A 115,343-nucleotide genomic window follows, 5' to 3' on the forward strand; every position below is an offset into this window, starting at 1 on the left:
AATTCTTTTGGCGCCAGCAGGTATTTCTGAGCAAGATCTTCAGAAGACGCTTGCGCACATGCACACCCATCAATTAGATGATGCTGATTTATATTTTCAAAGAACCCACAATGAATCTTGGAGTCTTGAAGAAGGCATAGTGAAATCAGGTAGCTTTAGCATTGATCAAGGCGTTGGCGTTCGCGCAGTCAGCCATGACAAAACAGCATTCGCTTACTCTGATGAAATCAGTGCTTTGGCATTAAGAAATGCCGCTGAAGCAACGCGCGTGATCGGCGCTCAACAGAAGAGCACCTATATCAGCCCCAAATGGAACACACCGGCCACCCATGCTTTGTATCAGTCATTCAATCCATTGGACAGTCTTGATGCAAAAGCGAAAATTGCCATTCTTGAAGATATTGAACGCAAAGCCAAAGCCAAAGATCCTCGCATTGTGCAAGTGATGGCCGGCCTTGCTGGTGAATTTGATGTGGTGTTGGTGGCACGTGCAAACGGTGTTCTAGCAGCCGATATACGCCCACTGGTACGCATTTCAATCACAGTGATTGCAGAACAAAATGGTCGTCGCGAAGTGGGCTCATCAGGTGGTGGCGGTCGTTTTGACTATCACTTCTTTGTCAAAGATAAGATTGATCATTGGATTGATGAAGCGGTTCGCTCAGCCTTGGTCAACCTTGAATCACGACCTGCCCCTGCGGGACCGATGACGGTTGTTTTAGGCCCAGGCTGGCCAGGAGTATTACTGCATGAAGCGATTGGCCACGGCCTTGAAGGCGACTTCAATCGCAAAGGATCTTCAGCGTTCTCAGGCAAGATAGGTCAACGAGTTGCTGCCAAGGGTGTCACGGTCGTCGATGATGGAACCATTCCAGGTCGACGTGGCTCTTTGTCTGTTGATGATGAAGGCACACCCACACAATGCACAACCTTGATTGAAGACGGTGTTCTAAAAGGTTATATCCAAGACAGTCTGAATGCTCGTCTCATGAAAATGCCAACGACCGGCAATGCCAGACGTGAAAGCTATGCATCTTTGCCAATGCCTCGCATGACGAACACTTATATGCTGGGTGGCAAAGAAGATCCACAAGAAATTATCGCCAGTATCAAAAAAGGTCTGTATGCCGCTAATTTTGGTGGCGGCCAAGTAGACATCACCAGCGGCAAATTTGTGTTTTCAGCATCCGAAGCCTATTGGGTTGAAAACGGCAAAATTTTGTACCCCGTCAAAGGTGCCACCATCATTGGTAATGGTCCTGAGTCCTTGAAAGACATCAGTATGATTGGCAATGACATGGACTTAGATAGCGGCATCGGCGTGTGTGGCAAAGAAGGCCAAAGCGTGCCAGTGGGCGTTGGCCAGCCAACCCTGAGGATTGACAATATGACGGTTGGCGGAACGGCTTAATCACTAAAGTAAATAAAACTGTGCTACATTAACCCCATGTCTGCAAATAAATTTTATTTCTTTTACTTTTGGTTCTCAGCCCACGGCGGTCGAGAGGCAGAAATTCAAGCATAAATTTCCAGCACTCAAAATAACCGCCGACACTAACGGCGGTTTTTTTTTACAGATTTAAGAATGACGGTAATAGAAAAAGGAGTTAATGAAATGGTTGATAAATCTCTCAGCACAAGAGACAGCTGGTATGCCAGTATTGATAAAACGTCAGAGACTGATGATGCCCGCATTCAAAACATCACGGTGCTGCCACCGCCAGAGCATCTCATTCGCTTCTTTCCTATTCAAGGAACATCTGTTGAGAAATTGATCAGTAAAACCAGAAAGAAGATTCGCGAGATCATGCATGGCAAAGATGATCGTCTTTTGGTGATCATTGGTCCATGCTCTATTCATGATCCAAGTGCAGCAATTGCTTATGCTCATAAATTATTAGAGCAACGTAAAAAGTATGAAGGCGAATTAGAAATCGTGATGCGCGTTTACTTTGAAAAGCCTCGCACAACGGTGGGCTGGAAAGGTCTGATCAACGACCCATACCTAGATGAAAGCTACCGCATTGATGAAGGCTTGAGAATTGCTCGTCACCTTTTGATTGAAATCAACCGCATGGGCATGCCTGCCGGTAGTGAATTCTTGGACGTGATCTCTCCACAATATATCGGGGACCTTATTTCTTGGGGCGCGATTGGAGCGAGAACCACAGAAAGCCAAATTCACCGTGAACTTGCTTCTGGTATCTCAGCACCGATTGGTTTTAAGAATGGCACTGATGGCAATATCAAAATTGCCACCGATGCGATTCAATCAGCCAGCCGCCCACACCACTTCTTGTCAGTTCATAAAAATGGTCAAGTGGCGATTGTTGAAACAAAAGGTAATGGCGATTGTCACGTGATTCTTCGTGGCGGCAAAACTACGAACTACGATGAAGAAAGTGTCGCTAAAGCTTGTAGCGAGCTTGAGGCCTCTAAATTACCAGCTTCATTGATGGTTGACTGCTCTCACGCTAACTCAAGCAAACAGCACGAGCGTCAAATTGAAGTGGCGAAGGACATTGCCGGTCAATTGGCCAAGGGCTCAAAACAAGTGTTTGGTGTGATGGTGGAAAGTCATTTATTTGCTGGAGCACAAAAATTCACTCCAGGCAAAGACAATCCTCAAGAACTCAAATACGCCACCAGCATCACTGATGCTTGCATTGGTTGGGATGACTCTTTGGATGTACTAGAGATCCTTGCGGAAGGTGTTAAAAAGCGTCGCAAGAAGTGATCTGGCAGTTTACTAACTGAGCATTCAACTCAGTCAACAACTAACTAAGCAATCAAGACCCTTCGGGGTCTTTTTTGTGGTTCCACAAAACATCAGTGCCGCCTGCAGCGCGATTGAGTACGCGAGCTAAAACAAACAATAAATCTGAAAGTCTGTTGACGTATTGACGTGGCGAATCATGAATAGGCTCATGACGACCCAATTTCACGATTGAACGCTCAGCTCTTCTACAAACAGTTCTACACACATGAGCTTGGGCTGCTGCACGCGTGCCACCAGGAAGAATGAATTCTTCTAAGCGAGGCAAGCTGGCATTGTATTTTTCAAGCCAAACATCTAGCTGAGCAACCTGCTCTTCTTTGAGCAAGGTGTAGTTAGGAATGCATAACTCTCCACCCAAATCGAATAAATCGTGTTGGACCGTAGAAAATAATTCTTTTAATTCAGTGGCAATTGACTGAGGAATATCTTCAGTGATCAAGACCCCAATTTCTGAATTTAGCTCATCAACGTCGCCCATGGCGCAGATTCTGAGATGGTCTTTATCAACGCGTTGACCATCACCTAAACCGGTGGTGCCAGCATCGCCTGTGCGTGTTGCAATTTGTGTCAATCTTTTACCCATATGACTGATTATAGGGAAATGGCTAGAATAGAGCTAAACCACCGAAAATCGAGACATATGAACACTGTTAACGAGAACTCCGAGGCTTTCATTAAAGCCCGCCAAGCCCATCTGGTTAAGGCTTTGAAGCCTCATTTACCCGAGCACGCCCTACTTTGGGAGCCCGAGGACACAATCCCTTATGAATGCGATGGTTTGGCAGCGTACCGCCAAATGCCTTTGGCAGTTGCCCTCCCAGAAACCGAGGCCCAAGCCGTTGAAGTCATCAAGGTTTGTAAAGAATTACAGGTGCCAATCGTCCCAAGAGGCGCAGGAACAGGTCTTTCAGGTGGCGCCATGCCGATTTCTCAAGGTTTGGTGCTATCACTGGCAAAACTCAAGAAAATCATTCATGTTGATCCTATTGCTAGAACCGCTGTGGTTCAACCTGGCGTTAGAAATTTAGCGATTTCTGAAGCAGTGGCAAAACATGGTTTGTATTACGCTCCAGACCCATCCTCTCAAATTGCCTGTTCGATTGGCGGCAATGTGAGTGAAAACTCAGGTGGCGTGCATTGCTTGAAGTACGGTCTAACACTTCACAACATTCTGAAGGTGCGCGGCATTTTGATGAGTGGTGAAGTGGTTGAGTTTGGCAGCCTGGCACCAGATGCACCGGGATTAGATTTGATCTCAATCTTGGTGGGCAGTGAAGGCATGCTAGCTGTGATCACAGAAGTGACTGTGAAGTTAGTTCCTAAACCACAATTGGCACAAGTCATCATGGCCAGCTTTGACGATGTAGAAAAAGGTGGCAATGCCGTTGCAGCGATTGTTGCAGCAGGCATCATTCCTGCAGGCCTAGAGATGATGGACCAGGCAGCCACCCGTGCTGTGGAAGAATTTGTTCATGCTGGTTACGATGTGAACGCAGCGGCGATTTTGTTGTGCGAATCAGATGGCACACCTGAAGAAGTGGCTGAAGAAATTGAACGCATGACAGCTGTTCTAAAAAACAGCGGCGCTATTCGTATCCAAGTTTCACAAAATGAAGCTGAGCGTCTGAAGTTTTGGAGCGGCAGAAAAAATGCTTTCCCAGCTGCCGGCAGAATTTCTGCTGACTACTACTGCATGGATGGAACCATTCCACGTCAACACATTGCGACATTACTAAAACGCATTCAAGAAATGGAAAAGAAGTATCAACTGGGCTGCATGAACGTGTTTCACGCAGGCGATGGCAACATGCATCCACTCATCATGTTCAATGGAGCGGATGAAGCTGAATGGCATCGCGCCGAAGCATTTGGTAGTGACATCCTAAGAACTTGCGTCGAACTTGGTGGAACCATCACGGGTGAACACGGCGTAGGCATTGAGAAGATCAATGAGATGTGTGTTCAGTTCAGTGATTCAGAGCGCGAACTTTTCTGGAAAGTAAAAGCAGCGTTTGATCCAGATAAATTATTGAATCCTGATAAAGCAATCCCAACGCTTAATCGTTGCGCTGAATATGGTCGTATGCGCGTCACTGGTGGCGTTTTACCTCACCCAGAATTGGAGCGCTTCTAAATGAGTGATCAGTTATTAAAAGGATTTGCAGAGCAAATCCAAGGCGCAGTTCAAGCCAAACAATTATTGCGCATCACAGGCTCTGGCTCTAAGGATTGGTTAGGTGGCGAGCTCAAAGGCACACCTCTATCAACCAAAGACTACCAAGGCGTCGTGAGTTATCAACCTGATGAGCTCGTGATCACAGTCAAGGCTGGCACCCCAATCAAAGAAGTTGAATCAATCCTTGCAGAAAAGAATCAACAGTTCTCATTTGAATCTCCACACTTTGGCGCTAACGCGACCATTGGTGGCATGGTTTGTGCAGGCTTAGCTGGTCCTGGTCGCGTGAGCGCTGGCAACCTCAGAGACTTTGTTTTAGGCGCAAAAATCATGGACGGACAAGCTCAAATCATGAACTTTGGCGGCACCGTCATGAAAAACGTGGCTGGCTATGATGTCTCAAGATTAATGCCAGGTTCATTCGGCACGTTGGGACTGCTACTAGATGTCTCTATCAAAGTTTTACCAAAGCCAGCAGCGAGTGCCACGGTTGCAACTCAAATCACTCAAGCTGAAGCCATCCAGTTAATGAACCTACTGGCCAGCCAACCATGGCCGTTGAGTGCTTCTTGCTGGCAAGGCGATGGCTCAGGCACGCTTCACCTTCGATTAAGTGGCGCCAAAGCAGCTGTTCAATCAGCGATCCAAACTTTTGGTCAAAAATACGGCATGAAAGTCATTGATGATGAGCAAGCCGCTATTTTTTGGAATGATTTAAAAGAGCAAAAAAATACTTGGTTCAATGAGGCAAGCGAATCACCGCTCTGGCGCTTTGCAGTAGCACCTACATCAGAGCCATTAGATTTACCAGGCACAAGCTTGATTGAATGGCATGGTGGACAGCGCTGGTGGAAAGGTCAACTAGATGCAGAAAGTGCGAAGAAGATTGCTTTCAAAGCCAATGGCCATGCAAGTATTTTTAGAGCAAGCAATAAAACCCAAGCAATGCTCAGCTCACTAAAAGACAACCCTTTAACAAGCCCCTTGGCAATCGTTCAAGATCGACTAGTCAAAGCATTCGATCCACATGGCGTTTTTGCAACTGGAAGATTGGCCTAATATGCAAACAGAATTAGCTCCTCAATTTATAGGCACTCCTGATGGCACGATGGCTCAAAGTATTTTGAGCAAATGTGTGCATTGTGGTTTTTGTACAGCAACCTGCCCGACCTATCAGCTACTGGGCGATGAATTAGATGGCCCACGTGGACGCATTTATTTGATCAAACAAATCGCTGAGGGCAAGCAAGCCACTGAAAAAACCAGAGAGCATTTGGATCGTTGCTTGACCTGCCGCAACTGCGAAAGCACCTGTCCTAGTGGCGTTGACTATGGTCACTTGATTGATATTGGTCGCAAATGGGCTGAAGAACAAACCAATCCAAGACCATTCATGGAAAGAATGCTTCGCAAAGCATTGGCCAACGGTTTGACGAATAAAACGCTGTTTGATAATGCGATGCGCATCGGCAGAATCGTCCGCCCTTTGATGCCAGCAGCCATCAAGCAAAAAATCCCTCAAGGAAAAAATCCGGGCACAAGACCTGCGGCTAACTTGAATAAAACCAAGATGCTGATCTTAGAAGGCTGCGTTCAACCAGGCATGCTACCCAACATCAATAATGCAAGCTTCAGAGTGATGTCTCACTTGGGTGTAGATGTTTTGGCAGCTCCTAAAGCGGGTTGCTGTGGTGCCTTGAAGTACCACTTGAATGAACAAGAAGCTGGCTTGAATGACATGCGTCGCAATATTGACGCTTGGTGGCCTTACATCGAAGGAACTGCTCCTGAATGTCAGGGTGAGAAGGTTCAAGCCATTTTAATGAACGCCTCAGGTTGTGGCGTCACCATCAAAGAATATGGTCATATCCTAAAAGATGATCCTATTTATGCCAAGAAAGCACAAGTCATTTCAGATCTATGCAAAGACTTGGTCGAAGTATTACCTCAGTACCTTGATAAGCTTCAAGGCTTGGTTGGAGATCGAGCCAAACAAGAAGGCGTGATTTTCCATCCACCTTGCACTTTGCAGCATGGTCAGAAAATCAAAGGTCAGCTAGAAGCCATGCTTGAAAAGCTAGGCATTAGCATCAACACCTGCCAAGACAGTCACCTATGTTGTGGCTCAGCTGGTACTTATTCAATTTTGCAAGCTGATCTATCCAAACAGCTAAAAGAGCAAAAACTGAATAATCTTCAGCAGGCGGTTACTGATCATCAAGCGCAAAGAATTGTTTCTGCCAACGTTGGCTGTATCACTCATTTACAAAATGAAACAACTCCTGTTGAACATTGGATTGAACTGATTGACTCTCTCATCGAGAAGAACATGGGACATGTCAGCACTTCAAAATAATTTACATGCCATCAAAGAGCGCATCCATCAAGCTGCAAAAGCTTGTGGTCGCTCTGCGCAAGAGATCAAGTTACTAGCTGTCTCCAAAACATTTCCAGCAGAAGATGTCAGAGATGCCTATGATCTTGGCCAAACATGCTTTGGTGAAAACTATGTTCAAGAAGGTGTTGCAAAAGTATTAGAACTAAAGGATTTGCGCTCCAGCCTTGAGTGGCACTTTATCGGTCCGATTCAAAGCAATAAATCGAAAGACGTCGCAGAAAACTTTGACTGGGTTCATAGCATCGATCGCATCAAAATTGCGCAACGCTTAAATGATCAGAGACCCGCTCATTTACCGCCATTAGAGGTTTGCGTTCAAGTGAACATCAGCGGTGAGGCATCCAAGAGCGGCATTGGGCCAGACGAGCTTTTAGATATCTGCCAAAAAATATCGGCCATGCCCCATCTGCACTTAAGAGGCCTGATGAGTATTCCAGAGCCCACGGATGATGTGCAGGCTCAAAGAAAGTCTCACCAACAATTACGTGAGCTTTTAAGCAAACTACAACAATCTACTGCCCTTGATCATCAAAAGGTCCAGTTAGATACTTTATCCATGGGCATGTCTTCAGATATTGAAGCAGCGATTGCAGAAGGTAGTACGATGGTGCGTGTTGGCACAGCAATTTTTGGCAAAAGAACTTATTTATGACTTCATTAGCAAATTTAAAAATCGGTTTTATTGGTGGCGGAAACATGGCCAGCGCTTTGATTGGTGGCCTGATTAATCAGGGAGCCTTGGCAAAGAACATGTTTGTTGCTGATCCATTTGATCAAACACGTCAACGCCTTGAAAGCGATCTTTCAATCATTTGCGCAGCGTCTGTCGATAAATTAGCGCCACACATTGAAAGTTGTGATGTTCTTGTCATGGCTGTTAAGCCACAACAATTTAAAGAAGCTGCTGCTGAGTTAGCACTTGTGCTGAAATCCATCACAAGCAAACCTCTTTGCTTGAGCGTGGCAGCTGGTATTAAAACAGCCGACATGGCCAAGTGGCTTGGTCACCAAAGAGTTATCCGCGCCATGCCCAACACCCCTGCTTTGATTGGTGAAGGCATGACTGGCTTATTTGCCGATAGCAATATCAGTGCTACAGACAAAGCACTTGCAAGCTCAATTTGTGAAGCTGTGGGCAAGATTGTTTGGGTTGATTCTGAAAAACAAATGGACGACATCACAGCCGTGTCTGGCAGTGGTCCAGCCTATGTATTTGCCTTCTTGGAATCTCTTGAGAAAGCCGCCATTGCACAAGGTCTCTCACAAGAGCAAGCACGTCTGTTAGCGATACAAACCTTGCAAGGAGCCGCCAAGCTTGCAGCTCAATCGCCAGAGTCACCAGCAACCCTCAGAGAGCGTGTGACCTCAAAAGGCGGCACAACCTATGCTGCACTGACGGTCCTTGAGCAAGAGTCTTGGGCCAACATCATGATGAAAGCGGTTGCGGCAGCCAGTGATCGCAGCGAAGCCATGGGCGAAGAATTTAGTAAGCAATAAGAACCTACATCAATCATTTCTCTGATTGATGTGCCGCTAGAATTTTAGTAAGCGAAGGCGATGGCTAAAAACAAGCTCATGCCAAACCAATTGTTTCTTCTGAATGCCAAAAAGCACTTTTCCTTCTGACAATCTTTGATCAATTGGAAATAATAAATAGCCAGCAAAAAGGCCAACCCTAAAAAGATCCAAAAGATTGTCGGGAATGCCAACAGCCATCCAAGCACAACAAAGCAAAGAAGGCTGATGCCATAGCAAATACAAATGGCTAAAACATCAAACTGCCCAAACGTGATGGCAGACGTCTTAATGCCCAAACTTAAATCATCATCCCGATCAACCATTGCATAAGCGGTGTCGTAAGCAATCGCCCAAGCGATATTTGCCAGCACCAATAACCATGCATAAGCAGGTATCTCGTTCATAACGGCCGCAAAGGCCATTGGAATGCCAAATGAAAACGCGATACCCAAAATGGCTTGAGGGATTGAGAAAAATCTTTTGGTGAAGGGATAAATAACTGCAATAGCCACTGCAGGAACAGACAAAATCTTTGTGTATGTATTGAGTGGCAAAATCAAGATGAATGCCACAATTGCAAGCGCTGCGGCAACGATCAAGGCTTCTACAGGCTTGATTCTTCCCGCAGTAACTGGACGATCTTGGGTTCTCGAGACATGCTTATCAAAGTCTCGATCAGCGTAATCGTTGATAGCGCAACCGGCGCTTCTCATCAGAAAGCAACCTAAAACAAAAATGATCAGATGAGATGCTTTTGGCTCACCACTCGATGCGATCCATAAACCCCACAAAGTTGGCCACAAGACCAACAAGGTACCAATTGGTTTATCAAATCGAATCAGCGCTAAATAATCAGACAACCTTGAAGCCATTACAAGAAATCCACTCCAGTCATGCCCGATGATTTAATTGCATCGGCCAAAGCATGCATGGCTTTTGTTCTGGCGTAACTTTTACGCCAAGCCAAGACCACGCGACGTTTAGGAATCGGGTCGGCAAATGGAATGTAGCGAATCAAACCATTGCTATTAGCATCCTCAGGGATTGATGTGATTGGCATGATGCTGATACCAATACCACCAGCCACCATCTGCCTGATGGTTTCTAAAGAAGATCCTTCAAAAGTACTGATCTCGCCATCTTTTTGATTTTTCTGCATGTCAGGACAAATATCTAAAACCTGATCTCTGAAGCAATGTCCCTCACCCAATAACAATGTTTTTTGTGACTGCAATTCAGTGTGCTGAATGATCGATAGGGTTTGCCAAGGGTGCCCCTGAGGAACAGCCACCATAAAACCCTCTTCATACAAAGGGAGAACTTCAAGGCCACTTTGCGGAAATGTATCCGCCATGATGGCCGCATCAATATCACCTTGCTTTAAAAGCTCTAAAAGCTTTGTCGTGAAATTTTCTTGAAGGTACAAAGGCATTTGCGGCAAAGCATGACGACATTTGGCAATCAATTTTGGCAACAAATATGGAGCAATCGTGTAAATGGTTCCTAGACGCACAGGGCCTGAAAGAGGGTCTTGACCATGTTGAGCTAGGTGCTTGATGAACTGAGCTTCATCCAATACTTTTTGGGCCTGATGAATGATTGTCTGACCCAAGGCAGTGATTGCTAGCTCAGAACCAGAACGCTCAAAAATCTGAACATTGAGCTCATCTTCCAACTTTTTGACAGCAACAGATAAGGTCGGCTGAGAAACAAAGCAAGCTTCAGCTGCTCGGCCAAAGTGGCGTTCTCTTGCAACGGCAACAATATATCGAAGTTCTGTGAGTGTCATACAGAGAGGATATCAAGCTTTTAGGTATTCAGCACGATTGCCTAACCAACGCAATAAATGCTCCTGAGCAATCTCAGGGTGACTATTGAGGAGCTGCTTGGCTAGCTCTTGAGTTTTTTCAATCAACCAAGACTCTTTTTGTAAATCAATGAAGCGCAACATCGCATCACCTGATTGCTTTGAACCCAGTAATTCACCCGGTCCGCGCAAAGCCAAATCTCGCTCGGCAATCACAAAACCATCCTGGGTCTCCTTGAGAGTTTGTAAACGCTCTTTCGCTGCCATTGACAGCTCTGGGCCATACAACAAAATACACACGGACTCTGCTGAACCTCGCCCAACTCGACCCCTTAATTGATGAAGTTGCGAGTAACCAAATCTTTCTGCATGCTCAATGATCATCAATGAGGCATTTGGCACATCAACCCCCACCTCAATCACAGTGGTGGCCACCAATACCTGGATATCGCCTGCAGCAAATGCTTGCATGACAGCATTTTTCTCAGCCCCCTTTAAGCGACCATGCACCAAACCAATGGCGACCCCAGGCAAAGCCTCTTGAAGCGCCGCATGAGTCTCTACCGCTGTCTTTAATTGCAAGACCTCAGACTCTTCAATCAAAGGACACACCCAATACACTTGGCGCCCTTTATTTAATTCAGACACCAAACCCGAGACCAACTCTTGACGACGTTCGTTTTTAACCAGCTTGGTGACAATCGGAGTTCTGCCAGGTGGCAATTCATTGATGACAGACACCTCTAGGTCAGCATAAAAAGTCATCGCCAGTGTTCTTGGTATCGGCGTTGCAGACATCATCAACTGATGACAATCAACTTCAACATCATCAATCTTTTGCTGTAAACGTAAACGCTGCTTGACCCCAAATCGATGTTGCTCATCAATCACCGCAAACCCTAATCTTGCGAATTCAACACCCTCTTGAATCAAGGCGTGAGTTCCAATCACTAACTGAGCCTCACCATTACAAATCAGCTCTTGAGCCTCTCGCTTTTCTTTGGCCTTCAGAGAGCCCGTCAACCAAGCGATCTTCACACCCAAAGGCTCAAGCCAAGTTTTTAATTTGCGGTAGTGTTGTTCTGCGAGTATTTCTGTTGGCGCCATGATCGCTGCTTGATAGCCATGATCAATGCAATGCAAAGCAGCCAAAGTGGCCACCACCGTTTTGCCACTACCAACATCTCCTTGCAAAAGCCTGTTCATTGGATATGACTCGCCCAAGTCTTTCAAAATATCCAGCCAAGATTGCTGTTGAGCATTGGTCAATTGAAAAGGCAATTGCTTTAAAAATTTCTCCAGCACGCCACCTTTGACGGCCTTCTCGCTCATGCGCACCGCTTGACGAGCCAAACGCTTTTCACGAGCCTGCAAAAGAGATAACTGCTGAGCCAGCAACTCCTCTATTTGAACCCGTCTCCAAGCAGGATGATGACGATCCTGAATCGCTGCCAAATCATCAGACTTGCCTGGCTGATGCAGGGTATTCAGAGCGCTCCACAAACTTGGAATTTCCAAACCAACAAAAGTGCTTGCCATGACTTCTTTAGGCAAAAGATCTTTTAAATGTGACTGCAATTCATCATCTTTAAAGGCCTTGCTGATGGCTTGGCGAATCACATGCTGACCAACACCTGCCACGGTTGAATAAACGGGCGTCAAGGTGCTTGGCAAGGGGGTGTCAGGGCTCACTGCTTTAACACCTGGGTGAACCATCTCAGGGCCATAAAACCCATCTCTGATTTCACCCCGAACCCTCAAATTAACACCAACCGCCATTTGCTTTTGCTGGCTGGGGTAAAAGTTCAACCATCTCAGAAATAACTCATCACCATGTTCATCCCTGATCACCACCAATAATTGCCTTCTGGGACGGAACAAAACCTCCTGCTTGATCACTACCCCCTGAACCTGAAAGGTCAATCCACCAAAAGTACCAATAGCCTGGGCAATCGTTGATAATTTGGTTTCGTCCTCATAACGAATAGGTAGATGTAAAACGCAGTCCAAGCTGGAGTGCAATCCTAGCTTTTCTAATGAAGGTGAACTGGCTTTTTTGGTCATTGATAAAATCTTTATATTCCCATGGTACAGCGATGCGTCTTTCAGACTTTAATTACAACCTGCCGCCCGAGTTAATTGCTCAAAACCCACTACCGAATAGAACGGCTAGCAGGTTACTCGTTCTGGAAAATCATGCTGCAGACATCGTCATTAAAGATCAACAATTCACTGATTTGATTGATTTGTTAAATCCCAATGACTTATTGGTATTCAATGATACAAAAGTTATCCCAGCCCGTTTGTTTGGCAAAAAGGAATCTGGTGGCGCTGTTGAAGTCTTCTTAGAAAGAATCACTGGTGAAACCACAGCGGTTGCCCAAATCAGAGCTTCAAAATCACCAAAACCTGGCAACAAGATCATCTTGGGTAGCGATGATGAGCCTTTTGAAATAGAAGTCATGGGTCGCCCTGATGACTCAGACAATCGCTTCTATGAGATTAAATTCTCATCCCCATGTTTATCCCTGCTAGAAAAACACGGACAACTACCACTACCTCCCTACATCACCCATGAAGCAAATGCTGATGATTTAGAACGCTACCAAACCGTCGTAGCCAAAAATCCTGGTGCAGTTGCTGCCCCAACCGCAGGCCTTCACTTTGATCAAGCAACTTTAGACAAGGTCATGGCCAAGGGAATCAAATACACCACCCTCACCTTGCACGTTGGTGCTGGAACCTTCACGCCTGTTAGAACTGAAGATTTATCTGAACACAAAATGCACAGTGAGTGGTTTTCTATTCCAACAGAAACACAAGAACTCATCAAGCAAACCAAATCGGCAGGTGGAAAAGTGATTGCGGTGGGCACCACCAGTTTGAGAGCTCTTGAGTCATCAGCTGCATTTGGCATCCAAGAGGGTGAAACAAAATTGTTCATTACCCCAGGTTATGAATTCAAAGTGATTGATCAATTGATCACTAACTTTCACTTACCCTGCTCAACCTTGCTCATGTTGGTCAGCGCCTTTGCTGGGGTAGAGCCCATCAGAAAAGCTTATGATCATGCCATTCAACAACAATATCGCTTCTTCAGCTATGGCGATGCAATGCTACTCACACGTCAATGAATTCATTTAACTTCAAACTTCTCAAAAAAGATTCTCGAACGCATGCCCGCCGAGGCGAGCTAACCCTCACGCATGGCAAAGTTCAAACCCCTATTTTTATGCCGGTTGGCACCTACGGCACGGTCAAAGGAATGACACCACGAGACCTCGAGGAAGCGGCTGCGCAAATCGTTCTTGGCAACACCTTTCATCTATGGCTAAGACCTGGTCTTGATGTGATCGGTAAGCATCAAGGCTTACATGACTTCATGGGTTGGAAAAAGCCTATCTTGACAGATTCTGGTGGTTTTCAGGTATTCAGCTTAGGTGCTTTGAGAAAAATCACAGAAGAAGGCGTTGCCTTTGCGTCTCCAGTGAATGGCGACAAGTTATTCATGTCCCCTGAAATCTCAATGGATATCCAAGCGGTATTGAACAGTGACATTGCGATGCAATTTGATGAGTGCACCCCTTACGAAACTAATGGCATCACCACTGACGAAAAAACTGCTAAGAACTCACTAGAACTATCACTCAGATGGGGTGAGCGTTCTATCCGCAGATTCAGAGAACTCAATACAGGCAATGCTTTGTTTGGAATCGTGCAAGGCGGGATGTTTGAACACCTCAGAGACGTTTCTTTGGATGGGGTCGCCAATCAAGATTTTGACGGTATTGCCATTGGCGGCCTATCAGTGGGAGAGCCAAAACCAGAATTTGAAAGAATTTTGAGCCACATTGGCCCCAAGCTACCTGAAAACAAACCTCATTATTTGATGGGCGTTGGCACCCCTGAAGATTTGGTTTTAGGTGTGAGCCAAGGCATTGATATGTTTGACTGCGTGATGCCAACCAGAAACGCAAGAAATGGTTGGTTATTCACCCGATTTGGCGACTTAAAGCTCAGAAATGCAGCCTTCAAAGACGATACCCGCCCTTTGGATGCAAGCTGTGGCTGCTACACCTGCCGCAACTTTTCAAGAGCCTATTTGCACCATTTACAAAAAACCAACGAGATCCTTGGGGCACAGCTCAACACGATTCATAACATCCACTATTACATCAATCTAATGAGCGAAATTAGGCAATCCTTAGATGAGGACCTATTCCCTGAATTTATTGAGGAATTTCATAAAAATAGAGCTTTGGGCGTCCTTGAGACTACAGGGTAAAATCAGACTTTCTACTTGGAGGAAATAAGATGTTGATCAGTAACGCATATGCACAGACAGCCGGAGCAGAATCTGGTGGATTAATGGGTTTTTTACCTTTGGTATTGATGTTTGTCGTTTTATATTTTGTGATGATTCGTCCACAAATGAAACGTCAAAAAGAAGTTAGAAACATGCTTGAAGCATTAGCAGTTGGCGATGAAGTTGTGACTGTTGGCGGCCTGATGGGTAAAGTAACCACCCTAAAAGATCCGTATGTAACAGTTGAGTTGCTACCTGGAACAGAAGTAAAGATGCAAAAGAATGCAATTACAGCTGTTTTGCCAAAAGGCACGATCAAAGAAATCTAAGAAAGCTTTAGCATGAACCGTTACCCGCTGTGGAAATACCTCGTCATCGTTATAGCGCTTGTTATTGGAGCCCTATACACTCTTCCTAACTTTTTCGGAGAGGCCCCGGCAGTACAAATCTCAGCGGGTAAAGTCACTGTAAAGATTGACGGCAATATGCAAGAGCGCATTGCCGACATCTTAAAAAGCGCACAAATTGAACCAAAAGGTATCCAGTTTGAACGCATTGGTGCTAACGGCACAATCAAGATTCGTCTTGCCAACACCGATACTCAATTAAAAGCCAAGGATGTTTTACAAAAATCCTTGAACCCAGATAGCAATGATCAAAGTTATGTCATTGCCCTCAATCTAATCTCTAATACACCAGCATGGCTCAGCTCTATGGGCGCAATGCCAATGTACCTAGGTCTTGACCTAAGAGGCGGCGTTCACTTCCTTTTGCAAGTGGACATGAGGGGCGCATTACAAAAGAAATTAGAAAGCTTGAGCACTGATACTCGCTCACAGCTTCGTGAAAAAGGTTTACGTCACTCTGGCATCGAGCGTCAGGGTGACACAATTATTGTTAGATTCTCAAAGCAAGAAGACGCAGCAAGTGCCAGAACTTTACTGAACACCAATTTACAGAGTCTTGACTTCAATGTTGAGAAGTCTGCTGACGGATTTAAATTGGTCGGCCAATTCAAAGACTCTGCGATCAAAGAAGTTCAAGAAAATGCTGTCAAACAAAACATCACCACCCTTCACAATCGTGTGAATGAATTAGGTGTGGCAGAACCAGTGATTCAACAGCAAGGTCAAGACAGAATCATTGTGCAATTGCCAGGCGTTCAAGATACAGCCAGAGCAAAAGACATCATCGGACGTACAGCAACACTTGAGTCTCGCTTAGCAGACCCAGTTAAAACCTATTTACTATCTGGCGAATTGCCACCTCCTGGCTCTGATGTTTTCAAGATGGGTGATGGTCGTCAAGTTGTCTTTAAGAAGTCAGTGATTTTTAGTGGCGACCGAATCACCAGCGCCTCAGCAGGCTTTGATTCAAATCAACGCCCAGCCGTGAACATTACCTTGGACTCTGCTGGTGGACGTGTGATGCAAGAAATCACTCGTGAGAACATTGGCAAGCCAATGGGCATGATTCTTTTTGAAAAGGGTCGCGGCGAAGTATTAACAGTTGCAACGATTCAAAGCGAATTTGGCGCAAAGTTCCAAATCACTGGCCAGCCAAGTACTGACAGCGCGAATGATCTAGCTCTATTGTTGCGCGCAGGTTCATTGGCCGCTCCAATGGAAATTATTGAAGAAAGAACCATTGGCCCTAGCTTGGGTGCTGAAAATATTTCAATGGGCTTTAACTCAGTGATTTATGGATTTATCGCGATTGCGATATTCATGATTGCCTACTACCTGCTATTTGGTGTTTTCTCTGTTTTAGCCTTATCGGTCAACTTATTCTTATTGGTGGCAGTACTTTCAATGCTGCAAGCCACATTAACTCTTCCAGGTATTGCGGCGATGGCTCTTGCTTTGGGTATGGCAATTGACTCCAACGTTTTGATCAACGAGCGTATTCGTGAAGAGTTGCGTGCAGGTGCTACCCCACAGGCTGCCATTGCAACTGGCTTTGAAAAAGCTTGGGGAACCATCCTTGACTCAAACATCACCACCCTGATCGCTGGTATCGCCTTGTTAGCCTTCGGCTCTGGTCCAGTGAGAGGTTTTGCTGTTGTTCACAGTTTGGGCATCCTTACATCGATGTTCTCTGCGGTATTTTTCGCAAGAGGCCTTGCCAATCTTTGGTACGGTCGCAAGAAAAAACTCGATAAATTATCAATTGGCCAAGTTTGGCGCCCTACTGAATAAAAGGTAAACATCATGGAATTTTTTCGTATCCGCCGTGACATTCCCTTTATGCGCCATGCCTTGGTGCTAAATGCAATTTCCGCGATCACTTTTCTAGCCGCCATCTTTTTCTTAGCCACCAAAGGCTTGCATCTATCTGTTGAGTTCACAGGTGGAACAGTCATGGAAATCAGCTACCAACAAGCGGCTCCTTTAAACACCATCAGAGCAGACTTGAATAAGCTTGGCTATGAAGATGTGCAAGTTCAAAACTTTGGCAGCTCAAAGGACGTTTTGATTCGCTTGCCACTCCAAAGAAATGCTGAAGGCGCAGCCATCTCATCTTCACAGCAAAGTAATCAAGTACTTGATACGCTTAAAGCATCAAATGCTGACGTTACTTTAAAGCGCGTTGAGTTCGTAGGACCTCAAGTAGGTAAAGAATTGGCAACAGATGGCTTATTGGCTCTTCTGTTCGTTATTCTAGGTATCGTTATTTACCTATCGATTCGTTTCGAGTGGAAGTTTGCTTTGGCAGGTATTTTGGCCAACCTTCACGACGTTGTGATCATTTTGGGATTCTTTGCTTTATTCCAATGGGAATTCTCTCTATCAGTTTTAGCAGCGGTTCTTGCGGTCCTTGGATACTCAGTAAACGAGTCTGTGGTTATTTTTGACCGCATCAGAGAAAACTTCCGCAAGTACAGAAAAATGGAAGTATCTGCAGTGATCGATAACGCCATCACCAGCACCACCAGCAGAACGATCATCACTCATGGCAGTACACAGATGATGGTTTTAGCCATGTTGCTATTTGGCGGTCCAACGCTTTACTACTTCTCTTTGGCTCTGACCATCGGTATCTTGTTTGGTATTTATTCTTCAGTATTCGTTGCTGCAGCCTTAGCGATGTGGTTTGGTATCAAGCGTGAAGATCTTGTGGCTGCTGAAACAAAAGCCGCTGCAACTACTGGCAAATCTGATGACCCTAACTTTGGGGCTCAAGTTTAAAAAGTTTGAAGCATCTCTAATAAACAAAAAAGCAGGCAATTGCCCGCTTTTTTGTTGTCTTCCTCAGTAACCCTTAATAACCCTTAATGAGTCATCAATATTTATTGACCGTTATTTAAATAGTCACTGCAGCTTTTTTACTCGACTTCTTAGATAGCTTGAACTGAATTGCTGTCAATGCAATAGCAAACATCCATGGAGATAGTTTGAGTATCCAAGGATCTACACCTGCAAGGTAGTCAACGAACAAGATCTCTTTCAAAACCATTTGAACAGATACGGCAAACAGAACAAAGCCACCGATAAAAACAGCGTTCGGCCAACGATCCAAAATCTTGGTCACCATGCTAGAACCGAAAATAACCACTGGGATACTGATCAACAATCCCATGATGATGAAGCCCCAATTACCGTTTGCAGCTGCGGCAATACCCAAGGCGTTATCAACACCCATGACAGCATCTGCAATCACGATGGTTGTAATGGCTGACCAAAACGTATCGGCCGCTTTAACTTCTTCGTGGTCGTCCTGGAAGGCTAACTTCCAACCAATCCATACCAAAGCAATGCCGCCCACAAGTCTTAAACCAGGAAGCATCATGAGGTAAGTGATGATGGCGACAGAAATAAAACGAATCGCGATGGCGCCAAAGGTGCCCCAGAAAATTGCTTTTTTACGCAAATGTGGTGGCAATCGATTCGCTGCCATACCAATCACTAAAGCGTTGTCTCCTGCGAGCACTAGGTCGATGAGAATAATCGCCAAAACAGCCCAAATAGCATCAATGGACATGAAATCCATAGAAATTCCTTTTTATAGTATTTGGTCTTGCCAAGGACCCATTCCCCTCATGTACCGGGCGCTTAAACGCCGTGTTGACGATACAAAAGACTCATGACTATGAGCTGGCTACTCCCCAGTGTTTTGAGGGATTCTATAGAAGTAATGGCATTAACCATTAAACCTTATAAAGATTAGGGATTTGATCTAGCTAGGAAAGGGTTTCCCGAACAACTGCGACGATCTTTTTGGTGGCGCCTGTGTGTTGATTCGCAAAATCTAGAGCATTGGTACTCATTTCTTCTTTGACTTGATGATTGGTCAATAGCAAATCCATGGCTTTCACCAAATCATCAATATCGGCAATTCGAATCGCAGCCCTAGAATCAATCACATCTGCACTCGCTTGCTGAAAATTAAAGGTGTGCTCGCCCAATATGATTGGACGACCCAATGCACATGCTTCAATGAAATTTTGACCACCCAAAGGCAACAAACTTCCGCCCATGATCACAATGTCAGATAAGGCGTAATAAAAACTCATCTCCCCCATCGAGTCGCCAAGTATCACTCCACCTTGATTAATGGCGTCAGTAAATTCTTGATCACCGAGGCTTGATCGACGCAAGACCTTTGGAAAGATTGACTGTAATTGAGTAAAAACATCATCAAAACGCTGTGGATGCCTTGGCACAATTAATAAACAAAAAAGTTGGGCATCACTGGCACTTTCTTTGGTCTTAAGAAACTTTTGCCATGCCTCAATGATCAATGATTCTTCACCATCTCTGGTGCTGGCTGCACAAACAATTTGAACCTGATGAGTCAGTTGCTTCTTTAAAGCTAAGGCATGTTCAATCTGCTCAAGATGAGGCAGTACATCAAACTTCAAATTACCCGTGACCATCATGTTGCTTAAGCCCAGAGAACCATAACGCTTGGCATCCAAACTTGTTTGAGCCAAAATTTTTGTGAACGACTGATAAATTAATCGAGCGAAATTTGAAAAGCGCCCAATGCGACGTGCGCTGCGCTCAGACAATCTGGCATTGATAAGAATGACCGGTAAAGACTTTTGACGAGCAGACAAAATCAATCTTGGCCAAACCTCGGTCTCCATGATCAAACCAACTTTGATTGAAAAGTATCGGTAGAAAGAATCAACAGCCCAATGAATATCGTAGGGGAGATAGCTTTGCACCAATTGGCCAGAGGCAATGTGCTCGGCAAACAACTGGCGCCCAGTATCTCTTCCAGTAGGCGTCATATGAGTCAATAAGATCTTTTCGCCACTCTGGATCAAGGTATCAATCAATGGAGCAGCCGCTCTTGTTTCACCCACTGATACTGCGTGTACCCAAATACGTGGAGTTGCTCCGCTGATGGGCCAAGACAAGCCCAAGCGCTCATTGATGTGCTCTCTGTAGCCTTGTTGCATCCTGCCCTTCCATAGCAAACGAGCAAGCGCCAAGGGCAAGGCCAGATACCAAACAAATTGGTAAAGCCCCAACCATAGTCGTTGACTGACACTCATTGGGGCATGACCTGCAGACGTCATTATTTTTTTAGACGCTGCGCTAACTCTGTTGCTTTACCGATATAAGAAGCAGGAGTCATTTCTAACAGAAGTTTCTTGGCATCATCCGGAATCGCCAAACCTTGGATGAAGCTTCTCAAACCTTCTGGAGTAATACCTTTACCTCTGGTCAACTCTTTTAACTGCTCATAAGGATTAGGCACACCAAAACGACGCATCACTGTTTGCACAGGCTCTGCCAATACTTCCCAGCAATTGTTCAGATCTTCAGCCAAACGCTCTGGGTTGGTTTCTAATTTACCCAAACCTTTGAGTGCGCTGTCGTAGGCCAACAGACTATGACCCAAGGCAGTACCCAAATTACGCAAAACTGTTGAATCTGTTAAATCTCTTTGCCAACGTGACACAGGTAATTTTTCTGACAAATGCTTCAACAATGCATTTGCAATACCCAAGTTACCTTCTGAGTTCTCAAAATCAATTGGGTTCACTTTGTGCGGCATGGTGGATGAGCCGATTTCACCTGCTTTGGTTTTTTGTTTGAAATAACCAACAGAGATGTAACCCCAAATATCACGGTTCATATCTAGCAAAATCGTATTGGCTCTGGCAACCGCATCAAACAACTCAGCCATGTAGTCATGAGGCTCGATCTGAATGGTGTATGGATTGAACTCCAAACCTAAGCGCTTCTCAACCACTTCCTTAGAAAACTTTTCCCAATCCACATCTGGATACGCAGACAAGTGAGCGTTGTAGTTACCCACAGCGCCATTCATCTTTCCAAGCAAAGGTACTCTTTCAATGTTGGCGATCGCTCTTTGCAAACGCATCGCCACGTTCGCCATCTCTTTACCCAAGGTTGTTGGTGAGGCAGGCTGTCCATGTGTGCGAGACAACATTGGCACATCCGCATTCGCCACAGCCAAATAAGTCAAAGCTGTCAAAAGCTCACGTAATTTAGGCAAGATCACTTCTTCGCGAGCGCCCTTCAGCATCAAACCATGGGATGTGTTGTTGATATCTTCCGATGTGCAAGCAAAGTGAATAAATTCGCTGGCCTTTTCTAATTCAGCGTGGCCAACCACCTTTTCTTTCATCCAATATTCAACAGCTTTCACGTCATGATTGGTCACAGCTTCAATGGCTTTGATTCTTTCTGCATCCGTATCAGAAAAATCTGCGACCAATTTCAACAAAACAGCCTCAGCATTGGCGCTAAAACTTGGGAAATCAGGCAATTTGGCTTGAGATAGGGCAATTAACCAGTGAACCTCAACCTGGACGCGCTGCTTCATAAAAGCAGCCTCTGATAACCAAGGGCGCAAACCGTCAGTTTTTGAGGCATAACGGCCATCCAAAGGGGATAAAGCACTTAATGTAGATAGTTGAGTAGTCACAGCTAATTCCTAAAAAAGCATCGAAAACATGATTTTAGTCCTTCTGAAGGGATTAACCTAAATAGCTATACTTACGCCATGAAATTAATCGGATCACTCACCAGCCCCTACGTGCGCAAAGCAAGAATTGTTTTCGCGGAAAAGAAAATTGAAGTTCCACTGATTCAAGAGAATGTGTGGAGCCAAGACACCAAGATCATGGAGTCCAACCCCCTTGGAAAGGTTCCCTGCTTGGTGATGGACGATGGCGGAGCCATGTTTGACTCACGCGTGATCGTTGAATATGCCGACACGCTAAGTCCTGTGAACAAACTCATCCCTGCCTCTGGCAAAGAAAAGGCCGCGGTTAAAACATGGGAAGCTTTAGCAGATGGCATTTTGGATGCTTCAGTGCTCGCAAGATTAGAAGCAACCTGGAGACCAGATGAGCAAAAAAGCCAAGCCTGGATAGACCGTCAGCTGCATAAAGTGGATGTATCGCTCAAAGCGATGTCTAACGGTTTGGGTGAGTCTGAATGGTGCTTTGGCACTCAGATGAGTTTGGCTGATATCTCAGTGGGCTGCGCTTTAGATTATTTGATCTTTAGATTTCCAAATATCCAGTGGCAAGCGACTTACCCAAATTTAGATCGACTTTATAAAAAGTTGATGTCGCGCCCCTCTTTTGCAAACACCGCGCCACCACAATAATTAATCTAGTTTCACCAGTTAAATTGTTTTAACTGGTGATAATTCCACCGCCCAAGCAACGGTCACCGTCATACAAAACAGCTGACTGACCCGGCGTGACAGCCCATTGGGCTTGATCAAACTCTAGCGTGAAACTGTCTGCAGAAACCTGCGTTAATTGACAAGGTGCATCTGATTGTCTGTACCTTGTTTTGGCGGTGTAGTTCTTTGTTGCAGGCAAACCATCAAACGTCCAACTGATTTGTGATGTGTGTAACACCTTATTCAATAACCATGGATGCTCATGACCTTGAACAATGTAAAGCGAATTGCTCGCCATATCTTTTTTCGCCACAAACCATGGATCCCCACTACCATCCTTGCTACCACCCATGCCAATGCCTTTTCTTTGCCCAAGCGTATAAAAAGCCAAACCAATGTGCTCACCAATCACCTTACCGTCTTCAGTTTTGATTGGGCCAGGTTTATTAGGTAAATAGCGATTCAAGAAATCTCTAAAAGGTCGTTCACCAATAAAACAAATACCTGTTGAATCTTTTTTCTTGGCATTAGGCAAACCAATCATTTCAGCAATTTCTCTCACCATTGATTTTCTGATGCCGCCTAATGGAAAAATGACATGGCTTAATTGTTGTTGAGTCAAACGATATAAAAAGTAACTTTGATCTTTGGTGTCATCAATCGCTTTGAGTAAATGAACGCCATCATCAGATCTTGCAGTTTTTGCGTAATGTCCTGTTGCAATAGCTTGCGCCCCCAAACTGATGGCGTGATCTAAGAAAGCTTTGAATTTAATTTCAGCATTGCATAGAACATCTGGATTCGGAGTTCTACCTGCTGAGTATTCTTTTAAAAATTCAGCAAAAACTCGATCTTTGTACTCAGCTGCAAAATTGACTGCTTCAACATCAATTCCAATTAAATCCGCCACCGAGACAACATCCAACCAATCTTGGCGCGAAGAACAAAATTCACTGTTGTCATCGTCTTCCCAATTCTTCATGAATAGTCCAACAACGTGATATCCCTGCTGTTTCAAAATCCAAGCGGCCACAGACGAATCAACTCCTCCAGACATCCCAATCACAACGGTGGCGGGCGGCAAGACTGATGCAGCCTCCAAAAAGCTTGTGTCAAATACTGGGAAATTCATAGGTGTTGTCAAAATAAGTTACTCATTAAAGTTAGGATAAAGCACTAAATGACCAAAAAAACATAAAATGGAGGGTCAATTTGATCAGAAATCCCGGAAAATTAGGGTAATCTTAAACTTTTTACAATAACAGGGAGAAACCCATGCGCATTGGCGTGCCCTTAGAAACGCGGGCGAATGAAACGCGCGTTGCTGCTACACCTGAAACAGTGAAGAAATTCATTGGTCAAGGTCACACAGTTATAGTTCAAAACAATGCTGGCGTCGCAAGTAGCCAGCCAGATTCTGCTTATGAAGCAGTTGGTGCAAGTATCGGTTCTGCTGCTGATGCATTAGGCGCAGATATTGTGCTGAAAGTCAGAGCACCAGATGCCAACGAATTAGCTCAAATGAAATCAAACGCTGTCTTATTGGGCATGCTTGATCCATTTGATAATGCTAATAATGCTGCTATGGCTGCCAAAGGCATCACTGCCTTTGCTCTTGAAGCTGCTCCAAGAACGACCAGAGCTCAAAGCTTGGACGTTTTGTCGTCACAGGCCAACATTGCTGGTTACAAAGCTGTGATGGTTGCTGCGAATGAATACCAACGCTTTATGCCAATGTTGATGACAGCTGCTGGAACAGTGAAAGCAGCTCGTGTATTGATTCTTGGTGCAGGTGTTGCAGGTTTGCAAGCAATTGCGACTGCTAAACGTTTGGGTGCTGTGATTGAAGCCTCAGATGTGCGCCCAGCTGCAAAAGAACAAATTGAATCATTGGGTGGTAAGTTTGTAGACGTGCCTTTTGAAACTGAAGAAGAACGCGAAATCGCTCAAGGCGTTGGTGGCTATGCCCGTCCAATGCCTGCGTCTTGGATGCAACGTCAAGCAGCATTGGTTGCAGAACGTGCCAAGCAAGCAGATATCGTGATCGCAACAGCTTTGATCCCAGGCCGTAAAGCACCAACTCTATTGCACTCAGAAACTGTTGCACAAATGAAACCGGGTTCAGTGGTGATCGATTTGGCTGCAGGCAAAGGTGACAATGGTGGTGGCAACTGCCCACTCACAGAAGCAGATAAAGTGGTTGTGAAGCATGGCGTTAAATTAGTTGGTTACACCAACTTAGCTAGCATGGTTGCAGCAGATGCATCTGCGCTGTATGCACGCAATCTTCTAGACTTCATGAAGCTCATCGTTGACAAGGAAGCAGCTTTGGCTATTCCGACTGATGATGACATCGTGACAGCCTGCTTGATGTGTCAAAACGGTCAAGTTCTTCGTCAGAACGCATAAGAAGAATTACAAGGAAAAAATCATGGACATGATCAGCCCAACTATTTATAACCTCATCATCTTCGTGCTAGCCATTTATGTTGGTTATCACGTTGTATGGAACGTCACTCCAGCACTTCACACGCCTTTGATGGCTGTGACGAATGCTATTTCAGCCATCATCATCGTTGGTGCCATGCTTGCTGCTGCTTTAACAGAAGGCACACTTGGTAAATCAATGGGCACCATTGCTGTTGCTTTAGCTGCAGTGAACGTGTTCGGTGGCTTCTTGGTAACAAGACGCATGCTAGAAATGTTTAAGAAAAAAGATAAAAAAGCTAAAGGAGAAACAGCATGAGCTTAAATCTCGTTACGCTTTTGTATTTAGTAGCCTCAATTTGTTTTATTCAGGCACTTAAAGGTTTATCCCATCCAACCACGTCTATCAAAGGTAACGTCTTTGGTATGACAGGTATGGCGATTGCCATCATCACAACCGTTGGCTTGGTCATGATGCTTGCTAAAGAATCAGCAGCTGGTGGTATGGCTTATGTTCTAGCAGGTCTTGTGATTGGTGGCGGCGCTGGTGCCATCATGGCCAAGCGTGTTGAAATGACAAAAATGCCTGAGCTAGTGGCTTTCATGCACAGCATGATTGGTCTTGCAGCGGTTTGTATCGCTGTGGCCGCAGTTGCAGAGCCTCACGCTTTCGGTATCGTGACTGTGGGTGAGCCAATTCCATTGGGTAACCGTCTTGAGTTGTTCATCGGTACATTTGTTGGTGCAATTACTTTCTCAGGATCAGTGATTGCCTTCGGTAAATTATCTGGCAAATACAAGTTCCGTTTATTCCAAGGTGCGCCTGTTACTTTCCCAGGTCAGCACATGCTCAATCTGATCCTTGCCATTGTGATGGTGGGTTGCGGTGTAATGTTCTCTATCGCTCCTGGTGCAGAACCTGCTTGGAACTACTTCATTGTGATGGTAGCGATTGCCTTCATCTTGGGTGTTTTGATCATCATCCCAATTGGCGGTGCTGACATGCCTGTGGTTGTTTCAATGTTGAACTCATATTCTGGCTGGGCTGCAGCTGGTATTGGTTTCTCATTGAATAACTCAATGTTGATTGTGGCTGGTTCATTGGTGGGCTCTTCTGGCGCCATCTTGTCTTACATCATGTGTAAAGCGATGAACCGTTCATTCTTCAATGTGATTCTTGGTGGTTTCGGTGGCGATGCTGGTAGTGCAGCAGCTGGTGGATCACAAGAGCAGCGTAACGTTAAATCAGGTTCTGCAGACGATGCAGCATTCTTGATGACTAATGCTGAGACAGTCATCATTGTTCCAGGTTATGGTCTTGCAGTTGCTCGTGCCCAGCACGCACTAAAAGAACTAACCGAGAAACTAACTCATGCTGGTGTCACCGTGAAGTATGCGATTCACCCAGTGGCTGGTCGTATGCCTGGTCACATGAACGTTCTTTTGGCTGAAGCTGAAGTTCCATACGATCAAGTATTCGAGATGGAAGACATCAACAGTGAATTCGGTCAAGCCGACGTTGTGTTGATTCTAGGTGCTAACGACGTTGTGAACCCAGCGGCAAGAACTCCAGGCAGCCCGATTTTCGGTATGCCAATTCTTGAGGCTTACAAAGCCAAGACTGTGATCGTGAACAAGCGTTCAATGGCTTCAGGTTATGCTGGTCTAGACAACGAGTTGTTCTACATGGATAAAACAATGATGGTCTTCGGTGATGCGAAGAAAGTCATTGAAGACATGGTCAAAGCTGTTGAGTAAACAGTCAAGACAGTTGTTCATAAAGACAATCATTAGTCTTTAAGCCTTATAAGTAGATGGTAGGTGGGTTAATAGCAACTCACTTACCACTCTAAGAATCTAAATAATTCCCTTCTAAATTTGTTCTGGTCCTTTCCCTGTCCTTTTGGGAGAGAACAATGGCTGGATTTCGTCTTAGAAATAATAAATGGCAGGCTCGTATTCAAAGAGATGGCTATCCAAACTTAGCTAAATCATTTGACAACAAATCAGATGCCATCAAATGGGCGACAAAGATTGAAGCAGAGATGGATAGAGGTTCTTATATCAATACCTCTCTCGCAGAAAGAACTACATTCTCTGAATTGATACTTAGATACCTTCAAGAAGTTACCCCAAAGACAAAAAGTGCCAAAGAAGATGGGTTTCGGCTAAGAGCCTTAGCAAGAAAGCCTATTGCGAAATACAGCATGATTGCTTTGACGCCCTCAAGAATTGCGGAATATAGAGACATAAGACTTAGAGAAGTAACTGCAGGAACAGTTATTCGTGAACTAGCTTATTTCTCTTGCGTGATTAATCATGCTCGTAGAGAGTGGGGAATCAATATAGATAATCCCATACCTTTAATTAGAAAGCCTGAGACACCACCAAGCAGGACTAGAGTACTGAGTGAGGTTGAAAAGGATAAGCTCTTTGATATTTTCAAGCCGAGATTTAAGAACAGTAATCCATGGATATTGTTTATTGTTCAATTTGCTCTTGAAACAGCTATGAGGCAGGGAGAGATTCTTGGTCTAAGTTGGGCAGATATAGACCTCAATAAGCGAACCGCACATTTAGAGACAACCAAGAATGGCGACAGACGAACTGTGCCATTGTCCACAAGGGCTGTGCAGATTCTGAAAGAACTACCGAGAAGTATTGATGGGAGAGTGTTTCCGATGAACAGACCAGCCTTATGTGCAAACTTTGAGAGTGCTTGTAAAAGAGCAGGTATAGAAGACCTACACTTCCATGATTTGAGACACACAGCCATCACTAACATGGCAGGCAAGTTCAGCAATATTCTTGAACTAAGTGCTGTAACAGGGCATAGGCAATTGAGCATGCTGAAGAAATACTATCACCCAAAAGCTGAAAATTTAGCTTTAAAACTAGGTTAAGATATTTTTACTCATGTCTCTATTTGAATACAAAGCCTACTCCACTCATCCTGAGATTATTAGACAAGCAGAAGTCCTTGTTGAGGAGATGCTTAGCTTAAGACAAAGGAAACCTAATAAGAATGATAAGACTCAATATCTGAAATGGATGAAGGTTGCTATCGCTGGCTTATATCTGATTGGCGGCTATCAAAAAGATAGTGTGCAAATTCCAGTTAGTAGAAATCTCTATTACGGTAAGACCCGAAGAAATAAACTTTATCAGCCAGAGCTATTGAAATGCTTCATGTGGTTAAGAGATGCGGGATATATGCAAGAGACCAAGCCTGCTCATCAAGACAAAAATGGAAACTGGACACCCGCTGCTTATGCCTTAACTAGGAAGTGGCTTGATGTTGCATGTCAATTCTCACCGTATCACGAGCGAAGAGACCAAATCTTAAAGTCTGTTGTCAGAAATCCATCATTACCAGTGATTGAGCTTCGCAAAGACGGTAAAAGGATGAGGACAAACCCACACAAAGAGAAATGGCTGTGGGAGAAAAGAATCAAGGCTTATAACGAGCGATTAACTTACTTTGATTTCAGACTTAATCGTGAACTAATACCGCCAGTTACCTTCTCAATCACTAGAATCTTCAATGATGGCTCATATGACCGAGGCGGACGCTATTACTCAACCGCTCAGGGCTTTAAATCTCAATTAAGACTACATCTAACCATCAATAATGAACCAGTCGTGGAAGTTGATTACAGAGGATTGCACCCTTCTTTACTGTATCAGAGAGCAGGACTAGAAGAGCCTACTGAAGATGCTTATACGATTGATGGATACCCTAGAAAGTTAGTCAAGAAAGCCTTCAACATACTCATCAATCGTAAGAAGCCAGCACCTGCTACTAAGAGCTTAATCTTCTATTTGAACAAGAATAAGAAAGAGTATGTGGACGATAAGCACCCTATTCCACCTACTATAGACACAGCATACTGTGAAGCCCTGGAGAAGGCTATCAGAGACCGCCATAAGCCCATAGAACACTTCTTTTGTACTGGAGTAGGTCTTGAACTTCAGAACCACGATAGCCTCTTGTGCAGTCATATATTTGATTATTTCTTAGCTAAGACAGGCTCAATAGTTCTCGCTGTCCATGATTCTTTTATCGTTAAACAATCTGACATTCAACATCTTGCTGAAGCCTTTAGATACGCTGAGTTTGCTGTCGCTAAGTCGCTAGGAATTCCATATAGAGAACCACTGCTTGAAGCAGAAAGAATCACTGAAATTGATAGTTATAAACAAGACCTTAATCAATACTTTGGCTCAATCATTGACAGCAAGGTGACTGAAGAAAAATCATTAATCGCTAACTTAAATACAGAATTAGAATCATTAGATGACATAGAGTCATTAGCTGATGAAGATGCTGATTACGCTAATGAATTACCTTAATTATTGCTATAGAAGGTAAGTAATAATGGTTGGTTATCTAGCGATAGGGGCATTACGACATATTGATACTATTAAAACCAACAATGTAGCTTTTTTATTAATAAATACAGTTAGTTAGAGTTCAATAACCTCAAGGGACTTCTAGTTAGAGAGGCGTAGTAATACTAAAAAATAACAATTAGTGAATATTCAGACTTTTTTCATCATTTTTACTAACAAAAAAGACACCCGAAGGTGATTTTTATAGCTGAGGATTAGCATCCCTGTCCACAACCGCATATTTGCTTGCCGTTAGGACCTTGTCTGCAATCATAAGGTTTCCATGTTGGACATGCAGCCTGTGCAAGAGTACTTGAAACAGCCAATAAATCTAGAACTTTATAAGCCACGATTGTTAAAGACCTCAGAAAAGATGTAGGCTTATCGCAAGAAGAATTAGTCTTTGAATGTGACATAGATAGAACATACATTAGAAAAATTGAGCTAGGAATCGCCAATCCCTCACTTTTAGTTCTTTTTAAAATTGCTAATGTGCTGAAAGTAGAGATTAAAGATTTAATCAATAAGAAATAAAAAAGCGACAATCTAGGTCGCTTGGATTTATATTTTTGGAATCACTCTAGAACAATTTCTCATACTGTACAAAGCCTTGGTACGAACGATAATCTTTACCATTTTGATGACTTAACCCAACCCTTAAACGGGATAAATTATCAATATTTAAAGCATTCTCAAGCCCTAAAGACAAATTAAATGATTCAATTCTTCTTGAATCATATACAGCACTTCCAACTCCACCACTAAATGAAACTGCTGACTCCGGGGTAACAAATTGTTTTTGAGTCTTAATAGCTGGTTTAATCTTTAATGTAGATGGCAACCTACTAAGTTTGTATCAAAGCTTACTGTAGCTCCCAGAGTCAAACTACCAATCTCTGATTTAGCTTTCTGAACACTTAAGTTGTAAATACCAGCACCAGTTTCAGTATATGAATCCGTTTTATTTATTGAGTATGTAACCTGTACGAAAGGCTCTAAATCAAATAGCTCAAAACCATGTAATTGGCTGGCGGCAAAATTGACAGAATACAAATTACCGGCATAGTTTGAGCGTGCAACTTCATTGATAGCATCAACTTGAATATTTCTGTTTCCACTATATTTCGATTTACCATAACCCAAGGAACTACTTAACTTGATTGTGTCTATTATTTTTTGACCATAAATTGCATATTGAGTTGCTGTTGAATCAATATTACCCGCGCTTTCCCGCATGTCACTCTTAGATTTTGACGGCGAAATCATCAAACCAAGTAGATGATTTTCATCAACGCCATACTCAATTGCACCAACTATTCCATGTGTGCGATTTATAAATCCAGTGCTACCTCCAACAGTATCTCCAAATCCAACATCATAAAAACCCTGTAACCAACCACCAAATTGTCCTGCCGAAAACTTTTTATAGTTCTGCGTACTTGCAACCTTATAAAAACCCAATTGACCTAATTGAGCTTTTTGACGAAAGTCAATTGGATTAATACTTAGATTTTCAGCTAGCTGTTGAAGCGACATATTGCTTGATGGCAAATAATCTCCAACATAAGATATTCCAGAATATTTTGCTGTCAAAGAACGATTAGAGGTAAAGTCACCGATAAATGTTCCAGCTTTTTCAAACATAATGCTTGAGGCAACATTTGATGCTGATGTGACTGAGGTCATAGCAGCTGTTTGAGTACTAGGATTTAACTTCCTCAAAGCAATATCTAAAGATGAGCCCTCAAGAGCATTTAATGCATTAACTAAAGTCGTAAATGCTGAACTATTTGATTCAAAGTAGTCTGCTAACTTATTGAAGCCCCTGGAGCGAGCTGAACTAATAAAAGTAGCACTATTTCCACCCGAAGAAACTGCAAGCGCAATAGCCGTACTAATATCAGCACCAAAAATGTAGTTATAACGAAGAATGACTGATTCCCCTGAAGTCATATCTCCCACATCAAAGCCAATACCAATGGTGTAATCCCCATCACCATCAGCTTGTCCATTAACATAAGTTGCAGCATTAGTACTCCACCCACTACTAACACCAGTATTTACACCAGAACTTGCTGATGAATACAAACCAATCACATATAGACTTGCCAAAGCTTCGGCATAAACTACATTATTAGCAGACACATCAGTTGTGCCTCTAATATTTCTTGTTGATGAAGAATCACCCGCTGCTGCTCTTGCGTCAGGGTCAGTGTATCTTGCAAACTTAACTCCTGTTAAGTTTTGTGCGGCGGTAATTGTTGTAGTTATTGAGACTTGCTTTGCATTCGTATTAAATCCAACGCTATTTACGATGTCATATAACTTAGTTGCCCCCGAAGAATAAGAACCTGTCCAATTAACACCTACATAACCAGCTGACGAATTATCCGCTAAAGTACCAACATTATTGGCTGTACCAGTATTGTTATTTGCTGCGGAAAAATTACCACTAGCCCAAGCACCTTGGACCGTGAAACCCTCAAATGGAGTTCCTGGAGTCAGATAGTCATATGAGGTGTTAAAAGTTCCAGTACCAGTATTATCATAAAGAATACCTGGGCTTGTATTACCAACTGAACCAATAGTTCCGTAGCTACTCGTACCAATCTTTATGTAATCACCAACCAATGTTTGAGTAACCTGAGCATTAACAGAACTCGCTAATAACCCAATACAAACTGCTGTTATTGGTTTTAAATAGAATTTATTAATCGCTCTCATAATACCTTTATCCTACAACCCTATGATTATTAAGGGCCATTATATTAGCCCAATAGCTAACTAGGAGTTTAGCTCAACTTTAGATACATCAGTTTAGTAATTACTTTTTTATGAAGATTCGGTGTTGCCACTATATTTTGATTTGAAAAATCCACCACCCCCCCCATTGAATCTTGTCCTTCCGCTGTCCTTCTTGTCCTTCTTGTTTTGTCTCAAAAGAGGCTATAGAATAAAATTTCTATTAACCAAGGGTTAGCGACAAGTTAATAAATTTACAGGTGCTTATAAGTCTTAGAGCCTTGATTTCAATGGCTTCAGGTTATGCTGGTTTAGATAACGAGTTGTTCTACATGGACAAAACAATGATGGTCTTCGGTGATGCGAAGAAAGTTATTGAAGACATGGTCAAAGCTGTTGAGTAATCCTCAATCGCTTCGCAAAGAACCGCCTTCGGGCGGTTTTTTGTTGCCCACATCAATCATCTACACCAAACCTGAATTTGATTACCCCGCATTGATTACCGTATAGTTCATCCATGAATATCAAAAAACGTTTATCTCTTGCTCAAATCAAACGCCAAGCATTATTGATGGCAGGTGTTCCACCAAAGGCATATGGCCAGAAAAAAGCCACCCAAGTGGTTAAAAGTCAGAAGAAGGCTTTAGCTACAAGAGGTCACAAACACCGTCACAGTGAGTCTCTTAATTGAACTGAACTGAATTGCAGACAATAAAAAAGGCGCCGAAGCGCCTTTTTTATTTGAGTATGGACTCAATTACATCATGCCGCCCATACCACCCATGCCACCCATACCGCCGCCCATATCAGGCATTGCTGGAGCGTCATCCTTTGGTGAATCAACTACTGCGCAGTCTGTTGTCAACAACAAACCAGCAACAGATGCTGCGTTCACTAAAGCTGTCTTAGTTACCTTAGCTGGATCGATAACACCCATCTCAACCATGTCACCATACTCACCAGATGCTGCGTTGTAACCATAGTTGCCTTTACCAGCAGCTACGTTATTCACAACAACACTTGCCTCGTCACCAGCGTTTGAAACGATGATACGAAGTGGCTCTTCCATGGCGCGCAACACAATGCTGATACCAGCATTTTGGTCTGCGTTATCGCCCTTCAAAGTCATGATGGCTTGTTTAGCACGTACCAAGGCAACGCCGCCGCCAGGAACAATACCTTCTTCAACAGCAGCACGTGTAGCGTGCAATGCGTCGTCAACACGAGCCTTCTTCTCTTTCATTTCCACTTCTGTGGCTGCGCCAACACGTAGAACTGCAACACCGCCTGCCAACTTAGCAACACGCTCTTGTAGCTTTTCACGATCGTAGTCGCTTGTAGCTTCTTCGATTTGTGCACGAATTTGCTTAACGCGAGTTTCAATGTTCTTAGCTTCGCCTGCGCCATCAATGATGGTTGTGTTTTCTTTACCGATTTCAACACGCTTAGCTTGACCCAAGTCTTGTAGTGTTACTTTCTCTAGTGTCAAACCAACTTCTTCAGCAATCACTTGACCACCAGTCAAAATAGCGATGTCTTCAAGCATTGCTTTACGACGGTCACCGAAACCTGGAGCTTTAACAGCACAAGTCTTCAAGATGCCACGAATGTTGTTAACTACCAATGTTGCCAATGCTTCGCCTTCGATATCTTCAGCGATGATCAACAATGGACGACCAGCTTTAGCTACTTGCTCCAATACTGGCAACAAGTCACGAATGTTGCTGATCTTCTTGTCAAACAACAAGATGAATGGGTTTTCTAGAATAGCAACTTGCTTTTCTGGGTTGCTGATGAAATATGGTGAAAGGTAACCGCGGTCAAACTGCATACCTTCTACAACATCTAATTCATCTGCCAATGATTTGCCATCTTCAACAGTGATAACACCTTCTTTACCCACTTTTTCCATGGCTTCAGCGATGCGCTCACCAATGCTGTAATCGCTGTTTGCTGAAATAGAACCAACTTGAGCGATTTCTTTTGTTGTTGTGCATGGCTTGCTGATTTTTGTGATTTCTGCGATTGCTGCAGTCACTGCCTTATCAATACCGCGCTTCAAATCCATTGGGTTGTGACCAGCAACTACATACTTCATGCCTTCACGAACAATTGACTGAGCCAATACTGTTGCAGTTGTTGTACCGTCACCAGCGTTGTCAGCTGTCTTCGATGCAACTTCCTTAACCATCTGTGCGCCCATGTTTTGTAGCTTGTCCTTAAGCTCAATCTCTTTAGCAACTGACACACCGTCTTTAGTCACTAATGGGCCACCAAATGAACGCTCTAGAACCACGTTACGACCTTTAGGTCCTAAAGTTACTTTAACTGCGTTAGCCAAAATGTTAACGCCTTCGACCATGCGCGTACGCGCGCTGTCACTGAAAAATACATCTTTTGCTGCCATTTGAATTCCTTTCGATGTCTCTTATTTAATTACTTCTGAACCACTGCCATGATGTCTTCTTCGCGCATAACTAGAAGCTCATCGCCATCAACTTTTACTGTCTGACCAGCATACTTGCCAAACAAAACACGGTCGCCCACTTTCACATCAAGTGGAATAACCTTGCCTGACTCATCTTTTTTACCTGTGCCAACAGCAAGGATTTCACCTTGATCTGGCTTTTCAGCTGCAGTTTCAGGAATCACTAAACCTGAAGCTGTTTTTGTTTCGTTATCTAAACGCTTGATGATCACGCGATCATGTAAAGGGCGTAAATTCATTTTGACTCCTTTAAAAAGTTAGTAAGTGTTTACTTAACAGTTAGTAAAAATAATTAATTATAATTTCCAGAAGCAGTGTTATTAACCTAAAACAGGTTGTTAGCACTCTAACTGGTTGAGTGCTAATTATAGGGATGGTACCCCAGCTTTTCAAGGGTCATCACCATATTTTCCGTTCAAAGAACGGATCCCCTGGGCATTCACAAACAAGCTTTTCTCTAGAGCACTTTAAATATTGGCGATAAAAAATCACCAAGCTATTGATTTTATTGGATTTAATTATGAAACCTAAGTCTCGGCTCTATTCGTTGGTTAAAAATTGGACTAAAAAGCCAGGCTTGGCTGTTAAAGAGCTTCATCAGGGACAACTGTATGAGGTGATGCTGCAACCAGAAAGCCAACAACTAGAAGCATGGGCCAAATCTCAAGATCTATCGTTTGAGCTGGCTCTGAGCACCAAAGACCTCGTCACTGAATTTGTCATGCTGACATCCTTAGAGCACGCCACCAAAGAGACGGTAATCGCTCTGATCAAGGAAGGTATTCGTGCGGCCGATTATTGGCACAGCTTCACCAAACCTCACGCCATCATGCTTGCGATGAAAGTAGATTGGTTGCTTGATACAAATTTGATGAACGACTTCCAAGAACTGTTGCTGAAGTGTCACTTACCGGTTGGATTAATTTATGTCGGCATCAGTGATTTAGCTCAAACAAAACAAACAAATCAATTAGAAGAGGCCTTGCTTCAATTACAACGCCTGGGCATTTTGTTTCATTTACTCAACTTCACGGGACAAGAAGAAGAGTGCCAATTAATGCTCAATCATCGCTTCACGCATATTCATATAGCAGGTGATTTGATCAGACAGGCCATTCCAGGCAGTCAATGCGAAAAGAAATTGATGGCCCTGAAAGCGCTCATTGAAGCCAATGACTCGGTCTCTGTCACAGGACCTATCAAACTCATGCACGAAAAATCGGTGGCTGAAAAACATGCCATTGATTGTTACTACGGAAAACACATCATGCCCGCAATGACACTTCACCAAGTACTAAAAATGGGTCGAAGCGCCAAACAACAATTAGCCATAAGACAACTGATCAAGAAACAGTCACACAAGGAGTGAGTTAGATGAGAAAAAAAGTCCTATTGGTTGACGACCACCCAGCGATGCTCTGGGCACTTAAAAATATGCTGGCACAACAAGTTCACTTTGAAATCATTGGTGAGGCCACCGATGGTGATGGCTGCCTTGAATTCGCCAGAGAAAACGAAACAGACTTGATCATTCTTGATGTAGACATGCCAAAAATTGATGGCTTTGACGTGATCCGTCGTTTGAAAATCATTTCTCCGGACAGCAGAATCTTAGTGGTGTCTTCTCTCGAGGCCAAGGTATATGGCAGTCGGGTCAGAAGTCTTGGTGGCCACGGCTTTATTAACAAGACAGCCAGCTCAGACATCATCCTGGCCGCATGCCTAGCGGTCTCTCAGGGCTATACCTTTTTCCACGTGAATAATTCATCAAAGATATTCAGCAGTGATGAAGAAATCATTTCATCATTCTCACCAAGAGAATTCCAAGTCCTCAAATACTTGGCAGATGGCCACCCCAACAGCGCAATTTCTGAATTTCTCCACATCAGCACTAAAACAGTATCCACGTACAAGAACCGTGTTTATAAAAAAATTGGCGTGAGCAATATTGCAGAACTAATTTCATTTTGCAGAACCAATCGAATCGTTGATGCCTGACAAATATCAATTTACTCTCTTTGCATTACTAGGCACCTGCTTATTCAGTATTTATTTGCTGATTAGAAATAAGCATTGGGCCAATCTTGCGCAAAAGAATCAACGCCATTTAAACGCATTTCAAGAAACAAAGAATCAGGCTATTTCAACCATCAGCCATGAAATCAGAACACCGATCAGTGCCATCCTGGGCATCCAAGAAAAGCTGCTGCGCAACAACCATTTAGACATTTCAGAAAAAACCATCTTAGAAAGTGCCCATGCTTCAGCCGAATCGATGCTCGAGGTATTAAATCAGTTATTGGATTTATCAAAAATTGATGCCGGGAAGATGGAACTAAGAGTAGAAGCCTGCAATCTAGGAAATCTGATCAAAAATATCAGTAGAACATTCAGCGCACTTGCTCACAAAAATAACACCACTGTCAGCTGCCACGTTTGCCCTGAAATGGCAGAGAGCTTGATGGCTGACGGCACAAGATTGGGACAGATACTCCATAACTTGATCAGCAATGCGATCAAGTTCAGCGCTGACAGAAAAGTACACATAACAACGCGCACGATCGCCAACGATCACTATGCTCAAAGCATCTATTTTGAGGTTTCAGATAATGGCAAAGGAATTCCGCAAGCTCATATCTCAAGAATTTTCAAACCTTATGAACAATATGAGCATTTTGATACCGAGCCAACACAATCGAGCACTGGCCTTGGATTGACGATTGCCAAACAACTCATTGCGATGATGGGTGGCAGACTAGACATTGACTCTGAAGAGGGCTTTGGCACATCAGTGAGCTTCACACTCTCGTTCAAAAGATCTATCAAACAACCTAAATACACAAAAATCAGCATTCCCGAGGAAAGGGTCGCACCTCTGATCACCCATCATGAAAGCGTGATGATTGTTGATGATCATGCGCCAAGCAGGCTCATCACAGAAGCTCAATTCAAAGAAATGGGCTATTGCGTTCACTCAAGCTCCTGCGGCCAAGAAGCTTTGAAGACAATTCTTGAGTCTTCTTTTGATATTTTGGTCACAGACTTGACCATGCCCATCATCAATGGCGATCAATTGGCCATTGAAGCTCACCAGCACTATAGCTCCAAGATCAAGATTTTTGGTCTAACGGCTCACACCGATGGAGCCCACAGATTATTGAACCCTAACAATGTGTTTGATTTTGTTTTAATCAAGCCAGCATCCATGCGGGATTGGCAACAAGAGTTAGCGCTTGAAAAAACATATTTGATGACTTTCAAGGATTCTGCCGACTCACAACAGTCCATGATGAAAATCATTGCCAGTGAAATTCTGATCTACCAAGAAAAATCCCTGGATCTTTTACTGCAGTGTCTTGGCCAGCAGCAATGGGTAGTAAGCGAAGTTGAATTAAAAAGCATGGCGCATAAATTGCTGGGTGGCGCCAAGCTCAGCAATGACGCAAGACTGGTCAAACTTTGCGAGCAATTCCAGGCAAAAATACCTCAGCCTCACCGCCCTCTTTTTTATGACCTGTGCATTGCCCTGACTCGCTCGAACAAGCTATTAAAAAAGATTGCCTCAGTGCCTTAAGCATATGTACATAAATGCTTATTAGGCTATATGATTCAGGCATGCCATTTAAGAGACATTTATTGATATTGACGAGCTTTGTTTTAATCACACAAAGCCATGTTTCATTTGCAAAAGATTTTTTACCTGCGCCAGTCGAATCAGCGATTAAAAAAAGTGGCATCCCCAAAGAAGCTATTTCCATTTCGGTCGATAAAATCACCAGCCAACAAGACCATGCTACCTTTAATTCTCACGATGTGATTCATTGGCAAGAGACTTTGGGCATGAATCCAGCATCCACGATGAAGCTTGTCACAAGCTTGGCTGCCATGGAAATGTTAGGTCCACAGTACCGATGGAAAACTGATTTGTTTACCAATGGTCAGATCTCAAAAGGAACCCTTCGCGGTGACTTGCTCATCAGAGGAAGTGGCGATCCAAAGTTAATTCCTGAAGAAATCAATAAACTTTTAGCCAACCTAAAAGCAAGTGGCGTTAAAAATATTCATGGGGATTTGATTTTTGATAGAAGTGCGTATGACAAATCAGTCAAAGAATCTTCATTTTCGGATGGTGAACCACTACGTGCCTATAACGTTGCACCAGATGCTTTGTTATTTGCGTTCAATAGTTTCAGCTTTCAGTTTTTTCCAAATCTAGAAAATCGTTTGGTTGTCATCAAGCAAACACCCCGCATGGCAAATTTATCAATTGATAATAATTTGACAGTCGTGGATGGCCCTTGTACAAATTGGCGAGATAACATCACGATGACTCTGAAAACAGAAAAGAGTTCGGCTTGGGTTGCCAGCTTCAGCGGCGACTACCCCAGCGCTTGCTCTACTGCTAATTGGAATATTGTTGCCTCTGACAGCGATCATTTTTTATCGCAAAGCTTGATTGCTGCATGGGAAGACCTAGGTGGTACTTGGGGCAAAAAACCCACTATTAAAAGCGGCCAACTGTCTGAATCTTTTCGGCCAATCGTCACGCACTTTGGCATCCCCTTGTATGAATCAGTCAAAGATATCAACAAGCTTTCAAATAATGTGATGGCCAAGCAAGTTTTATTGACTCTTGCCATAGAACAGAATGGTGCCCCAGGCAATACCAACAACGGCAATATGGTGGTTAAGTCGTGGCTCAAGAAATACCAATTAGACATGCCTGAGCTTGTCATTGAGAACGGCTCCGGTTTATCTAGAATCGAGAGAATCAGTTCCAAACATCTTAATCAAGTACTGCTGCTTGGTTTGAATTCTTCTACAAGAGATTACTTCACAGAATCACTACCAATCGCAGGCGTGGATGGAACCATGAAACATCGCCTGATGGATAAGCTTCGCAAATACATCCCCAAAAAAGGAGAGGCACAAGCTTTTGAAAAGAATCTCTCCCAATTTCCAAAGCCCATCAAAAAATATGGCGCTTATATTAAAACTGGCTCTTTGGCTGATGTAAGAAGTATTTCAGGCTATGTCGTGAGTAAAAGCGGTCAGGTCTATGCGATTTCATCATTCATCAATCATCAGAACGCTCGCTCTGGGCGAGGGATTCATGATGCATTAATGACTTGGCTTCTTGATGATGGCCCGCAGCAATTACACGCCAGAGCCCACTGAGGCGCGACCTAAGCGGTCTCTGATAGCATCCCACTCAAGACCATCGGGTAACTGTTCAAAGAAGATGCAATCGACTTTCAGCGCATCCAACTGTCTTAGCAAAGCATAGAGCTCCCTGGCCACAGCTTTTGATTCAAGAGGCAAGAGCACTTCCTTTGCCACATTCTTTAAACCAAGCTCATTAGCAAGCAAATCTTTTGAGAAATGCACCCAAGCAATATTCTTTAAATCAGAGTTATTCACCTTAGCCAATATAGCCAATACTGACTGAGTGTCTTTGGCATCATATAAAACCAATTTCGTCTTCGGTGCGTAGTGCGCGCTCAAACTTCCAGACACCCTTGGTGCAGATCCAGTCTTTGCTGTGACACCATCAGTCACTTCATTTTTACCAAGCACTTGATCAATCATTGTTTGAGTGATCGCCCCTGGTCTCAAAATAATAGCGCCATGAGTATCAAGGCGAGTCAAATCAACAATGGTTGATTCGATACCGACATCACAGGGACCGCCATCAAGCACCAATACTTCATCACCTGGAAACTCTTCGCGAACATGCTCTGCGGTGGTTGGAGAAATTCTGCCAAAACGATTGGCAGAGGGTGCGGCCAAGCCGCCACCAAACTCTTTTAATAAATGTTGTGCCACAGGATGCTTGGGACAACGAACACCAACGGTTTCTTGTCCGCCTGTGACTTCCAATAAAACATTTTTGGCTTTTGGCAGAATCATGGTCAAAGGACCTGGCCAGAACGCATGGGCCAAGATCAATGCTTCTGGAGAAACATCACGTGACCATTGGCTGAGGATTTCGCGCCAAGCATTGGACGCGACCTCTTGATCATTACTCAAACTTAGATGAGGCTGTGCAATATGCACAATCAAAGGGTGACCTGAAGGACGACCCTTACTCGAAAATATTTTATTGATGGCTGAAACATTATTGGCATCCGCTGCCAACCCATAAACTGTTTCAGTGGGCATCGCTACTAAACCACCAGCCCTCAGAACGTCTACCGCTCTTTTGATTGAATCAGGCATGATCAGCGTGCAATTTTTAGAACTCGTATGGCCTCTTCGCAAACCAACTCAACAGCAGCTGAGGTTTTGCCTACAAAATTAATGTGCCCCATTTTGCGGCCCACGCGAGGCTCAGCCTTACCGTAAAGATGTAGCTTTGCAGAAGGAGTATTCAGAATCTTTTCCCATGAAGGCTCTTCTTGCTTTCCAGAGACCAACCACTCATCACCCAAAATATTGAGCATGATGCTTGGGCCAATCAATTCAGTGCTACCCAGTGGCAAACGAGCCATGGCTCTGACCTGTTGTTCAAACTGACTCGTTAAACAGGCGTTTTGCGTGTAATGCCCAGAGTTATGAGGGCGCGGAGCGATTTCATTCGCAACCACTTCGCCACTTTTAAGAACAAAGAACTCAACACATAAAACACCGACGTAATCTAAACGACGAATAATTTCTTTAGCAGCGTCGACAATTTTTGTTTCTTGCGCTGGATTGATAGACGGTGCCGGCACTGTTGTTGTGTGCAAAATGCCATTCTTATGAATATTTTGTGCAATGGGATAAGCAACAACTTCATCATCATGACCGCGCACCACCAATGCTGATACTTCAAATGCCAAGTCCATGCGTTTTTCTAAAACACACACCACTTCGCCAAAACCATTCCAAGCTTTCACCAGTTCATCACGATCATGAACTGTCACTTGACCTTTACCGTCATAGCCCATGCGAGCAGTTTTTAAAATACCAGGGAAGAGATCCGCAGAAACTGTTTCAGTATCGCTTTGCTTTTCAATGACTTGATAAGGTGCAGGGCCAATGCCCGCTTCTTTTTGCCAAGTCGCCAAAAATTTCTTTTCAGCAACCCGATCTTGCGCAATAGAAACGCCCGTGCTTCTTGGAGCAACAAATACGCCTAAAGATTCAAGCTCATCAAGAGCCTTAGCAGGAACGTTCTCAAATTCCGTGCTGGCTGCCTTGCAGATAGCTGCCATTTCTTTTAGTGCTGCACTGTCGGTGTAGCTTGCTTGAATATGTTTATCTGCAACCACTCCAGCAGGGCTGTGTGCATCAGGATCTAAAACACACACTTTGTAGCCCATCGCTTGTGCAGCATGAGTGAACATGCGACCCAATTGACCACCACCAAGAATTCCTAAGTAAGAACCCGGCAAAATGGGGTTTTGACGATCAGCCATAAATCAAGAATGTCCTGGTAAGTTCATGGCTCTTGCTTTTTCAGTTTGAGCAGCTCGGAATACCTCTAACTTTTTAGCCAAGGCAGAATCGTTGACTGCAAGATTAGCAATCACATGCAAAGCAGCATTGGCTGCACCTGCATCACCAATCGCAAAGGTTGCTACAGGAATACCTTTAGGCATTTGCACAATTGATAAAAGTGAATCTTCGCCACTCAAATGCTTTGAAGCAACTGGCACTCCAAAAACTGGAACAATTGTTTTAGCAGCCAACATACCTGGTAAATGTGCAGCACCACCAGCGCCAGCGATGATTGCCTTGATGCCGCGCTTTGCAGCTGTTTCGGCATAAGCAAACATATCATCAGGCATGCGATGCGCAGAAACCACTTTGGCTTCAAATGCAACGCCAAAATCAGTGAGCGTTTGAGCTGCGTTCTGCATGGTGTCCCAATCAGAATTTGAACCCATCAAGATTCCAACAATTGGTGTTTGACTCATCTTTTTTCCTTTTTGCTTTTAGCTAGCAATTAAGCAGTCAGTGTTTCTAAAGCTTCACGGTATTTAGCAGCGGTTTTTTCAATCACATCTTCAGGCAACTTTGGTGCAGGCGCAGACTTGTTCCATGGCTGACCATTGATTCTTGCAGACTCCAACCAGTCACGCACAAACTGCTTATCAAATGATGGTGGGTTAGATCCCACTTGGTATGAAGCCGCTGGCCAAAAACGAGACGAGTCAGCCGTTAAAACTTCATCCATCAACACCAATGAATTATTTTCATCCAAGCCAAATTCAAATTTCGTATCAGCAATGATGATGCCTTTGCTAGCCGCATAGACTGAAGCTTCTTTGTACAAGCGAATGCTGACTTCTTTGATTTTCGCTGCCAACTCTTGGCCAATGCGTTTCTCAACCTCAGCATAAGAAATGTTTTCATCATGCTCACCAACATCCGCTTTTGCTGCTGGCGTAAAAATTGGCTCAGGCAACTGTTGTGCATTTTTCAGACCCGCAGGCAACTGGATGCCACAGATTGAACCGGTTTCTTGATAGTCTTTCCAGCCACTGCCAGATAAATAACCACGCACCACCGCTTCAACCATGATCGGTTTCAAACGCTTTGTGACGATGGCTCTACCTTTGACCTGATTCACTTCATCGGCTGCCACAACTGAACATGGGTCGATGCCTGTCAAATGATTTGGAATCACATGGCTTAATTTACCAAACCAAAAATTAGCCATCTCATTAAGCACAATGCCTTTACCTGGAATAGGCTCACCCATGACAACATCAAATGCTGACAAGCGATCAGTGGTGACCATTAACAGTTGATCATCACCAATGGCATAAATATCTCTTACCTTGCCCTTTGAGATTAATGGCAATGACTTGATTGAAGATTCGTAAAGAGCTTGCATGAATGCCTTATTTAACTAATTGAGCCAATTGACCGCTTTTGTAACGCTCAGCCATTTGTTCCAAAGGAATTGATTTGATCTTGCCAGCCTGGCCTTCACAACCAAATGCTAAAAAGCGTGCCTTACAAATTTCTTTGGCAGCTTCACGTGCTGGTTTCAAATAATCTCGTGGGTCAAACTTGCTTGGGTTCTCAAATAAATATTTGCGAATTGCAGCAGTCATGGCCAAACGGATATCTGTATCAATATTGATTTTTCTAACACCGTGCTTGATACCTTGCTGAATCTCTTCAACAGGCACACCGTAGGTCTCCTTCATGTCGCCACCAAACTCACGAATGATCGCGAGCAACTCTTGAGGCACACTGGATGAACCGTGCATCACAAGATGAGTATTTGGAATGCGCTGATTGATTTCTTTGATGCGGTCAATCGCCAAAATGTCACCTGTAGGTTTTTTGGTGAATTTATAAGCTCCGTGGCTTGTGCCAATCGCAATCGCCAAGGCATCACATTGTGTTTGCTTCACAAAATCAGCCGCTTGCTCAACATCGGTCAATAACTGCTCACGAGTCATCGCACCTTCAGCACCGTGACCATCTTCTTTATCACCCATCATGGTTTCCAAAGAACCCAAAACTCCTAACTCAGCTTCAACCGTCACACCGATCGAATGGGCAAACTTCACCACCTCTTGTGACACAGCGACGTTGTATTCATAGGAAGCAACTGACTTACCATCAGCCATCAAAGAACCATCCATCATCACAGATGTGAAACCTGAACGAATCGCTGCCATACAAACGGCTGGGCTTTGACCATGGTCTTGGTGCATCACCACCGGAATATGTGGGTACGCCTCAACTGCAGCATCAATCAAGTGGCGTAAAAATGCTTCGCCAGCATATTTACGTGCACCGGCAGAAGCTTGCATGATGACTGGCGAATTAACTTCATCGGCAGCGGCCATGATGGCTTGCACCTGTTCAAGGTTATTCACATTGAATGCTGGTAATCCATACGTATTCTCAGCAGCGTGGTCCAATAATTGGCGCAAAGATACAAGAGCCATTGCTATTTCCTTAAATTAAAATTTATTTAACATTCACAATCTTGAGCGTGTTGGTTCCACCAACTTGACCCATTGGCTCACCCACCGTCAATACAATGGTGTCACCAGAAGTCACAACGCCTATTTTTTTAATTCTTGCTTCTGCCTGCCCTAAAGCAGTGTCCCTGTCATTGCTGGTATCTAAATGCAAGGGATGCACGTTTCTATAAAGTGCCATTGATCGCTGACTAGCAATTTTTGTTGTCAGTGCAAAGATAGGCACTTGAATCTTATGGCGACTCATCCACAAAGCAGTTGAACCAGAGTCCGTCAATGCAGCAATCGCTTTAACACCTAAGTGATAGGCAGTGAATAAGGCACCAAAAGCAATTGATTGATCGATGCGCGTGAACTTTTGATCAAAGAAGTCAGCATCTAAATGATGCACTTCAGTTTTTTCAGCTTCAAGGCAAATGGCTGCCATTTGGAGTACCGTTTCAACTGGATATTGACCTGATGCAGTCTCGGCAGAAAGCATCACAGCATCCGTGCCATCAAGAACAGCATTGGCCACATCACTCACTTCAGCTCTGGTTGGCACTGGATTAACAATCATTGACTCCATCATTTGGGTCGCAGTGATCACGACCTTGTTTGCTTCGCGAGCCAAACGAATCATTCGTTTTTGCAGTGCCGGAACAGTCGCATTACCAACCTCCACCGCCAAGTCGCCACGCGCCACCATGATGCCGTCACTGACCTCAAGAATTTCTTCTAATACGCCAGGCATCACTGCTTCAGCACGCTCAATCTTTGCAATGAGTTTTGTTTTGTGATCAAACTCTTTGCTGGCAGCATCCGCTAAGCCACGAGCAATTTTCATGTCTTCAGCATTTTTTGGAAAACTGATTGCAATGTAATCGGCGCCCAAACCTACGGCTGTTTTTAAATCTTCTTTGTCTTTGTCTGTCAATGCAGGTGCAGTCAAACCACCACCAGCACGATTGATACCCTTGTTGTTTGAAAGCTCACCACCCAACTCGACAATGGTGTGGATGCATGATCCCTCGACACCTTCCACTCGAATCACCAACAGACCATCGTTGAGCAATAACTTATCGCCCACCTTCACATCATTCGGCAAGTTTTTATAATCAAGGCCTACTTTTGTTTGATCACCTAAAGTGCAATTAGCATCGAGTGTGAACTTTTCGCCAGCCTTCAAAATAATTTTGTTATTTTCGAATTTGCCGACGCGGATTTTCGGGCCTTGTAAATCTGCCATGATGGCAACTTCACGACCAGCCGCTTTAGAAACTTCTCTAACAAGCTGAGCTCTTGCTTGGTGGTCTGCTGCAGTACCGTGAGAGAAATTTAAACGGACAACATCAACGCCCGCTTCCATTAATTTTTTTAAAACTTCTGCACTGCTTGATGCTGGACCCAAGGTCGCAACAATTTTTGTTGCACGCATTATTTATCCGCTCTTTCTGACAAGATAGCAAAGGCTGGCAAAGTTTTACCTTCCAAGAATTCCAAGAAAGCGCCACCACCAGTAGAAATGTAATCAACTTGCTTCTCAATACCGTACTTGGCAATCGCTGCCAAAGTATCACCACCACCAGCAATTGAGAATGCTGGAGAGTGAGCAATCGCAGCGGCCAACATCTTCGTGCCACCGCCAAATTGATCAATTTCAAAAACACCGATCGGGCCGTTCCAAACAATGGTTCCTGCATGAGCGATGATGCTTGTCAGTTCAGCTGAAGTTTTTGGACCCACATCCAAAATCATGTCATCAGGCTGAACATCGCTTGATGCCACTCTGTTGGCACGCGCCAATGGTGACAACTCATTCGCAACCACCACATCCACAGGAATCGGCACACTCGCACCACGCTTGGCCATCAAATCGATGATTGCTTTTGCTTCGTTCACCAAATCAGGTTCAGCCAAAGATCTGCCAATCGGCAAACCCGCTGCCAACATGAAAGTGTTAGCAATGCCGCCACCCACGATCAATTGATCAACCTTCTCTGCCAACGATTTAAGAATCGTTAATTTTGTTGAAACTTTTGATCCAGCAACAATCGCCACCAATGGGCGCTTTGGATCAGTCAATGCTTTACCCAAAGCATCCAGCTCAGCAGCCATCAAAGGACCTGCGCATGCAACAGGTGCAAATTTAGCCATGCCATGAGTGGTAGCTTCAGCGCGGTGCGCTGTACCAAATGCATCATTGACGTAAACATCACACAAGCTGGCCATTTTTTGAGCCAACTCATCATTGTTTTTCTTCTCACCTTTGTTGAGACGGCAATTTTCTAAAAGTACCAAGTCACCTGGTTCAATTTCAAAACCACCTTCAACCCAGTGACTGATCAATGGAACTTTGCGCTCCATGAGTTCTGCAATTCTGTCGGCAACCGGTGCCAAAGTATCTTCAGGCTTGAACTCGCCTTCAGTTGGGCGACCTAAGTGAGACGTCACCATCACAGCTGCACCTGCATCTAAAGCCAATTTGATGGCAGGAATCGATGCCCTGATGCGAGTGTCTTCGGTGATATTGCCAGCCTCATCTTGTGGAACGTTCAAATCGGCTCTGATGAAGACCCTTTTACCTTTTAGCTGACCATTGGCGGCCAAGGTTGAAAGGCGATTGAATTGAAGTTTTGATGTGCCTGGCATAGCGTATTTTCGACAAAAGACAAGAAAGTAAGATTTTACCTTTTTACAGCTCAATTGGACGGTTTTTTAAGACCCAATCAAGCCCACCAAGGCAAAAGCCAACATTCCCAAAATAATCGTGAAAAACATACTTCTTGTGACTAAAAATGCCACAAAAGAGGCCACACCTCCCCAAAACTGGGGAGTAGTCACTTCAGATGGAGTAAAACTCTGGGTAACAAAGATTTCAGGGGCAATGATGGCCACCAAAGCCGCCGCTGGAGCGTATCTGAGGGCATTTTGAACTGTTTCTGATAGCTCCATTCGTTCACCAATGAGCAAAAAGAAGCTTCGAGTGATCAAAGTCACCACCATCAAGCCGATGATCACAATCCAACTATCGAATGGGCTCATGACACCCTCTTCCTTTGTCTGATAAGACGATCAGACGCAATACCAACCGCGATGGCTGCTAAAACAGCCAAAACAATGCTCAACTTATAAGGCAGATCGTTGGCAGCCAATGCCACCACCAAGGCTGTGATGGCTGCCAAGCGCATGGACAAACCATCCAACATCGGTAACAAAATAGCGATCAATGCCAATGTTCCCGCAAAGCCCAGACCCCAAGCATCTGGGACTACTCCAGCAAGAAATATCCCCACCAAAGACCCTGTTTGCCATATCGTCCAGTTGGTCAAAGACATGCCTAAGAAAAATGGTAATTGGGATGGCTCGGCTCGATATTGTGGATAACGAGACATCAAAAGTGCAAAGGTCAGATCCCCGTTCAGATAGCCCAAGATAGAACGCTTCCAAAGCGTTCTATCTTTAAAAAGCGGCTGCAGACCGGCGCTGAAAATAACAAATCTCAAATTGACCACGGCAGCCGTTAAAAAAATGGTCCAAAAAGGAAAATCCCCGGCCATCAAGGGTAAAGCTGCCAATTGCGCAGAACCAGCGTAAACCAATAGTGACATTCCAATGGCTTGCCATGTGGTCAAACTTGATTCAGCCATGGCCATACCAGTCACCAGCGCCCAAGTGAAGATCGCAAAACCAGCTTTTGACATGGTTTTACTGCCTTCAAGCAGGTGTTTTTTATTGTTTGAGAGCCAGGTCACTATGAATTGAGTCGTCTATGAGGATCTTTGATTATAGGGAGCACAGATGTCTTCGTCATAGCCATCTCCCGGTGGCTGTTTTACAATGGCGCTTCAACCCATTTTTCTCAGAATTTAGGAAACAAACCATGTCAATGGCAAATCGTGATGGCTTTATTTGGATGGACGGCAAGATGGTCCCTTGGAGAGATGCAAACATCCACGTGTTAACTCACACACTTCATTACGGCATGGGTGTTTTTGAAGGCATCAGAGCCTACAAGACCGATGCTGGTCCTGCGATCTTCCGTTTGAAAGAGCACACACGTCGCTTATTCAATTCAGCAAAAATCTTCCAGATGAAGATGAACTACACCGAAGAGCAAATGGCCCAAGCAATTGTTGATGTTGTTAAAGAAAATAAATTGGCGTCTTGCTACATTCGTCCAATCGTTTGGATTGGCTCTGAAAAACTAGGCATTTCTGCAAGAAGCAATTCAATTCACGCGGCAGTTGCTGCTTGGGAATGGGGTGCTTATTTAGGTGAAGATGGTTTGAACAAAGGTATTCGCGTCAAAGTATCTTCATTCACCAGACATCATGTGAACGTTTCTTTGGTGAGAGCCAAAGCTTCTGGTTACTACATCAACTCAATCCTTGCCAATCAAGAAGTGACTGCTCAAGGTTACGACGAAGCCCTTCTTTTAGACACTGATGGCTATGTATCAGAAGGTTCTGGCGAGAACGTTTTCATCGTTAGAGATGGCGTTATCTACACACCTGATTTGGCTTCATGTTTGGACGGCATCACCCGTGATGCTATTTTTACAATTGCTAAAGATCTTGGTATTGAAATTAAAGAAAAGCGCATCACCCGTGACGAGATGTATTGCTGTGATGAAGCCTTCTTCACTGGCACAGCTGCTGAAGTAACGCCGATTCGTGAACTTGATGATCGCATCATCGGTGATGGCAAACGCGGTCCGATCACCACAAAAATTCAGCAAATATTCTTTGATGCAGTAGCTGGTAAGAGCGACAAATATCGTCACTGGCTAACAGTGGTTTAAAAAACCGAGGTCATCATGAGTCAGCAAAGCGTTATCAAGGTCGATGGCAATAAAGATTTACCCCTTCATTGCCCCAACAATAACTCTCCTGCCTGGAGCATGCACCCTCGCGTCTTTCTAGATGTGCTGACAACGGGACACGCCAAGTGCCCCTACTGTGGCACTGAGTACCAATTAATACCTGGTACTAAGCCACACGGTCACTAAGATGGTGAAGATACTCATCATTGCACCCAACTGGATTGGTGATGCAGTGATGACTGAACCTCTGATATCTCAGCTCAAAAAAAATAATCCCGATAGTCAGATCGATGTTTTAGCGACCCCATGGGTGGCTAGCATCATGAAAGCAATACCAGCGGTTGATCAAATCATCACCGCCGATTTTCAGCATGGCGCATTGCAATGGAGTGAGCGCAAAGCTCTGGCCAAACAATTGGCTCAAAGCGCTTACACCCACGCCTATGTTTTACCCAACAGTTTTAAATCAGCGCTGATTCCTTGGCTTGCCAAGATTTCTCGCAGAATTGGCTACCAAGGTGAAATGCGTTGGGGCTTGATCAATGAGGCGTTTAAAAATCCATCTCGCTCACATCGCCCACCGATGTCGAGTCATTACTTTGCACTATCAGGTCAGGCATCCTCCGAAGTGCCACAACCGCACCTATCATTGCCACAAGCAATGATTGACCAGAGCCAGCAAACGCTTCAAAAGATTCAGGCGCATCAAGAGCTCTATGTGCTCTGTCCTGGCGCTGAATATGGCCCAGCAAAACAATGGCCCATAGAACATTTTGGCAACTTAGCCAAACAACTCATTGAAACAAAGCAAAACTCTTTGGTATTAATTCTTGGAAGCAAAAAAGAGTTTGCGATTGGCAGTGATATTGCAAACATCAGCACTCATCCAGACAGAGTCATCAATTGGTGTGGTCAAACCAGCCTTGAAGATGCCATGGCTGCTATCAGCAATGCCACAGCTGTGATCAGTAATGACTCCGGCTTGATGCACATTGCTGCTGCATTTAGACGCCCTCAAGTGGCCATATTTGGCTCTAGCGATCCAAGGCACACGCCGCCACTCTCCAAGCTAGCCTCAATTCATTGGCTACACCTAGAGTGCAGCCCATGCTTTAAGAGAACTTGCCCACTCGGTCACTTGAAATGTTTAGTGGACATAGAAGTAAAAGACGTCCTAAACTCTGTCAATCAACTTAATCATTAAAAATACCATGCCAAGTCAAGCCAGATTATTTCAAATGCCAGAAGAAGTCATCGAAGCCTGGCGCGAATCATTGCATCGCAATGACTTGGATGGATCGATTGATCTATGGATGGATGAAGATTCCATCACCTGCATTCTGCCAGGTGGCAAACGCTTGAATGGTCACGCTGAGCTTCGCGAAGGGTTGAAGAAAATTCTTGAAGATCATTTCTTGTGGCTCGATCCGATCCAGGTGATTGGACACACAGGGATTGGAATTTCTTTCTTTGATTCAACTGAAGCTGTGCGCTTGGAAGCCGAGCAAACAGAACCAGAATTTTTCTTGAACTTCACTTATATCTTGGTGCAAGGGCCAATGGGCTGGAGAATTGCTCACATTCACACAAGCCCTGCTCAAGAAGAACATATTCAATTGCCGAGTACCATCCACGGCTTTCACTGATCAAACCATCAAAACTATTTTTGTTTTTGTTGAATAAGTTCTTGGCGATACAAATCTTGAATTTGTCTGGCGCGAGCATCAATTTCTGAAGACTGATAAAAATCAGCATCCCCAGCAACCTTGGCTAAACGCATCTGTTCAATACTGGCTACCCATGCGCCATCAGCAACGTACTTCTCTGCCAAGGCTGCATGCTGCAATGCTTTCTTGCCTGATTGCGCATAGGCTCTAGCCAAGAGCTCCCACCATATTGAATTTTCAGGCTGTGATCTTGTTTGAGTTTTTAGCCAACTGATTGCTTGATCATACTGGCGAGTTTTTAACTGACCTTCAACCGTCAAAATATTCAACGATCTTGATTGCGGGTGGGTTGCTTTGATTTGAGCAATTTGTTTAAGCCCCTCTGCATGCTGACCTTTGGCAAACAAAATATCAATCGCAGTCGACTCTAGAGACAAACTTGAGCGTTGCACAGGAGAACCTTGAGAAGAAACTGTTTGAATCAACACCCTGCTTTTTTGCAAATATGACTCTGCTTCACTTATTTTTTGTTGCTTAAGATTCAATAATGCCAGGCCGTAATTACCTTCCAACTGCTTGATAGGATCGGGTTTTCTGGCAAGGCTTTCATAAAACTGTCTTAGTTCTGGGTAATTGCTTGAGCTGGTCGTTTGTATCAAACGAGCACGCGCTTTTAGTAAATAAAATTCTGTGGATGATTGAACCTTGGGTCTACTCAAACCCCGAACACGGTCTTGCATATCTGCAATACGATCCGTTGTCAGTGGGTGGGTGCGCACATATCCAGGCACGCCACTTTCCATGATGCTATTCGCTCTTTGCATTCTTTGGAAAAAGTCTGGCATCCCTTGAACATCAAAACCACCGGCTTGAAGAATCTGAAAACCCACACGATCAGCTTCTCGCTCAGCATCTCTTGAATAGGCCAATTGATTTTGTATCGCCAATGCTTGACCACCTACCGCAAGACCCTGAGCAGCATTAGGATTACGGCTGGCAGCAACGGCAGCCAAAATAATCGACGCCAAGGCAATCATTGAATTAGTGCCTTGCTGACTAAACATGCGGGCAATGTGTTTTTGAGTCACGTGGCCAATTTCATGGCCAAGCACTGAGGCTAACTCAGATTCTGTTTCTGCAGAAACAATCAAACCGGTGTGCACACCAATAAAACCACCTGGCAAAGCAAAGGCGTTGATGCTCTTATCTCGCACACCGAACAATTCAAAATTAATGGCAAAGCTACCTCTACCATCCAAACCAGCAACACTTTGCTTTTTCGCCGTATCAATTAAATGCTGGCCCACCGTATTGAGGTAGTCATGAAAAACTGGATCTTTTGAATAATCTGGGTCTCTGCGAATATCGCGCATGATGCGCTCACCCAATAATCTTTCATCAATCGGGGACAAAGCAGCACTGGATGAATCCCCTAAATCAGGCAAGACCAATTGAGGTTGTTGAACTCTTTTGCTAGGAGGCGCAAATTCAGAGCCGGCTCTCGGCGACTGCATGGTGCGATCAATATTCTCCTGCGCAAGCCGATTGTTATCAACTTGGGCCAATAAGCAGCTTGGATAGAAAATGAAAGCGAGCGAGCCCGCGATTATTTTCTGAGCGACATTATTCTTTTTTCGATTCATATCCCTAATTATGGTACAAATACCGCATGAACAAACTGACTCATTTTGATGAAACCGGCCAAGCCCACATGGTAGATGTGGGTCAAAAGGCTCACACCCACCGCATTGCGACTGCTACTGGCAGTATACAAATGCAAAAAAGCACTTTTGACATGGTCATGTCTGGAAGTCACAAAAAAGGTGATGTGATTGGCATCGCCAGAATTGCGGCCATCCAAGCCACCAAAAAGAGTCCTGATTTGATTCCTTTATGCCATCCTATCGCATTGACCAGGGTCGCTGTTGAATTCACCCCCGATGAGTCGAATTCAACCATTCACTGCACAGTCACGACTGAGAACATTGGTCAAACTGGTGTTGAAATCGAAGCCTTAACGGGCGTGCAAATTGGCTTGCTCACCATTTACGATATGTGCAAAGCTGTTGATCGCGGCATGGTCATCAAGGAAGTCAAACTTCTTGAGAAGAGTGGCGGTAAGTCTGGTACCTGGAAGGCTTAAGCCACAAGACATAGATTCTTCATAGGATCTTAAAAGCAAAAAAGGCGAAGATTCTTCGCCTTTTTTATTACCGTTCTACTTTATTACTGTTCTACTTTAATTACTAATCGATTTTTTAGAACTTATAACTCTTACTTGCAATCACTTGGTTGTAGTTTTGCAGGCAAAGTTGTTGCAGGTGACTTGCATGACCAAATACCTGCCCATGGTTGCTCACCCTTCACGCTTAAATCCAAAGCTGTGACAGCATCGCTGCTGGCGTTATTGACCGGCACAATGCTCAAGGTATTAGCGCCTTCAGGAGCTACGCTGGATTGATAGGTGATCAAAATAGCGCCAGATTTTTCAATCTTGATTTCTTTCACACTGTTTGTTGTGGTGCTCTTGAATGTTGACTCCGTTGCCACTGCCATATCTGCAGCGCCTTTGCTCGAGTAAACCTCAGTCACGGCTAACTTAGCGCCTGCCGCCAAACTTAAACCTTCAGTCACACGAGTTTTGGCAATGTAGTCTTGATACTTAGGCACTGCGATAGCGGCCAAGATACCAATGATGGCAATCACCACCATCAATTCAATCAAAGTAAAACCATTTTGCTTGTTTACAGAAGTCTCTTGCTTAGGCGTCATAAGTTCTTTATTTTTCATTCATTCAATCCTTTGTTAATGGGTAACCATCATCTCAGATGATACCCATCAACAAGGACTACATCATTGTCAGAAAGCTCTGATTTTGAGTTGAGTCAAAGAACAAGCAATTAAGCTTGTTTTGTCTTCTTCTTTTGCCTCTTCATCACTTCGCCATAGAGCATGACGCCAACAGCAGCGGCGATGCCTGCAATCGTTGCGTAATTTTCAATGTCAGCGCCAAATTGCTTGATGAGACCAGGATCAGAGAAAATCATTCCGCCAGCAATCCATCCCAACAAGCCTGCGCCCAAAGTCACGATCCATGGGAAACGATCAATCAAATAAAGAACGATTTGACTACCACCCACGATCAATGGGATTGAAACCAACAAACCAAACACAATATATCCAAATTGGTGATGGGCGGCATCCACTTGACCAGCAGCACCCGCAATCGCGATCACGTTATCCACGCTCATCGCAATGTCAGCAACGATGATGGTCTTAACAGCGGCCCATAATTTATCGGAAGCTTCAAGTTCGTGGCCATCATCATCTTCTGATTGCACCATCAACTTGTAACCAATCCACAACAACAAAATACCGCCTGTGAACTTCAAGAATGGAATTTGTAACAAAGTTACGGCAAATGCCACCAAGGCAATACGCAAGATGATCGCACCTGCAGTACCCCACATGATGCCTCTGCGTCGTTGATTAGGATGCAAATTGCGGCAAGCCAATGCGATCACCACCGCATTATCGCCACCCAACAAAATATCGATCATGATGATTTGAGCAATCACGGCCCAATCAATCGTTGCTAGAAATTCCATGTCAACCTCATATTTTTATTATTTAAACAAAAAACGGGAGCTAGGCTCCCGTTAATTTTGACCCGTAAAAGGGATATTACAACAATGCCTTAAGCAATTTGCCCATTTCTGATGGATTGCGTGTCACTGTGAAGCCACACTCTTCCATGATGGCCAACTTAGCATCAGCTGTGTCAGCACCGCCAGAAATCAACGCACCAGCATGGCCCATGCGCTTACCTGCAGGAGCAGTCACACCAGCAATGAAACCTACCACTGGTTTTTTCATATTAGCTTTGCACCAACGAGCTGCTTCAGCTTCATCAGGACCGCCGATTTCACCAATCATGATCACTGCATCAGTGTCTGGATCGTCATTGAATGCCTTCATCACATCAATGTGCTTAAGACCGTTGATTGGGTCACCACCAATACCAACTGCTGAAGATTGGCCAAGACCAATTTCTGTTAACTGAGCAACAGCTTCATAAGTCAAAGTACCTGAGCGGCTCACAACACCAATACGACCTTTACGGTGAATGTGACCTGGCATGATGCCAATCTTGATCTCTTCTGGAGTGATCAAACCTGGGCAGTTTGGTCCCAACAACAAAGTCTTCTTGCCGCCTTTAGCTTCTTTGGCAGCCATTCTGTTGCGAACTTCTAACATGTCGCGAACAGGAATACCTTCTGTGATACAGATGGCCAAATCTAGATCAGCTTCAACAGCTTCCCAGATAGCAGCCGCAGCACCTGCTGGTGGCACATAAATCACTGAAACTGTTGCACCTGTTTCTGCAGCAGCTTCTTTTACTGATGCATAAATAGGAATGTTGAAAATTTTCTCGCCAGCTTTTTTAGGGTTCACGCCAGCAACAAAACATTCTTTGCCGTTTGCGTACTCTTGACACTTTTCAGTGTGGAACTGACCTGTTTTACCAGTGATACCTTGAGTAATGACTCGTGTGTTTTTATTAATAAGAATAGACATTTAAATTCCTTTCGTGGCCGGGGGCTTATTTAACCGCTGCAACAGCTTTAGTTGCTGCTTCAGCCATCGTGTCTGCACTGATGATTGGTAGACCTGACTCAGCCAACATCTTCTTGCCGAGGTCCTCGTTAGTGCCCTTCATGCGAACCACCAAAGGCACGTTCAAGTTCACCGCTTTACAGGCTGTGATCACACCGTCTGCGATCACATCACACTTCATGATGCCGCCGAAAATGTTCACCAAGATAGCTTTCACATCTTTGTTCTTCAACATGATCTTGAATGCTTCTGTTACTTTTTCAGCAGTTGCGCCACCACCAACGTCCAAGAAGTTTGCTGGCTCGCCACCAAACAACTTGATTGTGTCCATTGTTGCCATCGCCAAACCAGCACCGTTCACCAAGCAACCAATATTGCCGTCTAGTGAAATGTAGGCCAAATCAAATTTAGACGCTTCTACTTCAGCTGGATCTTCTTCATCCAAGTCGCGGTAAGCAACGATTTCTGGATGACGGAACAAAGCGTTTGAATCAAAGTTGAACTTAGCGTCCAAAGCCTTGATCTTGCCGTTACCTTCAAGAATCAATGGGTTAATTTCAACCAATGATGCATCTGTGTCCATATAAACTTTGTACAAGTTTTGCAAAGCTTCCTTTGCCATTGCTTGTGATGCCTCTGGCACGCCAATACCTTGCGCCAACTTAGTTGCATCAGCATCTGTTAAACCAATCAATGGGTTCACAAATGCTTTGATGATTTTTTCTGGAGTTTTTTCAGCAACTTCTTCGATATCCATGCCGCCTTCGCTTGACGCCATCACTACAACTGATTGTGTGCCACGATCAGTCAAGATACCTACGTAATATTCTTTTTTGATGTCCGCACCGTCTTCAACCAATAAGCGGCGAACTTTTTGACCTTCTGGACCTGTTTGGTGAGTTTTCAACTGCATACCCAAAATTTGAGTTGCGTATGTTTTTACCTCATCTAGGCTCTTGGCAACCTTAACGCCACCACCTTTACCACGGCCACCTGCATGGATTTGGGCCTTCACAACCCAAACTGGGCCACCCAGTTTTTTAGCTGCTTCAACAGCTTCATCAACGCTTAGCGCGGAAATGCCATTTGGCACCGGAACATTGAACTGACGCAAGATTTCCTTGCCTTGGTACTCGTGGATCTTCATTAAGGCTCCCTATTGAATAGTCCGAAATATTAATGTTTTTAGCTTACTTAACTCTGTCTATTTACTATTTTTGCTAAGTAATCTCACTATTATCGCTTTTTCAGGGATTAAGACTCTTTTTTTGACATATCCACAGGTGTTAATGGGGCTCCAAACCAAGCCCGGTGGTACCTTTTGACTGTTTCACCGTCGGTTCTTAGGGCATGGCATCGATTGAGCTGAAAAGGCATGGTTCCGGAACCTTCGTCCACAACCTTGAAGATTTCCCCTGCAAATGCCTGAATTGCCACTGTTGGCAAGACCGAACAGAGTTCAGTCATGTGAGAACACCCTGAAATACCGCTCAAGCGCTCTTTGACGGCGCCCCGAAAACCATTTGCCAGATTGAGTCCAATCAACTTTTTATAGTCGGGCTCAATAGTTTTGCAATGATCATCGTAGGGGGCTGCATGTGTTTTAGCCTGGGCATCAACAATATTGAACTTGGTATCAATGGTGACAATCAAAACCATTTGATGAATGGCCTCACCCTTAGGCTTAACGCCTGAAGCCAAATGAAAGTCTTTATCTTTGACATCTAGCAAGGTGGCTTCAACATCCCACAAACCATCCTCACGACGAAATGCTTGAGTCTTGATGTCTCTGGTGTGTATCAGGGTGCGATTGGATGAAGAAGATGAGCTCATGCTCAAAGTCTACACCAGCTAAATTTATTATGAATCTTCCTCAGATGGAGAGAACCGTCCATCAACAATTCTGGTGACCACACTCAAAGGGAAACCTTTGGATACGAGGTAACGCATTTGTTTGGATTTTTCTTTTGGGTCTTTGGTGACCATGGAATCAAATTTTCTTTGCCACAGTTCCCAAGCTCTGGTGGCATCAGAAATTTTTAGTCGCTCTTTAATTTCTAATAAAGAGTCGCCTTCAATACCTTGCTGCTTTAATTCATCAACAATTTTCAAACTGCCATATCGCTCAGATTTGCGACGAACCAAGCTCTCGGCAAAACGCTCGTCTGATAACCAAGACTGCGCTTCAAGTTTTACCATCAGCTCATCGAGCTCAATATCAGATTCCGCATAAGGCAAGAGCTTCTTGCGAAGCTCTTGGCGACTATGCTCTCTTCTTGATAAATACCGAAGAGCTCGCCCCATCAAACTTGGGGCTTGCTGTTTAGGCATCCGCTTCTTCTTTAGGGCTGATCACACTACCAGTGTTAACGCCTAATTTTTCACGAACCCTTGCTTCAATTTCTTTAGCAATCTCAGGATTCTCTTTTAAGAATTCACGTGCATTATCTTTACCTTGACCAACACGCTCGCCGTTATAGCTGTACCAAGCGCCTGACTTTTCAACGATGTCGCACTCAACACCTAAGTCAATGATTTCACCCTGTCTAGAAATACCCTCTCCATACATGATGTCAAAGATGGCCTCTCGGAATGGCGGAGATACTTTGTTTTTCACAACCTTCACACGTGTTTCATTACCAACAATGTCATCGCCTTTTTTGATGCTACCGATGCGACGAATGTCTAAACGCATTGAGGCATAAAACTTCAAAGCATTACCACCTGTGGTTGTTTCAGGTGAACCAAACATCACACCAATCTTCATACGAATTTGGTTAATGAAGATCACCATTGAATTTGTGCGCTTGATCGTTCCTGTTAATTTGCGCAAAGCTTGGCTCATCAAACGAGCTTGCAAACCAGGTAATGAATCACCCATGTCACCTTCAATTTCAGCGCGTGGCACCAAGGCAGCCACAGAGTCAATCACGATCAAATCAATCGAGCCTGAACGAACCAAGGCATCAGCAATTTCCAATGCTTGCTCACCAGTGTCCGGCTGAGAAATCAATAAATTATTTACATCGACGCCCAATTTAGCTGCGTACTGCACATCCAAAGCATGCTCAGCATCAATGAACGCACATGTACCACCCAGTTTTTGCATTTCTGCAACAGCGTGCAAGGTTAAAGTTGTTTTACCTGAAGATTCTGGGCCGTATATCTCAATCACACGACCTCTGGCCAAACCACCAACGCCCAAGGCAATGTCCAAGCCTAAAGAGCCTGTTGATACCACTTGAATATCCTGGCCAATATCACTGTCACCAAGACGCATGATGGAGCCCTTACCAAATTGCTTTTCAATCTGAGCAAGTGCTGCATTGAGGGCTTTTTGCTTATCAGAGCTCATTCCCTCAATATCAGCGGGGCCTGATCCAGATTTCTTTTTTTGGTCTTCCATGGTCGTCCTTATTTAAAATTAGGTGTATTTTGTCTACACATGAGCAATTTACAGTAATTACTGTATATAAAAACAGTACTCTATGCAAGGATTTTTTTAATACCTGGCTAGAATATGCACTAGAAACTAGTTTATTGCTGCCTAATGTCAGACAATACTTATAAACGAGCAAGATTTTGCTGATTGGGCTGTATGAGAATACTGATTGCAGAAGACGATAGCGTATTAGCTGATGGGTTAACCAGGTCCTTGAGACAGTCTGGTTATGCAGTGGACCATGTCAAAGATGGCCAATCTGCTGATCTCGCCCTATCGGCCCAGGCCTTTGACTTATTGATCCTAGATTTGGGTTTGCCCAAAATGACGGGTCTTGAAGTACTCAAGCGCTTGCGCTCCAGAAACTCCATGCTCCCAGTGCTTATTTTGACGGCCGCTGACTCTACTGAAGAACGCGTCAAGGGTTTAGATGCTGGTGCCGATGATTACATGGCCAAGCCATTCGCTTTATCTGAATTAGAAGCCCGTGTTCGAGCATTAACTCGACGTGGCACTGGTGGCGGACCAACTGTGGTCAAACACGGTCCATTGCAATTCGACCAAGTAGGTCGTGTGGCTTATATCGATGAAAAGATGCTCGAGTTATCCGCTAGAGAACTAGGATTATTAGAGGTTCTATTAAAACGAGTGGGTCGCTTGGTTTCCAAAGATCAACTGGTGGATCACTTGTGCGAATGGGGCGAAGAAGTCAGTAACAACGCAATCGAAGTCTACGTTCACCGTCTGCGCAAAAAAATTGAAGTTGGTGGCATTCGCATTGCAACGATTCGCGGCCTTGGTTATTGCCTAGAAAAATTTCAAACACCTCCCGAAGCTCCAAAAGTATCTGAAGCTTAATATTTGAAATGGCTGATGTACGCCCCGCCATTGATGCGGAACTTCAACGACTTTTACCACCAGAGTCATATGGCTTAAAACATGCCAGCAAAGGTCCCAGATCACTGTTTGGAGAAATCCTAGACTGGATGTTGGCCCCGCTTTTGTTGCTATGGCCAATGAGTATTGCAGTGACTTACTTGGTGGCTCAATCAATTGCTACAGCTCCATTTGATCGAAGTCTTGAAAACAGTGTTCAAGCCATCTCTCAACAAATCAAAGCGGTTGGCGATGAAATCTCTCTGACCCTACCAATGTCAGCCAGGCAAATTTTGCGGGCAGATGAAAACGATACGATTTACTTTCAGGTCATCGGTCCACGCGGAGAATTAATTGCGGGCGATAAAGATTTATCTTTACCAGCTGATGGAGATCCACTCCAAGTGGGCACGGTCACTTATCGTGACAGCCGAATAGCAGGCAATGAAGTTCGTATTGCTGCCACCTTGGTCATACTATCAACAGCCACTGGCCCAAACCCAGTGATGGTTCAAGTGGCTGAAACTCTAGAAAAAAGATCTCAGCTTGCCAATGAAATCATCAAGGGCGTGATCTTGCCGCAATTCATCATTTTGCCGATTGTGGTGATCTTGGTTTGGTTTGGCTTGAGCAGAGGTCTTGCGCCATTGAACGCCCTGCAAAACAGAATCAGAAATCGTTTGGTTGATGACACCAGTCCGATTGAAGAGCGCGCCGCACCTCAAGAAATCATGCCTTTGATTTCTAGCTTTAATGACGTTTTGTATCAGCTTGAAGATTCTGTGCAATCACAGAAACGATTCATTGCTGATGCTGCGCATCAATTAAAAACACCTTTGGCTGGTCTGCGCATGCAGGCAGAATTAGCTCAAAGAGAAAACAGTCCTGAAGAACTGCAAAGATCTTTAGAACAAATCGCCGATAGCTCCACGCGAGCCACTCGCCTAGTACAGCAATTGCTGTCACTGGCCAGAATGGAAAACACCAACAAGCTCAGCGAAAAGATCTTGATTGATTTATCTCAATCAGCTGCTGATGCGACGAAAAGTTGGCTGTCTGCTGCTTGGGAAAAGAAGATTGATTTGGGTTATCAAAGCAATCAACCATCGCACAAAATGTATGGCAATCCAGTGATGCTGAAAGAGTTATTTAATAACTTGCTCGATAACGCGATCAAATACACTCCACCGAATGGTTCTGTGACTGTCGATGTTAGGAAAGCCGATCAACCAGGCTTGCTGATCGTTGAAGTTAAAGATACGGGACCAGGCATTCCTCCAGAGGAACGTCAACGAGTTTTAGAGCGCTTCTACCGAGTTCTTGGAAGCGACATTGAGGGCAGCGGCTTAGGTTTGGCGATTGTGAAAGAGATTGCTATACAGCATGGCGGCAAGCTAGAGATTCTTGAAAATATCTACCAAGAATCCCCACTGAAATACGGCACGTGTATGCGCGTTTATCTTCCAGTGGGCACCCCATGAAAACATGGTCTAAAAATAAACGCTTGATCGTCATCCTATTGAGCATTTGGTTTTTAACAACCTTGGTGGTTGGGCTTGCGCCAGAACCCTTGAGATTTAGTTTCTTTGGTTGGAATTTCACTTATTGGTGGGGCGCTCAAGGAGCACTTCTGATTTATTTAGCCATCATCTGGATTTATGCCCACAAGATGCATCAATATGAAAAGAAAGCCATCAAGACAGGCAAAAATTAATCTGGCATTAACCCTAAAAATGAAGCGGTCTATGGATCAATTTCAGTGTTTCGTTTCATTTTCATTGCACAATACTAAAAACATTCTAACGAGACATCATGCGCAAATTTTGGCCCAACAGTAATTACCAGTTTCTATCCGTTAATCAAGATCGACAACTCATCATCACTGATGACTTTTTAAGATCTTATTTAAGAAGGCCTGAGCTTGCTCTCATTCCAGAGTCTTGCGCGCAAGAACAAAAGATCCATCAATCACTCACAGACAATCCAAGAGCCACGATCGATCCTGCTGAAATTAAAAAAATGCAAGATCCTGATATTCAGGTGAACCATGAGATTTGGTTGCGCTTCAGAGACAAATTAGTTCTTGCACCCACATTAGAGAATTTTTACTTGGGTCTCTTCCAAGGCGACGGCGTCGATGTTCCACCACTCTTTGTTGATCAATTAACCCAAATTCTTTGTCAGCATCTTTTAGGTGACAATCCAAGCGCTATTGAAGCAAGAGCGGCTGAGATCTTATTCAGAATGCAAAAGATCACCATCCTAGAAGATGGTCACATCATGTCAGCGGATCAAATCACAGTTGAGAAATATGCAGAAACTGGTGGCTTTGGCAGCATTGGTGAACTACTCAAACAAAACTCAGCACCACTAAGAAGCATTGATTTAGATGTCATGATCAAAGACAACGCTGATGACTACTGGGAACGAGATGAGTTGCATGACTTTGTTCTTCAACTGAACTATGACCAAGACGGTGCTGCAGCTCTCAGCAAACTTCTTGAAAAGTGGATCTTTCACTTCCACGGCACCAAAGTCACTATCACCCCTCAAGGTCAGATCTCAGACTCTAAATGGTCATGGCACATTGGTCTTGATGTGAATGCCACTGAAATTTTGAACGCGCTCTATAACGGCGAAACAGTCGACAACTCAAAATTGGCACAAGTCTTGTGTTTATTCAAATTAGAGTTTGTTGATAAAGGTCGCATGCTGCCAGAAATTGCTGGCAAACCTATTTATCTTGCAATGGCCCATGACATTGATAAGTGTCTTAAGTTCAAGCCACAGAACTTACTCATCAATTTACCCTTGGCTGAAACTTCTTAAGTTTTTTAAGTAAGTGAGCAAGGCTTAAAACATTCTTAAACCTTGCCATCACCATGGTTTATTTCCTGATAGCATTTATTTATTAAAAATAAATGGTGACTTATGGCCCCTACCTGTCAGTTATGTAATTCAACAAACTTGCAAACCAATCTTCAAAATGATGCCAAGAGCAAGTCACCACTGGCCATTTCATTCTGCTCCGATTGCAGTCTTGTTCAGCAACAAGAGATTCCTTCGGATGAAGAATTAAAAATCTACTATTCTCACAATTACCGTCAAGACTATAAAAGCACTTACTCACCAAAACCAAAGTATGTGCGTCGTGCAGGCATCACTGCATTAGATCGAATCAAATTTCTTGAATCACACGTTCAGCTATCCAATCAAGTTCTATTAGATATTGGTGCAGGTGGCGGTGAATTTGTGTACATGGCACAAAAAAGAGGTCTTCGATCCAAGGGCATAGAACCAAACCTTGGTTATTCAAGTTTCTCAAAAGAGCAATACGGTGTTGAAGTTAAAACAGCCATGCTGTCAGATGTTCAAGACTCCTCAGCAGACATCGTGACCTTGTTTCATGTGTTTGAACACATGGCAAAACCTTTAGAGGTGATGAAAAAGTTATATTCAAGTATCAAAGATGGTGGCTATCTGTTCATTGAGGTTCCAAATATTTTGCAAGCCGATGCATCACCACACAACATCTACTTCAAAGCCCACCTCTTCTATTATTCAAAATTCACACTTGCATGTGCTGCCAGTCAGTACTTTGATGTGATCAAAGTAGAAGATCAGGGAAACTTAAAAGTCTTATTCAAGAAAAAAGTTCAGCCCTCTGAAAATATTTCTTCAGTTCAGTCGGATCAAATTGAGTACTCTCAAAACAGAATTAATCAGAAGGGCTGGTTTGAATACCTCATCAATGGCAAAGGAATTCTTAAACCCTTCCTCAGAATTGAGCGAGTTGTCACAGAATTGTTTATAAAAAAATCGAGCCCTAAAGAAATACTGGATTCACTCTATACATCCAGAGAAGATTTTTATCGCCCACTCTCAAAACATCAGCTCAAACGAGGGGTCGCGTGGTCAAGTGCTGGTGGCCTGGGATTTATCGCAATTGAAGCATTTTGTTGATTGCATAAAGCGAAAAAGATTCTCAATCACTGTATTTACCCTCTATAAGTTGCTTAAACAGCCCCTGGCTAGGTGAAATTGCCAAAATAAGCTATACTTTCGGTCTTTGGCGAATTAGCTCAGCCGGTTAGAGCGACGGAATCATAATCCGCAGGTCCGGGGTTCGAATCCCTGATTCGCCACCAATTTCCCCCTCTCGCAGCATGAATCGATGAATGCGAGTCTGATTGAAAGCCCCAGGGTCCTCAATCAAAACCACAAAATCCCAGAAATACCCAGGTAGCCTCAATATCTACAACCCAGTATTAACTGGTATTTACCTAGTTCTTATGTGGAATTTCGGTGTTTTCAGTGGCTTACAATAGAGCCCATAACGTTTTGAATACCCAAGGCCATCAATGAACCCAACAACCTTACAAATTATCGCCACAACACTTTTTGCTATTGCGGTGTTGCACACATTTTCATCATCATTTTTTGAGCACTTAGCTCATAAGCAGCCAAACCACTCTGGTCTATGGCACTTACTTGGTGAAGTTGAGGCTGTTTTTGGTTTTTGGGCGATGATCTTAATTGTGTTCATGGCATTTGCTTCTGGCGGTTATCAACCTTCTGTTGAGTACTTAGAAAGCAGAAACTACACAGAGCCTTTGTTCGTATTCGCCATCATGGTGGTAGCAGCCAGTCGTCCTGTGTTGCACTTTGCTTCAGAGTTGGTGCGCTTGGTGTCTGGTTTACTCACCCAATTATTCCGCATCAATAATGTCACCACCAGTTATTTCGTGACACTCAGTCTTGTTCCATTGCTAGGCTCATTCATCACCGAGCCCGCAGCAATGACTTTGGCGGCACTACTTTTAAAGAAGAAAGTATTCAGTCAAACATCTAATACAAAATTAATGTACTTAACGATTGGCGTGCTGTTCGTTAACATTTCTATTGGTGGCGCATTAACCAGTTTTGCTGCTCCTCCAATCTTGATGGTGGCAAGCGCCTGGGGTTGGGACACCGCTTACGTTTTCCAAACATTCGGCATGAAAGCTGCTTTAGCAGTCATCATCAACGCCACATTGGTCACATTGTTGGTAAGAAGAGATTTACCTAAAGCAAATGCAAATCACCAGAACGATGTGATGCCACTCTTTGTTGTGGCAGTTCACTTACTTTTCTTAGCTGGCATCGTTGTGTTTGCTCACCACCCAGTGGTGTTCATGGGATTGCTACTTTTCTTCATGGGTTACACACACGCTTACGCTAAGTTTCAAAATCCTTTGCTCCTTAAAGAAGCTTTGATGGTTGCTTTCTTCCTAGCAGGATTGGTGGTACTTGGCGGCATGCAGCAATGGTGGTTACAACCGATTTTAGAAAACATGAGCAGCACGCTTGTTTACTACGGTGCAACAGCATTGACTGCCATCACTGACAATGCAGCTCTTACTTACCTTGGGTCTTTGGTTGAAGGTACTAGCGAAGAGTTTAAATATGCATTGGTTGCTGGCGCCATCACTGGCGGCGGCTTGACCGTGATTGCGAACGCACCAAATCCTGCTGGCATGTCCATTCTTCGTGAACATTTCCCTGATGGCAGCGTTTCTGCTCTGTGGTTATTCTTGGCAGCTTTGCCGCCAACCATCGTTGCGATCATTGCATTTCAGTTCATCTAAGCAATGAAAAAAGTTTATATCAAAACCTTCGGTTGTCAGATGAATGAATATGATTCTGACAAGATGGCGGACGTGCTCCACCATCACGATGGCATGGTAAAAACTGATACGCCAGAAGATGCAGATTTAATTCTTTTAAATACTTGCTCCGTTCGCGAAAAGGCTCAAGAAAAAGTTTTCTCTGACTTGGGTCGACTACGTGAATTAAAGTTAAAAAGACCTGAACTGATGATTGGTGTTGGCGGTTGTGTTGCCAGCCAAGAAGGCAAACACATCGTTAACCGCGCACCTTATGTTGACATTGTGTTTGGTCCACAAACCCTGCACAGACTTCCTGAACTGATTCAGGCACGACAATCAAGCGGCCTATCTCAGGTTGACATCAGCTTTCCAGAAATTGAAAAATTTGATAACTTGCCTCCAGCCAAAGTTGAAGGCGGTGCAGCGTATGTATCGATCATGGAAGGCTGCTCTAAATATTGCAGCTATTGCGTGGTTCCCTACACAAGGGGCGAAGAAGTTTCTAGACCATTTGAAGATGTTCTAACTGAAGTAGCTGGCTTGGCACAACAAGGTGTTCAAGAGATTCAGTTATTGGGTCAGAACGTGAATGCCTACCGAGGCAGTATTGCTGGATCTAGTGAGATTGCTGACTTTGCGATGCTATTGGAATATGTGGCAGAAATACCAGGCGTTGAGCGAATTCGTTTCACGACCAGTCATCCTAAAGAATTCACACAACGCTTGATTGATGCGTACACAAAGATTCCTAAGCTTGTGAACCATCTGCACTTACCAGTTCAACATGGCTCAGACAGAGTTTTAGCGAACATGAAACGTGGCTACACAATCTTGGAATACAAAAGCATCATCAAAAAGATGAAAGCTGTGCGTCCCGGCATTTCCATTTCAAGTGACTTCATCGTTGGCTTTCCGGGCGAGACAGAAGAAGATTTTGAGCAACTCATGAAGTTGGTCAAAGAAGTTAAATTTGATAACAGCTATTGCTTCACTTATAGCGAGCGACCTGGAACCCCTGCCGCCAATCTTGTAGATGACGTTCCATTGGCAGTTAAAAATGATCGTCTTAAAAGATTGGTGTCTCAAATTGATCAGCATGTTTTAGAAATTAATCAAAGCATGGTGGGTAAAACTGAGCTTGCCATGGTTGAAAGCATGGCGCGCGATGGCATTCATCTGCAATGCCGCACAGAAAATGGTCGCGTTGCTCTCATCAACGCTGGATCAGATCAAGCCAAACGCCTGATCGGTAAATTAATGCCTGTGACATTCACGGAAGCGATGCCGCACTCTTTGCGTGGCGAATTGATGATTCAGGAATGAATAAACAATGAGCCAAGCATTTAAGCTAACACTCGAACTTCAGTTCGCCAGCGAATCTCTTGAACAAACTTGGTCACCGCTGATCAGCAAGAGAAAAATCGGCAACTGGATTAAAAAAGCTTTGCAACAAGACGCCAGCATGACCGTGAGATTTGTTGGCAATGCGGAGAGTAAAAAGTTAAACGCGACGTACCGACACAAAGACTATGCCACCAATATTCTGACTTTTCCCTACGATATTGATCCCAATAGCAATGCCCTGAATGCTGACTTAGTGATTTGTCTGCCAGTACTCAAAAAAGAAGCCATGGCTCAAAAAAAATCCATTGAGCAACATTTGATACATTTGATTGTTCACGGCACACTTCATGCCCAAGGTTTTGATCATGAAGATGAAATTGAAGCTGAAGCAATGGAATCGCTTGAAATCAATATTCTAAAAAGCCTAAAACAGGCAAACCCTTACTGCTGAATTTAAATAAATCAGTTATTCTTACCCATTATGACAACTGAACCCGAGTCGAAAAGCCTCCTAGAACGCATCAGCGCATTGCTGACGCCAAGCCCTTCTTCACCATCAGAGCAGCGTCGCGAGCTCCTGGAAACTCTCAAAGAAGCTCAAGCGGATGGCCTCATCGATGCAGACGCCTTATCAATGATTGAGGGCGTTTTCCAAGTTAGCGAACTTTCAGCCAGAGATATTCTGATCCCTCGAGCTCAAATCGATTGGATCGATATCAATGAATCAGTTGAAGACACGATTGCAGAAGTCATCAGAGCAGCACACTCACGATTCCCCGTATACGAAAACAATCGCGATAACGTGATTGGCATTCTGCTTGCGAAAGACTTGCTGCGTCATTCTCAAGAAGAAGACTTTCAATTGCGCGACTGGTTAAGACCAGCGGTATTTATTCCTGAATCAAAACGCTTGAGTGTTCTTTTGAAAGATTTCAGAGAACACCGCAACCACATTGCCATCGTTGTTGATGAATACGGTGGCGTTGCAGGTTTAGTCACCATTGAAGACGTGCTAGAACAAATTGTGGGTGACATTGAAGATGAACATGACACCGATGACATCGAAGACAACATCATCAATGTCAGCGAAACGAAGTTCAGAATCCGTGGCATCACCGAATTAGATCAAGTCAATAAAGCCTTAGGAACCAGCTTTGCCGATCAAGACAATGACACCCTTGCTGGGTTCATCTTGAAAAACTTGGGCAGAGTTCCACACAAAGGTGAATCCATCACGATTGGAAACATTCTTTTTGAGGTTCAACGAGCCGATGCCAGACAAGTGCACGTTTTATTAGCCACCAAATTAGAAATTGATTAAAGCCTTACTTTTTTTCCTTCTAGGAAGTGTCTGCGCTTGGTTGATTGAGTTGCCTTTTGGCGGCTGGTTTTTAATCCTTGGTTTAGCGCTTTATATCCACTTTATATTTAAAGAGCAAAGAGCTTTTCTTTTTGGCTGGCTGTTTGGCCTAGGTTATTTCTGCAATGCACTTTGGTGGCTTTTTATCAGCCTTCATGACGTAGGAAAAATCGCTGCGCCCATTTCTGTTCTAGCGGTCATTGCCCTCTCAGCATATTTGGCATTATTTACAGCAACTGCGATCAAGCTGGTCCACCAATTTCATTCGTCTGCGGCCAGAGTTCTAGGGCTTGCTAGTTCATGGGCCATCATGGAATGGGCCAGAGGACAATTATTCACGGGCTTTCCTTGGGCAGGTCTTGCTGAGTCGCAAGTGGATGGTCCATTCTTTGCGTGGGCAACACTTTTGGGCGGCCTGGCATGCACCTGGTTTTGCGTTGGTTTAGCAGGCTACCTCAGTCAAGGCAAACACAACTTATTCACCAAGCTTGTTGCGTCCATCACCATCATTTCAGCCAGTCATGCTTTGGCCTTGATTTCATTCACCGAACCGATTGGTAGGCCGATTGATGTGACTTTGATTCAGGGTAATTTTGAGCAATCACTTAAATTCAACCCTGAATACATCCAGCAACAAATTAACTTTTATTCCAATGCCATCAAGAGCAGTGATAGCCATTTAGTGGTTGCGCCAGAAACAGCCTTTCCTTTACCGCTCAAGATGATTCCACAAGAAGTCATTTCAGAGATCAAGCCAAACACGGCAAAAAAGAATGTGATTCTTGGGGCGGTCAGTACAGGTCAATCTGGCTTACCAACAAACTCAGCGATTGCTTTGAATCAAGGTAACTTGATTTATCAATACGATAAAAGTCACTTGGTTCCATTTGGGGAATTCATCCCATGGGGTTTCCAATGGTTCATAGACTTATTCAAAGTCCCTCTGGGGAACTTCGATCGTGGCTCAGCAACCCAGACGCCATACATTCTTGAACAGGGCATCGACCAAATTGCCATTGGTCTGATGATTTGCTACGAGGATGTTTTTGGTGGTGAGTTGGCCAAGAGACAAAGAAATTCATCACTGGAACATCATCTGTGGATTAACTTAACAAATCTAGCCTGGTTTGGAGATAGCCAAGCGCCAGAGCAACAACTCAGATTGGCTCGCCTAAGATCCATTGAAACTGGCATTCCCACCTTGCGAGCAACGAACACCGGGGTCACAGCCGTGATCAATTCTCAAGGTCAGGTTGTCTATGAATTACCGAAATTTCAACAAGCCACTCTCAAAGCCAGCGTGCAAGCCTATTCAGGTAAAACACCCTATGTATGGCTGGGAGATTTTCCAATTTTGATCATTAGTGGTCTTTTGCTTATATTTGCTTGGTATCAAAACAAAAAATAAGGTAATTTCCCCCAAGAAAGGTAAAATCTACGGGTTCAGGAAACCTAATATATGCTTACCTTTCAGCAAGTTATTCTTACTCTTCAAAATTACTGGGACCAACAAGGTTGCGCCCTTCTTCAGCCCGTCGACCTAGAGGTTGGCGCCGGCACATCGCATACAGCGACATTTTTGAGAGCCATCGGCCCAGAACCATGGAAGGCTGCTTACGTACAACCATCACGCCGCCCAAAAGACGGTCGCTATGGTGAAAACCCAAATCGTTTGCAACACTACTACCAATACCAAGTAGTGTTAAAGCCAGCCCCTGAAAATATTTTAGATTTGTATCTTGGTAGCTTAGAAGCTTTAGGCTTAGACCTAAAACAAAATGACATTCGCTTTGTTGAAGACGACTGGGAAAACCCAACGCTGGGTGCCTGGGGTCTAGGTTGGGAAGTTTGGCTCAATGGCATGGAAGTCACACAGTTCACTTACTTTCAACAAGTGGGCGGCATCGACTGCAAACCAATTTTGGGTGAAATCACTTATGGCTTAGAACGCTTGGCCATGTATTTGCAAAAAGTTGAAAACGTTTACGACTTGGTCTGGACCGAAGGCGTTAGTTACGGCGACGTCTACCATCAGAACGAAGTTGAGCAATCAACCTACAACTTTGAATACTCAAATGCAGATTTGTTATTCCAGCAATTCACCAATTACGAAAGTGAAGCCAAGCGCTTGATGGAAATTCCTTTGGCCCTGCCTGCTTATGAAATGGTTTTAAAGGCAGCTCACACATTTAACTTGTTAGATGCTCGCGGCGCAATTTCTGTCACAGAGCGCGCAGCTTATATCGGACGTATTCGTAACTTATCTCGCAGCGTTGCACAGGCTTACTTCGAGTCTAGAGAAAAATTGGGATTCCCGATGTGTCAACCGATGAATCAAAAATCAGGAGGTGCAAAATGAGCCACACTCCATTGATCATTGAGTTATTCACAGAAGAACTTCCACCAAAGGCTTTAAAGAAGTTTGGTCAGAGTTTTTCTGAAAGCATTGAGCAATCACTGAACGCTCAAGGTTTGTTGGGCGCTAGCAGTGTGACCACCAGCTATGCCACACCACGCAGACTGGCTGTTCACCTATCAGATGTTCTAGCAAAAGCACCTAAGCGCCAAGTCAAAGAAAAATTATTGCCCGTGTCCATTGCACTCGACGCTGATGGAAAAGCAACAGCACCTCTATTAAAAAAGCTCGCTGCTTTGGGTCACCCTGATATCAGCTTAGATCAATTAGAAAGACAGGGCAGCGATAAATCAGAAACTTTTTACTTGAATGTTGAAGTCACTGGTCAAACATTGACTGCTGGATTACAGACTGCTTTAGAGCAAGCCATTAGCAAGCTGCCAATTCCCAAATTGATGCGCTATCAAATCGCACCAGGCACTGCTCAAGTCAAAGATGTTGAATTTGTGCGTCCTGCTCATGGCTTGGTGGCCATGCATGGTGCAGATCTCATCAATATTCAAGCTTTGGGCTTAAAAGCTCACAACACGACTTTGGGTCATCGCTTTTTATCCAATGGCACCTTGACGATCAAACATGCTGACGAGTACGCTAAAACTCTAGAAACATCTGGCAAAGTCATTGCAAGCTACAGCGATCGCATTGAAAAGATCCGCGAATCATTGCTCAAAGCTTCGAATGGTCATTCTGTGCTGATGCCAGAATCTCTTTTAGAAGAAGTTTGCTCATTGGTTGAGTGGCCAGTTGTTTACACCTGCGAGTTTGAAAAAGAATTCTTGGAAGTTCCTCAAGAGTGCTTGATTCTGACCATGCAGACGAATCAAAAATACTTTGCAATGACCGACAAGAACGGTAAGCTGGTCAATCAATTTTTGATTGTGTCAAACATTGAAACATCAACTCCCGAAGCCATCATCTCCGGTAACGAACGCGTGGTGAGACCTCGTTTGGCCGATGCAAAATTCTTCTACGAACAAGATCGCAAGAAAACCTTGTTTGAGCGCACAGCTCTTTTATCTAAAGTTGTTTATCACAACAAATTAGGCACTCAATTAGAAAGAACTGAAAGAGTTGCCAAAATTGCTGAAGCGATTGGCAATGAACTTAAAAAGCATGAAGCCTCTATTGACGTGAGCTTGGCTATCCGTGCCGCTCAGCTAGCAAAAGCAGATTTATTGACCGATATGGTTGGCGAGTTCCCGGAGCTGCAAGGGATCATGGGTCGCTATTACGCATTGAACGACAAAGAGTACCCTGATGTGGCCGCAGCCTGTATGGAACACTATGCGCCAAGATTTGCAGGAGATGCGCTACCGGTCACTGATACGGGCACCATCTTGGCTCTTGCCGATAAATTAGAAACTCTAGTGGGTATCTGGGGCATTGGTTTGGCACCAACTGGTGAAAAAGACCCATTTGCTTTGCGTCGCCACGCCTTGGGTATCTGCAGAATTCTTTTAGAGAAGAAACTGCCTCTGAATATCCGTGATGTACTGCAAGCCACCATCAAACAATTCTCCCAAGAAGAAGTTCATCAAAACTCTTCAGTTGATGTGATCCATGGCTTTATCTTGGATCGTCTAAGAGCCTATCTAAAAGATCAGCAGTGGGATGGCAAGAATTACTCAACCAATGAGGTTGAATCTGTTGTCAGTCAGTTGCCTGTTGTTTTTGGTGATGTTCTTGAAAGACTGAAAGCTGTGAGATTGTTCAGTGCTTTAGATGAGTCAACAGCTCTAGCAGCCGCCAATAAACGAATTGGAAACATCCTGAAGAAGGTTGATTTCAAGATACCTGATAGCGTTGATAACAATCTACTCACTTTGGATGCTGAGAAATCTTTGGCCAAAGCACTGGATCAAATTCTTCCACAGGTGAATCAGTCCTTTAAAAACGGTCAATTCACAGAAGCTCTACAAGCTTTTGCTACTTTGAGAGTCGAGGTTGATAACTTCTTTAACGATGTCATGGTGATGGATCCTGACACCAAGTTAAGAGACAACCGCTTGGCTTTGCTAGCAAAAATGCATGGTCTCATGAATCAAGTTGCTGATATTGGCAAATTAGCCAGCTAATATGCCTCAAAAGATAACCCATTCGAAGTTGGTGATTTTGGATAGAGATGGCGTCATTAACCATGACAGTGATCACTACATCAAATCACCCGATGAATGGGAACCAATCCCAGGCAGCCTAGAAGCCATCGCCAAGCTTAATCAAGCTGGGTACCACATAGCAGTTGCAACGAACCAATCTGGCATTGGTCGCGGTCTCTATGACATGGATACCTTGAACGCCATTCATATGAAATTTCACCGTCTCTTGGCAAAAGTCGGCGGGCATGTTGACGCCATTTTCTTTTGCCCACACACAGACGCTGATGGCTGTCATTGCAGAAAACCTCTACCAGGCATGATTGAACAAATTTCACAGCGTTATGGGGTTCCAATCAAAGGCGTGCCCATCGTTGGTGACAGCGTCAGAGATTTGGTTGCAGGAGTGAGCGTTGGTGCTGAACCGCACCTTGTTCTAACTGGTAAAGGTGAGAAAGCACGTGCCAGCGGCGAACTTCCGCCCTACACCGCGATCCATCAAGATTTAATGGCTTTTGTTAATCACTTCATCGGACGAACATGATTTTTATCAGATCTCTGATTTTTTTCTTGGCCATGCTGCTCATCACACCAGTGTATGCCGTGGCTTGTTTAATCGTCTTTCCAGTTGTTAACGCCTCAACTCGCTATGAGTTTGTGAAAGGTTGGAACATCACCATCACTTATTTAGCAAAAGTGATTTGCAAGATTGAATACGAAATCATTGGTCTAGAAAATATGAAAGCCGTTTTAGATCAACCGGCAATCATCCTATCGAAGCACCAATCTGCTTGGGAGACCATCTCCTTTATCGCTTTATTCCCAAAACAATTGTGTTTTGTATTCAAGCGCGAACTTCTTTGGATTCCATTTTTTGGTTGGGCTTTGGCTTTATTGCGCATGATTCACATCAATCGCTCCAAAACCTCTGCAGCTTCCCAATCGATTGCCAGTCAGGGTAAGAAATATTTAGCCCAAGGCATCTGGATCATTATTTTTCCTGAAGGCACCAGAACAAAACCAGGCGCAAACACCAACTATCGCAAAGGCGGGGCTCGATTAGCAAGCGCCACCAAGGCTTGGGTGATTCCTGTGGCACACAATGCAGGACAGGTGTGGCCAAGAAATAGCTTTCTAAAGTATCCAGGAAAAATCACTGTCTCAATTGGACCAGCCATCACTTCTGAAAATAAATCAGCTGAAGAATTACATCAACAAACTGAACGGTGGATTGAAGCTGAAATGCGCGTGATTGATGCGCCAGCTTATAAAACCAAGCAATTAATGCGCTAGCTGGCGAGCCCAGCTAATGTAGTCCTCAACTGAGATATCTTGGGCGCGCAGCCCTAAAACATCATCGCTTAGCTTCAAGACATCTTTGATGCTGACAAGATTATTTCTCAATACTTTTCTTCTTTGCGCAAAAGCCATAGAAACAACTCGCTCCAGTGACTCATACTCCTTGGCAGTCAAATGGATATCTTTCCTTGGAATCATTTTCACAATGGCTGAATTTACTTTGGGCGGTGGATCAAAGCATTCAGGAGGCACATCTAGAACATTCTCCATGTGATATTTTGACTGCAACATCACTGATAGTCGCCCATATTCTGAATCACCATGCTGCGCAGCCATCCGCTCCACCACTTCAGCTTGCAACATAAAAACTTGTTCATCAACATCCGCCACGGCAGACATTAAATGAAAAAGTAGCGGCGAAGAAATATTGTAAGGAAGATTGCCCACAATTTTGACGCGCGCTTCAGGTGCATTTTTTTGAAGCAAGGCCCTTTGCTCTTTGGCCCACGTTTGGAAGTCAAATTTCAGAGCATCAGATTCATGAACTTGAAGTTTCTGAATCGCTTGGTTTTTCCAAAACTTAACCAAATCTCTATCAAGCTCAACCACTGCCATGGCATCCAAGCAATTGAGCAAAGGCTTTGTCATGGCACCCAATCCAGGGCCAATTTCAATTAATGCATCTTGCGGTTGTGGATCAATGGCTTTGATGATGAGATGAATCATCCCGCTATCAACCAAAAAGTGCTGTCCAAAGCGTTTGCGAGCTTGATGTGCCACTAAGAACCTTTAGCCTTGACCATTTGATAAGCCACATTCAAAGCAGCCAACATGCTGCTTGAATCCGCCTGACCTTTTCCTGCAATGCTTAAAGCAGTGCCATGATCCACGGATGTGCGGATGATTGGCAACCCCAAGGTGACATTCACACCTTCACCAAATGTGGCAAATTTAAATGGAGCCAAACCTTGATCGTGATACATGGCCAAAATCACATCGGCACTTTTTAACTTATCAGGACTGAAAATCGTATCGCCAGGGAATGGTCCTGAAACACGGTAATTTTTCTGCTTCATGCGCTCAATTGCTGGAGCAATCACATCCCTCTCCTCAAGCCCCATGTGACCAGACTCACCCGCATGAGGATTTAAGCCTGTGACATAAATCCTTGGATCTTGGATGCCAAATTTATTTTTAAGATCTTGCCAAACAATTTCAATTGTTTTTTCAATCAATTCGGCTGTGATTGAAGCAGATACCTTTTGCAAAGGAATGTGCGTGGTGGTCAGCGCTACCCTTAATTGATCCGGAAGAAGATTTGATTCAAAAATAGGTTTGCCGCAAAGCATCATCACAACCAAGTCAGTGCTGCACTTCTCGGCCAAGTATTCAGTGTGGCCACTGAACTTAACACCCGAATCAGAAATAACGCTTTTTTGAACTGGGGCGGTGACCATAGCTTGGTACTCGCCATTCAAACAACCCTCTATTGCAACATCCAATGTTTTTAAAACATAGGGCGCATTCAAAACATTCAGCTGACCAGGCACAACCGTTTCACCAAGCGCGCAATGCTTGAAGAACAACCTGTCATGGCTCTTAAGCCCAAGCAACGATTGATCAGCCACCAGGTGAATGCTGACATCAGGATGTTGCGCTAAAAACTCCTGAGCAGCCTTTTGACTGATTTCTGGGCCAATGCCAGCCGGCTCGCCAGTGGTCAGAGCAATATGAATCATCGTTAATTAGATTGGCGGATTTCTACAGTGGCCGCATCTCTGATTTGACGAATCCAGTCTTGGTAGGCTTGATCCAACTTCTTCTCTCTGATGGCAGCTCTGGCGTAATCACGCTGCTTATCAGCCGATAGTTGAGCTTGACGTCTTTCAACCACTTGAATCAAATGCCAACCAAATTCAGTTCTCACTGGATCACTGACTTCATTGATATTTAATTGGTTCATGGCCTGCTCAAATTCTGGCACCAATTCACCAGGAGACATCCAACCCAAATTGCCACCGTTTGGCGCAGAACCATCTTCTGAATGCTTCTTGGCCAACAGTGAAAAATCAGATGCCTTCACTTTGATTTGGTCTTTAAAACCATTTAATCGACGCTGAGCTTCAAGGTCTGTCACACCAGGACGATGTCTCAAAAGAATATGTCGAGCCTGAGTTTGCGTCACAACAATGTTTTGAGCATTTGCTGATAAGGCGCCTTTTCTATCAAGCACTTTGATGATGTGAAAACCAGCGCCACTTTGCAAAATACGAGGAATCATTTGATTGGCTCCAATGCCCTGAGCGCCATCCACAAACAATTGCGGCAAACGATCCAAGGTTCTATAACCAAGATCTTCAACTCGAATACCTGATCCTGGCAGTGCAATCTTTTTGCCATAAGCTAAAAAGTCTTTTTCAGCACTTGCTTGCTTTAAAACATCTTCGGCTTTATTTTTTGCCGCAGCTATCTCAGACTCGCTGGCATTGGCTGGCAAAGCAACCACCAACTGGGCAAGATAAATTTCATCATTACCCGCCTGCAATACTTTGCCTCTATTTTTTTCAGAAATGTAGCTATCAATTTCGCTTTCACTGACTTGCACACGCGCATCGACTTCACGTTCACGTAATCTTGCCGCTTGTACTTCTTTGCGAATTTCTTCTTTGTACTTATTAAAGCTCGTGCCCTCTTTTTCAATCTTGAGCTTTAGTTCTGTAACTGATAATTTACTTTGCGCTGCGATGTTGCCAAGAATTCTGTCTAAATCTTTATCGCTGACTTTAATTCCAGCTTCTTTTGCTAAGTTTTGTTGAATACGATCAGAAATCAAACGCTCTAAAACTTGCGCCCTTAAATCATCTGCAGGAGGCAATGCTCTATTGGCAGCTTTGAATTGTTTTTCAATCTGGGCGATTCTGTTTTCAAGCTCCAACTTGGTTACCAGGCTTGTATCAACGACTGCAATCACCTCATCGATGGATCTATTTTTATTTTGCGCTAAAGGCATCTCACTGAAGAGCATCAAAGCAATTGCACTGAAAACAATATTAGCTAGCTTCATTCGTAACTTTCAAATGGTGATATTGGTGCTGGATTAGGGCTGATGGGCTCATATCCAGGTATATTAAAACGAATTAAGTTAATAGGGTTACTGCCCAAACCAGTGAAGCCCTTAAAGTCAATCTGCATATAAATTTCAGAAGTCGACAACACAGATGTGTTTTGATAGTGACGGTGAACCACTCTGACCACCCAGCAATCGGCATCGTATTCAAGACCGGCCACTCGATTCAATACCTGATTAGAAATTAAGTCGAAGTTGTAGCGTGCAATACCGTACCACTGACGTGTGATGGGCCATTGCCCTGAAAGCTCATACTGGTCTGAAGTTGCTTTGGCATCAGCAGGGTTAATCACTCTCTTATAGCTGGCATTTAATAATTTTCTTAATTCAGGTCGATAGCTGGCTGTCACGCTTTGCTGAACTAATTTAGATATTTGCTCGTTGTACTGAATCACACCATCAAGGTTAAAGTTACCCACCAAGCGAGTGGAGAGACCTGCCAATAGATCGGATCTCTTTATAGGAGTCTGTTCGGTGGTCAAGCCAACGCGCTGACCTTCCATATCAATACGTTGAGCAATGGTGGCACGTAAACGTTCAATACCTGTGTCAGCATCTAAAACTCGTGAAGTAATACCAAAGGTTACTTTGTTGTTATCGGCGATACGGTCATTACCAGCAAAAGAATTTTCACTAAAAATCTGAGAGATTCCAAAACCAGCATCAGCGGTATCAAATAAAGGTAAATCGTTTTGATAACGGTATGGTGTGTAAACATAAAAAGCTCTTGGCTCAAGAGTCATCAATATATTTCTACTGAACAATGTATTTAACTCAAGAGCATCACGCTCAAGGATCAAACCTGAATCCAAGCTGAATGTTGGTAAAGTGATATTTTTATTTAAATCAGCTTGACCAGGAAAAGGATCCACTGAATATTGCGTTGTTCTTAAAGATACCTTTGGAGTCAGGTAATACCCAGGCGTCATGAATGGACGAGCAACCGATGTGGTTGCATAAGCACGATTACCTTCTTTAAAGGTTCTACTAGAGTTAACTAAACCTTTGTATGTGAACTTGGTAGCATCTGTTTCAACAGTGACATTCAAACCACTCCAATTATTTCTGACATATTTAGCATTGACTTGTGGCTCTCGCTCATATGGCAGAAGTACTTGATAAGCAGGGTTTGGATCTGGCTGTAAAGTTTGGAACTTTTGTACTCTGGTCAAAATATTCCAGCCAGCATAGCCATACCTTGCGCCAACTTCTTGGTTGAACTGGCGATTGACCACACCATTCAAGCTCTTACCCAGATCATCAACATACAAGTCATCCGATACCTTGCTGTAATCAGCGTACCCCTGAAGACCATTCGCAATATTTTGAGTGTGCTTTAAACCAAAGGCCCAACGATTTTTGCCATAAGCAGCATCATCCAAAGCTTCAGCAGTGACCACACCCGTGTAATTTCTATCCAAGTAACGATATTCAACACCCAACTGCTCACCACGCCCCTCAAGGTAGCGGGGGAACAAAGTCATGTCTCGATTAGGTGCCAAATTGATATAGTAAGGAACAGTGATATCCCAACCTTTAACCCCGCCACGACTGGCACGACCGTACGTTGGAGATAAGAATCCTGAACGACGCCCAGAGCCAGTAGGCAATGAAAAGATCGGCGTATACAAAATAGGTACTTCGAAGAAATGAAGAACGGCATTAGTTCCGACCGCTGTTTGAGTATCTTGCTCTACATCCATTCGACTGGCCGTCAAATACCAATCTAAATTTTCTGGGCGGCAAGTGCTGTACGTTAACTTTTCAAATTCAATTTCATTGTCTTCTTTGAACTCAACTCGGCGAGCCTTACCGCCACCGCCAATATCTCTAAGTTCATAGTCAGGCTCATCCATCCAGCCCTCTTGAGCATCAACCTTGATTTTTGCTTTGGGACCTTTGAAAGAAGTGGAGTCTTTTAATAAGGTTGCATGGCCATCAACATCTGCAATATCGGTATCAGGGTCATAAGTGATGACATCGCCCTTGATCACCGTGCGATTTCTTCTGATCACCGCATCGCCCTCTAGGCGCATTTGACGATCCATGACTCCGTCCAATTTCTTGGATGAAGTAAAAGTCGGTGCCACATCATCAGGAACAACGGGTCTTACCAATAACTGGTCTGCTAACTTCAGTTTTAGCGGATCTTCCTTGGGCAAAACATCTTGGGCAAAACCCATTGATGCCAGAGAAAAAGAAGCACAAAAACCTCCCACTTTAAGAAGTGATGGGAGTCGTTTGATATCGAGAATAAAGCTCGGAACGATAAAAGTTTTAGGCATATGACTTAAGTGCTTTTATTATACGAACCCATGAACCCTGATATCCGCTTATCTCAATTAAATTCTTGGTTGGCTAATTTGGCAAGCAAGTGGTCACTAACTCCTGAAAGCTTGGCGCCCGCATCAAGCGACGCCAGTTTTAGGCGTTATTTCAGGGTCACAGGCAATAAAAATGGGGCTCATCAGAGTTTTATCGTGATGGACGCCCCGCCAGCAACCGAGGACACCAAGCCTTTTATCGCTATTTCTGAGCTTTTTGCCCAAGCCAAACTCAATGTGCCATTGGTTCTTGAACAAGACACTGATCAAGGATTTTTGCTTTTAAGTGATTTGGGCAATGAAACCTATCTATCAGCGCTCAATCCGGTCTCTGCCCCAAAGCTCTATGAAGATGCCAATTCAGCCCTGATTCAACTGCAATTGGCCAGCAAACCAGGCATTCTTCCTGAGTACAACAAAGAGCTGCTGAGTCGTGAGCTGAATCTATTTACCGAGTGGTATTTGGGTAAACACCTCAATTTAGAGCTGAATTCAAAACAAAGCGCCGATTTGGCCCATATTTTTGAGCTAATTCTAGAAAATAACCTCTCCCAAGCGCAGGTATACGTTCACCGAGATTTTCACAGTAGAAATCTGATGGTGATTGGTGAAAACAATCCAGGGATTTTGGATTTCCAAGATGCGGTCTACGGTCCCATCACTTACGATTTGGCCTCTTTGTATCGTGATGCCTACATTGAATGGGAAGAGCCTGAGCAAATGGACTGGCTGATCCGCTATTGGGACAAGGCCCGCAAAGCTGGATTGCCAGTACCCCAAGAGTTTGGCGACTTCTATCGTGATTTCGAATGGATGGGCCTACAAAGACATTTAAAAGTTTTAGGTATCTTTGCTCGCCTTTATCACCGTGACGGCAAGGATGGCTATTTAAAAGATATTCCTTTGGTTTTCAAATACACTAGAAAAGTGGCTGAAAGATACATTGCCCTTAAACCCCTTCTACAGCTTTTAGACACCATCGAAGGCATTGACCGCCCAGACGGATTAACTTTTTAATGACCAATCTCTCCCCTATTCCTTGCATGGTATTGGCCGCAGGCCGAGGGGAAAGAATGCGTCCACTGACTGACCACACCCCGAAGCCATTATTAGAAGTTCAAGGTAAAAAACTGATTGACTGGCACATGGACGGTCTCTTGAAGAATGGCTTTACTCAAGTGGTTGTCAATCATGCTTGGTTAGGCGAACAAGTGGTCGCGCATGTATCTCAATTTAAGAGCACAGCATTCGATGTGCAATGCTCTAAAGAACTAACGGCTTTAGAAACTGCCGGCGGATTGCGCCAAGGCATGAGCTTGATGAAATTGGATGATTACTTTTTTGCCATCAATGGCGATGTGTTTTGTCCAAGCTTTCCCTTCGAAAGAATTCAAAACATTGTTCAACAATTGCGAGTTGATCACCCAACAAGCCTGGCTTATCTTTTTTTAGTTCAGAATCCGGATCACAACCCTCAAGGAGATTTTCAACTAGAGGGCCTCTTGGTTAAAGACAAGGATGTAAAAGGCTCAAGCCTCACCTTTTCAGGGGCGGGTATCTACCATCAAGATTTGTTTAAAAGTATTAAGATAGGGGAAATTGCCAAGCTTGCTCCAATCCTCAGACAGGCCATGAGTGAGAATCGAGTATTAGGTGAAGCACTGAGCGTCCCATGGGTGGATGTTGGAACTCCCGAAAGATTGGCTGAGCTGAATAAATAACCATGACAACAATGAATAACTTCCCCAAAGATATCTACGCCAATCGAAGAGCGCGGTTGGCAGAAATCATGCTGAGGAAAAGTGATGGTGGCGTCTTAGTTTTAGAAACAGCCCCCGAGCATTTTAGAAATCGAGACAGTGACTTTGCCTATCGTCATGATTCTGATTTTTACTACCTGACTGGATTCACAGAACCAGGCGCCACATTGGTGATGATGGTTGATAAGAAATCAAGCAAGTCGATTCTTTTTTGTCGCCCCAAAGATTTAGAACGTGAGATTTGGGATGGCTGGCGTTTAGGTCCTGAGGCGGCCCCAGCTGAACTCGGCGTTGATCAAGCATTTGCGCAAAATGAATTAGATAACTTGATGCCTGACTTTTTGGCTGATCAACCAGCGATTTATGCAAGACTCGGCAGCGAAGGTCCATTACAAAATCAACTCAAGAGTTGGTTACAAAAAGTCAGAGGCATGTCACGTTCTGGCGCAAGCACGCCCAATAGAATTGAAGATGTTGAAGCGATGATTCATGAAATGCGTCTATTCAAAGATGCTCATGAAATAAATATCATGCGCGCCTCTGGCAAGATCGCCGCAGACGGCCATATCAGTGCCATGAAAGCCTCTAAGCCTGGTCTTCGTGAATACCACCTAGAAGCATCACTTCTATATGCATTCAGAAATGCAGGCGCACAAAGCGTTGCTTACAACAGCATTGTTGCAGGCGGTGCTAATGCCTGTGTGCTTCACCATCGCGCTGGCAATACTGAACTAAAAGATGGTGATTTATGTTTGATTGATGCTGGTTGCGAACTGGACGGTTATGCCTCAGACATCACGCGCACATTTCCCGTGAACGGCAAATACTCCGGGGCTCAACGAGCCATTTATGACATCGTATTGGCCGCTCAAGAAGCATCGATTGCAGTCACCAAGGTCGGCTTTGATTTTCAAGCACCTCACGATGCCGCTCTAAAAGTTCTCACCCAAGGTTTGCTTGATTTAAATCTGCTTGATAAAAAAATAATTGGTGGACTTGATAACGCACTAGAAACAAAAGCCTACCAACGCTTCTACATGCACAGAACCAGTCACTGGTTAGGCATGGATGTTCATGATGTCGGCAACTACAGAGAGCCCGGCAGTTCAACAGAACCAAAAGCTTGGCGCTCACTCAAGCCAAACATGGTTTTAACCATCGAGCCAGGGCTTTATATCCGCAAAGCAGATGATGTCGATCCACGCTATTGGGACATTGGTATTCGCATTGAAGATGATGCATTAGTGACCAATGGCGAGTGTGAACTGATGAGTCGTGACGTACCAGTCAAAGCAGATGAGATTGAGTACTTAATGAAGCAATCATGAAAAAAATTGCCATCATAGGCGCCGGCCCTGTGGGTTTAGCATGTGCCAATTGGATATTGAGCAAACAACCCGATGCGCACTTGCATCTATTTGACCGCCTGCCAGAAGCTGATGACTCAATTCAGCAAGGTGATAGTCGCGGTATTGCAGTTTCACAAGGCAGTCATTTGCTCCTCAAAACAATCAATGCTTGGCCAACACCGTCTCCTGCTATTCACACCATTCATATCTCTCACAGAGGCCACTTTGGTAAAGCCATTGTGAAAAGAGAAGAGCTTCAACAAGACGCTCTGGGTCACATTGTTCGTTATGCCGACATTCACTTGACTCTGAGACAAGCTTTGAAAAAAATAGCAGGTCAATCACCCAACTTTCAATGGCATTTCAATCAAGCCAATGATCAATTGAATCTTGATCAACTTGGTGATGTGATTGTTCATGCTGAAGGCGGTCTTTTCAAACAACAAGACTGGCAAGAGATTTATCGCGACTATCAACAAAGCGCGATTGTTGGCTGGGTTAAAACCAATCAACTCAACCAACACATGGCTTGGGAAAGATTCACAGATGAAGGGCCGCTTGCTTTGCTGCCAAACCATCAAGGCCCTGAATACCTTAATTTGGTTTGGTGCGGCAGTCCTGCCTCCACCGAGCGACGCCTGCAACTTGATAAAGACACTTTCATCAAAGAACTACAAGAGGCATTCGGATCTCGCGCCGGCACATTCATCGATGCTGCTGAACTAAGAAGTTATCAACTGGGTTTAAATGCCAGAAAAAAGATAGTTGATAAAAATGAAGTGTGGATTGGTAATGCAGCACAAACGATGCACCCGGTGGCTGGCCAAGGACTTAATTTAGGCTTGCGAGATGCCCATACTTTGGCGGATGTGCTGTGTGATGAAAATGATGATCATCGAGCACTTGAAAAATACGAACAACTTCGTAAAAAAGATCGAAAAGCCACGATTGGCACCACCGACTTTTTAGCCAGAGTTTTTACCTCAAAGTTAAAGCCAGTCATCTGGGGAAGAGGCATTGCACTGTCCAGCCTTCAGCTACTCAGCCCCCTCAAACAAGGCATCACCAGACAAATGATGTTTGGTCAGCGCTAAAGCACCAATCTGCCTAAAATTTAGGCAAAAGTCAGTCTGACATGTTAGAGTGGCGTCCTGATGAAATTAGACCCCTACACGCTCCCCAATCATTTATTTGTTGCTCCCATGGCCGGAGTAACCGATCGCCCTTTTAGGCAGCTCTGTAAGCGTTTAGGTGCGGGATATGCGGTTTCTGAAATGATTGCTTCCAATGCCATGCTTTGGAATAGCCCCAAAACCCTCCGCCGAGCGAACCATGATGGTGAAGTTGAGCCGATTTCAGTCCAAATTGCTGGCGCAGACCCTGACATGATGGCAGAAGCGGCCATCTTAAATGTGGATCGTGGCGCACAAATCATCGATATCAATATGGGTTGCCCCGCAAAGAAGGTTTGCAATGTAGCCTCTGGATCAGCTCTTCTAAAAGATGAAGTCCTGGTTGGCAGAATCTTAGAAAAGATTGTCTCCTCGGTTAAAAAAGACCATCCCTTGGTACCAGTGACATTAAAAATCAGAACAGGTTGGGATAGAGACAATAAAAATGCCCTCAATATCGCCAGAATAGCCGTCAATAGCGGTATTGAAATGCTCACCATCCATGGCAGAACAAAAGCTGATTTGTATCGTGGTGAAGCTGAATACGACACCATCGCGGCCGTTAAAGCTTCGATCAATATTCCTGTGGTTGCCAATGGCGACATCAACTCCCCAGAAAAAGCAGCCTATGTTCTGCAACAAACTGGGGCTGATGCTTTGATGATTGGTCGAGCTGCGCAAGGACGTCCTTGGATTTTTCGTGAAATTTTGCACTTCCTTGAAACAGGCGAGCATTTACCTGCTCCGAAAATTTCAGAAATTCAAGACATCATGAACCATCACTTGTTGGATCACTACAGCTTTTATGGGGAATACGCCGGCGTTAGAACTGCCCGCAAACACATTGCCTGGTATTGCAAAGGACTCAAAGGATCTCATGTATTTAAGCAGCACATGAATACAATAGACGATTGCCAAGAACAATTAAAAACAGTGAATAATTTCTTTGATTCACTGAAACAAGAATCTGAACACTTAATTTATTTAGAAGCTGCTTGATATGCAACCCCCAGTTCAACACCCAGTTAGCCAGACCATCGAAAAACATCTGAAGCGTTATTTAGATGACTTGGGTGACACCGCTCCAAGCAATGTTTACCAAATGGTTTTGACTGTCATGGAAAAGCCTGTACTAGAACTGATCATGCAGCATGCCGGACAAAATCAATCCTTGGCCGCCAATTATTTAGGCATCAACAGAAACACCCTAAGAAAAAAACTACAAGAGCACGGTCTCTTATAAGCCCCACTTCACTTAAATCCAATTTCATTTACTCACATTAACTTTAAAGATAACTATGATTCGTACAGCCCTTCTTTCTGTCTCAGATAAATCTGGCATTGTTCCATTTGCAAAATCACTTCACGAGTGTGGCGTTAAATTAATCTCCACTGGTGGCACTGCCAAACTACTGGCTGAAAATGGCCTGCCTGTTATTGAAGTTTCAGAAATCACTGGCTTTCCAGAAATGCTTGATGGTCGCGTAAAAACATTGCACCCAATGGTGCATGGTGGTTTGCTTGCTCGCCGAGACACTCCAGAGCACATGGCAGCCATTAAAGAGCATGGCATTGAAGCGATTGATATGTTGGTTATTAACCTTTATCCATTTCAAAAAACGGTGGCACAACAAACTTGTTCATTTGAAGATGCGATTGAGAACATTGATATTGGTGGTCCAGCCATGTTGCGTGCAGCAGCAAAAAATCATCAAGATGTGACTGTGCTTATTTCACCATCTGACTACGATGCGGTTTTATCTGAAATGCGCGCTAACAAGAATGAGGTTTCATTCAAAACAAACTTTGCATTAGCTAAAAAAGTGTATGCGCACACAGCTCAATATGACGGTGCGATTGCAAACTATTTATCAAGCCTTGGCGATGACTTGGATCACGGCAACAGAAGTGCCTACCCACAGACTTTCCACTTAGCGTTCGATAAGGTTCAAGAAATGCGCTATGGTGAAAACCCACATCAAAGTGCTGCTTTCTATAAAGACACTCAATCAGTGATTGGCGCATTGGCCAATTACCGCCAGCTACAAGGTAAAGAATTGTCATACAACAACATTGCCGACGCTGATGCAGCGTGGGAATGCGTTAAGAGCTTTGGCAGCACAGTGACAACAGGACAGCCTGCTTGCGTGATCATCAAACACGCCAATCCTTGCGGAGTAGCAGTTGCATCTTCAGCACTTGAAGCCTACCAAAAAGCATTTAAAACTGATTCAACTTCGGCTTTTGGCGGCATCATTGCGTTTAATCGCCCATGTGATGGCGCAACAGCAGAAGCTGTTTCTAAACAATTCGTTGAAGTGTTAATTGCTCCAGCATTCACGCCAGAAGCATTGGCCATCTTTGCAAGCAAACAAAACGTTCGTTTATTAGAAATCGAATTGGCCGAAACCATCAATCCACAAGACATCAAACGTGTGGGCGGTGGTCTTTTGGTTCAAAGCCCTGATTCGAAGAACGTTCTACCATCTGAATTGCGCATCGTGACCAAGCGTCAACCGACTGCCAAAGAAATGGAAGATTTGATGTTTGCTTGGCGCGTTGCTAAATACGTTAAATCAAATGCGATTGTTTTCTGCGGTGACGGCATGACCCTTGGTGTAGGTGCTGGCCAAATGAGCCGCATTGACTCAGCCAGAATTGCCAGCATCAAAGCTCAAAACGCTGGTTTAACTTTACAGAACTCAGCAGTAGCCAGTGACGCCTTCTTCCCATTCAGAGATGGTTTAGATGTGGTTGTTGATGCAGGTGCTACTTGCGTGATTCAACCAGGCGGCAGCATGCGTGATGATGAAGTGGTTGCTGGTGCGGATGAACGCGGTGTTGCAATGGTTTACACCGGCACACGTCACTTCCGTCATTGATCAATGAGAATCTTAGGTATTGACCCAGCACTTCGCGTCACAGGTTTTGGCGTGATAGAAGTACAGGGTCAACGCCTTCATTACATTGCATCAGGTACGATTGAAACTGGTGGCACAGAAATACCAGTGCCACAGAGATTGGCGACACTTTATGCAGGTATTCGTGAAGTGGTCGAGCTATATCAACCAAATGCAGCATCGATGGAACAGGTATTTCTAAACGTCAACCCAAGATCCACGCTTTTATTGGGTCAAGCTCGAGGAGCGGCGATTGCCTCTTTGGTATCCGATGGTTTGCCGATGGTTGAGTTCAGCGCCCTGGAGGTCAAGAAAGCCATCGTAGGCACCGGAAGAGCCAGTAAAAGCCAAGTTCAAGAAATGGTCAAACGTTTACTCAAGCTCAACAAGGTTGCTGGCACAGATGCCTCAGACGCTCTTGCGGTCGCCATTTGCGCAGCTCATCATCGAGAGCTCAACGAACGTCTTCACCAATTTCGCTAATCAGCTTAAGATGTCGACATGATCGGAAGAATTCAAGGCACCTTAGTTGCCAACACCCCACCCAGATTAATCATTGATTGCCATGGCGTTGGCTATGAAGTTGATGTTCCTATGAGCACTCTTTATCAGATGCCATCTTTGGGACAACAAGTCACTCTATTGACTCATTTTGTTGTCAGAGAAGATGCTCAACAATTATTTGGTTTTGCCACAGACTCCGAAAGAGAAGCGTTCAGAGCGCTGATCAAAATCAGCGGTGTGGGAGCAAGAACTGCTCTTTCATTGCTCTCAGGCATGAGTGTTGAAGAACTTTCTCAAGCCATCACATTGCAAGAGTCTGGTCGCTTGACCAAAGTGCCAGGCATTGGCAAAAAAACTGCTGAGCGCCTACTTTTAGAGCTTAAAGGCAAGTTTGGCGCAGACCTTGGCACCACTGGTCAGGCACCTCAAGTGGACAGTCAGCTTGAGATTTTGCAAGCTTTGACCTCACTGGGCTATTCCGATAAAGAAGCTCAGCTTGCCCTCAAACAAGTCACCCCAGGCAGTTCTGTATCAGATGGCATCAGATTGGCACTCAAAGCCCTATCTAAGGCATAAGTCAAAGTAGAAATAGTTATAAACTCTCTTCATGGCCATTAAAACTGACGACATCACCCCATCATTTGATCCTCAAGAGGAGAGATTGGTGACGGCCGCTGCTAGCACTGATGACAATGCACTAGAGCGTGCCTTACGCCCTAAGCAGCTTGAAGAATATGTTGGTCAGAAAAAAGCCAGAGAACAGCTAGAAATTTTTATCTCTGCAGCAAAACAACGTCAAGAAGCGCTTGATCACGTCCTACTATTTGGTCCACCAGGCCTTGGTAAGACAACTCTTGCACACATCATTGCTCGTGAGATGGGCGTTAACTTGCGCCAAACCAGCGGTCCTGTTTTAGACCGCCCAGGTGATCTAGCTGCACTACTCACGAATTTAGAAACCAATGATGTTTTATTCATTGACGAGATTCATCGACTATCTCCAGTCGTAGAAGAAATCTTGTACCCAGCTTTGGAAGATTACGCGATTGACATCATGATTGGTGATGGTCCAGCTGCCAGAAGCGTCAAACTTGATTTAAAACCTTTCACTCTCATTGGCGCAACCACACGCGCAGGCATGCTCACCAATCCATTACGCGATCGCTTTGGTATTGTTGCGCGCCTTGAGTTTTATTCAATTGAAGAACTAGCAACGATTGTTAAACGCTCAGCCAATCTTTTGAATGCTGGCTTAGATGATGGTGGCGCCCTAGAGATTGCAAAACGCTCAAGAGGTACTCCTAGAATTGCGAATCGTCTATTGCGCCGCGTGAGAGACTATGCAGAAGTAAAAGCGGACGGAAAAATTTCACAAAGCATTGCTGATGCAGCTTTATCAATGTTGGATGTTGATGCCGTCGGCTTTGATGTGATGGACAGAAAGCTTCTTGAAGCCATTGTTCATAAATTTGATGGTGGGCCCGTTGGCGTTGATAACTTAGCATCAGCCATCAGCGAAGAAAGAGAAACCATTGAAGATGTGATTGAACCTTACTTGATACAGCAAGGTTTTCTACAAAGAACTCCACGAGGCAGAGTGGCCACACCGCTGGCCTATGCTCACCTTGGGCTACCGTCGACCTCGTCCAAAGATTTACTCGGCTGATCGCCATCATTCAGGTGATTAACATCACCCCAATGCACTAAATCAAACTGGTCATTCCGATAAGTCAGGGTATTCAAGCTCGCATTCAATACTTCAAAATCTCTGGCCACATCTAAAGCCACTTTTCTAGCAGCCCGGTTCAAACAATCAAGCACCCCACCGTGCGCCACAATGGCAATCTCTTGCCCTGCATATTTTTTAGCCCATGAAGCAATGGCTGTCACCACCCGGTCATTAAACTGGGCCAAGCTCTCACCATTCTCCGGTTGAAAATGGATATCTCTATTTTTCCAAGCACGATGATTTTCAGGGTGATGCTCAGCAATTTCTTGATGGCTTAAACCTTGCATCACGCCATAGTGTCTTTCTCTTAGAGCTGGGTCTAAATGAAGTTCTAATTGATGATGAAGCGCAATCGGTTTAGCCGTATCAATGGCACGACTCAAATCACTTGAAATGATGGCTGAGATCTTTTTGTCCACGAGGCTTTTTGCAAGACGATCCGCCTGCTGGTGACCGATGTCATTCAAGCCAATATCGATATGACCCTGTAAGCGCTTCTCGCGATTCCACATAGTTTCGCCATGGCGAATTAAATAAATAACAGTCATAAATTACGACAAAGTTATTTTGGCAAATTTACGCTTACCAACTTGCACCACAAATGTTCCAGCTTCTACTTTGAGTGCTTTATCAGAGATAGTGGCGCCATCAATTTTTACTCCGCCTTGCTCAACGTTGCGCATCGCTTCAGAGGTGCTGGGCACCAAATTGGCTTGCTTGAGCAACTGACCAATACCGATCGGCGCCCCTGTTAAGGTGATTTCAGGAATATCGTCTGGCACCCCGCCTTTAGCGCGATGATTGAAATCTTCTAATGCCTTATCAGCAGCGCTGGCATCATGAAAACGAGTCACAATTTCTTGAGCCAAGGCCACTTTAAAGTCACGTGGATTTCTGCCAGAAAGAACTTCTTCCTTCATTTTGGCAATCTCAGCAAGTGGCTTGAAAGAAAGTAGTGTGAAATAACCCCACATCAATTCATCAGAAATACTCATCAACTTACCAAACATCTCACTTGGTGCTTCGCTGATGCCGATGTAGTTATTTTTAGACTTGCTCATCTTGTCAACGCCGTCAGTACCAACCAGCAAAGGCATTGTCAAAATACATTGAGCTTCTTGTCCGTATTCTTTTTGTAGTTCACGACCAACCAGCAAATTAAATTTCTGATCCGTGCCACCTAATTCCAAATCACTTTTCAGTGCGACAGAATCGTAACCTTGCATCAAAGGATATAAAAACTCATGCACAGAAATCGGTATGCCACCTTTGTAACGCTTGGTGAAATCGTCACGCTCCAACATGCGGGCAACCGTGTACTTAGCCGCCAACTGAATCATGCCTCTGGCACCCAATGGGTCGCACCACTCGCTGTTGTATCTCACCTCAGTTTTGCTTGGATCTAAAACCAAGCTTGCTTGCTGATAATAAGTTTGAGCATTGATGGCAATCTCTTCTTTGGTCAAAGGAGGACGCGTGGCATTTCTACCAGATGGGTCACCAATCATGCTGGTGAAGTCGCCAATCAAGAAAATGACCGTATGGCCCAAATCTTGTAATTGACGCATTTTGTTCAAAACAACGGTGTGGCCCAAATGAATATCAGGCGCCGTTGGGTCCAAACCTAATTTGATCCTTAAAGGGGTCTTGGTGGCTTCGCTGCGGGCTAACTTGGCCAACCACTCAGCCTCAACCAATAATTCGTCACAACCCCGTTTTGAGACCTCCATGGCCTCCAAAACACGGTCCGTGATTGGATATTTAACTTGTTCTGTTTTATTCTCGTTAGCTAAAGACATAATCTATCGGTTACATTAATTTCCTAGAGCATCATTGTCGCATCACTTAAGAGTCAACCCTATGAAGAATTACTATATTGGCATTATGTCTGGAACCAGCATGGATGGCATTGATGCTGTTTTAGCTGAAATTTCCGATGACGGGCAGACCGCTGTTTTATGTCACAAAGATGTTCCTTTTGAGAAAAACCTCAAAAATACCTATTTTGATCTTCAGGCACCCAGTGATAACGAACTTCACAAGGAAGCCCTAGCAGCCAACCATTTGGCCCAACATTATCATTTGGCCTGCGTAGCCATCCTGCAGGAAGCAAAACTTCAGCCATCTGATATCAGTGCTATTGGCGCCCATGGACAAACCATCCGCCACCAACCTCAATCACATGATGGTATTGGTTACACCAAACAATCCCTCAACCCTGCTTTATTAGCAGAACTGACTGGCATTGATGTGATCGCTGATTTTCGTAGTCGCGATATTGCAGCGGGCGGTCAAGGCGCCCCCTTGGTGCCTGCTTTTCATGCGGCACAGTTTGCCTGTCATGAAGATTTAGCCATCTTGAACATTGGTGGTATTGCCAATCTAAGTTTGATACCGGCCAATCGTGAAGAAAAAATGATTGGCTTTGATTGTGGCCCAGGCAATGTGTTGATGGACCACTGGATCCAACAATCGATTGGCCAATCTTTTGATGAAAATGGTCAATGGGCTGCCAAAGGGCAAGTGATTCAAAAACTCTTAAGCAGCATGCTTGATGATGATTACTTTAAAAAAGCTCCTCCGAAAAGCACAGGCAGAGATTTATTCAACCCTGAATGGCTCCAGCATCATTTAACGATCAATGATTGCCTCAATCAAAGACCGGAAGATATTCAGGCCACCTTATTAGCACTCACCGCTCAATCAATCGCTCAAGACCTCAAACTACATGGCCCTAAAACTAAGCAATTGTTGATTTGTGGTGGTGGCATTAATAATCAGCAGCTGATGGCACATTTAAAAAATGCTTGTGCCTGGATACCGCAAGACAATATTCAGAGCACTGCTGTCAAAGGTGTTGATCCTCAAACCGTTGAAGCCGCCGCTTTTGCCTGGCTGGCTTGGGCCCACCAAAGAAAACAGCCAGCAAATTTGCCGGCTGTCACTGGTGCTAAAGGTTTGCGCGTACTAGGTGCGCACTACCCTGCTTAATGAATTAAGCTGAGAAAGAAGAACCGCAACCACATGTTGTTGTGGCGTTTGGATTCTTGATCACAAACTGTGAACCATTGATGTCTTCTTTGTAATCAATCTCTGCGCCTACCAAATATTGGAAGCTCATTGAGTCAATCAACAAAGTTACATTGTCTTTGGTTACCAATGTGTCGTCTTCATTCACTGCTTCGTCAAATGTGAAGCCATACTGAAAGCCTGAGCAACCACCACCTTGCACGAATACGCGCAATTTCAAATCTGGGTTACCTTCTTCAGCGATCAAATCGGCTACTTTTGCCACAGCGCTGTCAGTAAAAACTAACGGCATTGGCGGCTCTAAATTTTCAGTACTTTGTGTTGTTTGTGTCGCGCTCATAATGAACTCCTTTTAATACATAGACTCTATTGTAGGCTTCAATGCCAATAATTGCTGTAGGGGTTTATGGTAACAGGGCAATATGACTTAACCCGGTTTTTTCCGGCAAACCGAACATCAGGTTCAAACATTGAACCCCTTGACCTGAAGCACCCTTTACCAAGTTATCCTCAACCACCAAAATAACCAAGGTATCGCCACCCTGAGGACGATGAACCGCAATTCTTAGGGCATTACTACCTCTTACGGATCTTGTCTCTGGAGTGCTGCCAGCAGGCATTACATCAACAAAGGGCTCACCCGCATAAAACTTCTCAAAAAGACTTTGATAATCAACATCTTTCCCGTCAGGAAGGATACGGGCATACAACGTTGAATGAATACCTCTGATCATTGGGGTCAAATGAGGCACAAATGTCAGCCCCACAGATTGACCACCAGCAATCGCTGATAAGCCCTGGCAAATCTCAGGATGGTGTCTGTGACCCTTCACGCCATACGCTTTAAAGTTATCACTGGCTTCAGCCATCAAGGTGCCAACTTCAGCTTTACGGCCTGCTCCTGAAACGCCAGACTTTGAGTCTGAGATCAAGCTGTTTAAATCAATGAGTTTTTTACCACCTGTTGATTTTGGAGCAATCAAGGGCGCAAAGCCCAATTGAACCGACGTTGGATAGCAACCTGCCAAACCAACCACTCTGGCTTTTTTAATTGCTTCACGATTGATCTCAGCCAAGCCATAAACCGCTTCAGCAAGAATCTCTGGACACGCATGAGGCATGCCGTACCATTTTTCAAATTCAGCAGTATCTTTAAGACGAAAGTCTGCGGCTAAATCCAATATCTTGACGCCAGCAGCCAAAAGCTCTTTGGCTTGAGCCATGGCAACCCCATGAGGAGTTGCAAAGAAAACAGCATCGCATTCTGTGAGCTTGGCATCTTCTGGCGTAGAAAAGCAAAGATCAACCCTGCCCCTCAAGGAAGGGAACATTTCGGCAACAGGCATGCCAGCCTCTTTACGAGACGTGATAGCCGTTAATTGAACTTCTGGGTGCTGAGATAACAAACGCAGTAATTCAACGCCTGTATAGCCCGTTCCACCTACTATGCCAACTTTGATCATTTAAATCCTCCAATATCTCTATTGTAGAAAAGAAAAAGCCGCGCAGTGCGCGGCTTTTCGTAGAACAGCAAAAAAATTAACGCTTGCTGAACTGTTTGCGACGACGCGCGCCATGCAAACCAACTTTTTTACGCTCAACTTCACGAGCATCACGAGTAACAAAACCAGCTTTTGAAAGCGTAGGCTTCAAAGCTGCATCGTAGTCGATCAATGCACGTGTCACACCGTGACGAACTGCACCAGCTTGGCCAGTTTCACCACCACCTGATACGTTGACTTTGATGTCAAACGTTGTACCATGGTTAGTTAACTCTAGCGGCTGACGAACAATCATACGTGATGTTTCGCGAGCAAAGTATTCAGCAATAGGCTTGCCGTTTACAAGAATTTCACCTTTACCAGCCTTGATGAATACGCGGGCTACTGAGCTCTTACGACGGCCAGTACCATAGTTCCAGTTTCCAATCATATCGGCTCCTTAGATCTCAAGAACGCTTGGCTGTTGAGCCGCGTGTGGGTGGTCAGCTTCTGCATAAACTTTCAATTTCTTGATCATTGCATAGCCAAGTGGGCCTTTAGGCAACATGCCCTTAACAGCCTTCTCGAGAGCACGACCAGGGAAACGAGCTTGCATCTTGTCGAAGTTAGTTTCGTAGATGCCGCCAGGATAGCCACTGTGCGTGTAGTATTTTTTATTCAAGCCCTTAGTGCCAGTTACGCGCAACTTAGAAGCATTGATGATGACGATAAAGTCGCCTGTATCAACGTGGGGGGTGAATTCTGGCTTGTGCTTGCCGCGTAGACGGTGTGCCACTTCACTGGCGACACGACCGAGGACTTTGTCCGTAGCGTCAATCACGAACCACTCACGCTTCACCTCATGCGGTTTTGCTGAGAAAGTTTTCATGATTACCTTAAATTGTTAAGCCCTAAAAAAACAACCATCTCATCATCCCTTTGGCTCCGCTTATGCTTGCAGGCTCGCAGTTCAAAATTAACAGCTGGTACAACAATTCCCTAATGGGCAAACTAGGAAAGCCTCAAATTGTAGCAAAAAAAAGCCCAGGAGGATATCCTGGGCTGAAATCCACCTTTTAGAGGGTGGAGGAGACAAACAAAGAATTAGCTAAAATCATCAATAGATAATCAATTGTTGTTAGAAATTATAGTTAATATCGTCAATTATTCAAGGAACTTGTTGTTTTAATTGAATATTTTCCAATTTGTCTAAGGCAAACATTGATACTTAAATTAATCTTCTAAGTGAGTTTTTGAAAGAAATTATGGAAACAACGGTCAAATGGTTGGGCAATGATGGCATGGCATTTTCTGCAGAAACTGGCAGCGGTCACCTTGTAAACATGGATGGTGCGCCCGATGCAGGGGGTAGGAACTTGGCCCCCCGCCCAATGGAAATGATGCTGGTTGGGGCTGGTGGATGCACTTGTTTTGACGTTGTGATGATTTTGAAGCGAGCTAGACAGAATATTCATGATTGTCAGGTCACTTTGAAGGCTGAACGCGCCAATGAGGACCCAAAGATCTTCACAAAGATCCACATGACCTTCAAAGTGAGTGGTAAAAATTTGGATAAAAGCCGCGTTGAAAAGGCTGTTGAACTCTCGCATGACAAATATTGCTCAGCAACCATCATGCTTGGCAAAACTGCAGAAATCACACACAGCATTGAATTGATCGAACTGTAATCAACTCAAGTAAAAAGTGCAGAGCCGGCTATTAAGCCGGATTCTGTCGCCCGCATTTTCATGCAGGGGCAACCATTCATCTAGTTTCACCGTTACCAGTGAAATCAAGCTCCCTACCCGCAAGCTCAGCGGACCGCCTCAACGCTTGCCTATTTGGGATTGCTCCGAGTGGAGGTTACCGCGTTTCACCGTAACTAAATACGCTCGTCTCTGTGGCCCTATTCCTCACGTCACCGTGGATGGCCGTTAGCCATCACCCTGTCCTATGGAGTCCGGACTTTCCTCCCCCTTGTTACCAAGGCAGCGGCTGCCTTACCGACTCTGCCCCGCTAGTCTAACCGACTATTGTCCAAGCAAGACTTTCACCGGCTCGAAGAGGAACAACGGTGCTGCTGCCAATCGGGAACTCATTCGGTATTTGTTGAGCCTGACGTTTTAAGATCAACTTACCCGTGTTTCTAGGTAAGTTATAAAAGTCTGGGCCAAAGTGACTGGCAAATCCCTCTAAACGATCAAGCGCGTTGACTTGATCAAATACTTCTGCATACAAAGGCATGGCATGCCAAGCTGTGTAGCAACCAGCACAACCACAGGCATTTTCTTTGGTGCCTTTGACATGAGGGGCACTGTCAGTGCCCAAGAAAAATCTTGGGTTACCAGAAGTGGACACACGAACCAATTCTTGACGATGTTCTTCTCTTTTTAAAATTGGCAAGCAGTAATAATGAGGGCGTATCCCACCAGTAAAAATTGCATTGCGGTTGTAAAGCAAATGCTGAGGTGTGACAGTCGCAGCAATTGCACCAAAGCGCTGGCTATCAGCAGACTCTACATACTGAGCAGCTTGGCGCGTCGTGATGTGCTCAAAAACGATCTTCAAACCTAGATGACGACTTCTTAAAGGCTCTAGCACCTGATCAATAAAAATTGCCTCACGATCAAACACATCCACATCTGTGTGCGTTACTTCGCCATGGATCAACAAAGGCATGCCGCAAGATTCCATCGCTTCTAAAGCCTTCGCACACTTTTTAATGTCTGTGACACCAGCATCACTGTTAGTGGTCGCGCCAGCAGGATACAGCTTGAAACCAACCACGCCCTCTTGATGAGCTTTTTTCACTTCATCTGCAGAGGTGTTATCAGTCAAATACAAAACCATCAATGGAGTGAATGAGCTACCAGCTGGTAAAGCCGCCAAGATACGTTTTTTATAAGCAGCTGCCATCTCTGCAGTGGTCACTGGTGGCTTTAAATTTGGCATGATGATGGCACGCTCAAATTGGCTGGCCGTGTGCTTCAGCAAATCAGCTAGAACTTCTCCGTCTCTGATATGCAAATGCCAATCATCAGGACGAGTAATTTCAATTGTGTTGATTGAACTCATGTATCAAGACTCACTATCTATTAGCAAAATTCTAAAATCATTCACATTCGTCAAAGTAGGACCCGTGTGAACCAAGGTATCTAAGTCTTTAAAAAACCCATAACTGTCATGTTTGGCTAAACCATCTTTGGCCAATTGATGATCATTATTCATGAGTTTTCTAGATTCTGATGCAAACCATGCACCCGCGTTATTTTCACTACCGTCAATGCCATCTGTATCAGCCGCTAAAGCAGACAGAGTTCCAAGGTCAGGGGTGGCCACATACAAAGACAATAAAAACTCGCTGCAGCGACCGCCACGGCCTTTAATCTCACGAGGAATTGTGACGGTACATTCACCACCCGAAAGAAGAGCCACTGGTTTTTTAAACGGTTGATCATGAAGATAAATTTCACGCGCAAGCGCTGCTTGCATCAAAGCCACATCTTTGGCTTCTCCCATCACGGTGTCTCCCAAAATAACTGCTTTGACACCCTGGGATTCGCAATAGCTGGCGGCCGCCTCCAAACAAGAATGAGCAGTCGCCAAAAGATGATTATTAATCTGTTTAAAAATAGGATCGCCTGATTTTGGTGTCTCAGGATTTTTGCCTAACAATCCATTCTGCAAATAATCAGTCACCACTTTTGGAATTTGACCTTGCAACAAATCATAATCTTTCAGAATCTGAAGCGCATCTGCAAATGTAGATTCATCCGGTGCGCAAGGTCCACTAGCAATACTGGATGGATGATCTCCAGTCACATCCGAAATCAAAAAGGCATCGACCTTTGCACCACGAGCGGCGGCTTCTCTGGCCATGTGACCACCCAAAATACCCGATAGGTGTTTACGCACAATGTTCATTTGACCAATGGGTGCACCTGACATCAATAAAGCCTGAGTAGTGATCTGCAAATCCTGAATGCTTAGATCTGCCGCAGGTAAAGTCAAAAGACTTGATCCACCGCCTGAGATGAGGGCAATCAGTTGGTCACCAGGCTGCAAAGTTCTGATCAAGCGCAGAGTTTCTTTAGCGCCATTAAGACCAGCTTCATCAGGTACCGGATGACCAGCCTCAATCACTTGAATACTCTTGGTTGGTAAGCCATGACCATAACGAGTGATGACCATGCCTTCAAGCTGGGCTTGCGGCCAATTTTCTTGGGCGTATTGCTCAAGAGCCACCGCCATAGAAGCTGCTGCTTTTCCAGCGCCTAAAACCAAGCACCGACCCTTTAAAGGGGTGCTGAAACCCTTGCGCAAACCATCAGGCAGCATCACTTTAGGATCGGCTGTTTTTAAAGCCGCATCAAATGCAGCGCGTAAAAATTGAGGGGTATTTTTTATTGCCATACTAGGATATTAGCTTGGTTTGAGATTGTTGGGCTTGCCACATGTCACTATAACGACCTCCCAAAGATAAGAGCTCATCATGAGTACCTCTTTCAATGATTGAGCCATCGTCCATCACCAAAATTTGATCGGCATAAATAATGGTCGACAAGCGGTGAGCAATGATCAATGTTGAACGGTTTTTAGCCAAAGCCATCAGTTCTTTTTGAATAGCGCGCTCTGTCTCAGAATCTAGCGCAGAAGTTGCTTCGTCAAAAATCAAGAAGGATGGATTTTTCAAAAGCGTTCTAGCTATGGCCACTCGTTGCTTCTCTCCGCCAGATAATTTCAAACCACGCTCACCCACCGCTGAGTTATAGCCGTCCGGTAGCGATGTGATGAAGTCATGGATTTGAGCGGCTTTGGCAGCCGATTCAATTTCTTGCTGAGAAGCGCCAGGACGACCATAAGCAATGTTATAGGCAATCGTGTCATTAAACAAAACGGTGTCTTGAGGAACAATGCCAATGCAAGCTCTCACACTTTTTTGTGTCACCGCCTGAATATTTTGTTGATCAAATTCAATCGAACCCTTGGTCACATCATAAAAACGGAACAACAATCTCGCTAGAGTACTTTTACCAGCACCACTGTGCCCAACAACCGCTGTGGTCTTGCCTGGTAGAACCTCAAAATCAATGCCTTTTAAAATCTGGCGATTACGCTCATATGAAAATGACACATCACGAAACTGAATATGCGGCCCCAATGATTGATTCTTGATCACCAAATCCTGAGCACTCTCTTGGTCAGCAATTTCTCGATCAGTACCAAGCAACTTAAACATCCGATCCATATCGATCAAAGCTTGTTTGATTTCTCGATAAATCACCCCTAAGAAATTAAGCGGTATATACAACTGAATCATCAGCACATTCACCAACACCAAATCACCCAAAGTCATAGAGCCATTTGAAACACCGATGGTGGCCTGCCACAAAATTAAAATCAGGCCTGTGGCAATGATGGTTTGCTGACCAACATTCAGAATTGCTAAAGAACGTTGCGACTGAATGGCCGCTTCTCTGAAACAACGCAGATTTTCATCATAGCGTTTCGTTTCATATTCTTCATTACCAAAATACTTAACCGTTTCAAAATTGATCAGGGCATCAACTGCTCTTTGATGAGCCTTTGAATCAAGCTCGTTCATGCGCTTACGATATTTAGTGCGCCACTCAGTCACAACAATCGTAAAAATCACATACAAAACCAATGCGATCAAAGTGATCAGCGCAAACAAGTAGTTATAGGCCCAAATAAAATATCCAAGCACCAAGCCCAGCTCCACCATGGTGGGCAAAATGCTATACAAAGAATAAGAGATCAATGATTGGATACCTCTTGTACCCCTCTCAATATCTCTGGTCATTCCACCTGTCTGTCTTGATAAATGAAAGCGCAAAGACAAGGCGTGCAAGTGCTCAAACACCTGGAGCGCAACAGTTCTGACTGCACTCTCAGTCACTCTTGAAAAAATGAGTTCTCTTAACTCCGTAAACAGTGAAGCTGATAATCTTAATAAGCCATAGGCAATGATGAGCGCCACAGGAACAACGATCAAGGTTTGCAATCCTGGTGGCACACTCATTGAATCAACCAAGTACTTGAGCAAAATTGGCACACCAAGATTAGCCACCTTGGCAGCAATCAAGCAAGACAAAGCCAAAATCACTCGCCCTTTAAATGTCCACAGATAAGGCAATAAATTAGCAATCACCTTCCAATCATTACTTTTTTCATGCTTGGATTGATTTTGAACATCTTGGGATTGCATATGTCTCATGGTTTATTTTTCATTGTCATCATTAATCGCCCAAATTAGGCATTGCTCTATCTCGGGATCCTACCGTTAAGAACACCAAAAGCAAACGTACAAAACCATAACTGACCCAATTGAATACCTTGGTCATGAAAGGTCTTTTGGAATAAAGATCAGAATCAACCTTGATGCCTTTTTCTAATGCTTGCTCTTCAATTTTCAATCTTATCTCTTTGACCACCGGGTGATTTCTGATCACCAAATTAGCCTCATGATTCAAAAGGAACGATAAGTGATCACAGTTCGATGAACCCAAAGTGGCCCATCTTCCATCAGCCACCATTGCCTTTGCGTGCAAGAGCCCTAAGGGGTACTCATAAATATTGATGTTCGCAGACAAGAATTGGCCATACAAACTAGGAACAGACCAATTCAACACTCTGAACTCATCCCTACCTAATAATAAGTTCACGGCCACACCTCTTTCGGCAGCTCTGATCAAGGCTTTTCTAAAACGTCGGCCAGGCATGAAATAAGGGGTTACCAACCAAATTTCTTCTCTTGATTGGCCAATGGCTTTTAAATAGGCTCGCTCAATATCACGACGATGATGCAAGTTATCTCTGGCAATAAATGCCAAACTCTCTTTTTGATCGTGACGAATACCTAAGAAATGACTACTGTTCCAAGGCAATTCTTGATCCAAAATTCTTTTCAGGATATTGCGCGGATGAAGTGCATGCGGCTGCATTCTTTGCCACTGCCTTAAAAAAGTAGCATGCACTTTTTCAACAATTTTCCCCGTGGTCTTTAAAGATAAATCCCATCTCAAACCACTCAAAGGTCTTCCATCCGCGGTCTGATCATCGGCACAAATATTGATACCACCCACAAATGCTTCAAGCTCATCAATGATCACCAACTTTCGATGGGTTCTTGAAAATCCAAATCTTCCAAACCAGGCTGGGTTGTAATAAGTTAATTGCACACCCGCTTCAGAAAACTGCCTTGTAAACATAAACGGACTAGAGCCCAGCCAGTCAATCATCACCTTGACCTCAACGCCTCTTAAAGCTGCTGAGCTCAATAAGTCAGCAATGCGCTTGGCTTGCTCATCAGCAGAAAATATATAGGCTTCAAGATAAATAGATTTTTGGGCTTTTGCCAGAGAGTCTTCTAAGGTGGAAAAATAATTTTTACCACCCTCTAATAAAGCAAGGTGCTCAATATTTTGCCAACGATCTTTTCTTAGAAGAGACATGACTTAATTCTAATCAGAATTAAGTTTTTGCATTGCTTGACGATTACTAGGGGAAAAACAAAGGGGGGCTGCCACATCAATTGGCTGCCATTGGTAGCTTAAATGCTCTCTGGGGGACAAGGTCACAGGTACACGATTGGGCAAAAGAACCTTGAACCAGTGCTCAGTGTTCTCAGTGACACCTTCCCCATAACGATGCCGCCACTGGGGGTAAATTTCATACTGAATCTGCTGATTCATGGATTGCAAAGAGTTGGGGGGTAGCGCAGATACATCGATGCCAGTTTCCTCAAAGAGTTCTCGGGCTGCAGCATCGATTAATGGTTCATCAAGAGCATCCAAACTGCCAGTCACAGACTGCCAATAGCCTGGATGATCTTTTCTCTCTAGCAACAAAACCTCGTTGCTAGCCGTATAAATAACGACTAGTACCGAGATTGGGATTTTCATGCAGGCATTTCTGTATTGCGTAGGCGAATATGAAGTTCGCGCAATTGCTTTTCATCAACAGGGCTTGGCGCTTGAGTTAACAAACATTGAGCTCTTTGCGTTTTAGGGAAAGCAATCACATCACGAATTGATTCGGCACCTGTCATCATTGTGACAATTCGATCTAGACCAAAAGCGATACCGCCATGAGGAGGTGCACCGTACTGAAGCGCATCCAATAAGAAACCAAACTTTGCTTGAGCTTCTTCAGGACCAATGTTCAATGCACGGAATACTTGGCTCTGAACAGATTCCTTGTGAATACGAACTGAACCACCACCGATTTCCCAACCGTTCAGAACCATGTCATAAGCCTTAGCCAAACACTTACCAGGATCTGTCTCTAGGTAATTGAGGTGCTCATCTTTAGGGCTTGTGAATGGATGGTGACAAGCAACCCAGCGTGCAGCATCGTCGTCATAGTCAAACATTGGGAAATCAACAACCCACATTGGCTGCCAAGTTTGTTCCATTAAACCGTTTTCTTTGGCCCAAGCAGAATGACCAATCTTTAAGCGCAAGGCACCGATTGCATCATTGACCACTTTGGCTTTATCAGCGCCGAAGAAAATGATGTCGCCATCTTTTGCTTCAGTTCTCTTAAGGATTTCAGCAATCGCTGCATCATGAAGATTTTTAACAATCGGAGATTGCAATCCATCACGGCCCTTGGCGATCTCGTTGACCTTGATCCAAGCCAAACCTTTAGCGCCATAAATTGACACGAATTGAGTGTAATCATCAATATCACTGCGGCTAATCACTGAGCCACCAGGAACTCTCAAACCAACCACGCGACCATTGTCTTGATTAGCAGGGCCTGAGAAAACCTTGAAATCAACATCCTTCATCACATCAGTCAACTCAGTGAACTCAAGCTTCACTCGCAAATCAGGCTTGTCTGATCCGAAGCGCGCCATGGTCTCTGAATAAGGCATGACTGGGAATGGATTTGCTAACTCAACATTCATCACTGTTTTGAAAATATGACGAATCATGTTTTCAAAAAGATCACGTATTTCATATTCATCTAAGAATGCTGTTTCACAGTCGATCTGAGTAAATTCAGGTTGACGATCAGCTCTTAGGTCTTCATCTCTGAAACACTTGGTGATTTGATAGTAGCGGTCAAAGCCTGCCACCATCAATAATTGCTTAAACAACTGTGGTGATTGCGGCAAGGCAAAGAACTGGCCATCATGAACTCTTGAAGGCACCAAGTAATCTCTAGCTCCCTCAGGAGTGCTCTTGGTCAACATCGGAGTTTCAATATCAATGAAGCCCGCTTGATCTAAATATTTTCTTGTTTCAATCGCAACGTTGTAACGAAGGCGTAAATTCTTTTGCATTTGCGGACGACGCAAATCCAAGACACGATGAGTCAAACGTGTGGTTTCAGATAGGTTGTCATCTTCCAACTGGAACGGCGGCGTTACAGAGGCATTCAAGATATTTAATTCGTGGCACAACAATTCAACCTTACCGCTGACCAAGTCATTGTTTTCAGTACCGGCTGGACGCGCACGCACCAAGCCTTTGATTTGCACGCAATACTCATTACGCACTTGCTCAGCAATCGAGAACATTTCTTTGCGATCAGGATCACAAACAACCTGAACAAAACCATCTCTATCTCTTAAGTCGATAAAAATAACTCCGCCATGATCACGTCGACGGTTTACCCAACCTGCCAAGGTTACTTCCTGACCGATTAATGATTCTGTGACTTGGCCACATTGATGACTGCGCATTGACATAAAACTTCCTACTTTGCTGATGTGACTGAATGATTGAGAGGGGCTACTGAGCCCATTGAAACAATGTGCTTCAAGGCTTCTTCAACGCCCATATCCAACTCGATGATGTCCGCACGAGGAACAATCATAAAAAACCCAGAGGTTGGGTTAGGGGTTGTTGGCAAAAACACATTAACGTGCTCGCCACTTAACTTACCGGCAACTTCTTCTGCAGGATTACCTGTGACAAATGCAATTGTCCAAGATCCATTGCGTGGATAAGGAATCAACACTGCTTTTCTAAAGGCATTGCCCTTGCTTGAAAAAAGTGTTCCTGAAACTTGTTTAACGCTTGAATAAATTGATTTAACGATTGGGATGCGAGCAATGATTTGATCCCATAAGCGGATCCACCATTGACCTGCAAAATTAGCAGCGACAATACCAGTTACCAAAATCACAGCAATCACAATCAAAATACCTACGCCCGGTAAGTTTCTGAATGATTTCAATGCAGGGGTTAAGTCGACTGGCAAAACTGCCATCAATGCTGAGATCACCGAACCGAAGACGCCATCCAAAACAGAAAGGCCCCAAGTCATCACCCAAATGGTGACGGCCAATGGAGTCCAAACTAAGATGCCGGCAATAAAATATTTTTTCATGGAGCCTTAAATTATAGGGCTTAGCTTAGCCAACTGAGCGTAAATAAGGTTCCACCCAAAAGACCGCCCATGAAAAGAATACTTCCCCAAATCAGCTTTTTTGTCTTTTGCTGTTCCAGGACTAACTTCAACATCAGCTCGTGATCAGAAGTATTTCCTTGTTTTTGATTAGCCTCTAACCATTGGGCAAGCAATCTTGGGATAGTGGGCACTAACTTAGCCCATAGTGGAGCTTCTGATTTGATTCGATCAATGAAACCCCTGATGCCGATTTGTTGATCAACCCATCGCTCCAATACTGGTTTTGCCGTTTTCCATAAATCCATATCAGGATCCAATTGACGGCCCAAGCCTTCCACATTCAGTAGTGTTTTTTGCAACAAGGTCAATTGCGGTTGAATTTCAACATTAAAGCGTCGCGAGGCTTGGAACAGTCTCATCAGCACAATGCCTAATGAGATTTCCTTTAATGGACGATCAAAATAAGGCTCACAAACAGCTCGCACTGCACCTTCTAACTCTTCTACTCGGGTATCTGCAGGAACCCAACCAGACTCGATGTGCAATTCAGCAACACGTCTGTAGTTGCGATTAAAGAATGCTAAAAAATTGTGCGCTAAGTAATTTTTGTCTGTTTCTGACAAAGCACCAACAATGCCAAAGTCTAGAGCGATATAACGTCCAAAAGTTTCAGGCGCAACGCTCACAAAAATATTGCCAGGATGCATGTCTGCGTGGAAAAAACCATCATGAAACACTTGGGTAAAAAATATCTCGACACCATCAGAGGCTAATTTTTTAAAATCAATTCCAGCGGCACGAAGATCATCTAGGCGAGAAATTGGAATGCCGTGCATTCTCTCCATCACCATGACGTTGATGCCACACAGATCCCAGTACATTTCAGGGATGATCAGCTTTTTAGATCCTTCAAAATTTCTGCGCAGCTGACTAGCGTTTGATGCTTCGCGCGTTAGATCTAACTCATCGTGCAAATAAGTATCAAATTCATCAACGTTCTCTCGTGGCTTTAAACGCTTACCGTCTCGCCATAATTTCTCGACCAAAGAAGCCAAGACCCGCAAAAGTGCCAAGTCACTTTCAATGATTGGCAAAATGCCGGGGCGTAAGACTTTGATGGCCACCTCTTTACCCTGCCACTCAGGATACTTTTCTGTTCCCTTCAGCACGGCAAAGTGAACTTGGGCAACAGAAGCACTCGCGACAGGTTTTTCATCAAAGGACAGAAAGACTTCTGATAATTTTTTACCTAAAGATAGTTCAATCAGCTCAATTGATTTAGATTGGGAGAATGGCGGAACTTGATCTTGCAACTTGGCCAACTCATCAGCCACATCTAAAGGCAAGAGGTCTCTGCGAGTTGATAAGACTTGGCCAAACTTAACAAAGATAGGGCCCAAAGCTTCTAAAGCTAAACGAAGACTTTCTCCACGCGTATAGCCCGTTGGCGTTGTCCAAGAAATACCCGTCAAAATCACTTTGACCAAGCCAGGCTTCAGACTGTCTCTGACTATTCTTAAAAGACCAAAACGCCAAATCGTGTAAAGGATCTTGAACAATCTAAAAAATTGTTTCACAAGGTCCTCTCTAGCAAACGTTCAATACGCTTTTCAATGCGTTCAACATCATCGCGTAAACGTCTTATTTCATCTTTATGGCGCACTAATTCTTCTCTTTTAACAAGCGTTGGTTTTTCATGAATAAGATATTCTAAAACGCTAGTGCCAACATCCTGAAGTACATTTTGTCCAAATTGCTTACTTTGCTTGGCTGCTTGCATGATTCTATGCGCCATAGGATCACCCACCAGCTTTGATAAGTCTTCCTCAGCTTCCCAGCGCAATTGGCCTGCCAGAGTTGAAACAGCTTGAGCCAAGTCCACATCACCCGATACTTTCACGTGCTTAACAGCGGCATCTTTACCGCCAGCAATATAAGCATTAAAAACCTCTGGGCCAATCGTTAAAGTGACATTTGGCTCAATGGGTGATTGATCTGCCAAAGCAAAAAGTCCTTGATCATTAATGACCAAGGACATTTCAACCACCGGTAAAACTAATTTGATTGTTTTATTTTTTTGCTTTTGTAAAAGATCACTGGCCCAAGTTTCTTGGGCCAGTAAATAATTTAAAGCATGTACGATCGTTTTCAGATCAGACCAACTGTTGAATACCAGCCAACACCCAACCACCTTGACCGTTAACAGGCTTGGTCAAATTCCAAACCTCAACGAAAGACTCAGCTGGGCCATCTGCTTGCTCACGAATCATTCCTGAGAAACGAACGCTGGCCAAATAAACATCCTGCAATGATTCAACGCCCAATAAATCAGCTTCGATCGTTAATACTTCAGTACGATTCTGCTCAGTTGCACGGGCTTGAAGATCTTGATTAAGTTCTGCAAACATTTCTGGCGTCGCAAACTCTCTCAACTTCTCTAAATCGCCACGATCCCAAGCTTCTTGTAAATGCACAAAATGTTTTTTTGCATTGAGCAAAAAAGACTCTTGATCAAAGTCTTTGATTGCAATCTCTGTTGCAGCCGCTTCAATCACTGGAGATGCTGATGAGCTGACATTCACTGGCTCTTGACGCTCAAAGCGCTGTTGGTTTTCCCATGGGGCTCCGCCAGCAGGACTTGCCTTATAGCTTGCCTGACCGTTATTAGCAAAACGTCTAAATAACCAAAGACCGATCATCGCAACAGCGGCAATCATCAAAAAGCCCATTAAAAATGATGCAGCTGCCTCACCCAAACCAAAATGAGATAGCAACCAACCAAGGCCCAAACCAGCAGCTAAGCCACCTAGAATGCCGCCCATACCAAAACCTTTTTTCGGCTGAGCTGCAGCAGGTGCAGCCGCTGGCTTAGCCGCAGAAGCAGGAGCTGCTGCAGGAGCTTGAGCTGGCTGAGCAGGTGCTGCCTGTTGCTTTTGAGTAACACTTTGAGACTGTTTACCCATGCTTTTGGAACCGCCCATGCGCTTGGCTTCAGCATCAAATGATGTGCCCATCAAGACAAAGGAAGAAAGAACTAAATAAACAAAACTCTTTTTCAACATGTTTAACCTCTCAAAAATCGGTAAGTATCAGTATTTATAACCAATATGCAACGCAACAATACCACCAGTAAGGGAGTGGTATTCAACCTTGTCAAATCCCACACTTTCCATCATGGTTTTTAAAGTTTCTTGATCTGGGTGCATGCGAATTGATTCTGCAAGATAACGGTAACTCTCTGAGTCACCAGCAACCTTCTCGCCAAGCCATGGAAGTATTTTGAATGAATAAGCATCATAGATTGGCTTCAAGGCATCCACCGGCTTAGAAAACTCCAAAACCATGGCTTTGCCACCTGGCTTGATCACTCTTAACATTTCTTTTAGAGCAACTTCTTTGTGTGTCATGTTTCGAAGACCAAACGCAACAGTGGTCAAATCAAAATAATTATTCGGGAAAGGTATTTGCTCAGCATCCACCTGAACGCATGGCAAATAGTAGCCTTTATCAATTAAGCGATTACAGCCAAAACCTAGCATTGAAGCATTGATATCGGTTAACCAAACCTGACCACCTGTTTCACGCTCAAGACCAACTGATTTTGCAAAACTCAAGGATAGGTCACCCGTACCACCAGCAATATCCAAAACTTTTTGACCAGGTCTCACCGCAGCTTTACTAATGGTGAAATGCTTCCATAGACGATGCAAACCACCCGACATCAAATCGTTCATGATGTCGTACTTATTTGCTACAGAATGAAACACCTCAGCAACCTTGCTTGCCTTTTCAGTTTCATCAACTGTTTTATAACCAAAATGTGTTTGTGCCATGATTAATTAATGCCCACAAGAGCGCGGTTCATCCTTCACCATTGCAATATCTCTGCTAGCACCGGCTTGTTCCATTCGGTCTAGATAGTCTTGCCACATTTCTTCTTGATTGGTGCACATCTCATAAAGGTAGTCCCAGCTGAAGATGCCTGAGTCATGTCCATCAGAGAACACTGGCTTGATGGCGTAATGACCAACTTGTTCAATGTTATTGATCAAAACATCACGCTTACCGGTTTGCAAAGTTTCTTGACCAACGCCATGGCCTCTGACTTCAGCAGACGGAGACCATACTCTTAAAAATTCAAACGGCAACTGATACGTTTTGTTCTCATAAGCCAACTCCAAAACTTTGGACTGCTGATGAACGATGATGTTCTGAGGCAATGGTGCTTTTTCTGTTGAGCTCATGATTAAACCAATACTCTTTCAATACCGCCTGAATTGGCGCTCTTCACATAATCAGCCATCCAATTAGCGCCTAGCAAATGATTGGCCATCTCAACCACGATGTAATCTGCTTTGGTGCCAGAGTCTTCGTCATAGCGTGACAAGCCCTGCAAACATGAAGGGCAGCTCGTCAAGATTTTGACTTGACCATCAAAATCACTTCTTAACTCATCCGCACCTTTTTTCATTTCGATTTCTTTACGGAAACGAACTTGAGAAGAGATGTCCGGACGAGTGACAGCCAATGTGCCAGATTCGCCACAGCAACGCTCATTCTTGGCAATAGCTTTACCATCTTCAGTTGTGACCAAGCTATTCACAGTCTTCAATGGGTCCTGAAGTTTCATTGGGCTGTGACATGGGTCGTGATACATGTATCTCACGCCCTTAGCGCCTTCTAACTTGATACCCTTTTCTAACAAGAACTCATGGATATCAATGATTCTGCAGCCAGGGAAAATCTTCTCAAACTCGTAGCCTGCCAACTGGTCATAACAAGTGCCACAAGAAACAACGACTGTCTTGATGTCCAAGTAATTCAACGTATTGGCCATGCGATGGAAAAGTACGCGATTATCCGTGATGATCTTGTCTGCTTTATCAAAATCACCAGAACCTCTTTGCGGGTAACCGCAGCACAAATAACCTGGAGGCAAAACAGTTTGAACACCAGCGTGCCACAACATGGCTTGCGTTGCCAAACCTACTTGAGAGAACAATCTTTCGGATCCACAACCAGGGAAATAGAACACTGCTTCTGTATCAACAGAAGTTGTTTGTGGATTTCTGATGATAGGCACCACATCAGAATCTTCAATGTCTAGTAAAGCTCTGGCAGTCTTCTTCGGCAAATTGCCCGGCATCTTTTTATTGATGAAATGAATCACCTGCTCTTGGATTGGCGGCTTCGTCACAGTTGAACGAGGCTTGGCAGTTTGCGCCTTGGCAAACTTCTTCAATAAATCATGCGCCAAACGCTGAGCTTTATAACCCCAATCGATCATTAACTTTCTGGTCAATTGAATCGTTTCAGGGTTGGTGGCATTCAAGAAGAACATGGCAGCCGCTGCACCTGGATTGAATTTCTTCTGTCCCATCTTGCGCAACAAGTTACGCATATTCATGGTGACATCACCAAAATCAATTTTCACTGGGCATGGCGTTAAACACTTATGACAAACCGTGCAGTGTGCGGCGACGTCATCAAAGGCTTCCCAATGTTTGACTGAAACACCACGTCTGGTTTGTTCTTCATACAAGAAGGCTTCCACCAACAAAGAGGTGGCCAAAATTTTGTTGCGTGGGCTGTACAACAAATTAGCGCGTGGCACGTGCGTCGCGCAAACAGGTTTACATTTTCCGCAACGCAAGCAATCTTTGATGCTCGTTGCGATATCACCAATATCACTTTGCTGCATGATGAGAGATTCATGACCCATCAATCCAAAACTTGGCGTGTAGGCATTTCTCAAATCGGCGCCCTGCATTAACTTGCCTTTATTGAAACGACCTTCTGGGTCAATTCTCAACTTATAAGATCTAAAGTCTTTGATCTCTGCTTCGGTTAGATATTCGAGTTTGGTAATACCAATACCGTGCTCACCTGAAATCACACCATTCAAAGATCTTGCTAACTTCATGATGCGATCAACGGATTGATGAGCATCTTGAAGCATGTCGTAATTATCAGAATTCACAGGAATGTTCGTGTGCACGTTGCCGTCACCAGCATGCATGTGCAAAGCCACGAATACACGACTGCGAAGAACCTTCTTATGGATTGCTTCGCACTCTTTCAAGATAGGATCGAACGGAACACCACTGAATATATTTCTTAACTCAGCTCTGACTTGAAGCTTCCATGAAGCGCGCAAACTTCTGTCTTGCAAGGCTGAGAAGTGCTGATCCATATTCTTTGACCAACCCAACCACTCTTGTCTAACTGAAGCAATCAATTGCAAAGCCTGAGAAACGCGGCCCTCAAGCAAATCAGCCTCAGGCACGTCGCCATCTTCTGACTTACCTAGCGGTAAATTACCTTGCTGAAGGAAACTCTCAAGCTCACTCAAAAGCTGAAGCTTATTTTTCAAAGACAGTTCAATGTTGATGCGCTCGATACCATCGGTGTACTCACCCATGCGATCAAGTGGGATCACAACGTCTTCATTCACTTTGAATGCGTTGGTGTGCCTTGCAATAGCAGCAGTTCTTGAGCGGTCTAACCAAAATTTCTTGCGAGCCTCTGCGCTCACAGCAACGAAACCTTCACCAACTCTTGTGTTGGCCATGCGAATCACTTCGCTGGCAGCCATCGCCACAGCGTTCTCATCATCACCAACGATGTCGCCAATCAAAACCATTTTTGGCAATACATTGCGCTTTGACTTGGTAGCGTAGCCAACTGCTTTTAGATAGCGCTCATCCAAATGCTCAAGGCCAGCCAAAATAGCGCCGCCTTGTTTGGTTTGTTGATCTAAGTAAGCTTTGATTTCAACGATGCTTGGAATAGCATCGCGCGCTTGACCAAAGAACTCCAAACAAACTGTGCGAATTTGCTTCGGCATGCGATGCAAGACCCATCTTGCACTCGTGATCAAGCCATCACAACCTTCTTTTTGAATACCTGGCAAACCTGATAAAAATTTATCAGTCACATCCTTACCAAGGCCTTCTTTACGGAAGGTCTTACCTTCAATTTTCAATTCTTCAGTCTTGATTACTTTTTGACCAGGAGCATATGAGCCATCTGACCAAACCAATTTGAAAGTAGCGAAGTCGACATCATGAATCTTGCTCATGTTGTGACCAATGCGCTCAATGTCTAACCAGTTGCCGTCAGGATCTACCATTCTCCATGACGCTAAGTTATCAAGAGCAGTGCCCCACAAAACAGCTTTTTTACCACCCGCATTCATGGCGATATTTCCACCAATACAGCTGGCTTCAGCAGACGTAGGATCTACAGCAAAAACATTGCCGGATTTATCTGCTGCATCAGAAACTCGCTTGGTAACAACTCCGGCGCCAGAATAGATTGTGGCAACCTCTTCACTCAAGCCTGGTAAACGCATCATCTCAACAGGACCAAGAGTTTCAAGCTTTTCTGTATTGATAACAGCTGACATTGGAGACAAAGGAATTGCTCCACCTGTGTATCCAGTACCACCTCCGCGAGGAATGATGGTCAGACCCAGCTCAATACAACCTTTGACCAGGTTAGGAATTTCTTCTTCAGTATCAGGCGTTAAAACAACGAATGGGTATTCAACACGCCAATCAGTTGCATCAGTCACATGAGAAACGCGAGCCAAACCGTCGTAAGCAATATTGTCGGCTGCGGTGAACTTGCCTAAAACTTTGCGAACGCGTTTGCGCAAAAGAGCAACACGATCAAACTCAGCGTTGAATTGTTCAACAGCAAGTTTGGCGCTATCAACCAATTTGCCAACCTTGTCGGCCAAATCAGTGGTCATTCTCTTCTGAACTTCTCTTAGGCGATGATGCAATGCTTCGATCAATTGCTTGCGACGGCCAGGATTATCTAAAAGATCGTCTTGTAGGTAAGGATTGCGCTGAACAACCCAGATGTCACCCAATACTTCGTAAAGCATTCTGGCTGAACGCCCAGTTTTTCTTCCAGACCGAAGTTCGTCAAGAATTTGCCAAGCTTCCTCACCCAATAAACGGATAACAATCTCTCTGTCTGAGAAAGATGTGTAGTTGTAGGGTATTTCACGCAAACGAGGAGCATTTTGAGGATGCTCTGTCATGCTGTGGAGTGGCAAAGGTGCGTTCATATCATCACTTTTAACTAAAAAGCCATTTTAAAGGACTATCGAGATCTTCGCCTTATTCTTCCTGAAGCCCCTTTGTGACCTTAAATAGAACAAGGTCATCAAAGGAAACCAAGCCAACGGCCAATGGTCGTCCAAAACTCCCCCGGAATCAGCAATAAGACGTAAGTCATGGTGACGTAACGTAAAAACTTACCGATGGCCATGTAAATCATGCATGGCAGCCATGGCAGCCTGAGCCAACCCGCGACCGCGCACAGAGGGTCCCCAACGATGGGTAACCAAGATAGCAAGAGAGCTGGGGGGCCTAGTTTCTCGAACCAGCCCAATAATTTATGGTCTCTGGGGCCTAAAAGCTTCTCTTGCGCCTTGTTGGCGCCAAAACCCATCAACCAATTCAGCATGCCCCCGAGGGTATTACCAATCGTCGCCACAAAAACTGCCGGCCAGAACATGTCAGGGTTTAATTTGATGTAACCAAATAAGACCGGCTCTGAACCCAATGGCAAAAGGGTTGCCGATACAAATGAAATTGAAAAAACAGCCGGCAAACCCACCGTGGGCAGAGAAAGCCAAACCAAAAAATTATGTAAATTGGTATCCATGTTTGATCATTTTAGGCTTTTGCCGTGATACGCTCACAGGATGCCTAAAGATTATTTAAGAAAAATATTGACCGCCAAGGTCTACGACGTTGCCCGAGAAACAGAGCTTGAACTAGCTTCGCACCTTTCTGAGCGCATTAAAAACAAGGTTTTACTTAAAAGAGAAGATAACCAACCGGTTTTTTCATTTAAGTTAAGAGGGGCTTACAACAAAATGGCTCATTTGAGCCCTGCCGACCTTAAACGTGGGGTGATTGCCGCATCAGCAGGCAACCATGCCCAAGGTGTGGCTTTGGCTGCAGCAAAATTGAACTGCAAAGCCATCATCGTGATGCCGACAACCACGCCACAAGTAAAAATTGACGCAGTAAGCGCTCGCGGCGGCAGCTCCGTCAAAATTGTTTTGCATGGCGATTCTTACAGCGACGCTTATCAACATGCCCTGTCTCTTGAAAAGAAGCATCAACTCACATTTGTTCATCCCTTTGATGACCCAGACGTCATTGCAGGTCAGGGAACAATTGCCATGGAGATTCTGCAACAACACCAAGAGCCCATTGATGCAATTTTCTTAGCCATCGGCGGTGGTGGATTAATTGCTGGTGTTGGCGCTTACATCAAAGCCATCCGTCCAGAAATCAAGGTCATCGGCGTTCAAACCGTTGACTCTGATGCCATGAAGAAATCCTTGGAAGCTGGTCGCCGAGTTGAATTAAAAGATGTCGGTCTTTTTTCAGACGGTACCGCCGTCAAATTGGTTGGTAAAGAAACTTTTAGACTTTGCCAGCAAGTGGTCGATGAGATCATCACTGTTGATACAGACGCTATCTGTGCAGCCATCAACGATGTCTTCACCGATACGCGCAGCATTCTAGAACCTGCTGGAGCGCTTGCTTTGGCCGGTCTAAAGGCATACGTTGAGCGCGAGAAGTGCAAGAACCAAACTTTGGTTGCAGTTGCCTGCGGCGCGAACATCAACTTCAATCGACTCCGATTCGTTGCTGAACGAGCTGAAGTTGGTGAATCCAAAGAAGCTGTTTTTGCCGTCACCATTCCGGAGCAAAGAGGCTCATTCAAGCGTTTCTGCGAACTGTTGGGTGAACGCAATGTCACAGAATTTAACTATCGCATTGCCGATGCTGATCAAGCTCATATTTTCGTTGGCATCGCCACGCAAAAAGCCACTGATAGCGCAGTGATTGCCAAATCATTCACCAAGTCAGGCTTTAACACCATCGATTTGACTCAAGATGAATTGGCCAAGTCACACTTGCGCCACATGGTGGGTGGGCGTTCACAGTTAGCAAAGAATGAACTGCTTTATCGCTTTGAGTTCCCAGAGAAGCCTGGTGCTTTGATGAAATTCTTAACCAGCATGGCGCCCAACTGGAACATCAGCTTGTTCCACTACCGAAATCATGGCGCAGATTACGGGCGCATTTTGATTGGCATGCAAGTGCCAGCGAGCGATAAAAAAGAATTGAAGAAATTTTTAGCGGGGCTTGGCTACCCACACTGGGATGAAAGCGATAACCCTGCTTACAAACTTTTCTTGGCATAAGCATGGCGTTTTCACTTGAAGGCAAATTAGTTGTCGCCATTTCCTCACGAGCTTTATTTGATTTTGAAGAAGAGAATCAAATATTTGAAGCGAGTGATGACAGCGCCTACATGCAACTTCAATTAAACAGAATTGATCAGCCCGCCAAACCTGGCGTTGCCTACCCATTGGTCAAGAAGTTACTGACCTTTAACGAGGGTGGTCAACAAAATGTGGAAGTCGTGATTCTTTCTAGAAATGACCCCGTGAGCGGCTTGAGAGTTTTTCGCTCTGCTAAAAACGCTGGCCTAGCAATTGAGCGTGGCGTCTTCACACGAGGTCGCGCACCATATCACTACTTAAAATCTTTGCAGGCCAATCTTTTCTTATCAGCCAATGCTGATGATGTGCGCGCGACATTGGACGCTGGCTTTCCTGCAGCCATGGTGTTTCCTCAAAGTAAGCAGCTCGCCGAATCAAATCCTGATGAAATACGTATTGCTTTTGACGGTGATGCGGTTTTATTTTCAGATGAAGCCGAAAGAGTTTTTCAAGCCAAGGGGCTTGATGCATTTGTTGCGCACGAAAGCCACAAAGTTGAAACGCCCTTGCCGCCAGGTCCATTCAAACCTTTATTAGAAGCACTGCATCGCCTTCAGGTGTCTGCCAAAAAATCTGGCCAGTCAATGAAGATCAGAACTGCTTTGGTCACAGCCCGATCAGCCCCTGCCCACGAGCGCGCCATCAGAACTTTGATGGCTTGGGGCGTCACCGTTGATGAAGCGATGTTTCTTGGCGGTTTAGCTAAAAAAGATTTTTTAAAAGAATTTCAACCAGACTTTTTCTTTGACGATCAACTGGGTCACTGCGAATTAGCATCAGATGTTGCCCCAACAGGTCAGGTTCTTTCTGGCATTGCCAATCAAATCAAATAAACACATGAGCTCTCTAGATCAAGCCCCACTGGGTAAAAACTCTGACAACCCAAATCAATACAGCCCCGAACTTCTTTTTCCAATCTCAAGAACTGACAATAGACTAAAGATTGGAATTAAAAATGCTGAGCCACCATTCTTTGGCATTGATATTTGGAACGCTTATGAGCTCAGTTGGTTGAACGCGAAAGGAAAGCCTCAGCTGGCGATTACAACCTTTTTTGTTCCAGCCAATTCACCAAACATCATTGAATCAAAATCATGGAAGCTGTATCT

The 115,343-nt window shown here is 44.3% G+C and carries 111 protein-coding genes, 1 tRNA gene, 1 other RNA gene and 1 pseudogene (2 of these 114 running past the window's edge); 60 read left to right on the forward strand and 54 right to left on the reverse strand.

Features of this window, described 5'->3' with window-relative positions; genetic code table 11:
- A protein-coding gene (gene tldD / locus GQ367_RS07180) for a metalloprotease TldD (protein WP_215290298.1) crosses the window boundary here: on the forward strand, nt 1-1,411 show its 3' portion. It extends 71 nt beyond the left edge of the window; the window shows 1,411 of its 1,482 coding nt (coding positions 72-1,482); its start codon lies off the left edge, out of view; it ends in the stop codon at nt 1,409-1,411.
- A gap of 204 nt (nt 1,412-1,615) precedes the next feature.
- The gene (locus GQ367_RS07185; RefSeq protein ID WP_215290299.1) at nt 1,616-2,737 is read left to right on the forward strand and encodes a 3-deoxy-7-phosphoheptulonate synthase; all 1,122 of its coding nucleotides are present in this window, start codon (nt 1,616-1,618) and stop codon (nt 2,735-2,737) included.
- A 52-nt stretch (nt 2,738-2,789) separates the two neighbouring features.
- Here GQ367_RS07185 and GQ367_RS07190 read toward each other — a convergent pair whose 3' ends face one another.
- Complete coding sequence (locus tag GQ367_RS07190; RefSeq protein WP_215290300.1) at nt 2,790-3,362, reverse strand: cob(I)yrinic acid a,c-diamide adenosyltransferase; 573 nt, start codon at nt 3,360-3,362, stop codon at nt 2,790-2,792.
- 57 nt (nt 3,363-3,419) lie between these two features.
- Between GQ367_RS07190 and GQ367_RS07195 the strand changes: the two genes are divergently transcribed.
- From GQ367_RS07195 to proC, 5 genes are read left to right on the forward strand one after another with little or no spacing between them, the layout of a single operon-like run.
- Nucleotides 3,420-4,913, forward strand: a complete 1,494-nt coding sequence (locus tag GQ367_RS07195) for an FAD-linked oxidase C-terminal domain-containing protein (RefSeq protein ID WP_215290301.1) — start codon at nt 3,420-3,422, stop codon at nt 4,911-4,913.
- The gene (gene glcE, locus GQ367_RS07200; RefSeq protein ID WP_215290302.1) at nt 4,914-6,014 is read left to right on the forward strand and encodes a glycolate oxidase subunit GlcE; all 1,101 of its coding nucleotides are present in this window, start codon (nt 4,914-4,916) and stop codon (nt 6,012-6,014) included.
- A 1-nt stretch (nt 6,015) separates the two neighbouring features.
- Complete coding sequence (gene glcF, locus GQ367_RS07205) at nt 6,016-7,311, forward strand: glycolate oxidase subunit GlcF (RefSeq protein ID WP_215290303.1); 1,296 nt, start codon at nt 6,016-6,018, stop codon at nt 7,309-7,311.
- Nucleotides 7,292-8,005, forward strand: a complete 714-nt coding sequence (locus GQ367_RS07210; protein ID WP_215290304.1) for a YggS family pyridoxal phosphate-dependent enzyme — start codon at nt 7,292-7,294, stop codon at nt 8,003-8,005. Before glcF ends, GQ367_RS07210 begins: the two co-directional genes overlap by 20 nt.
- Complete coding sequence (gene proC, locus GQ367_RS07215; RefSeq protein WP_215290305.1) at nt 8,002-8,850, forward strand: pyrroline-5-carboxylate reductase; 849 nt, start codon at nt 8,002-8,004, stop codon at nt 8,848-8,850. Before GQ367_RS07210 ends, proC begins: the two co-directional genes overlap by 4 nt.
- A gap of 44 nt (nt 8,851-8,894) precedes the next feature.
- On the opposite strand, the gene ubiA is transcribed toward proC, so the two are convergent.
- Genes ubiA through recG form a run of 3 tightly spaced genes read right to left on the reverse strand, consistent with a single transcriptional unit; the run spans nt 8,895 to nt 12,742 of the window.
- Nucleotides 8,895-9,743, reverse strand: a complete 849-nt coding sequence (gene ubiA / locus GQ367_RS07220) for a 4-hydroxybenzoate octaprenyltransferase (RefSeq protein ID WP_215290306.1) — start codon at nt 9,741-9,743, stop codon at nt 8,895-8,897.
- Entirely contained in the window at nt 9,743-10,660 is a 918-nt protein-coding gene (locus GQ367_RS07225; protein ID WP_215290307.1) for a LysR substrate-binding domain-containing protein, read from the reverse strand. The genes ubiA and GQ367_RS07225 overlap by 1 nt, the downstream gene beginning before the upstream one ends.
- A gap of 12 nt (nt 10,661-10,672) precedes the next feature.
- A complete protein-coding gene (gene recG, locus GQ367_RS07230) occupies nt 10,673-12,742 on the reverse strand; it encodes an ATP-dependent DNA helicase RecG (protein WP_215290308.1) in 2,070 nt (689 codons plus the stop codon).
- 32 nt (nt 12,743-12,774) lie between these two features.
- Between recG and queA the strand changes: the two genes are divergently transcribed.
- The 5 genes from queA to secF are packed head-to-tail and all read left to right on the forward strand — an operon-like array spanning nt 12,775 to nt 18,172.
- A complete protein-coding gene (gene queA, locus GQ367_RS07235; RefSeq protein ID WP_215290309.1) occupies nt 12,775-13,812 on the forward strand; it encodes a tRNA preQ1(34) S-adenosylmethionine ribosyltransferase-isomerase QueA in 1,038 nt (345 codons plus the stop codon).
- A complete protein-coding gene (tgt, locus tag GQ367_RS07240) occupies nt 13,809-14,963 on the forward strand; it encodes a tRNA guanosine(34) transglycosylase Tgt (protein WP_215290310.1) in 1,155 nt (384 codons plus the stop codon). Before queA ends, tgt begins: the two co-directional genes overlap by 4 nt.
- Nucleotides 14,964-14,992: 29 nt before the next feature.
- Complete coding sequence (yajC, locus tag GQ367_RS07245) at nt 14,993-15,313, forward strand: preprotein translocase subunit YajC (RefSeq protein ID WP_215290311.1); 321 nt, start codon at nt 14,993-14,995, stop codon at nt 15,311-15,313.
- A 12-nt stretch (nt 15,314-15,325) separates the two neighbouring features.
- Nucleotides 15,326-17,182, forward strand: a complete 1,857-nt coding sequence (gene secD, locus GQ367_RS07250) for a protein translocase subunit SecD (protein WP_215290312.1) — start codon at nt 15,326-15,328, stop codon at nt 17,180-17,182.
- Nucleotides 17,183-17,194: 12 nt separating this feature from the next.
- Nucleotides 17,195-18,172: a protein translocase subunit SecF gene (gene secF, locus GQ367_RS07255; protein ID WP_215290313.1), complete on the forward strand. Its 978-nt coding sequence runs from the start codon at nt 17,195-17,197 to the stop codon at nt 18,170-18,172.
- 115 nt (nt 18,173-18,287) lie between these two features.
- On the opposite strand, the gene GQ367_RS07260 is transcribed toward secF, so the two are convergent.
- From GQ367_RS07260 to purB, 3 genes are all read right to left on the reverse strand, one after another.
- Nucleotides 18,288-18,974, reverse strand: coding sequence for a TerC family protein (locus GQ367_RS07260; protein WP_215290314.1), 687 nt, complete (start codon nt 18,972-18,974; stop codon nt 18,288-18,290).
- Between the two features lie 190 nt (nt 18,975-19,164).
- Entirely contained in the window at nt 19,165-20,511 is a 1,347-nt protein-coding gene (locus GQ367_RS07265) for a 3-deoxy-D-manno-octulosonic acid transferase (RefSeq protein WP_251370150.1), read from the reverse strand.
- Nucleotides 20,511-21,890: an adenylosuccinate lyase gene (gene purB / locus GQ367_RS07270; protein ID WP_215290315.1), complete on the reverse strand. Its 1,380-nt coding sequence runs from the start codon at nt 21,888-21,890 to the stop codon at nt 20,511-20,513. Before purB ends, GQ367_RS07265 begins: the two co-directional genes overlap by 1 nt.
- Nucleotides 21,891-21,968: 78 nt before the next feature.
- Between purB and GQ367_RS07275 the strand changes: the two genes are divergently transcribed.
- Nucleotides 21,969-22,580: a glutathione S-transferase N-terminal domain-containing protein gene (locus GQ367_RS07275; RefSeq protein WP_215290316.1), complete on the forward strand. Its 612-nt coding sequence runs from the start codon at nt 21,969-21,971 to the stop codon at nt 22,578-22,580.
- A gap of 28 nt (nt 22,581-22,608) precedes the next feature.
- On the opposite strand, the gene mnmA is transcribed toward GQ367_RS07275, so the two are convergent.
- Nucleotides 22,609-23,658, reverse strand: coding sequence for a tRNA 2-thiouridine(34) synthase MnmA (mnmA, locus tag GQ367_RS07280; RefSeq protein WP_251370236.1), 1,050 nt, complete (start codon nt 23,656-23,658; stop codon nt 22,609-22,611).
- A 218-nt stretch (nt 23,659-23,876) separates the two neighbouring features.
- Between mnmA and GQ367_RS07285 the strand changes: the two genes are divergently transcribed.
- From GQ367_RS07285 to GQ367_RS07310, 6 genes are all read left to right on the forward strand, one after another.
- A complete protein-coding gene (locus GQ367_RS07285) occupies nt 23,877-25,010 on the forward strand; it encodes a Re/Si-specific NAD(P)(+) transhydrogenase subunit alpha (protein ID WP_215290318.1) in 1,134 nt (377 codons plus the stop codon).
- Nucleotides 25,011-25,032: 22 nt separating this feature from the next.
- Nucleotides 25,033-25,347, forward strand: coding sequence for an NAD(P) transhydrogenase subunit alpha (locus tag GQ367_RS07290; RefSeq protein ID WP_089514715.1), 315 nt, complete (start codon nt 25,033-25,035; stop codon nt 25,345-25,347).
- A complete protein-coding gene (locus GQ367_RS07295; protein WP_215290319.1) occupies nt 25,344-26,786 on the forward strand; it encodes an NAD(P)(+) transhydrogenase (Re/Si-specific) subunit beta in 1,443 nt (480 codons plus the stop codon). Before GQ367_RS07290 ends, GQ367_RS07295 begins: the two co-directional genes overlap by 4 nt.
- 158 nt (nt 26,787-26,944) lie before the next feature.
- Entirely contained in the window at nt 26,945-27,931 is a 987-nt protein-coding gene (locus GQ367_RS07300) for a site-specific integrase (RefSeq protein WP_215290320.1), read from the forward strand.
- 13 nt (nt 27,932-27,944) lie between these two features.
- A complete protein-coding gene (locus GQ367_RS07305) occupies nt 27,945-29,381 on the forward strand; it encodes a hypothetical protein (RefSeq protein ID WP_215290321.1) in 1,437 nt (478 codons plus the stop codon).
- A 453-nt stretch (nt 29,382-29,834) separates the two neighbouring features.
- Nucleotides 29,835-29,954, forward strand: a complete 120-nt coding sequence (locus tag GQ367_RS07310; protein WP_251370237.1) for a helix-turn-helix domain-containing protein — start codon at nt 29,835-29,837, stop codon at nt 29,952-29,954.
- A 46-nt stretch (nt 29,955-30,000) separates the two neighbouring features.
- On the opposite strand, the gene GQ367_RS07315 is transcribed toward GQ367_RS07310, so the two are convergent.
- Together GQ367_RS07315 and GQ367_RS07320 are read right to left on the reverse strand one after the other, a co-directional pair.
- A complete protein-coding gene (locus GQ367_RS07315) occupies nt 30,001-30,261 on the reverse strand; it encodes a hypothetical protein (protein ID WP_215290322.1) in 261 nt (86 codons plus the stop codon).
- On the reverse strand, nt 30,246-32,144 hold the full coding sequence (locus tag GQ367_RS07320) for an autotransporter outer membrane beta-barrel domain-containing protein (RefSeq protein ID WP_215290323.1): 1,899 nt from the start codon (nt 32,142-32,144) through the stop codon (nt 30,246-30,248). The genes GQ367_RS07315 and GQ367_RS07320 overlap by 16 nt, the downstream gene beginning before the upstream one ends.
- A gap of 305 nt (nt 32,145-32,449) precedes the next feature.
- Here GQ367_RS07320 and GQ367_RS07325 point away from each other — a divergent pair.
- Nucleotides 32,450-32,566, forward strand: a pseudogene (locus tag GQ367_RS07325) (NAD(P)(+) transhydrogenase (Re/Si-specific) subunit beta); the annotation flags it as partial.
- Between the two features lie 113 nt (nt 32,567-32,679).
- Nucleotides 32,680-32,853, forward strand: a complete 174-nt coding sequence (locus GQ367_RS07330) for a hypothetical protein (RefSeq protein WP_215290324.1) — start codon at nt 32,680-32,682, stop codon at nt 32,851-32,853.
- Between the two features lie 66 nt (nt 32,854-32,919).
- On the opposite strand, the gene groL is transcribed toward GQ367_RS07330, so the two are convergent.
- Complete coding sequence (gene groL, locus GQ367_RS07335; protein ID WP_215290325.1) at nt 32,920-34,569, reverse strand: chaperonin GroEL; 1,650 nt, start codon at nt 34,567-34,569, stop codon at nt 32,920-32,922.
- 29 nt (nt 34,570-34,598) lie between these two features.
- The gene (gene groES / locus GQ367_RS07340) at nt 34,599-34,889 is read right to left on the reverse strand and encodes a co-chaperone GroES (RefSeq protein ID WP_089514718.1); all 291 of its coding nucleotides are present in this window, start codon (nt 34,887-34,889) and stop codon (nt 34,599-34,601) included.
- A gap of 281 nt (nt 34,890-35,170) precedes the next feature.
- On the opposite strand from groES, the gene GQ367_RS07345 reads away from it, so the two are divergent.
- Genes GQ367_RS07345 through dacB form a run of 4 tightly spaced genes read left to right on the forward strand, consistent with a single transcriptional unit; the run spans nt 35,171 to nt 39,828 of the window.
- Nucleotides 35,171-36,019: a hypothetical protein gene (locus GQ367_RS07345; protein ID WP_215290326.1), complete on the forward strand. Its 849-nt coding sequence runs from the start codon at nt 35,171-35,173 to the stop codon at nt 36,017-36,019.
- Between the two features lie 5 nt (nt 36,020-36,024).
- Nucleotides 36,025-36,648 carry a response regulator transcription factor gene (locus GQ367_RS07350; protein WP_215290327.1) on the forward strand — a complete coding sequence of 208 codons (624 nt, stop codon included), beginning with the start codon at nt 36,025-36,027 and terminating at the stop codon, nt 36,646-36,648.
- Nucleotides 36,641-38,224, forward strand: coding sequence for an ATP-binding protein (locus GQ367_RS07355; RefSeq protein ID WP_215290328.1), 1,584 nt, complete (start codon nt 36,641-36,643; stop codon nt 38,222-38,224). Before GQ367_RS07350 ends, GQ367_RS07355 begins: the two co-directional genes overlap by 8 nt.
- Nucleotides 38,225-38,265: 41 nt before the next feature.
- Nucleotides 38,266-39,828, forward strand: coding sequence for a D-alanyl-D-alanine carboxypeptidase/D-alanyl-D-alanine-endopeptidase (gene dacB / locus GQ367_RS07360; protein ID WP_215290329.1), 1,563 nt, complete (start codon nt 38,266-38,268; stop codon nt 39,826-39,828).
- On the opposite strand, the gene GQ367_RS07365 is transcribed toward dacB, so the two are convergent.
- The 9 genes from GQ367_RS07365 to GQ367_RS07405 all read right to left on the reverse strand — a co-directional run bounded on the left by GQ367_RS07365 (nt 39,808) and on the right by GQ367_RS07405 (nt 48,265).
- Nucleotides 39,808-40,869 (reverse strand): L-threonylcarbamoyladenylate synthase, encoded by a 1,062-nt coding sequence (locus tag GQ367_RS07365; protein ID WP_215290330.1) that lies wholly within the window; start codon nt 40,867-40,869, stop codon nt 39,808-39,810. The genes dacB and GQ367_RS07365 overlap by 21 nt on opposite strands.
- 2 nt (nt 40,870-40,871) lie before the next feature.
- Nucleotides 40,872-42,050, reverse strand: coding sequence for a 5-(carboxyamino)imidazole ribonucleotide synthase (locus GQ367_RS07370; protein ID WP_215290331.1), 1,179 nt, complete (start codon nt 42,048-42,050; stop codon nt 40,872-40,874).
- Nucleotides 42,051-42,053: 3 nt separating this feature from the next.
- Entirely contained in the window at nt 42,054-42,551 is a 498-nt protein-coding gene (gene purE, locus GQ367_RS07375; protein ID WP_215290332.1) for a 5-(carboxyamino)imidazole ribonucleotide mutase, read from the reverse strand.
- Between the two features lie 29 nt (nt 42,552-42,580).
- Nucleotides 42,581-43,474, reverse strand: a complete 894-nt coding sequence (locus GQ367_RS07380) for a phosphoribosylaminoimidazolesuccinocarboxamide synthase (RefSeq protein WP_215290333.1) — start codon at nt 43,472-43,474, stop codon at nt 42,581-42,583.
- A gap of 7 nt (nt 43,475-43,481) precedes the next feature.
- Nucleotides 43,482-44,546 (reverse strand): class II fructose-bisphosphate aldolase, encoded by a 1,065-nt coding sequence (gene fba / locus GQ367_RS07385; RefSeq protein WP_215290334.1) that lies wholly within the window; start codon nt 44,544-44,546, stop codon nt 43,482-43,484.
- Between the two features lie 22 nt (nt 44,547-44,568).
- Complete coding sequence (gene pyk, locus GQ367_RS07390) at nt 44,569-46,002, reverse strand: pyruvate kinase (protein WP_215291923.1); 1,434 nt, start codon at nt 46,000-46,002, stop codon at nt 44,569-44,571.
- Nucleotides 45,999-47,213 (reverse strand): phosphoglycerate kinase, encoded by a 1,215-nt coding sequence (locus GQ367_RS07395; protein ID WP_215290335.1) that lies wholly within the window; start codon nt 47,211-47,213, stop codon nt 45,999-46,001. The genes pyk and GQ367_RS07395 overlap by 4 nt, the downstream gene beginning before the upstream one ends.
- Nucleotides 47,214-47,279: 66 nt before the next feature.
- Nucleotides 47,280-47,606, reverse strand: a complete 327-nt coding sequence (locus GQ367_RS07400; RefSeq protein ID WP_215290336.1) for an AzlD domain-containing protein — start codon at nt 47,604-47,606, stop codon at nt 47,280-47,282.
- Nucleotides 47,603-48,265 (reverse strand): AzlC family ABC transporter permease, encoded by a 663-nt coding sequence (locus GQ367_RS07405; RefSeq protein WP_215290337.1) that lies wholly within the window; start codon nt 48,263-48,265, stop codon nt 47,603-47,605. The genes GQ367_RS07400 and GQ367_RS07405 overlap by 4 nt, the downstream gene beginning before the upstream one ends.
- 179 nt (nt 48,266-48,444) lie before the next feature.
- Between GQ367_RS07405 and GQ367_RS07410 the strand changes: the two genes are divergently transcribed.
- The 4 genes from GQ367_RS07410 to GQ367_RS07425 are packed head-to-tail and all read left to right on the forward strand — an operon-like array spanning nt 48,445 to nt 51,032.
- Nucleotides 48,445-49,365: a branched-chain amino acid transaminase gene (locus tag GQ367_RS07410; protein WP_215290338.1), complete on the forward strand. Its 921-nt coding sequence runs from the start codon at nt 48,445-48,447 to the stop codon at nt 49,363-49,365.
- Between the two features lie 15 nt (nt 49,366-49,380).
- Nucleotides 49,381-49,572 carry a zinc-finger domain-containing protein gene (locus tag GQ367_RS07415; protein ID WP_215290339.1) on the forward strand — a complete coding sequence of 64 codons (192 nt, stop codon included), beginning with the start codon at nt 49,381-49,383 and terminating at the stop codon, nt 49,570-49,572.
- 1 nt (nt 49,573) lies between these two features.
- Nucleotides 49,574-50,590 carry a lipopolysaccharide heptosyltransferase II gene (gene waaF / locus GQ367_RS07420; RefSeq protein WP_215290340.1) on the forward strand — a complete coding sequence of 339 codons (1,017 nt, stop codon included), beginning with the start codon at nt 49,574-49,576 and terminating at the stop codon, nt 50,588-50,590.
- A 7-nt stretch (nt 50,591-50,597) separates the two neighbouring features.
- On the forward strand, nt 50,598-51,032 hold the full coding sequence (locus tag GQ367_RS07425) for a nuclear transport factor 2 family protein (protein ID WP_215290341.1): 435 nt from the start codon (nt 50,598-50,600) through the stop codon (nt 51,030-51,032).
- 14 nt (nt 51,033-51,046) lie between these two features.
- Here the strand turns inward: GQ367_RS07425 and GQ367_RS07430 are convergent, their stop codons facing one another.
- Nucleotides 51,047-52,567 (reverse strand): M48 family metalloprotease, encoded by a 1,521-nt coding sequence (locus GQ367_RS07430; protein WP_215290342.1) that lies wholly within the window; start codon nt 52,565-52,567, stop codon nt 51,047-51,049.
- A 155-nt stretch (nt 52,568-52,722) separates the two neighbouring features.
- Here GQ367_RS07430 and moaC point away from each other — a divergent pair, with 155 nt between their 5' ends.
- The gene (gene moaC, locus GQ367_RS07435) at nt 52,723-53,196 is read left to right on the forward strand and encodes a cyclic pyranopterin monophosphate synthase MoaC (RefSeq protein WP_215290343.1); all 474 of its coding nucleotides are present in this window, start codon (nt 52,723-52,725) and stop codon (nt 53,194-53,196) included.
- Nucleotides 53,197-53,327: 131 nt separating this feature from the next.
- Here the strand turns inward: moaC and GQ367_RS07440 are convergent, their stop codons facing one another.
- From GQ367_RS07440 to recA, 7 genes are all read right to left on the reverse strand, one after another.
- Complete coding sequence (locus GQ367_RS07440) at nt 53,328-53,843, reverse strand: pilin (protein WP_305848918.1); 516 nt, start codon at nt 53,841-53,843, stop codon at nt 53,328-53,330.
- A 110-nt stretch (nt 53,844-53,953) separates the two neighbouring features.
- Nucleotides 53,954-54,661: a TerC family protein gene (locus GQ367_RS07445; protein WP_215290344.1), complete on the reverse strand. Its 708-nt coding sequence runs from the start codon at nt 54,659-54,661 to the stop codon at nt 53,954-53,956.
- Nucleotides 54,662-54,737: 76 nt separating this feature from the next.
- The gene (sucD, locus tag GQ367_RS07450) at nt 54,738-55,631 is read right to left on the reverse strand and encodes a succinate--CoA ligase subunit alpha (RefSeq protein WP_215290345.1); all 894 of its coding nucleotides are present in this window, start codon (nt 55,629-55,631) and stop codon (nt 54,738-54,740) included.
- A 25-nt stretch (nt 55,632-55,656) separates the two neighbouring features.
- Nucleotides 55,657-56,817, reverse strand: a complete 1,161-nt coding sequence (gene sucC / locus GQ367_RS07455) for an ADP-forming succinate--CoA ligase subunit beta (protein WP_215290346.1) — start codon at nt 56,815-56,817, stop codon at nt 55,657-55,659.
- A 107-nt stretch (nt 56,818-56,924) separates the two neighbouring features.
- Nucleotides 56,925-57,503, reverse strand: a complete 579-nt coding sequence (locus GQ367_RS07460) for a DUF2889 domain-containing protein (RefSeq protein WP_215290347.1) — start codon at nt 57,501-57,503, stop codon at nt 56,925-56,927.
- Between the two features lie 27 nt (nt 57,504-57,530).
- Nucleotides 57,531-58,001 (reverse strand): recombination regulator RecX, encoded by a 471-nt coding sequence (gene recX / locus GQ367_RS07465; protein WP_215290348.1) that lies wholly within the window; start codon nt 57,999-58,001, stop codon nt 57,531-57,533.
- A complete protein-coding gene (recA, locus tag GQ367_RS07470) occupies nt 57,994-59,076 on the reverse strand; it encodes a recombinase RecA (RefSeq protein ID WP_215290349.1) in 1,083 nt (360 codons plus the stop codon). The genes recX and recA overlap by 8 nt, the downstream gene beginning before the upstream one ends.
- A gap of 192 nt (nt 59,077-59,268) precedes the next feature.
- Between recA and GQ367_RS07475 the strand changes: the two genes are divergently transcribed.
- The 15 genes from GQ367_RS07475 (at nt 59,269) to GQ367_RS07545 (ending at nt 74,142) form a co-directional block, all read left to right on the forward strand.
- Nucleotides 59,269-59,970, forward strand: coding sequence for a response regulator transcription factor (locus tag GQ367_RS07475; RefSeq protein ID WP_215290350.1), 702 nt, complete (start codon nt 59,269-59,271; stop codon nt 59,968-59,970).
- An 8-nt stretch (nt 59,971-59,978) separates the two neighbouring features.
- Complete coding sequence (locus GQ367_RS07480) at nt 59,979-61,469, forward strand: sensor histidine kinase (RefSeq protein WP_215290351.1); 1,491 nt, start codon at nt 59,979-59,981, stop codon at nt 61,467-61,469.
- Entirely contained in the window at nt 61,466-61,702 is a 237-nt protein-coding gene (locus GQ367_RS07485; protein ID WP_215290352.1) for a DUF4212 domain-containing protein, read from the forward strand. The genes GQ367_RS07480 and GQ367_RS07485 overlap by 4 nt, the downstream gene beginning before the upstream one ends.
- A 98-nt stretch (nt 61,703-61,800) precedes the next feature.
- Nucleotides 61,801-62,817, forward strand: a complete 1,017-nt coding sequence (locus tag GQ367_RS07490) for a DUF6352 family protein (RefSeq protein WP_215290353.1) — start codon at nt 61,801-61,803, stop codon at nt 62,815-62,817.
- A 102-nt stretch (nt 62,818-62,919) separates the two neighbouring features.
- Nucleotides 62,920-63,951, forward strand: coding sequence for a methyltransferase domain-containing protein (locus GQ367_RS07495; protein ID WP_215290354.1), 1,032 nt, complete (start codon nt 62,920-62,922; stop codon nt 63,949-63,951).
- Between the two features lie 108 nt (nt 63,952-64,059).
- Nucleotides 64,060-64,136 (forward strand) — tRNA-Met (locus GQ367_RS07500).
- 213 nt (nt 64,137-64,349) lie between these two features.
- Nucleotides 64,350-65,615, forward strand: a complete 1,266-nt coding sequence (locus GQ367_RS07505) for a putative Na+/H+ antiporter (protein ID WP_215290355.1) — start codon at nt 64,350-64,352, stop codon at nt 65,613-65,615.
- 3 nt (nt 65,616-65,618) lie between these two features.
- Nucleotides 65,619-66,959, forward strand: coding sequence for a tRNA (N6-isopentenyl adenosine(37)-C2)-methylthiotransferase MiaB (miaB, locus tag GQ367_RS07510; RefSeq protein WP_215290356.1), 1,341 nt, complete (start codon nt 65,619-65,621; stop codon nt 66,957-66,959).
- 7 nt (nt 66,960-66,966) lie between these two features.
- Nucleotides 66,967-67,431 carry an rRNA maturation RNase YbeY gene (ybeY, locus tag GQ367_RS07515; RefSeq protein ID WP_215290357.1) on the forward strand — a complete coding sequence of 155 codons (465 nt, stop codon included), beginning with the start codon at nt 66,967-66,969 and terminating at the stop codon, nt 67,429-67,431.
- A 30-nt stretch (nt 67,432-67,461) separates the two neighbouring features.
- Nucleotides 67,462-68,301 (forward strand): HlyC/CorC family transporter, encoded by an 840-nt coding sequence (locus tag GQ367_RS07520; RefSeq protein ID WP_215290358.1) that lies wholly within the window; start codon nt 67,462-67,464, stop codon nt 68,299-68,301.
- Nucleotides 68,294-69,748 (forward strand): apolipoprotein N-acyltransferase, encoded by a 1,455-nt coding sequence (gene lnt, locus GQ367_RS07525; RefSeq protein WP_215290359.1) that lies wholly within the window; start codon nt 68,294-68,296, stop codon nt 69,746-69,748. The genes GQ367_RS07520 and lnt overlap by 8 nt, the downstream gene beginning before the upstream one ends.
- Nucleotides 69,749-69,799: 51 nt before the next feature.
- The gene (gene glyQ / locus GQ367_RS07530) at nt 69,800-70,699 is read left to right on the forward strand and encodes a glycine--tRNA ligase subunit alpha (protein WP_215290360.1); all 900 of its coding nucleotides are present in this window, start codon (nt 69,800-69,802) and stop codon (nt 70,697-70,699) included.
- Nucleotides 70,696-72,831 carry a glycine--tRNA ligase subunit beta gene (gene glyS / locus GQ367_RS07535; protein ID WP_215290361.1) on the forward strand — a complete coding sequence of 712 codons (2,136 nt, stop codon included), beginning with the start codon at nt 70,696-70,698 and terminating at the stop codon, nt 72,829-72,831. Before glyQ ends, glyS begins: the two co-directional genes overlap by 4 nt.
- Before the next feature lies 1 nt (nt 72,832).
- Nucleotides 72,833-73,393 carry a D-glycero-beta-D-manno-heptose 1,7-bisphosphate 7-phosphatase gene (gmhB, locus tag GQ367_RS07540; RefSeq protein ID WP_215290362.1) on the forward strand — a complete coding sequence of 187 codons (561 nt, stop codon included), beginning with the start codon at nt 72,833-72,835 and terminating at the stop codon, nt 73,391-73,393.
- Complete coding sequence (locus GQ367_RS07545; RefSeq protein ID WP_215290363.1) at nt 73,390-74,142, forward strand: 1-acyl-sn-glycerol-3-phosphate acyltransferase; 753 nt, start codon at nt 73,390-73,392, stop codon at nt 74,140-74,142. Before gmhB ends, GQ367_RS07545 begins: the two co-directional genes overlap by 4 nt.
- Here the strand turns inward: GQ367_RS07545 and rsmA are convergent.
- The 4 genes from rsmA to GQ367_RS07565 are packed head-to-tail and all read right to left on the reverse strand — an operon-like array spanning nt 74,131 to nt 79,458.
- Nucleotides 74,131-74,874 (reverse strand): 16S rRNA (adenine(1518)-N(6)/adenine(1519)-N(6))-dimethyltransferase RsmA, encoded by a 744-nt coding sequence (gene rsmA / locus GQ367_RS07550; RefSeq protein WP_251370239.1) that lies wholly within the window; start codon nt 74,872-74,874, stop codon nt 74,131-74,133. The two genes, GQ367_RS07545 and rsmA, sit on opposite strands and share 12 nt — an antisense overlap.
- A gap of 53 nt (nt 74,875-74,927) precedes the next feature.
- Nucleotides 74,928-75,887, reverse strand: coding sequence for a 4-hydroxythreonine-4-phosphate dehydrogenase PdxA (pdxA, locus tag GQ367_RS07555; protein WP_215290365.1), 960 nt, complete (start codon nt 75,885-75,887; stop codon nt 74,928-74,930).
- Between the two features lie 2 nt (nt 75,888-75,889).
- Nucleotides 75,890-77,212 carry a peptidylprolyl isomerase gene (locus GQ367_RS07560; RefSeq protein ID WP_215290366.1) on the reverse strand — a complete coding sequence of 441 codons (1,323 nt, stop codon included), beginning with the start codon at nt 77,210-77,212 and terminating at the stop codon, nt 75,890-75,892.
- Nucleotides 77,209-79,458 (reverse strand): LPS-assembly protein LptD, encoded by a 2,250-nt coding sequence (locus tag GQ367_RS07565; RefSeq protein ID WP_215290367.1) that lies wholly within the window; start codon nt 79,456-79,458, stop codon nt 77,209-77,211. Before GQ367_RS07565 ends, GQ367_RS07560 begins: the two co-directional genes overlap by 4 nt.
- Before the next feature lie 132 nt (nt 79,459-79,590).
- Between GQ367_RS07565 and GQ367_RS07570 the strand changes: the two genes are divergently transcribed.
- The 10 genes from GQ367_RS07570 to ruvB are packed head-to-tail and all read left to right on the forward strand — an operon-like array spanning nt 79,591 to nt 88,950.
- Entirely contained in the window at nt 79,591-80,616 is a 1,026-nt protein-coding gene (locus tag GQ367_RS07570) for an aminoglycoside phosphotransferase family protein (RefSeq protein WP_215290368.1), read from the forward strand.
- Nucleotides 80,617-80,672: 56 nt separating this feature from the next.
- Nucleotides 80,673-81,320: a sugar phosphate nucleotidyltransferase gene (locus GQ367_RS07575; RefSeq protein WP_251370151.1), complete on the forward strand. Its 648-nt coding sequence runs from the start codon at nt 80,673-80,675 to the stop codon at nt 81,318-81,320.
- Nucleotides 81,321-81,322: 2 nt separating this feature from the next.
- Nucleotides 81,323-82,687 (forward strand): aminopeptidase P N-terminal domain-containing protein, encoded by a 1,365-nt coding sequence (locus GQ367_RS07580; RefSeq protein ID WP_215290370.1) that lies wholly within the window; start codon nt 81,323-81,325, stop codon nt 82,685-82,687.
- Entirely contained in the window at nt 82,684-83,802 is a 1,119-nt protein-coding gene (locus GQ367_RS07585) for an FAD-dependent monooxygenase (protein WP_215290371.1), read from the forward strand. Before GQ367_RS07580 ends, GQ367_RS07585 begins: the two co-directional genes overlap by 4 nt.
- Before the next feature lie 60 nt (nt 83,803-83,862).
- Nucleotides 83,863-84,879, forward strand: coding sequence for a tRNA dihydrouridine synthase DusB (gene dusB / locus GQ367_RS07590; protein WP_215290372.1), 1,017 nt, complete (start codon nt 83,863-83,865; stop codon nt 84,877-84,879).
- Between the two features lies 1 nt (nt 84,880).
- Nucleotides 84,881-85,123, forward strand: coding sequence for a helix-turn-helix domain-containing protein (locus GQ367_RS07595; protein ID WP_089514770.1), 243 nt, complete (start codon nt 84,881-84,883; stop codon nt 85,121-85,123).
- Between the two features lie 55 nt (nt 85,124-85,178).
- Nucleotides 85,179-86,762 carry a bifunctional phosphoribosylaminoimidazolecarboxamide formyltransferase/IMP cyclohydrolase gene (purH, locus tag GQ367_RS07600; protein WP_215290373.1) on the forward strand — a complete coding sequence of 528 codons (1,584 nt, stop codon included), beginning with the start codon at nt 85,179-85,181 and terminating at the stop codon, nt 86,760-86,762.
- A gap of 3 nt (nt 86,763-86,765) precedes the next feature.
- Nucleotides 86,766-87,263 (forward strand): crossover junction endodeoxyribonuclease RuvC, encoded by a 498-nt coding sequence (gene ruvC, locus GQ367_RS07605; protein ID WP_215290374.1) that lies wholly within the window; start codon nt 86,766-86,768, stop codon nt 87,261-87,263.
- An 18-nt stretch (nt 87,264-87,281) separates the two neighbouring features.
- Nucleotides 87,282-87,860 (forward strand): Holliday junction branch migration protein RuvA, encoded by a 579-nt coding sequence (gene ruvA / locus GQ367_RS07610; RefSeq protein WP_215290375.1) that lies wholly within the window; start codon nt 87,282-87,284, stop codon nt 87,858-87,860.
- A gap of 31 nt (nt 87,861-87,891) precedes the next feature.
- Complete coding sequence (gene ruvB / locus GQ367_RS07615) at nt 87,892-88,950, forward strand: Holliday junction branch migration DNA helicase RuvB (RefSeq protein ID WP_089514774.1); 1,059 nt, start codon at nt 87,892-87,894, stop codon at nt 88,948-88,950.
- Here ruvB and GQ367_RS07620 read toward each other — a convergent pair.
- Nucleotides 88,905-89,561 (reverse strand): histidine phosphatase family protein, encoded by a 657-nt coding sequence (locus tag GQ367_RS07620; RefSeq protein ID WP_215290376.1) that lies wholly within the window; start codon nt 89,559-89,561, stop codon nt 88,905-88,907. The two genes, ruvB and GQ367_RS07620, sit on opposite strands and share 46 nt — an antisense overlap.
- Nucleotides 89,562-89,564: 3 nt before the next feature.
- Entirely contained in the window at nt 89,565-90,812 is a 1,248-nt protein-coding gene (gene tyrS / locus GQ367_RS07625) for a tyrosine--tRNA ligase (protein ID WP_215290377.1), read from the reverse strand.
- Between the two features lie 61 nt (nt 90,813-90,873).
- On the opposite strand from tyrS, the gene GQ367_RS07630 reads away from it, so the two are divergent.
- On the forward strand, nt 90,874-92,004 hold the full coding sequence (locus GQ367_RS07630) for an anhydro-N-acetylmuramic acid kinase (RefSeq protein ID WP_215290378.1): 1,131 nt from the start codon (nt 90,874-90,876) through the stop codon (nt 92,002-92,004).
- 4 nt (nt 92,005-92,008) lie between these two features.
- Here GQ367_RS07630 and erpA read toward each other — a convergent pair whose 3' ends face one another.
- From erpA to rplM, 4 genes are all read right to left on the reverse strand, one after another.
- Complete coding sequence (gene erpA, locus GQ367_RS07635) at nt 92,009-92,383, reverse strand: iron-sulfur cluster insertion protein ErpA (protein ID WP_089514778.1); 375 nt, start codon at nt 92,381-92,383, stop codon at nt 92,009-92,011.
- Nucleotides 92,384-92,447: 64 nt separating this feature from the next.
- Nucleotides 92,448-93,506, reverse strand: a complete 1,059-nt coding sequence (gene argC / locus GQ367_RS07640) for an N-acetyl-gamma-glutamyl-phosphate reductase (RefSeq protein WP_215290379.1) — start codon at nt 93,504-93,506, stop codon at nt 92,448-92,450.
- Between the two features lie 76 nt (nt 93,507-93,582).
- A complete protein-coding gene (gene rpsI / locus GQ367_RS07645) occupies nt 93,583-93,975 on the reverse strand; it encodes a 30S ribosomal protein S9 (RefSeq protein WP_088812966.1) in 393 nt (130 codons plus the stop codon).
- 9 nt (nt 93,976-93,984) lie between these two features.
- Complete coding sequence (gene rplM, locus GQ367_RS07650) at nt 93,985-94,413, reverse strand: 50S ribosomal protein L13 (RefSeq protein ID WP_088812964.1); 429 nt, start codon at nt 94,411-94,413, stop codon at nt 93,985-93,987.
- A gap of 376 nt (nt 94,414-94,789) precedes the next feature.
- On the opposite strand from rplM, the gene GQ367_RS07655 reads away from it, so the two are divergent.
- The gene (locus GQ367_RS07655) at nt 94,790-95,212 is read left to right on the forward strand and encodes an OsmC family protein (protein WP_215290380.1); all 423 of its coding nucleotides are present in this window, start codon (nt 94,790-94,792) and stop codon (nt 95,210-95,212) included.
- Between the two features lie 16 nt (nt 95,213-95,228).
- Here the strand turns inward: GQ367_RS07655 and rnpB are convergent.
- From rnpB to GQ367_RS07730, 15 genes are all read right to left on the reverse strand, one after another.
- An RNA gene (rnpB, locus tag GQ367_RS07660) (RNase P RNA component class A) lies at nt 95,229-95,535 on the reverse strand.
- 11 nt (nt 95,536-95,546) lie between these two features.
- The gene (pyrC, locus tag GQ367_RS07665) at nt 95,547-96,599 is read right to left on the reverse strand and encodes a dihydroorotase (RefSeq protein ID WP_215290381.1); all 1,053 of its coding nucleotides are present in this window, start codon (nt 96,597-96,599) and stop codon (nt 95,547-95,549) included.
- A 3-nt stretch (nt 96,600-96,602) separates the two neighbouring features.
- Nucleotides 96,603-97,937 carry a glycerate kinase gene (locus GQ367_RS07670; RefSeq protein ID WP_215290382.1) on the reverse strand — a complete coding sequence of 445 codons (1,335 nt, stop codon included), beginning with the start codon at nt 97,935-97,937 and terminating at the stop codon, nt 96,603-96,605.
- A gap of 1 nt (nt 97,938) precedes the next feature.
- Nucleotides 97,939-99,753 (reverse strand): ABC transporter ATP-binding protein/permease, encoded by a 1,815-nt coding sequence (locus GQ367_RS07675; RefSeq protein WP_251370240.1) that lies wholly within the window; start codon nt 99,751-99,753, stop codon nt 97,939-97,941.
- Nucleotides 99,754-99,784: 31 nt separating this feature from the next.
- Complete coding sequence (locus tag GQ367_RS07680) at nt 99,785-100,999, reverse strand: phosphatidylserine/phosphatidylglycerophosphate/cardiolipin synthase family protein (RefSeq protein WP_215290384.1); 1,215 nt, start codon at nt 100,997-100,999, stop codon at nt 99,785-99,787.
- Between the two features lie 9 nt (nt 101,000-101,008).
- Nucleotides 101,009-101,449: a dihydroneopterin triphosphate diphosphatase gene (gene nudB / locus GQ367_RS07685; protein WP_215290385.1), complete on the reverse strand. Its 441-nt coding sequence runs from the start codon at nt 101,447-101,449 to the stop codon at nt 101,009-101,011.
- A complete protein-coding gene (gene aspS / locus GQ367_RS07690; protein WP_215290386.1) occupies nt 101,446-103,245 on the reverse strand; it encodes an aspartate--tRNA ligase in 1,800 nt (599 codons plus the stop codon). Before aspS ends, nudB begins: the two co-directional genes overlap by 4 nt.
- Before the next feature lie 8 nt (nt 103,246-103,253).
- Nucleotides 103,254-103,889: a DUF502 domain-containing protein gene (locus GQ367_RS07695; protein ID WP_215290387.1), complete on the reverse strand. Its 636-nt coding sequence runs from the start codon at nt 103,887-103,889 to the stop codon at nt 103,254-103,256.
- Between the two features lie 20 nt (nt 103,890-103,909).
- Nucleotides 103,910-105,487 carry a ubiquinone biosynthesis regulatory protein kinase UbiB gene (gene ubiB / locus GQ367_RS07700; RefSeq protein WP_215290388.1) on the reverse strand — a complete coding sequence of 526 codons (1,578 nt, stop codon included), beginning with the start codon at nt 105,485-105,487 and terminating at the stop codon, nt 103,910-103,912.
- Complete coding sequence (locus GQ367_RS07705) at nt 105,484-106,101, reverse strand: SCP2 domain-containing protein (protein WP_215290389.1); 618 nt, start codon at nt 106,099-106,101, stop codon at nt 105,484-105,486. Before GQ367_RS07705 ends, ubiB begins: the two co-directional genes overlap by 4 nt.
- Nucleotides 106,064-106,972 carry a Tim44 domain-containing protein gene (locus GQ367_RS07710; protein WP_215290390.1) on the reverse strand — a complete coding sequence of 303 codons (909 nt, stop codon included), beginning with the start codon at nt 106,970-106,972 and terminating at the stop codon, nt 106,064-106,066. The genes GQ367_RS07705 and GQ367_RS07710 overlap by 38 nt, the downstream gene beginning before the upstream one ends.
- 27 nt (nt 106,973-106,999) lie before the next feature.
- Entirely contained in the window at nt 107,000-107,743 is a 744-nt protein-coding gene (gene ubiE, locus GQ367_RS07715) for a bifunctional demethylmenaquinone methyltransferase/2-methoxy-6-polyprenyl-1,4-benzoquinol methylase UbiE (protein ID WP_215290391.1), read from the reverse strand.
- A 6-nt stretch (nt 107,744-107,749) separates the two neighbouring features.
- Nucleotides 107,750-108,154, reverse strand: coding sequence for a gamma-butyrobetaine hydroxylase-like domain-containing protein (locus tag GQ367_RS07720; RefSeq protein ID WP_089514792.1), 405 nt, complete (start codon nt 108,152-108,154; stop codon nt 107,750-107,752).
- Nucleotides 108,155-108,156: 2 nt separating this feature from the next.
- A complete protein-coding gene (locus GQ367_RS07725; protein WP_215290392.1) occupies nt 108,157-111,990 on the reverse strand; it encodes an FAD/FMN-binding oxidoreductase in 3,834 nt (1,277 codons plus the stop codon).
- 98 nt (nt 111,991-112,088) lie between these two features.
- A complete protein-coding gene (locus GQ367_RS07730; RefSeq protein ID WP_215290393.1) occupies nt 112,089-112,592 on the reverse strand; it encodes a YqaA family protein in 504 nt (167 codons plus the stop codon).
- A 40-nt stretch (nt 112,593-112,632) separates the two neighbouring features.
- On the opposite strand from GQ367_RS07730, the gene ilvA reads away from it, so the two are divergent.
- The 3 genes in view from ilvA to queF are tightly spaced (at most 4 nt apart) and all read left to right on the forward strand, a layout consistent with a single transcriptional unit that may run on beyond the window.
- Nucleotides 112,633-114,153 (forward strand): threonine ammonia-lyase, biosynthetic, encoded by a 1,521-nt coding sequence (ilvA, locus tag GQ367_RS07735; RefSeq protein ID WP_215290394.1) that lies wholly within the window; start codon nt 112,633-112,635, stop codon nt 114,151-114,153.
- A 2-nt stretch (nt 114,154-114,155) separates the two neighbouring features.
- The gene (locus tag GQ367_RS07740) at nt 114,156-115,067 is read left to right on the forward strand and encodes a 5'-nucleotidase (protein ID WP_215290395.1); all 912 of its coding nucleotides are present in this window, start codon (nt 114,156-114,158) and stop codon (nt 115,065-115,067) included.
- A 4-nt stretch (nt 115,068-115,071) separates the two neighbouring features.
- Nucleotides 115,072-115,343, forward strand: the 5' portion of a protein-coding gene (gene queF / locus GQ367_RS07745; protein WP_215290396.1) for an NADPH-dependent 7-cyano-7-deazaguanine reductase QueF. The gene runs 562 nt beyond the window's last position; the window shows 272 of its 834 coding nt (coding positions 1-272); it begins with the start codon at nt 115,072-115,074; the stop codon falls past the right edge of the window.

It is taken from the genome of Polynucleobacter sp. MWH-CaK5 (assembly GCF_018687615.1).
GTDB lineage: Bacteria > Pseudomonadota > Gammaproteobacteria > Burkholderiales > Burkholderiaceae > Polynucleobacter.

Coding starts and splice junctions, on each gene's coding strand:
- GQ367_RS07185 (WP_215290299.1), top strand. CDS start 1,616: ATGGTTGATAAATCTCTCAGCACAAGAGACAGCTGGTATGCCAGTATT.
- GQ367_RS07190 (WP_215290300.1), bottom strand. CDS start 3,362: ATGGGTAAAAGATTGACACAAATTGCAACACGCACAGGCGATGCTGGC.
- GQ367_RS07195 (WP_215290301.1), top strand. CDS start 3,420: ATGAACACTGTTAACGAGAACTCCGAGGCTTTCATTAAAGCCCGCCAA.
- glcE (WP_215290302.1), top strand. CDS start 4,914: ATGAGTGATCAGTTATTAAAAGGATTTGCAGAGCAAATCCAAGGCGCA.
- glcF (WP_215290303.1), top strand. CDS start 6,016: ATGCAAACAGAATTAGCTCCTCAATTTATAGGCACTCCTGATGGCACG.
- GQ367_RS07210 (WP_215290304.1), top strand. CDS start 7,292: ATGTCAGCACTTCAAAATAATTTACATGCCATCAAAGAGCGCATCCAT.
- proC (WP_215290305.1), top strand. CDS start 8,002: ATGACTTCATTAGCAAATTTAAAAATCGGTTTTATTGGTGGCGGAAAC.
- ubiA (WP_215290306.1), bottom strand. CDS start 9,743: ATGGCTTCAAGGTTGTCTGATTATTTAGCGCTGATTCGATTTGATAAA.
- GQ367_RS07225 (WP_215290307.1), bottom strand. CDS start 10,660: ATGACACTCACAGAACTTCGATATATTGTTGCCGTTGCAAGAGAACGC.
- recG (WP_215290308.1), bottom strand. CDS start 12,742: ATGACCAAAAAAGCCAGTTCACCTTCATTAGAAAAGCTAGGATTGCAC.
- queA (WP_215290309.1), top strand. CDS start 12,775: ATGCGTCTTTCAGACTTTAATTACAACCTGCCGCCCGAGTTAATTGCT.
- tgt (WP_215290310.1), top strand. CDS start 13,809: ATGAATTCATTTAACTTCAAACTTCTCAAAAAAGATTCTCGAACGCAT.
- yajC (WP_215290311.1), top strand. CDS start 14,993: ATGTTGATCAGTAACGCATATGCACAGACAGCCGGAGCAGAATCTGGT.
- secD (WP_215290312.1), top strand. CDS start 15,326: ATGAACCGTTACCCGCTGTGGAAATACCTCGTCATCGTTATAGCGCTT.
- secF (WP_215290313.1), top strand. CDS start 17,195: ATGGAATTTTTTCGTATCCGCCGTGACATTCCCTTTATGCGCCATGCC.
- GQ367_RS07260 (WP_215290314.1), bottom strand. CDS start 18,974: ATGGATTTCATGTCCATTGATGCTATTTGGGCTGTTTTGGCGATTATT.
- GQ367_RS07265 (WP_251370150.1), bottom strand. CDS start 20,511: ATGACGTCTGCAGGTCATGCCCCAATGAGTGTCAGTCAACGACTATGG.
- GQ367_RS07275 (WP_215290316.1), top strand. CDS start 21,969: ATGAAATTAATCGGATCACTCACCAGCCCCTACGTGCGCAAAGCAAGA.
- mnmA (WP_251370236.1), bottom strand. CDS start 23,658: ATGTCTGGAGGAGTTGATTCGTCTGTGGCCGCTTGGATTTTGAAACAG.
- GQ367_RS07285 (WP_215290318.1), top strand. CDS start 23,877: ATGCGCATTGGCGTGCCCTTAGAAACGCGGGCGAATGAAACGCGCGTT.
- GQ367_RS07290 (WP_089514715.1), top strand. CDS start 25,033: ATGGACATGATCAGCCCAACTATTTATAACCTCATCATCTTCGTGCTA.
- GQ367_RS07295 (WP_215290319.1), top strand. CDS start 25,344: ATGAGCTTAAATCTCGTTACGCTTTTGTATTTAGTAGCCTCAATTTGT.
- GQ367_RS07300 (WP_215290320.1), top strand. CDS start 26,945: ATGGCTGGATTTCGTCTTAGAAATAATAAATGGCAGGCTCGTATTCAA.
- GQ367_RS07305 (WP_215290321.1), top strand. CDS start 27,945: ATGTCTCTATTTGAATACAAAGCCTACTCCACTCATCCTGAGATTATT.
- GQ367_RS07320 (WP_215290323.1), bottom strand. CDS start 32,144: ATGAGAGCGATTAATAAATTCTATTTAAAACCAATAACAGCAGTTTGT.
- GQ367_RS07330 (WP_215290324.1), top strand. CDS start 32,680: ATGAATATCAAAAAACGTTTATCTCTTGCTCAAATCAAACGCCAAGCA.
- groL (WP_215290325.1), bottom strand. CDS start 34,569: ATGGCAGCAAAAGATGTATTTTTCAGTGACAGCGCGCGTACGCGCATG.
- groES (WP_089514718.1), bottom strand. CDS start 34,889: ATGAATTTACGCCCTTTACATGATCGCGTGATCATCAAGCGTTTAGAT.
- GQ367_RS07345 (WP_215290326.1), top strand. CDS start 35,171: ATGAAACCTAAGTCTCGGCTCTATTCGTTGGTTAAAAATTGGACTAAA.
- GQ367_RS07350 (WP_215290327.1), top strand. CDS start 36,025: ATGAGAAAAAAAGTCCTATTGGTTGACGACCACCCAGCGATGCTCTGG.
- GQ367_RS07355 (WP_215290328.1), top strand. CDS start 36,641: ATGCCTGACAAATATCAATTTACTCTCTTTGCATTACTAGGCACCTGC.
- dacB (WP_215290329.1), top strand. CDS start 38,266: ATGCCATTTAAGAGACATTTATTGATATTGACGAGCTTTGTTTTAATC.
- GQ367_RS07365 (WP_215290330.1), bottom strand. CDS start 40,869: ATGCCTGATTCAATCAAAAGAGCGGTAGACGTTCTGAGGGCTGGTGGT.
- GQ367_RS07370 (WP_215290331.1), bottom strand. CDS start 42,050: ATGGCTGATCGTCAAAACCCCATTTTGCCGGGTTCTTACTTAGGAATT.
- purE (WP_215290332.1), bottom strand. CDS start 42,551: ATGAGTCAAACACCAATTGTTGGAATCTTGATGGGTTCAAATTCTGAT.
- GQ367_RS07380 (WP_215290333.1), bottom strand. CDS start 43,474: ATGCAAGCTCTTTACGAATCTTCAATCAAGTCATTGCCATTAATCTCA.
- fba (WP_215290334.1), bottom strand. CDS start 44,546: ATGGCTCTTGTATCTTTGCGCCAATTATTGGACCACGCTGCTGAGAAT.
- GQ367_RS07395 (WP_215290335.1), bottom strand. CDS start 47,213: ATGCCAGGCACATCAAAACTTCAATTCAATCGCCTTTCAACCTTGGCC.
- GQ367_RS07400 (WP_215290336.1), bottom strand. CDS start 47,606: ATGAGCCCATTCGATAGTTGGATTGTGATCATCGGCTTGATGGTGGTG.
- GQ367_RS07405 (WP_215290337.1), bottom strand. CDS start 48,265: ATGTCAAAAGCTGGTTTTGCGATCTTCACTTGGGCGCTGGTGACTGGT.
- GQ367_RS07410 (WP_215290338.1), top strand. CDS start 48,445: ATGTCAATGGCAAATCGTGATGGCTTTATTTGGATGGACGGCAAGATG.
- GQ367_RS07415 (WP_215290339.1), top strand. CDS start 49,381: ATGAGTCAGCAAAGCGTTATCAAGGTCGATGGCAATAAAGATTTACCC.
- waaF (WP_215290340.1), top strand. CDS start 49,574: ATGGTGAAGATACTCATCATTGCACCCAACTGGATTGGTGATGCAGTG.
- GQ367_RS07425 (WP_215290341.1), top strand. CDS start 50,598: ATGCCAAGTCAAGCCAGATTATTTCAAATGCCAGAAGAAGTCATCGAA.
- GQ367_RS07430 (WP_215290342.1), bottom strand. CDS start 52,567: ATGCAGTCGCCGAGAGCCGGCTCTGAATTTGCGCCTCCTAGCAAAAGA.
- moaC (WP_215290343.1), top strand. CDS start 52,723: ATGAACAAACTGACTCATTTTGATGAAACCGGCCAAGCCCACATGGTA.
- GQ367_RS07440 (WP_305848918.1), bottom strand. CDS start 53,843: ATGAAAAATAAAGAACTTATGACGCCTAAGCAAGAGACTTCTGTAAAC.
- GQ367_RS07445 (WP_215290344.1), bottom strand. CDS start 54,661: ATGGAATTTCTAGCAACGATTGATTGGGCCGTGATTGCTCAAATCATC.
- sucD (WP_215290345.1), bottom strand. CDS start 55,631: ATGTCTATTCTTATTAATAAAAACACACGAGTCATTACTCAAGGTATC.
- sucC (WP_215290346.1), bottom strand. CDS start 56,817: ATGAAGATCCACGAGTACCAAGGCAAGGAAATCTTGCGTCAGTTCAAT.
- GQ367_RS07460 (WP_215290347.1), bottom strand. CDS start 57,503: ATGAGCTCATCTTCTTCATCCAATCGCACCCTGATACACACCAGAGAC.
- recX (WP_215290348.1), bottom strand. CDS start 58,001: ATGCCTAAACAGCAAGCCCCAAGTTTGATGGGGCGAGCTCTTCGGTAT.
- recA (WP_215290349.1), bottom strand. CDS start 59,076: ATGGAAGACCAAAAAAAGAAATCTGGATCAGGCCCCGCTGATATTGAG.
- GQ367_RS07475 (WP_215290350.1), top strand. CDS start 59,269: ATGAGAATACTGATTGCAGAAGACGATAGCGTATTAGCTGATGGGTTA.
- GQ367_RS07480 (WP_215290351.1), top strand. CDS start 59,979: ATGGCTGATGTACGCCCCGCCATTGATGCGGAACTTCAACGACTTTTA.
- GQ367_RS07485 (WP_215290352.1), top strand. CDS start 61,466: ATGAAAACATGGTCTAAAAATAAACGCTTGATCGTCATCCTATTGAGC.
- GQ367_RS07490 (WP_215290353.1), top strand. CDS start 61,801: ATGCGCAAATTTTGGCCCAACAGTAATTACCAGTTTCTATCCGTTAAT.
- GQ367_RS07495 (WP_215290354.1), top strand. CDS start 62,920: ATGGCCCCTACCTGTCAGTTATGTAATTCAACAAACTTGCAAACCAAT.
- GQ367_RS07505 (WP_215290355.1), top strand. CDS start 64,350: ATGAACCCAACAACCTTACAAATTATCGCCACAACACTTTTTGCTATT.
- miaB (WP_215290356.1), top strand. CDS start 65,619: ATGAAAAAAGTTTATATCAAAACCTTCGGTTGTCAGATGAATGAATAT.
- ybeY (WP_215290357.1), top strand. CDS start 66,967: ATGAGCCAAGCATTTAAGCTAACACTCGAACTTCAGTTCGCCAGCGAA.
- GQ367_RS07520 (WP_215290358.1), top strand. CDS start 67,462: ATGACAACTGAACCCGAGTCGAAAAGCCTCCTAGAACGCATCAGCGCA.
- glyQ (WP_215290360.1), top strand. CDS start 69,800: ATGCTTACCTTTCAGCAAGTTATTCTTACTCTTCAAAATTACTGGGAC.
- glyS (WP_215290361.1), top strand. CDS start 70,696: ATGAGCCACACTCCATTGATCATTGAGTTATTCACAGAAGAACTTCCA.
- gmhB (WP_215290362.1), top strand. CDS start 72,833: ATGCCTCAAAAGATAACCCATTCGAAGTTGGTGATTTTGGATAGAGAT.
- GQ367_RS07545 (WP_215290363.1), top strand. CDS start 73,390: ATGATTTTTATCAGATCTCTGATTTTTTTCTTGGCCATGCTGCTCATC.
- rsmA (WP_251370239.1), bottom strand. CDS start 74,874: ATGATTCATCTCATCATCAAAGCCATTGATCCACAACCGCAAGATGCA.
- pdxA (WP_215290365.1), bottom strand. CDS start 75,887: ATGATTCATATTGCTCTGACCACTGGCGAGCCGGCTGGCATTGGCCCA.
- GQ367_RS07560 (WP_215290366.1), bottom strand. CDS start 77,212: ATGAAGCTAGCTAATATTGTTTTCAGTGCAATTGCTTTGATGCTCTTC.
- GQ367_RS07565 (WP_215290367.1), bottom strand. CDS start 79,458: ATGGGTTTTGCCCAAGATGTTTTGCCCAAGGAAGATCCGCTAAAACTG.
- GQ367_RS07570 (WP_215290368.1), top strand. CDS start 79,591: ATGAACCCTGATATCCGCTTATCTCAATTAAATTCTTGGTTGGCTAAT.
- GQ367_RS07575 (WP_251370151.1), top strand. CDS start 80,673: ATGCGTCCACTGACTGACCACACCCCGAAGCCATTATTAGAAGTTCAA.
- GQ367_RS07580 (WP_215290370.1), top strand. CDS start 81,323: ATGACAACAATGAATAACTTCCCCAAAGATATCTACGCCAATCGAAGA.
- GQ367_RS07585 (WP_215290371.1), top strand. CDS start 82,684: ATGAAAAAAATTGCCATCATAGGCGCCGGCCCTGTGGGTTTAGCATGT.
- dusB (WP_215290372.1), top strand. CDS start 83,863: ATGAAATTAGACCCCTACACGCTCCCCAATCATTTATTTGTTGCTCCC.
- GQ367_RS07595 (WP_089514770.1), top strand. CDS start 84,881: ATGCAACCCCCAGTTCAACACCCAGTTAGCCAGACCATCGAAAAACAT.
- purH (WP_215290373.1), top strand. CDS start 85,179: ATGATTCGTACAGCCCTTCTTTCTGTCTCAGATAAATCTGGCATTGTT.
- ruvC (WP_215290374.1), top strand. CDS start 86,766: ATGAGAATCTTAGGTATTGACCCAGCACTTCGCGTCACAGGTTTTGGC.
- ruvA (WP_215290375.1), top strand. CDS start 87,282: ATGATCGGAAGAATTCAAGGCACCTTAGTTGCCAACACCCCACCCAGA.
- ruvB (WP_089514774.1), top strand. CDS start 87,892: ATGGCCATTAAAACTGACGACATCACCCCATCATTTGATCCTCAAGAG.
- GQ367_RS07620 (WP_215290376.1), bottom strand. CDS start 89,561: ATGACTGTTATTTATTTAATTCGCCATGGCGAAACTATGTGGAATCGC.
- tyrS (WP_215290377.1), bottom strand. CDS start 90,812: ATGTCTTTAGCTAACGAGAATAAAACAGAACAAGTTAAATATCCAATC.
- GQ367_RS07630 (WP_215290378.1), top strand. CDS start 90,874: ATGAAGAATTACTATATTGGCATTATGTCTGGAACCAGCATGGATGGC.
- erpA (WP_089514778.1), bottom strand. CDS start 92,383: ATGAGCGCGACACAAACAACACAAAGTACTGAAAATTTAGAGCCGCCA.
- argC (WP_215290379.1), bottom strand. CDS start 93,506: ATGATCAAAGTTGGCATAGTAGGTGGAACGGGCTATACAGGCGTTGAA.
- rpsI (WP_088812966.1), bottom strand. CDS start 93,975: ATGATTGGAAACTGGAACTATGGTACTGGCCGTCGTAAGAGCTCAGTA.
- rplM (WP_088812964.1), bottom strand. CDS start 94,413: ATGAAAACTTTCTCAGCAAAACCGCATGAGGTGAAGCGTGAGTGGTTC.
- GQ367_RS07655 (WP_215290380.1), top strand. CDS start 94,790: ATGGAAACAACGGTCAAATGGTTGGGCAATGATGGCATGGCATTTTCT.
- pyrC (WP_215290381.1), bottom strand. CDS start 96,599: ATGAGTTCAATCAACACAATTGAAATTACTCGTCCTGATGATTGGCAT.
- GQ367_RS07670 (WP_215290382.1), bottom strand. CDS start 97,937: ATGGCAATAAAAAATACCCCTCAATTTTTACGCGCTGCATTTGATGCG.
- GQ367_RS07675 (WP_251370240.1), bottom strand. CDS start 99,753: ATGCAATCCCAAGATGTTCAAAATCAATCCAAGCATGAAAAAAGTAAT.
- GQ367_RS07680 (WP_215290384.1), bottom strand. CDS start 100,999: ATGTCTCTTCTAAGAAAAGATCGTTGGCAAAATATTGAGCACCTTGCT.
- nudB (WP_215290385.1), bottom strand. CDS start 101,449: ATGAAAATCCCAATCTCGGTACTAGTCGTTATTTATACGGCTAGCAAC.
- aspS (WP_215290386.1), bottom strand. CDS start 103,245: ATGTCAATGCGCAGTCATCAATGTGGCCAAGTCACAGAATCATTAATC.
- GQ367_RS07695 (WP_215290387.1), bottom strand. CDS start 103,889: ATGAAAAAATATTTTATTGCCGGCATCTTAGTTTGGACTCCATTGGCC.
- GQ367_RS07710 (WP_215290390.1), bottom strand. CDS start 106,972: ATGTTGAAAAAGAGTTTTGTTTATTTAGTTCTTTCTTCCTTTGTCTTG.
- ubiE (WP_215290391.1), bottom strand. CDS start 107,743: ATGGCACAAACACATTTTGGTTATAAAACAGTTGATGAAACTGAAAAG.
- GQ367_RS07720 (WP_089514792.1), bottom strand. CDS start 108,154: ATGAGCTCAACAGAAAAAGCACCATTGCCTCAGAACATCATCGTTCAT.
- GQ367_RS07725 (WP_215290392.1), bottom strand. CDS start 111,990: ATGAACGCACCTTTGCCACTCCACAGCATGACAGAGCATCCTCAAAAT.
- GQ367_RS07730 (WP_215290393.1), bottom strand. CDS start 112,592: ATGGATACCAATTTACATAATTTTTTGGTTTGGCTTTCTCTGCCCACG.
- ilvA (WP_215290394.1), top strand. CDS start 112,633: ATGCCTAAAGATTATTTAAGAAAAATATTGACCGCCAAGGTCTACGAC.
- GQ367_RS07740 (WP_215290395.1), top strand. CDS start 114,156: ATGGCGTTTTCACTTGAAGGCAAATTAGTTGTCGCCATTTCCTCACGA.